This window comes from Prevotella sp. khp7 (assembly GCF_900109055.1).
Classification (GTDB): domain Bacteria; phylum Bacteroidota; class Bacteroidia; order Bacteroidales; family Bacteroidaceae; genus Prevotella.
This window is the reverse complement of the sequence record NZ_FOIV01000001.1, coordinates 57,672-173,014: the sequence shown is the minus strand read 5'-3', so window position 1 is coordinate 173,014 and position 115,343 is coordinate 57,672. Positions and strand designations below refer to the sequence as shown.

Here is a 115,343-nt window from a genome sequence, read left to right as displayed (position 1 = left end):
ATCAATGCCTGCAAAGGTGCTTTCTCGTCGCCTACGGGATGAGGAATACGCTCCACCACAGCGTCGAGGATCTGCTCCACACCTTCACCAGTCTTACCCGAAGCACGAATGATGTCAGAGCGGTCGCAACCGATGAGATCGATGATCTCATCTTCAACCTCGTCGGGCATAGCACTGGGCATATCGATTTTGTTGATAACAGGGATAATCTCCAGATTATGGTCGATAGCCATATAGAGGTTAGAAATGGTCTGTGCTTGTACACCCTGGGTAGCATCGACTACCAGCAGCGCACCCTCACAGGCTGCTATCGAACGGCTTACTTCGTATGAGAAGTCCACATGTCCCGGAGTATCAATCAGGTTCAGAATATAGTTCTCGCCCTGATGTTTGTATTCCATCTGGATGGCGTGACTCTTGATAGTGATACCACGTTCACGCTCCAAATCCATATCGTCGAGCATCTGTCCTTCCGTAACCTGAATGGTCTTGGTGAACTCAAGCATACGGTCTGCAAGTGTCGACTTGCCATGATCGATATGCGCTATGATGCAAAAATTTCTTATATGATTCATGTAAATTTGTCTGACTTTGAAATGCAAAGTTACAAAAAAAGGAGTAGAAACAGAATAATTTTGCTTTTTTTTGTATCTTTGCAGGCAAAAAATAGCATTCATTATGAAAAAGTTCTGCCTTATTGGCTTATTTGCGTTTATTTTCGCCTCTTGTCAGGAATCCCTTGAAGACCGTTGTGCCCGAGAGGCCAAAGAGTACACCAAGAAGAATTGTCCTGCGAAACTTGACAAGAATATTAACATTGACAGTCTCACTTTTGAGCGCGAGACCCACACCCTACATTATCATTATACACTGACAGGCATAGCCGATCGTGAGGGGGTGATGGAAGAAATCGGCGGAGAGCAGATTCTGAAGGAAAACCTTAAGAACAGTACTGCGATGAAAACCTACAAAGATAATCATTATCGATTTACTTACACCTATCGTTCGGAGAAAGACCCTTCGAAGATCCTGATGGAAGTAACTCTGACAGATAAAGACTATTAAATAAGAAATCCCCCGCCAACTGGCGAGGGATTTTGTTTTTATGCTTCAGGCTGCATGTTTGTGTAAACCGTCTGGACATCGTCGAAGTCCTCAAGTTTCTCTACCATCTTATCGATGGTCTCACGCTGCTCTGGAGTTACCTCTTTCAGGTCGTTAGGAATACGTGTGAACTCTGCACCAGTTACCTCAAAGCCGTTCTCCTCCAGATGCTTCTGGATGGCACCAAAACTTGTGGGGTCGCCATAGATGGTGATGCTGTTCTCCTCCTCGTCCTCGTCGTACTCATCCTCAACTCCATAGTCAATCAGATCGAGGATCATCTCGTCCATATCCAGTCCGTCCTTCTTCTTGAAGGTGAACACTGCCTTATGGTCGAACAGGAAGCTCAGAGAGCCCTGAGTACCCAAGTTACCATTGAACTTGTTGAACACTGAGCGAACGTCACCTACGGTACGTGTAGTGTTGTCGGTCAGAGTCTCAACGAAGATGGCAATTCCGTGAGGGCCATATCCCTCGTATGTAACCTCTTTATAATCGCTCTGATCTTTACCCATTGCGTTCTTGATGGCACGCTCGATATTATCCTTCGGCATGTTCTCACGCTTGGCATTGGCGATGATAGCACGGAGTGCGGGGTTATTCTCTGGTTCGGGACCGCCTGCCTTCACGGCAATAGCGATCTGCTTACCGATCTTTGTAAAAGTCTTGGCCATGTGGCCCCATCGCTTCAGCTTCGTAGCCTTACGATATTCAAATGCTCTTCCCATTGTTTTCTATTATTTTATTATTATCTTAATTCTGCATTCAGCTGCTTCTTGATATTGGCGATGAGCTTGTTCATAATGGCTTCAATCTGCTTGTCGCCCATGGTCTTCTCCTCGTCCTGAAGAATGAAGTTCACAGCATACGATTTCTTACCTGCAGGCAGCTTATCGCCCTCGTAAACGTCGAAGAGTTCCACTTTCTTCAGCAGCTTCTTCTCTGTCTGACGGGCAATCTGCTCAATCTGAGCGAACTCAACGCTGTTGTCGACCAACAGAGCCAGGTCACGACTAACGGCAGGGAATTTAGAAATTTCCGTATAGAGCACCTCGTTTTTCTTGATGACCTTCATCAGGGCTGTCCAATTCAATTCTGCATAGTAAACAGGTGCATCCAAGCCGAACTGCTTCAGAAGTTTCTTAGTGATGATACCCATCTCGATGAGTTTCTTGCCACCACGATTCTCGATGGTAATACCTGCAGAGAAGATGTCGTTGTCTGACTTCTTACGAACAAGCATACCAGGTTTCACACCTATGCGGCGCAGGATATTCTCAACATAAGCACTCAGCTCATAGAAAGTAGAGTCTTCATTCTGGTGGGCCCAAGAACCTTCAACTCGCTTACCTGTAACCCAAAGACCTGCATGATACTGCTCTTTGTAGGCCTGCATCGGATCATCATCGTTCTTCTTCGCCGGGTCGAACGTATAAACATTACCAAACTCGAAGAAACGCAGGTTCTGACGCTTACGGTTCACGTTGTGCTGGATACTCTCCAGTCCACCATAGAGCAGAGACTGGCGCATCACATTCAAGTCGCTCGACAGAGGATTCATGATTCTAACCAGCGTGTCGCTCTCACCATAATAGGCAGCCTTGGTCAGCGAGTTGTTCAGAATCTCGTTGAAGCCCTCACCAACCAACTGCTCACTTACCAGATTAGCCAACTTGTGCTTCTGGTCCTCGTCACCTTTTATGACAAGCGAGCCCTTCAGCTGAGTAGGAATCTCAACATTGTTATATCCGTAGATACGCAGGATGTCTTCTACCACATCACAAGGACGCTGTACATCTACACGATAGGCAGGAATCTCGAGTGTCAACGCCTCGGCTGTCTCACTGAGAACTTTCATCTCGAGTGTCTCACAGATACTCTTAATCGTCTCAACAGGGATGGTCTTACCAACCAATGAGTGAACATAATCATAATTCAACTCAACTATGGGGTTCTTCATTGGCTCTGGATATACATCGCAGATTTCCATTGAGACCTTACCGCCAGCCAACTCCTTACAGAGGATAGCTGCCTGCTGAAGTGCATAAAGAGTTCCGTTGGGATCGATACCACGCTCGAAACGGAAGCTGGCATCTGTGCTCAGTCCATGACGACGAGCGCTCTTACGAATCCATGTAGGATGGAAATAGGCACTCTCGAGCACAACGTTTCTGGTCGTCTCATAGGTACCACTACCCTTACCGCCAAACACACCAGCGATACACATCGGATCCTCTGCGTTGCAGATGGCCAGATCGCGCTCAGAGAGCTTATGCTCTTCACCATCAAGAGTCTGGAACGGCGTGCCCTCAGGCATTGTCTTCACCACAATCTTGTGGCCTTTCACCATGTCTGCATCAAAGCAGTGCAGAGGCTGTCCGTAAGCCATCATGATGTAATTGGTAATGTCGACGATATTATTGATTGGACGCAGTCCAATAGTAGTCAACTTGTTCTTAAGCCAATCAGGAGACTCTTTCACCTCACAATCTGTGATACTTACACAAGCATAGCGCTTGCAAGCCTCCATGTTTTCGATGGTCACACTGACAGGAAGGTCGTTGTTATCGACCTTGAAACCTGAGCAATCCGGGCGATGCAGTGATGTCTGATAGCCATTCTGCTTGAGCCATGCATAAAGGTCGCGGGCAACACCCCAATGACTTAATGCATCAGCACGGTTGGCTGTAATGTCCACTTCGATGAGCCAATCGCTCTCCAAATGATAATATTCAGCAGCAGGCGTACCTACCACAGCATCCTCTGGCAACACGATGATACCTGCGTGATCATTGCCGATACCAATCTCGTCTTCAGCGCATATCATGCCATTACTTTCAACACCACGCAGTTTAGACTTCTTGATGACGAATTCCTGATCGCCGTCATAGAGCACACAGCCCAAATCAGCTACGATTACCTTCTGACCAGCAGCCACATTTGGTGCGCCACATACTATCTGAGAAGGCTCGCCCTTGCCTAAGTCTACAGTTGTTACGTGTAAGTGGTCTGAATTAGGATGGGCCTCACATGTCAGCACCTTACCAACATAAAGCCCTTTCAAGCCACCTTTGATACTCTGTACTTCTTCCAATGCGTCGACTTCCAGACCTGTTGACGTCAAGGCATCACACACCTCTTGAGCCGTCAGGTCGAAATCAACGTATTCCTTCAACCATTTGTAGGAAATATTCATTATACCGTTTTTTTAGTAATTACCAACTTTGAAATTTCAGAGTGCAAAGGTACTAAAAAAACGGTATATACACAAATTTTTCATAAGTTTTTCTATTCAATGCACTTCATTAAGAAGTCAACAGCCCCGTTGATGCCGAATTTCCTCACATCTATTGATATATCGTAGTTGCGAGCATCCGTCCAATCCTTGCCTGTGAAAGTCTTGGTATAAAGCTCTCGACTGTAATCATTATCTACTACCATGGCTGCAGCATCCCTCAGGCTGAGTCCAAACTTGTCGGCAATTCTCTTCTTCCGGCAATCTTCTGAAGAGTGAATGAAAATCTTGAGACAATTAGGATGATTTTCAAAGATGTGGAATCCGCATCGGCCAACAATAACACACGATTCCTCTGCAGCGATATGCTTGATAGCATCACACTGAGCTTTAAACAAATCCCGTGACGTCTGGTCATGCTCCGTTCCGTCATATTCGGCCTTGCTCATGTAATTACGATAGAAATTGGTAAAGTCGTCACGCCACAAAGGATTGCGGGACTCTATCTTCTCCATCGCTTCTTCCACTACATGGTTTCTCTTGGCAACTTCATTAAGAATCTGTTTGTCGAGCAGCTTCACGTTTAAACGGCGCGCCATCTCTGCTCCGATCTCGTGTCCGCCAGTACCAAATTGACGGCTGATGGTTATCACGAATTGTTCCTCCCTATTCATAATTCCTGGTATATTAGTTAAACATTTTCCTTTTATTTATATGGCAAAGATAAGAAAAAGATTTGGAAGTTCCAAATCTTTTTCAATTAAATTGCCACATTTTTACATTTTCTAATCTTTCATTGTGCAAGATATTGCGCACACATCTCCGCACAACGCTCACCATCCACACCAGCCGATACGATTCCTCCAGCATAGCCCGCACCTTCGCCACATGGGAAAAGTCCCTGAATACGAATGTGTTGCAAGGTATCGCGATCTCTTATAATACGCACTGGCGAAGATGTTCTCGTCTCAACAGCAATCAAGGTCGCCTCATTGGTTAAGAATCCATGGGCATTTCTGCCAAAAGCTTTAAATCCTTCTTGCAAACGTTTCGATATCATTTTGGGAAGCCAGAAATGCAACGGACTTGATACGAGTCCTGGTGCATACGACGACTTAGGCAAGTCATAGCTCAAACGGTTATTTACAAAATCAGCCATTCTCTGTGCAGGGGCCGTCTGCTTCATATTGCCTTGTTGCCAACAAAGTCGTTCCAACTCCTCCTGAAAAGCCATCACCTTTAACACACTACCCTCTTTCTGGTTTGTGATGTCTTCTGGTCGTACCTCTACCACCATACCGCTATTACTCCATGCCGTACCGCGATTGGCGGGACTCATACCATTTACGACGATTTGTTCTTTATCAGTAGCGGCAGGGATAACAAATCCACCAGGACACATACAGAACGAATATACACCTCGTCCTTCAACCTGTGTCACCATTGAATATTCTGCAGCAGGCAACCAATGCCCCCTGCCCGATTTCGAATGATACTGTATCTGGTCTATCAACTGACTTGGGTGTTCCAATCTGACACCCACAGCAATCCCCTTTGCCTCAATTTCGACCTTTGCTTCAGAAAGATATCTATATACATCTCTTGCAGAGTGCCCTGTAGCCAAGATGACAGGTCCCCTGAATTCTAATTGTATGTTTGAATCTGAGGATTGAGAATTATCTACCGCCTGTACTCCAACAACCTGATTTCCCTCCAATATCAACTGAGTCATCTTGGTTTGGAAATGAACTTCACCACCTGAATTGATGATGGTGTTTCGCATGGCTTCTATCACTTTGGGAAGTTTGTCGGTTCCTATATGCGGATGTGCGTCGGCCAATATCGCTGGAGAAGCACCATGCTGGCAAAACACATTCAGTATTTTATCAATATTCCCCCTTTTCTTCGAACGCGTATACAGTTTTCCATCAGAGTAAGCACCTGCGCCGCCTTCTCCAAAGCAATAGTTGCTTTCAGCATCAACCTTCTGAGTCCTTGTAATATTTGCAAGATCCTTTTTTCGTTCATGTACATTTTTACCTCTCTCCAATACAATAGGCCTCAGTCCCAATTCTATCAATCGTAATGCAGCAAACAAGCCACCCGGACCAGCACCAACCACAATCACCTGAGGCTTGCCCTCTACATTACCATATTCTGTATGCGTATATTCATCATCATGTGGCTGTTCATTAATATATGTTCTTACTTTCAGATTTACATATATCTGTCTCTGTCGCGCATCTATACTACGTTTCAAGATCCTAACACCATAGATAGTCCTTACGTCTATACCATGTTCATCAGCCAGATAAGCTTTCAACCTATCCTCTTGGGCCGCTACTTCTGGCACTACTCTTATCTGATATTCGCTTGTCATACGCCTGCAAAGGTACGAATAATAATCGTTACAAGCAAATTTTATCACCTAAACCGCAATATATAAATTGTAAATAACTGTTAACGTACCAAATTAAAAATCCGTATTATCGACAAAACTTCTCAGTTCGTCGATTGTTACCTTATTGCGCTTGGATGTTTCAACAAAAATATGTACCTTTGCATTACGAAAGGAGAACAAGACATAAGTCATAGTTTTAAAATACTAATAATAGTGATTAAGATTTAAGTCCACAGAGATGTGCACTATTTTATGAATAATTTGTGTTTTTAATTGGTTAATAGATTTATCTCAACAGGAGCCCACAGAGATGTGCGCCCCTGTTTTTTATGGAATCAATAATGACGAATCACCATAACTCAGGAAACGGAATTCATGAGCGAGGGCGTAGTCGTATATCTTATGCCAATCGCCTTTTACAAAGGCACTCACAAGCAGAAGAAGCGTAGATTGAGGCTGATGGAAATTGGTAACCAGCATCTTTACAATCTTATACTCATAGCCTGGAGCAATGATAATCTGGGTACTCGAATGAAGTACATCAAGACTATGAGCATCCATCCATGCTGCAAGGCTCTCCAACGATGTAAGCGCTGAAACAGAGCAATTTGTATCATATGGTTCCCACTGACAAACATGAAGCTGATTTTCTGACAAGTCGGGCTGATTCATCACCTTAAGTCCCATATAATAGAGGCTTTCAAGAGTACGTACACTAGTGGTACCAACGGCAATAGCTGAGGCATCATGAGCAATCAGTTTTCGGATGGTATCGCGCCGTACACTGATGTACTCAGTATGCATCTCATGTCCTTCTATCTCTTCACTCTTTACAGGTTTGAAAGTACCAGCACCTACATGCAAGGTAAGTTCTTCACGCTCTATTCCATGGGCATCAATATCAGCCAACACTTCTGGGGTGAAATGAAGGCCTGCTGTAGGAGCAGCTACAGAGCCTTTGATTTTAGAATAGACAGTCTGGTAGGTCGTTTTATCACTTTCCTGACTCTCACGATTAAGATATGGCGGAATAGGAAGTTCACCCATGGCGTCGATAATTTCTGCAAAAGAGACAGGGGCATCCCACTCAAAATCAATTCTGTGGGAGGTGCCATGAATAGCACCACGAGTAGCTTTAACGATGATTTTCTGACCTTTTATTTCTATCTCACGCGAAAGAGCACCCTCTTTCCATTTTTTCAAATTACCAACAAGGCAATACCATGCACATCGATCATTGGACTGGAACATAAGTTCATAATCCGTAGGATCAGCAGGTTCAAGCAGGAATACCTCTATCAGGGCTCCTGTATCTTTACGAAAATGCATACGAGCCTGAATGACCTTGGTATTATTGAACACCATAAGAGCACCTTTAGGCAGATAATCGGGAAGATGATAGAATACATCCTCTCCAACCTCTCCCTTACGATAAACTAACAACTTAGAATGGTCGCGCTGAGCAATAGGAAATTTGGCAATACGCTCGTCGGGAAGCGGATAATTATAGTCGCCAATACGAATGTGTCTGGGATTAGAATTCATAAAAAACATGCTTTTAAAAGGGCAAACGCCAAAGTTACAACAAGAACGAAAACAGGAATGTTGCAATCTTCATAGGCATAGCCTGTACGTGTATACTGATTGAGTCGAATCTGTCTGGGACGATTCCGATCAAGAGTGAAATGGTATAAAAAATATACAAAAGAGGAAGATACGCCCCCCCAGATAAGTCCTACAAGAATATCACCTGGATAATGGACGCCAAGATACAAACGAGTCCAACAATTGGTAAACGACCAAATAATCAGAGCCGTAGTCAACAGACGACTACGCACAATCCAACAAAAAAGAATGGCAATACTGAACGTATTAGAGGCATGGGCAGAGAAAAAACCATATTTACCACCACGATAGCCATCCACGATATCAACCATAAGACCGATTTCCGGATCATGAGTAGGTCGCCAACGGGCCACAAGAGGTTTTATAATACCATCATCAACAGCGCCTGCTAACAGATAACATAAACCAGCGGCGAAAAGCACACTGAGAACACGCTTCAAACTATTATTATTCCTCAATACGAGATAAAACAGGCTAATATATAGAGGAATCCACGTTGCCCCATGGGTAAGTGTGAGTACAAGGCGATCCAGATATAGCGATTCGCTGCCATTTACTGCCAACAACATCTGTTTGTCTAACTGTTCGAGAGTTGACAAGAGTCCATCGGCTGTGAGAAGTATATCTATAAACATGAGCGGTAGGCATCAAATGATTTCAATCTTACTACTCTCAATCCATCCCTCCTTGCCATCGGCAAGACGGATTTCCTTCCAGCCCTTCATAGAACCATCAGTGATATTGACTTTGGTTCCTTCATGGAGGATAAACAAATCAGTGCCATTCTTAGCCGGAGTACTCTTAACTGTCACTGAAGGGGAAATCACAATCGCTCCCTTGCGATATATAAGATTCTGTTTCTGCTGACTTGCAAACAGATTGCTGAACAAGAAAAGCAGTAACAGGACAAAACCGCCAAAGAATCCTATTTTACGCAACATGATACGTTCCGAGAAAAGATAAACCAACAAGAGAATAATGACAAGAGATAAAGAAATAAGTGCGGTGCGAGCCCATCCGTCGACACTCATAAGATTAACCAACGAATGATACCATGTGATAAAAAACATCTCAGACTCGGGCACGATTTTATCTATAGTCTTACTTTGCGCAAGCTGCAAGTTAAAGCGGATATCACGGTCACCAGGAGAGAGCAGAAGAGCACGTTCATAATTAAGAACCGCACGAGTGATGTTCTCCGTACGATAATATGAGTTGCCAAGATTATAATACAATTCTGCTGACGCACCATTCTTAAGCAAGGTTTCATAATCACTGATAGCTTGCTGATATTGTCCTCTTACGTAAGCACTGTCAGCCTCAGTCTTAGTAACTGCCTGAGAACTTAACGGTAAAAGGAAGAGAAGCAAGACAACAGTAATAGCCGACTTAGTAGAGCGACGCTTACGCATCGTCTCTTCAATTTTCTCGATAGCCGTCATGGCCTTCTCATATACTTTATTCATATTTCCTTTAGGATCGCCTGGCGCATAACGTTCAAACTCACATTCATCAAGAGCTTCCATAAATTGGGCTACGACATCAGCATCCACCTGACGCTCTGTAAGACGCTGACTGATATTATCGTGAGAAAGATGTTCTACAGGCATATTCAACTTGTCGCCAACATATCCCCAAAGAGCACGCAGAACCTCATCATAGAATTGGTCAGGTTTATTGTCTGCCATCAGGCGCGAAGCTTTCTTCAGTCGCTTAGTAGCCACCTTATTAGCTTTCTTGCCACGCATCTTAGTAACATTGGCATTATCGATGGCTCGCTGACGGAATACTACGAAAAGCGAGATAAAGAGAAGAGCAAGAGCAATAAGACATATCCAGTAAGTCGTAGATCCGAAGAAGAAACTATCAATACCCTGCTGAGAAACCTTGCCTGTCTTGATAAAACGAATATCCTTGTTCAGCTCTTTGAGATCTTCCTGTCCTGAGAAATCACTTACAGAACCTATTTCTGAGCCTTTTTCTACATCTAACACAAAGTTCTCACTACGAGCGGTCTTATATGAGTTTGTTGCTGTATCAAAGTAAGTAAATTCAACTGGCGGTATCTCGTATTTGCCCTGGTGACGAGGAACAAACAAAATATCGTAGATCTTTGACCCCTCAAGACCATTAGCAGTAAGTTTTGTCTTATCGGTAATTTTAGCTTCGTATTTATCGAAATCCTTAGGGAACTGAACAACCGGTTCCTTTATCAGCTTCAGATTACCACTGCCACTAACAATGATACGCATAGAGACTGGATCATTAGCTTTTGTCTCTGTCTTGTTGAGTTGAGCTGAGATATTAAACTGTCCCACTCCACCAGAGAAGTTTGCCGGACGCTCTGGCAACGGATCAACCTGAATCTCTATACCTGGAGCCACGATTTTCTTCTTAACCTCTATATAGCCCGAGCCGCCATTAAAGAATGCCTCAAACGGATCAACATTACGGTTCTGCTGTACAACAATGCCTTCAAAAGTGATGCTTGGTATCTGCAGTTTTCCTGTCATCTGAGGGAACATGACATATTGGCTCCATGTGCATGTTCTATATGGACGTCCGTTGACATGCTCGATAGAAAAACTCTTTTGCTGAGGCAAGTCAACCTCTTGAGTATAGAAGCTCTTCAGGTCTGGCATGTCGCCACGTAACTGCGTAAGCGACACTAAAGTATAAACCTTATATGTTAGCAGTATAGGTTCCTGCTCATGAACACGTTTCTTATTGGCACTCACTCTGATAAAAAGGTCAGAACCCGAGATACGGCTACCGGCATCTCTCATTTCAACATCATCATCATCGTTCTGTCGCTGACGAGAACTGCTATTACCCTGAGCAGAACCCGACACTTGGATTTTGATAGCATTAGAGGCTATGGTTTTTCCTCCAATAGTAACATGTGCAGGCGGAATCGTATAAGTTCCATTCTTAGTAGCAGCAACAATATAAGTATATGTGATAGAAGAAGTCGAACTGGTATGTCCATTAATCATCTGATAACTCGACTGCATAGAACGGTTAGGACCTATCAACACTTCGAGTTCATTAGGAATGTTACCCGCCCGGAATTCGCTAACATCCTGCGTATTTACCTTATAGGTTAATCGGAACTGTTCGCCAACTGCCACATGAGAAGGCGCAGAACCTACAAGGTTCTGAGCAATGGCCATTATAGCGACCATCATCATATATACTATAACTGCTATTCGCTTCATATCTACCAATTCTTCTGATTCCTACGACGCTGAGGCTGTTGTTGGGCTTTCTTCATCTTGTCCTGCGTCTGTTTCTCATTCTGGATTGCGGCATTCAACAACTGTTCAGCATTTTCCTTGCTCATCTGGGGTTTGGGCTGTTCCTGCTGCTTCTTGTCGTCTTGCTTATCTTTATTCTGATCAGGTTTCGGCTGATCTTTCTTCTTATCATCTTGTTTCTTGTCATCGTTACCTTGCTGATTCTGTTTATTCTTATCCTGCTTCTGCTTTTGGTGTTTGCAGAGCACAAGGTTATATCGTGTCTCATCATCGTTCGGATTCAATCGAAGCGCATTCTTATATGCTTCAATGGCTTCGTCATACATTTTATGAGTCTGACAGACAACACCCATATTGTGATAAGACTGGGCCTTGCGAAGAGGATTGGTCTCAAGTCCTGCGGCATTCTGGAACTGCTCTACAGCTGCAGAATCCTTTTTCTGAGCTATCAGCGCATTACCAAGATTAAAGGCAGCCTGCGGGTTCTTGGGATTCTTCTCTACAGCTTTACGATAAGATACTTCTGCATCGGCATAATTGCCTGCATGGAACTGCTTATTACCTTGACGGATATATTGTCGATCCGTCATCTGGGCACTCGCTGTCAGCGTAGTCATGAATACTAACAGCATGACTGCTACGCGTTTTTTCTTCCCAAATAGCGATATGTTTCTGAGCAACGGATTCCGACGATCAAAAATACATATCTCAACTATCAACAACAATAAGGCCAATAATGCAAAGGCCTGAAACTGTTCGTCAAACTCACTATACACAGTTGTAGAAGTTTCTTTCTTTGAAAGTTTATCAAGTTCGTTGTCAAGTTGTTCCTGAGCAGCACTATTGTTTTCTACGTGAATATATGCACCGCCACCAGCCTGAGCAACCTGCTTACACATATCTTCGTTAAGAGCAGACATAACAGTATTACCTGTATTATCGGTCATATAATCGTTACTGCCAGGAATGGGAATAGGCGCTCCCTTAACAGAGCCCACACCAAGCACGAATACCCGCATACCATTATCATTGGCTGCCTTTGCGGCTTCAAGAGCTCCGCCTTCATGATCTTCTCCATCGGTAATCACGATAATAGCCTTACCAATACCCTCTTCTTGCGTAAAACTATGTGTAGCCATATCAATGGCACGAGCGATATCCGTGCCTTGAGAAGCCATCATCGAAGGGTCAATGCTCGACAGGAACATTTTTGCGGATACATAGTCGCTCGTAATAGGTAATTGGACAAATGCATCACCTGCAAAAACGATAAGTCCGATCTTGTCATTGGAGAAATGGTCTACGAGATTCTCAACCATCATCTTACTGCGGTCCAAACGACTGGGCACGATATCTTCAGCACGCATAGAGTTACTAATATCCATACAGATAATCGTTTCGATACCAACCCGTTTCTCATGACTGATCTTTGTACCCATTTGGGGACGTGCCAACATTACAACAAGTAATGCTAATGCCCCCTGAAGAATCCAGAATTTAACAGACGGGCGGAAGCGAGATACATCAGGCATAAGAGCTTTTAAGAGTGACGGCTCGCCAAACTTGCGCAGTCGCTTCTTCTGATTTCTAAAGGATATAAACCTGACTGCTGCTAACACAGGAATCAGCAGCAACAGATAGAGATATATGGGATCTTCGAATCTGAACATTTTATGGTACCCTCCTAAATATAGTTATACGCAAAAGGATTTCAAGCAGAAGAGCCAGCACAGCCACTACAGCAAAAGGCTGATACGCCTCATAGCGCTTACTGAACTTCTTCACATTAAGTTTGCTTTTCTCCAGTTGGTCAATTTCCTTATATATATTACGCAACTCTTTCGTATTTGTGGCACGGTAGAAGTCACCCTCGGTGGCACTGGCTATCTGACTTAAAGTCTTTGTATCAATCTCAACGGGAATGTTTACATATTGCACGCCACCGGCAACAGGCATAGGATATGGTGCTACCTTGTTAGTACCTACGCCAATAGTATAGACTCGGATACCCATACTCTTTGCGATTTCGGCGGCCGTCATTGGCGAAATGTCGCCACGATTATTACTACCATCGGTAAGCAGAATAACGACCTTGCTTTTAGCCTTGGAATCTTTCAAACGACTGACAGCGTTAGCCAATCCCATACCAATAGCCGTTCCATCTTCTATCAAACCACGGGCGGCAATATCAGTACGTACATTCTGTAGCAGATTCAACAATGAGGCATGATCAGTAGTCATAGGACACTGAGTAAACGACTCGCCAGCGAAGATAACAAGACCTATATTATCGTTCGGACGTCCAATGACAAACTCTGATGCGACTTGCTTTGCCGCCTCTATACGATTGGGGCGAAGGTCTTCTGCCAGCATACTGGTAGACACATCCATTGCCAGCATGATATCAATACCTTCAATCGTCTGACTCTTCCACGAGTTCTGTGTCTGAGGACGGGCTAATACGAAGACTATCATAGTAAATGCCAGCAGACGAAGCAGCAGAGAAAGAGGCATAAGCCTCACCTTCCAGCTCTTAGGAGCATATCGGAAGGCAAATGTATCGCTCATACGCATCGTCGGCTCCGTCTTCTTCCTATACATCACATACCATATTATATAGGGTATGAGAAGCAGAAGCAGCAACAGATATTCTTTATTGGCAAATTCCATTCTTACTTTTTTACCTTTAGTTCAACAACAGATAAAGCGTATATACCACATAAGCAAACAGCGACAGACATACTACAGAAATAGCAACAATCACTGATTTCAGAATGCGACGCGCCTTCTGAGAACGCTGGTCTTCTTCTGACAGTTGTGGCATTACGGTCTCTTCCACAGGCTCATTCTCCAGTTTTGTCTGATTAATGAAGTCAATGGCATTGACGAGGTTCATATCGTTTTCATTGATAAGTGTAGAATACTTAGCAAACTTCACCAAGTCGGCTGTCAGGAACAGATGACGGAGTTCACTCAGGGCTGTATCGTCTTGTGTTGCCGTGAGTTTGGCTATAATCTCGCTGCTGGTCATCTCCATTGCATTGAAACCATATCGTTCCTGTATATACTTACGCAGCGTATCGGTAAGTTTAGTATAATACTCTTTGGAGTTTTCTGATGCAACCATCTTATCAGCTTTAATCTGTTCAATTTCCTGCATAGCTTTCTGATGAGGCAACAGGCGTTTCACGATACGGATATGTGTGATAATCGGTTTGTTGTCACGCATGCGGAGATACAAATAATAGCAAAGGGCCATAAGCACCAGCATGAGTACACTAAGCCAGAAAGACAGACTCCAATCACTCCATTGGAAAGGATTATCCTGTACGTCCTTAGGACCAAAGAACTGATCCACATTCGTTGTATCAACCTCAAAGGTAAGCACCTTTAAAGCCAGACTTTTACTCTTATATGACTGGCCGTCAATCTTGACAGTCAATGGCGGCAAGTAATATAGGGTATCATCGAAAGAGGTCAACGTGTAGATTACCGACTTCGATACATAACCATTGTCTGCTTCTTGCTGTTCCATTTCCTTGGTATCAAGAACCTCGACACCAGGAGTGATATACTGCAAGGGCTTGAACTGAGGGAATTCTACTTTCGACTGATTCTTGACAACAGCCGTAAGAGTGACGTGTGCCTGCTGCCCCACAAATATCTGAATAGAGTCAATCGACGCCTCTACTGAAACTTGTGCAGACAACCGCAAAGCACTCGTAATAAGTATGATAAGAGAGAAAAACTTCTTCATCAACTTCTCTGTTTAAACAACATCATTAACGACTTTACAAAATCCTCGTTTGTAGCAATACTGACATTGTCAACATTACTCTTATTGAAAGTCTCTATCAAATCAGACTGGCGGTTTTGCCAATAACGTTGATATGCCTGACGCAACCGTTTAGACCCTGTATCAACATACTGTTCGAAACCAGTTTCAGCATCTACCACCTTCATCAATCCCACATCAGGCAGTTCCTTAGCTCTCTGGTCATAAACCTGAATGGCTACAACATCATGCTTACGGTTGGCGATCTGAAGTGACTGCTGAAAGTCGTTACGGGCATAGAAGTCACTGAGTATAAAAGCTGTCGTACGACGCTTCTGCACACTTGACAGGAATTCAACAGCCTGCTTCACGTCAGTTCGCTTAGACTCTGGCTGAAAGTCGAGCATCTCACGGATAATATAGAGAATATGCTTACGACCTTTCTTTGGCGGTATATATTTCTCGATCTTATCAGAGAAGAAAATAACGCCAATCTTATCATTATTCTGAATAGCACTGAATGCGATTGTTGCGGCAATCTCAGTCACCATGTCGCGTTTCATCTGCTTCTGTGTTCCGAAATCTAGCGAACCGCTGACATCAATGAGCAGCATCACGGTCAACTCTCGTTCTTCTTCAAACACCTTAACGTATGGACGATGGAAACGGGCTGTGACATTCCAATCAATATCACGCACATCATCGCCAAACTGATATTCGCGCACTTCGCTGAAGGCCATACCCCTGCCTTTGAAAGCCGAATGGTATTGGCCTGCAAAGATATTGGAACTCAGACCACGGGTCTTTATTTCAATCTTACGGACTTTCTTGATGATCTCACTGGTTTCCATCAAGGTACTTCAACCTTATTGATTATCTTTGATACAATCTCTTCACTCGTGATATTACTTGCCTCTGCCTCATAAGTAAGACCTATACGATGGCGCAGCACATCATGAGCCACAGCACGGACATCCTCAGGAACCACATAACCACGACGCTTAATGAATGCGTAAGCGCGAGCGGCCTTTGCCAAATTGATACTTGCACGAGGCGATCCTCCGAACGAGATCATGTCCTTCAAATCCTTCAAACCATAACGCTCAGGATAACGGGTAGCGAATACGATGTCGGCAATATACTGCTCAATCTTCTCGTCAATATAGACTTCGCGAACAACAGAACGTGCCTTCAGAATCTCGTCAGCAGTAGTTACAGGAGTAACATTAGGCATCTCGCCAGCAATGTTTTCACGAATAATCTTCTTCTCCTCTTCCAATGAGGGGTAGTCAATAACTACCTTGAGCATAAAACGGTCAACCTGTGCTTCAGGCAGTGGATATGTACCTTCCTGCTCAATAGGATTCTGAGTAGCCATTACCAAGAAAGGATTCGGCAGCTGGAATGTCTGACTGCCAATAGTCACCTGCTTTTCCTGCATCGCCTCAAGCAGTGCGCTCTGAACTTTAGCCGGAGCACGGTTTATTTCATCTGCCAAAACGAAATTGGCAAATACAGGACCTTTCTTCACCTGAAACTTCTCATCTTTCTGAGAATAGATCATTGTACCTATCACATCGGCAGGAAGAAGGTCGGGAGTAAACTGAATACGACTATACTCAGAATCTATCAGCTGTGAAAGCGTCTTGATGGCCAAGGTCTTAGCCAAACCAGGAACACCTTCAAGCAGAATATGTCCGTCACTCAGTAAACCTATCAGAAGTGAATCTACAAGATGCTTCTGACCCACAATGACGCGGTCCATACCGGTCACAAGATTTGTAACAAATGCGCTTTGTTGTTCAATCCGGATATTCAACTCTCGGATGTCAATAGCTTCTGCCATAATATTTTCTCTTTTTATTGTTTTCTAAATCTGAGCGCAAAAGTAGTGAAATAATAGGATTTTCTCACTATTTGCCTGTCTAAATAATATTAAAAAAGTTTCCCAAAACCTAAGTTTTAAGAAACTTTTTCATTATTCAGCCTTTTAATTGCTCGTTTGAGCTGATTTTTTCTTCTTATGCTCCAGTTTGGGAATTTTGATTTCCTGTCCGACCTTCAATGGAGAAGATGCAGTAAGATCATTATAAACCTCAACATAGCAATCCATATCCGGTCCCAGATAGCGGCGAGAAATCTGGGCAAGCGTCTCACCCTCTTTCACCTTCACAACCTGAGCAGTACCAGCAATGCGCCATGCGCCCGTACGAACTCTGACGTCTTTTTGCTGATATTTGTCCAAAGCAGGTTTTGCTGCAGTTTCTGCAGGTTTGACTGCGGGTTCTACAGGCTTTACAACAGGAGCAGGCTGAGACTTTTCTTCTTCTGCAGGCTGAGTTGGAGCAACTTCTGCAACAACAGGCTCAGCTACTACTGAGTCGATCTCTACCGAATCAACAGTTTCTATCGCAAGAGCGACCTCGGCCTCTTCTGGTTTTATAACTTCCTGTTTATCAATAATCTTCTTAAGTTCTGCAAATGGGAAGTAATTGCCAATCACATAACCTCCAACAAGTCCAAGCAATAATGCCAATATTCCTATCAGCCATTTCTTTCCATTTGAAGACTTCTCTTCTTCATATTCAAATTCCTCTTCTTCCTCCTCTGTAGGAAGCTCTTCCTCTGTAGGAAGTTCTTCCTCTGCAGGAACCTCTTCCTCAATAGAATTTTCAGTTTCAAGAGGAACATCTGCCTCCGACTCTGATTTTACAACTTGCTCTGGTTCAACAACTTGTTCAGGTTCAACGACAGATTCAGGTTCTGGCTCAATAATAGGCTCAGCAATAACTTCCTGTTCAGGCTCAACTTCAGGCTCAGGTTCAGGAACGACTTCAACCTCAGGCTCTGGTTCGGGCTCTGGTTCAGGCTCTGGTTCGGGCTCAACTTCAACCTCAGGCTCGGGTTCTGGCTCGGGCTCTGGTTGAGGCTCTGGTTGAGGCTCTGAAACTACAACAGGTTCAATCACCCATTCAGGAATATCCTCCTCTTCCTCGTCCACAAAATCAACCAATGGCATCGCAGTAGATTCTTCTGCTACGTGGGCAACCTCAGGTTCTAGCTTAACCTCCGGCTCAGATTCTATTTCTGGTTCAGATTGAGGCTCTGCCACCTTCCCAATCTCAGGATCAGGTTCTACGGTCTCATTTTCTGGGACATCTTCAAAATCGACACCTTCGTTCAATACGACCGTTTCAAACTGAGAGAATGGTTTATTTACCAACTCTTTCATCAATGCATCAGGCGTGAAGGTTATCTTATTATGACCTTCTATCAACACACGCTCGCCAGTATTGACATTGACACTCTCACGCGCATCCACATCAATAATCTTAAACGTACCCAAGCCTTTTATCTTAACGATTTTATCTTGCTCCAGAGAACGTTGAATCACGTCAAACATCTTTGAAACAAAAGATGTCGCATCATTTTTATTCAAGCCATATCGCTTTGACAAAACTGCTGCCAGTTCCAGTATAGAAATCTTTCCCATCACTCGCCTCCTCCATTCTTTACACGTTCTTTCCAACTAACATTAGGCTTAAAGTTCAACACCAGTTTTGGTGGAACAAGCATGCGTTGACCTGTTGAGGGGTTCACCATAACACGCTCCAGCTTCTTCTTCACCTCAAAAGTCCCGAAAGAGGGAATGACCACAGTATCATCTTCCTGGAAATGATCCCCCATTGCCTCGACAATACTGTTAACAAACCGCTGGGTATCCTCTGTTGAGTAACCCGTCTGTTGCGCCAGTTCTGCGATAAAGTCCTTATTATTCATATATTAATGTTGATGGTTGTTCCGTATAAATCAAATTCCTCTGAGTCTGTGATGCGTACATCATAAAACTCACCTATCTTCAACTGCTGATCTAATACAGGTATCAGCACTTCAGGATCAACTTCAGGCGAACAGAACTCTGTACGCCCTACATAATAGTCTCCCTCTTTGCGATCAATTATGACTTTCATCACTTTGCCCACTTTCTCTGCTTCTAAATCAGCACTGATATTTTGCTGTATCCGCATAATCTTGTCGAGACGAGCCTGCTTGATATCCTCTGGCACATCATCTTCGAAATGCTTTTCTGAATAGGTACCCTCTTCTTCGGAATAAGCAAAGGCGCCCATACGCTCAAAGCGAGCCCACTTCACAAACTCCTTCAGTTCTTCAAAGTCTTCATCGGTCTCACCAGGGAAACCAACCATCAGTGTAGTTCTGATATGGATACCAGGCACTTCCCTACGCATACGTTCTATCAGTTCATAAGTCTCTGCCTTCGTCACATGGCGCTGCATACGGGAGAGCATATGGTCAGAGACATGCTGGAGGGCAATATCGAGATACTTACATACATTCTTCTTCTCACGCATCACCCTAAGCAAATCCCAAGGGAAGTGAGCCGGATAAGCATAATGCAGACGAATCCACTCTACGCCAGGGATCTCGGCTATCTTCTCGATAAGTTCCGCAATGCGCTGTTTTCCATCTATGTCTACACCATAGTAGGTCAGTTCCTGTGCTATCACCTGAAATTCCTTGGTACCCTCAGCAACCAACTGACGTACTTCCTCAAGTATTTCCTCCATAGGACGGCTTTGATGACGGCCTGTTATCAGTGGAATGGCACAATAAGCACAATGGCGATCACAACCCTCGCTGATTTTCAGATAAGCATAATGTCGAGGGGTCGTCACATGACGCCGTCCCTCACATACGGGCATAGTCTCTGACTGAAGATCAGCAACCAGTTGGCGATAGTTGAACTTTCCATAGTATTTATCTACCTCAGGCAGTTCCTTCTCCAGTTCTGCCAGATAACGTTCCGACAGACATCCCATTACAAAGAGTTTCTTGATGCGTCCTTCTTTCTTAGCCTCTGCCAATTCTAATATCGTATTGATACTCTCTTCCTTTGCATCATTGATAAAGCCACAAGTGTTCACCACAACGATTTCACCTTGTGGGTCTTCACTATCGTGCGTACAATGATAGCCGTTGGCCTCAAAGAGTCCCATCAGCGTTTCCGAATCAACCAGATTCTTCGAACACCCCATCGTAATGATATCAACCGTTTTCTTCATTCCGGTAACTTCTCACTATTCACTTTGAAAAAGCGAATCTACGAACTGTCGTTTGTTAAACAATTGCAGATCTTCCATTCCCTCGCCAAGGCCAATGTACTTTACAGGCACCTTCAACTGGTCGGAGATACCAATCACCACACCACCTTTTGCCGTTCCATCAAGCTTGGTAATAGCCAGACTCGTAATCTGAGTGACAGCAGCAAACTGCTTGGCCTGTTCAAAGGCATTCTGACCAGTAGAACCGTCGAGTACGAGCATCACTTCATCAGGAGCTTCAGGCAGAACCTTCTTCATCACCTCTTTGATTTTCTTCAACTCGTTCATCAGGCCCACCTTATTATGTAATCTGCCTGCCGTATCTATCAAAACCACATCAGCACCATTAGCCTTCGCACTTGAAAGTGTGTCAAACGCCACACTGGCAGGATCACTACCCATCTGCTGCTTTATCACAGGTACACCAACCCTCTCGCCCCATATACAGAGTTGTTCAACAGCGGCAGCACGGAAGGTGTCAGCGGCACCAAGGTAAACTTTCTTACCTGCCTGTTTAAACTGCCAGGCCAACTTGCCTATGGTTGTAGTCTTGCCTACGCCATTCACACCAACAACGAGGATTACGTATGGCTTATGATCGCTGGGCAAGTCCCAATTATCATTGTCCTCAGTATTGTTTTCAGCTAACAGCTCTGCTATTTCGTCTCGAAGGATTGCGTTCAATTCCGACGTACTGACATACTTATCTCTTGCCACGCGTTCCTCAATACGTTCAATAATCTTCAGCGTTGTGTCAACACCCACATCACTTGTAATCAGGACCTCTTCCAAATTGTCAAGCACGTCATCGTCTACCTTCGACTTTCCTGCCACCGCACGCGTCAGTTTATCAAACACACTTGTCTTTGTCTTCTCCAGCCCTTTGTCAAGTGTTTCTTTCTTATTCTTATTAAAAAGACCAAAAATTCCCATATTGCAATATATTACGAGTGCAAAGATACAAAAAAAACGATGAAATCGCAAAAAAAGAGGCCGCAAATTAACTTGCGACCTCTTATTTTTATCTAAATAATAGGAATTAGTTCTTAAAAAAGTCCTTAACGGCCTCGTTGGGAACCATCTGCTCATCAAAGATGTAAGCACCAGTCTTAGGGCTCTTAACCATCTTGATTACCTTTGTGTAAGCGCGACCATCCTTTGAGCCTTCATGGAGGGTTGCGACGGTTTTCTTTGCCATACTTCAGTCGTATTATTTAATTTCCTTGTGAAGAGTCATCTTCTTCAGGATGGGGTTATACTTCATCAGTTCCATACGCTCAGGCGTATTCTTGCGGTTCTTTGTAGTCACGTAACGGCTTGTGCCAGGCATGCCACTGTTCTTGTGCTCAGTGCACTCCAGGATCACCTGAACGCGATTACCTTTTGCTTTCTTGCTTGCCATCTCTTAATCTCCTATCACTTTAATATCCTTCCAGTCCACATAACCCTTGGCAACAGCCTGCTTCAGGGCAGCGTCCAGACCTACCTTGTTAATCATGCGAAGACCAGCAGCGCTAATCTTCAACTGAATCCAGCAACCTTCCTCTACATAGTAGAACTTCTTGCTGAAGAGGTTTACGTCAAAGCTTCTCTTTGTATGGTGCTTTGAGTGAGACACATTGCAACCTATCTGTGCCTTCTTTCCTGTAATTTGACAAATCTTAGACATTTCTATCTACTTTTTACTTGTGATTTACACTTACTTATTCCAAACAGGGTGCAAAGGTACGCATTTTAATTGAAATTCAATGATTTGCGTAAAACTAAAGACTAAGAATTAGCATTTTTTAACCTTCACGTACGGGACGGGGCTCATTTTCTTCCTTCAAGAAGTTCAAAAACAAGTCCATAACCGTATTGGTTGCAATGGCCAGATTGATGTCGCGACCATGATCTTCTTCCACCTTCAGAGTCACCACTCTATCCAGACTACCGCATGCCAGCCATATAGTACCAACAGGGATATCTTTCGTACCACCGGTAGGACCTGCAAAGCCCGTTGCAGCAATGGCGTAATTTGTATTCAGAGCCTTGCATGCCCCTTTCACCATAGCTACCGCAACTTCCTCACACACAGCGGTTTTCTCTTCCAACAGCAGATGATCAACACCCAACAAACTCTCCTTGATTTCGTCTACATACGAGACGATACCACCCTTGAAATACTTCGAGGCACCAGGCACGGAGATAATTGCCTCGGCAATACGGCCGCCAGTACAACTTTCTGCAGTACCGACTGTCTTTTCAGTATCCCAAAGAATCTCACTGATTTCCCTACTCGTTATCTTACTTTCAAAATCCATATCTAGTTATTTAAATGTTACCTTTGAAAAAGCCGGAGCGTCAATAGCACAGAACTCCCCGTCCAAATACTTATAATGCCCCACAATGCCAATCATAGCTGCATTATCAGTGGTATAGCTGAACTTCGGAATATAAATGGTCCATCCATAGCGCTTTTCTGCGTCATAGAAAGCATTACGAAGTCCGTTGTTAGCACTCACACCTCCAGCAACAGCCACATGCTTGATACCCGTCTGCTTGACGGCTTTCTTCAGTTTCTTCATCAGAATGTCCACTATCGTCCACTCCAACGAGGCAGCAATATCCTCCTTGTGATGTTCGATAAAGTCTGGATCATCTTTCACCCATTTCTGCATAGAATAGAGAAATGACGTCTTCAATCCGGAAAAGCTATAGTCGAGATTGGGAATATTAGGCTCAGCAAACTGATAAGCTTTCGGATTACCCTGACGCGCCAGACGGTCGATAATCGGGCCTCCAGGATATCCCAGCCCCATCACTTTCGAGCATTTATCGATAGCCTCGCCAGCTGCGTCATCAATCGTCTGTCCCAAAACCTCCATATCATTATAGGCATTCACTTTCACTATCTGTGAATTACCTCCGCTTACCAACAGACACAGGAACGGTAACGGCGGTTGATGCATGTCGTCTTCCGATTCCTTGATAAAGTGCGCCATCACGTGCCCCTGCAGATGATTTACGTCAATCAGAGGAATTCCCAGCGATCTGGCAAAGCCCTTTGCGAAACTAACACCCACCAACAGTGAGCCCATTAGTCCAGGACCACGTGTGAAAGCAACAGCCGTCAGTTGTTCTTTCGTAATGCCAGCCTTCTTGATGGCCTGGTCCACCACAGGCACCACATTCTGCTGGTGCGCCCGCGATGCCAGTTCGGGTACAACGCCGCCATAGGCCTCATGCACAGCCTGAGAAGCCGTGACGTTCGACAGCAGCACACCATTCTTCAGAACAGCAGCCGACGTATCGTCGCAACTCGACTCTATACCTAATATATATATATCAGACATTTTACCTCTTCACCTTTTTAATACGTCAATATCTCTACGCCATGTTCTGTCATCACCAGCGTGTGCTCCCATTGAGCGCTCGGTTTCTCGTCTTCAGTGATAACCTCCCATCCATACGGATCGTCAGCGTCGATAAACACTCTCCAAGTACCCATATTGATCATCGGCTCAATGGTAAACACCATACCAGGCACAAGCAGCATACCCGTACCACGATGACCATAATGGTTCACATCGGGCTCCTCATGGAATTTCAGTCCGACCCCATGACCAGCCAGATCTCTCACAATACCATAACCGTATTTCTTACAGTGTTTCTCTATCGCATGACCAATATCGCCTACAAACCCATACGGCTTAGCGGCCTCCATACCTATCTCCAGGCACTCTTTTGCCACACGAACCAGCTGTTCCTTCTCTGGTGTCGTCTTGCCGATAATAAACATACGGCTGGCATCAGCATAATAGCCGTCGAGAATCGTCGTAAAGTCAACATTGATGATATCACCCTCTTCAAGCACATCTTCTTCCTTAGGGATACCATGACACACCACCTCGTTGATCGAAGTGCATACCGACATCGGGAATCCTTCATAGTTCAGACAGGCGGGAACTGCTCCGTGTTCTTCGCAGTATGTTCTGCATATCTGGTCAATCTCCAGTGTCGACATGCCAGCATGAATCTGCTTGGCCACTTCATCGAGCACCCCTGTATTAATGACACCCGCCTTACGGATGCCCTCTATCTGTTCAGGAGTCTTTATCAGGTCGCGAGTCGGCACCAACTTACCTTTATTCTCCCAATACATAATGGTCTTGTCCATCTCCGTGGGTTCCTGTCCCGACAGACAATGCCATCTTCTTTTCTTACTAAACGCGTTCATTTACTTTAAAATATATATACCAAAGCAGCGGACTCCTTTCGAAATCCGCTGCAAAGTTACGATTAATCAAGCTAAAAACCAAATTTATTTTGCATTTCTTATAATTCTCTTGGGCTTCTCAACCGTCGTTGTGCTGTCAACTCCTACTCCGCGAGTGCGGCTCCAGTAGTAATCATAATCCCAACTGTCGTAACCCCAGCGATAGTTGTCATAGTACGGACGACTTACGTTGTAGAGCTCAAAGTCTACGTTCGTGCCGTTATCGTAGATATAACCACTGAAGCGGTCTGCGTTCAGACGGTAGTCACGTATTTCCATTGAGGTTCCCTCTTCTACGAAGTAAATATAGATGGTCCCGAAGTCAACGCGCCAGTCGATATGATTAGCCACATAGTCCCAAGGGGCTTTGCTATAGTAGTCAACCCAATAGCCAGAACCGCTAGAATAAGTACGTGGATCCTTCAGAAATGTAATCTCTGAATAGGTAGCGTCGTAATATCTGCCATCCCACTCTGAAGAGATATACATATTTCCCTTCCAAGTACCCTCAAGGGTGTAAGCGATAGCCTCGTCCTCTTCGCAAGAGGTCAGCGACATTGTCATAAGTCCCATCATCGCCATCATCAGCATTGTGTACATCTTCTTCATAACTTTACCCTTTCCTATCTTTAAGTTAAACTTCATGTTGTTTTTTATTTATTATTTCTGCTGCAAAGGTAAGGCTATCCCGAATATTCTGCAAGTGAAAAATCCTAAACAATGATGGGGATTTCCCTAAACGTGTTGGAGAAATCCCCATCCATTGTTCGTCAATCGTAAGGAAACTATGGGTTTCATTACGACAAACCTAGAGTTTCATTACGACAAACTTAGGGTTTCATTACGACAAACTTAAGGTTTCATTACGACAAACTCAGGGTCTTTTCAGGTTCAAGAAAAGCCGCCCTGCAACAACAGAGCGGCTTAACTTTTGCTGACATATAGTCTCTTTTATTTCTTTTCCTCTACAGGTACTTTGTATTTGTCGCCTGTCAGCTTGAGAAGTTCCTTGGCATAGGACTCTGGGTAGCCAGGACGCTTCACACGGGCACCGTTGCCATAGGGCGAACGCTCGAAGGTGCCGTTCTTATCGGTGGGTTTCACGGCCATGTCGTTGTACTTCACAATCAGGAAGAAAGCCAACTGGCGCCAACGACTGATCATCTCGTCACCTTTCTGACAGCTATAGTCTGTGAGCAGTTTGATACGCTCGTCGGCAGTAGCGAGAGCCTTTGCCTTAGCTTCAATCTCGGGCTGAAGACGGTCGTATGAGGCATCGAGCGAGTCGCGAACCTCTTTCAGCGACGGGAACATCATGGAGTAACGAGGATAGACCATGTTACTAACCCAGTTGCACACCCAGAAAGCATTATCGATAGAGAACGTCACATCGTCGGCTCCTTCACCAGAGAAACATTTAGGCACTGTGGTGATACATGAATACATTGGCGTATAGGCTACCATGTTACCATCGTCGTTGCCAAACCAGAAGCAGCCACCGATCTCACGGGGCAACCATGAACGCATCTGAGAGATGAACGACCAGGCGGTCTGCTGGGTAGAGATGGGGCGTTCGTTGAAAACCTCAACGCCATCTACCTTATAAGAAAGAGGTGACGGACGGTAAGGCATCTCATAGATACCACCACCGATGTTGGTGTCGAGTGCAAACGGAGTGCCCTCATAGTGGTCGCGCATAGCATCGCGCAGATCCTGCATACCAACTTTCTTGTTAGGGATGATCCAGAGGGGCATCTCTTTTGCACCCTTCTCAATACCGGCGGCATAAGGCACGTAGGCAGAGAAATCGTCGCTGAAACGATTGAAGAAACTCCATACGCGAGCCTCGCAGTAACGACGGCCAGAGAAATCGGGTTCGGCATAGGCTGCGTTATAGCTGAAGTCGGCATCCTTGCCATCGAACCAGCCCATGGTACGGGCGTAACTTACCACATTATCAGAGCATACCATCAGGTTGGGCACAGCCTTCTTACCATTCACAGGATATTTTTTCTGAAGATCCTTGATCTTGACCTGTACGTAACGGCCATCGAGAAATCTCGTGATACGGCTCTGGTTGGCATGAGCTGCGATAGCATCGTCTGGAATACGGACAGCTACCCACACGGTACGTTCCTTTGACTTCTCACGGTCAGGACCGCAGCCCATCATCTCGAGCATCCACGCCTCGTCCTTATCGGCTACAGAGAAGGTCTCACCCTCCGAGTAATATCCGTACTGCTCTACCAGCGACGTCATGATCTGAAGAGCCTCACGAGCTGTCTTAGCACGCTGCAGGGTAATATAGATGAGTGATCCATAGTCGACGATACCTGTTGAGTCGGCCATCTCATGACGACCGCCAAAAGTGGTCTCGCCAATCGTTACCTGCCACTCGTTGGAGTTGCCTATCACATTCCATGTCTCAGGCGCTTCTGCTATCTCGCCCAAATATTTATTGGTGTCCCACTCATACACCTTACGCATGTCACCTGCCTGATGCTTGGCGGCAGTATAGTGATAAAGTGGCATAAAAGCGCCATAGGAGTCGGCATTATAGGTTACAAACACTGAACCATCAACACTGGCTTTCTTACCTACGATAAAATTAGTACAAGCAGCTGCACCGGCGCTCACCAGCACCAGGCCTGCCATCAGTAAAATCTTCTTCATATTTATGTTCAACAAGCTTTAAATGACATATCAAGACCCTTCACAGAGTGTGTCAGGGCTCCAACAGAGATAAAGTCGACACCCTGCTCAGCATAATCGCGGATGGTGTCGAAGGTAATACCACCACTCGACTCGGTCTCATAACGACCATTGATGATATCGACGGCTTTCTTCGTATCAGGTACACTGAAGTTGTCGAGCATGATACGGTCGACGCCACCATGATCGAGCACCTGCTGCAGCTCGTCGAACGAACGCACCTCAATCTCAATCTTCAGATCGAGCCCTTTTTCCTTAAGATACTGATGACAGCGGTCAATAGCATTGACGATTCCCCCAGCGAAGTCGACATGGTTATCTTTGAGCAGAATCATATCGAAGAGTCCGATACGGTGATTACAACCACCACCGATCTTCACAGCCTGCTTCTCAAGCATACGCATGCCTGGCGTTGTCTTACGGGTGTCGAGCACACGGGTCTTAGTGCCCTTCAGATGCTGCACATATTTATCAGTCATCGTGGCGATGCCACTCATGCGCTGCATGATGTTGAGCATGAGTCGCTCTGTCTGGAGCAATGAGCGGACCTTACCTGTCACGATCATTGCGATGTCGCCTTTCTTCACACGTGTGCCATCTTGCATCAATACCTCAACTTTCATCTCGGGGTCAAAGCGACGGAACACTTCCTTAGCAATTTCTACGCCCGCCAGAATACCATCCTCCTTGATGAGCAGGTGACTCTTGCCCATCGCGTCTTCCGGAATACAGCAGAGCGTGGTATGGTCGCCATCACCGATATCTTCAGCAAATGACAGATCAATCAGTCTGTCTACCAATTCTTCTACACTTAACATATATCTTATTTATATTTTAAAAATACAATCCAAATCCGAGGCGGATACCGAAACCTGAATTATCGCTATTATCTGTACTGTACTCATAATACACTTCAGGTTCTAGCGTCAGTTTGCCTGTAAGGAAATAAGCATAACCCACATTCAGTTCAGGACGGAAGTCGTTCCAGTCGTCCCAGTGAAGATAGTTACCTGAAACACCAGCATAAATGCCACAACTCTCAAAATAATAACGAAGGCCTGCTCCTATCTTGAAGAAACTGGGCACATCGGTCTGAGCCTGCCAACCCAGCTGACCTGTTACCATCCAGTCGTCAATGAACAGATAACCGGCCTTTGCCTGCAAGTCGAACGTCCAGTCTGTATACTTGTGCCAGCTGAGATCGAAGCCTGATACAGAAGCACCAACATACCACTTGTCCTGAGAGAACACATTCTTATTATCGTTCAGATACTGTGCATTAGCACTTATTGCCATCATGAGGCCGACGGCCGCCATCATTAGTTTTCTCATATACATTTAATATTACTTAGTTAATATTATTAGTTGTTTCCTTTCTATACCACAGACAAAACCACACGAGTGCAATCACCAGACAAGCGGCACCTATCGTATAAGCCACATTGGCTGGCAAGCCAAACGCCTGCTTCGAAATGAAAAGATAGGTTGAGCACACGGTGGTCATGAAGAGTGCGGGAATCAGTGTAATCCAGTAGGGTTTCTTGTGGCGCACCAGATAGACGGTAATGGTCCAAAGCGTGAATACGCTGAGCGTCTGGTTGCTCCATCCGAAGTATTGCCAGATGGTATTGAAACCGTCAGGATTCTCAATCTGCCATATTAGCATGGCGATAGAGGCAGCGAACATGGGCACACAGATATACAGACGCTTCGGGATGGGACGCTGATCGAGTTTCAACCACTCAGCCACGATGAGTCGACCAGAACGGAAAGCCGTATCACCCGACGTGATGGGCGCTGCTACAACACCAAGCATGGCCAGCACAGCACCTGCCACGCCCAGCCAGTCGTTGCAAACCAGATTCACCACAGCAGGAGCAGATGTATGGAAACCTGCCGTAGCGCTTTCTATCAGCTGGTAGCCGGGAGCAGGCTCTCCATAGAAGAACCAGGCAGCTACCGTAGCCCAGATAAGGGCTACCACGCCCTCAGTAATCATCGCACCATAGAAAATAGGCCGACCCATTTTCTCACTTTTCACGCAACGAGCCATCAGCGGACTCTGCGTGCCATGGAAACCGGATATGGCACCACAGGCAATGGTGATGAAGAGAGCTGGGAATATGTTATCTTTCCATGTCTCGGGCTCTGTAACCGCTCCCATATTATAGAAGTTATTCCAGAGCTCAGGCAATGTGGGCCAATGCAAGAACAGCCATACCATCAGCGCACCAGCCATAAACAGCAGGGAGAAGGCGAAAAGCGGATAGACCTTGCCAATAATTTTATCGATGGGCAACATCGTTGCAATGATGTAATAACCGAATATAATGATAATCCACATCATCGTATCGCCACCGATACTATGCAGGATTTCTGCCGGTGAATAGACAAACACGGTGCCAACCATCACAAGCAGCAGTACGGTGAACACCAGCATCAGGTTCTTCGTGGTCTTACCCAGATACTGGCCAATCATCTCGGGCAGGCCTGCGCCACCATGACGCATCGACAACATACCTGAGAAATAGTCGTGCATAGCACCTGCGAAGATGCAGCCAAAGACGATCCACAGATAGGCCACAGGACCGAACTTGGCACCCATGATAGCACCGAAGATCGGGCCAGTACCCGCGATATTCAGGAATTGAATCATGAAGATCTTCCAATTAGGCAGCACAATAAAGTCTACACCGTCGGCCTTTGTCAAGGCAGGTGTAGCACGATTGTCAGGACCAAACACATGCTCAACAAAGCGCCCATACAGCAGATAACCCAATACAAGAGCCAAAAGACTCAGCAAAAAAGAAATCATCTTTATCTAAGTTTTTTAATTATTTTGTTGCAAAAGTAGTGTTTTTATTTGAGATAATGAAAAAAATAAGCTAACTTTGCAGCAAATTTTAATAAAATAGCATCATTTTGAAAACAATTATACGAATTTTACTCTTATTAGCATTGACGCTGAACGTTTCAGCACAGATTCCAAAACACGAAGTCAGAGCTGTATGGCTTACTACTATCGGGGGAATAGACTGGCCCCGCTCTCACTCCGCATATCAACAGAAACAGGAGTTAACCGCCATTCTCGATCAGTTACAGCAAGCCAATATCAACACCGTATTCTTCCAGACCCGCGTCAGGGCCTCTACGGTGTTTCCCTGCGCTGAAGAACCTTGGGACGTCTGTCTCACAGGTATACCAGGTCAGTCACCGGGCTACGACCCGTTGCAGTTCTGTATCGACGAGTGCCACAAGCGTGGCATGCAGCTTCATGCATGGATTGTAACGATACCAGTAGGGAAATGGAACACTAACGGATGTAAACTGATACGTCAGAAATACCCCAGTCTGATTCGCAAAATCGGTGACGAGGGATATATGGACCCAGAGAAACCGCAAACGGGTGATTATCTGGCACGGTTCTGCGCTGAAGTGACACGCCGCTACGACATCGACGGCATCCACCTCGATTATATCCGCTATCCTGAAACCTGGAAATTAAAAGTAAGTCGTCAGCAAGGCAGACAGAACATCACGGATATTGTCCGCAAAATTAATCATTCGGTAAAGGCTCTCAAACCTTGGGTGATGCTGTCGTGTTCACCAATCGGCAAGTATGACGACCTGGCCCGTTATAAGAGTTCCGGATGGAATGCCAATACCACGGTTTGTCAGGATGCTCAAGGATGGTTGCGTAGTGGACTGATGGACGCCCTTTTCCCCATGATGTATTTTCAAGGCAACAACTTCTACCCCTTTGCCGTCGATTGGAAGCAGCATAGCTACGGCCGCATCGTTGCTCCAGGATTGGCGGTTTACATGCTCCATCCACGTGAGAAGAACTGGGTGCTCGACGTCATTACCCGTGAAATGAATGTACTTCGTGAGTTGGGAATGGGCTATACTTTCTTCCGCTCTAAGTTCTTCACTGACAATACAAAAGGTATATACACCTTCACGAAAGACTTTAATCTCTATCCTGCACTTTTGCCACCCATGAAATGGTTCAACAAGACAGCTCCTTCATCTGCTCGCGCGCTAACAGTAAAGCGCGGCATGAGTAGCGACTTCCTATCGTGGAGCGGCGCACGCGACAATTCTGGCGCCAACTATCTAATATATAATGTGTATGCTTCTGAGCGTTTCCCCGTCGACATCAGCGACGCGCGCAACCTCATTGCCACACGTTATATGAACCAGTCAATCAGCATCCCCCATAAGGGACGCCTGTTGCATTATGCCATCACAGCAACAGACCGCTATGGCAACGAGAGTGCTCCCACTTTCAGTTCTCATCATGCAGGTAAGCCCTCTAGGCCTCTTGATTTCCGCGAGCTCATTATGGGGCATTCGCTAAAAAAGTACAAATAGACAAACTTTTGAGTAGAAAAGACAAACTGGTATGAGTTAAAATTGCTACCTTTGCAGCAGAAATCTACAAAATAAAACAAAATATATGGAAAGAACATGGAGATGGTTCGGTAAGAAAGATAAGATCACCCTTGCCCAACTGAAACAAATTGGTGTCGAAGGCATTGTTACAGCCCTTCACGACGTACCCCTTGGCGAAGTGTGGACCCGCGAGAAGATTCGCGACCTGCGTGAGTACATTGAGAGTTATGGCATGCGCTGGAGCGTTGTTGAATCGCTCCCCGTTGTAGAAACAATTAAGTATGGAGGCCCTGACCGCGATCACCAGATTGAGGTTTATAAAGAGTCACTGCGCAACCTCTCGGCAGAGGGCATTCACTGCATCTGCTACAATTTCATGCCTGTGCTCGACTGGGCCCGTACCGATTTGGAGCACGACAATCCAAACGGTGCCACCAACCTATACTTCAACTATGCCGAGTTCGCTTATTTCGACATTTATATTTTGAAGCGCGAAGGAGCCCGCGAGGAGTGGGCAAAGTTCAAGTTCCCTGAGGGTGTAGGTGAAGGCCGTAACGTACTTGCCGAATGCGACGAGCTCGCCAAGACCATGACTCCAGAAAAGGATCACAAACTGGTTGAAACCATCATCATCAAGACACAGGGCTTTGTGTCGGGTAATTTCAGTGAAAACGACGAAGCTCCTATCCAGAAATTCCGCGACTTCCTCAACCTCTATAAGGGTATCGACAAAGCACAGTTACGTGCCAACATGAAATACTTCCTCGAGGCTATCATGCCTACCTGCGAGGAATATGGCATGAACATGTGCGTTCACCCCGACGATCCCCCTATCGAAGTGCTCGGCTTGCCACGCATAGTTCGCACCGAGGAGGATATCCAGTGGTTCCTCGACGCCGTGCCCAACAAGCACAATGGTCTGACCTTCTGTGCTGGTTCGCTTTCAGCAGGTGCATATAACAATGTGGTAGATTTGGCCAAGAAGTTTGCATCGCGTACACACTTCGTACACCTGCGCTCTTGCCACATTTTCCCAAACGGCGATTTCACCGAGGCCAGCCACCTAGGCGGTCGTGCCGACCTCATCGAACTCTGCCGTATCTTCGAGAAGGAAAACCCCGAACTGCCGATGCGCGTTGACCATGGAATGACATTCACCGACGAGCCTGGTGGTATCTTCGACGAGAGCAGTCATGGCCATAATGCAGGTTATACGCTTCTGGGCCGTATGTTTGCCCTCGGACAGGTACAGGGTATCCTCGCCACCGTCGACCGTGAACTCGGTATCGAGTATAAACAACCTGGTTTTTTTGATTAAATTATATTAGGCACGGATTAACACAGCTTTTATAAAAAACACGGCTAGTTGCGCAACAAAGCAGTGTATCTCTTAAAGAGAACCGTGTTAATCCGTGCCAAATAAAACACAACGTTATGAAGTTAAATGATATTTTTAGCGGTAACTATGATGCCGCAGAGTGGGAAGCAAAAGGCTATGAACTCCCAAAGTTTGATATCAAAGCTATACGTGAGAAAACTGCCAAGGAACCTACATGGGTTCACTTCGGAGGCGGTAATATCTTCCGCGCCTTCCCCGCAGCCATTCTCAACGATGCGCTGAACACAGGTAAGTACGATCGCGGTGTGATTGTAGCTGAGACCTTCGACTTCGAGGTCATTGATAAGGCTTATGCCCCCTATAACAACCTTTCGCTCTGCGTGAACCTCTGCTCAGATGGTTCTATCGAAAAGAAGGTGATCGCATCAGTGACTGAGGCCCTAAAGGCAGATCCTCAGTTTGAGGACTGGAACCGACTCGTGGAGATATTTAAGAACCCGAGTCTGCAGATGATTTCGTTCACCATCACCGAGAAAGGCTACAGCTATAACGATGCCGACCTGGCCCGCGGCCTGAAGCCTGTCTTTGCCATGGGTAAGGTCTGCGCCCTGCTGCTTGAGCGTTTCAATGCCGGACAGCTGCCTCTCACCGTTCAGAGCATGGACAACTGCTCGCACAACGGCGATAAGGTAAAGGCTGGCGTATTTGCTTATGCAGAGCGTTGGGTTGCCGATGGACTTGTTCCCACAGCCTTCCTCGATTACCTGAAGGATGAGAAGAAGATTACCTTCCCCTGGTCTATGATCGACAAAATCACACCGCGCCCACACGAGAAGGTAAAGGAAATGCTGGCTGCTGATAGTTTCGAGGACAACAACTACATTGAGACAGAGAAGCACACCTTCACCGCTCCGTTCGTGAACGCTGAAGAGGTGCAGTATCTTGTCATCGAGGACAACTACACCAACGGTCGTCCACCACTCGATCTGGGCGGTGCTCTCTATACCACCCGTGAAACCGTAGACAAGGTTGAGACCATGAAGGTGACTACCTGTCTGAACCCGCTCCACACAGCTATGTCTATCTATGGCTGCATGCTGGACTATACGCTGATCTCTGCTGAGATGGCCGACGAAGATCTGCGTCCGTTCATCCAGAAGATCGGTTACATAGAGGCGATGCCCGTTGTCACAGACCCTGGCGTGCTGAATCCATACGAGTTCATCGGCGCCGTCATCAACCGCCGTCTGCCCAACCCGTTCATGCCCGACGCACCCCAGCGCATCGCTTGTGACACATCACAGAAACTCCCTATCCGCTTCGGTGAGACCATCAAGAAATACATTGCCCGCAACCTCGACATGGAGAACCTCGTTTTGATTCCCCTCACCCTTGCTGGCTATGCCCGCTACTTGAAGGGACTCAAGGACGATCTCACGCCGTTCGAGCCGTCGCCCGACCCAATGCTGGCAGAATTGCAGGCCATCGTCGCCCCGCTTGAGATAGGTAAGCCCGACCAAGACTGGAGTCCGCTGCGTCAGCTTTACAGCCGCAAGGACGTGTTTGGTCTTGACCTTTACGAAGCAGGCCTCGGCGAACAGATCGAAGGCTACGTCCGTGAGCTCTATGCCGGCCCTGGTGCCGTGCGACAGACGCTCCACAAATATGTCAGCGCAAGATAACCTGATAAACATACGAAATCCCTGCCCTAACCGGCAGGGATTTATATTTCAAAAGTTGCCGCTTTCCGAACGCAAAGGTTTTCGTAGATTTTTAACGTTATATGACACGAAAGATTTGGTGGTATCACTGAAAAACACTAACTTTGCAGTCGTAAACAAAGAACAACAAAACAACTTTTGAAAATGAAACCACTAAACAAACAATTTGCTCCTAAGAGCGTGATGCCTGAAAAGGTGATTCAGTTCGGTGAAGGAAACTTCCTCCGTGCATTCGTTGATTGGATTATCTGGAACATGGACCAGAAGACCGATTTCAATGGCTCCGTTGTCGTTGTACAACCTATCGAGAAAGGTATGGTCGACTGGCTCAACGCTCAGGACTGTCTGTATCATGTAAACCTGCAGGGCCGCGAGAACGGCAAACCTGTCAACACACTCGAGCGTATCGACGTCATCAGCCGCGCGCTGAACCCCTATACACAGAACGCCGCCTTCATGGCACTGGCTGACCAGCCAGAGATTCGTTTCGTTATCTCAAACACCACTGAAGCGGGTATCGCATTCGATCCCACATGTAAGCTCGAGGATGCACCCGCCAGCTCATATCCCGGTAAGCTGGTTCAGTTGCTGTATCGTCGCTATCAGACATTTGGCGGCGACATGACAAAGGGACTCATTATCTTCCCCTGTGAACTCATCTTCCTGAACGGTCACGTGCTGAAAGAGTGCATCTATAAATATATCGACCTGTGGAATCTCGGCAATGACTTTAAAAAGTGGTTCGAGGAGGCTTGTGGCGTATATGCTACACTTGTAGACCGTATCGTTCCAGGTTTCCCCCGCAAAGAGATTGCAGAGATTCAGGAGAAGATCAGCTACCGTGACAACATGGTGGTACAGGCAGAAAACTTCCATCTCTGGGTAATCGAAGCCCCAAGAGAAGTAGCCAAGGAGTTCCCCGCCGACAAGGCAGGTCTGCACGTGCTGTTCGTTCCTTCTGAAGAGCCTTACCACAAGCGTAAGGTAACGCTCCTGAACGGTCCCCACACCGTATTGAGCCCAGTAGCATTCCTGAGCGGTGTGAACATTGTGCGCGACGCCTGCAATCATGAAGTAATAGGAAAGTATATCCATAAGGTACAGTTTGAAGAGCTGATGCAGACACTCGATCTGCCAATGGACGAACTCGAGAAGTTTGCCGGCGACGTATTAGAGCGTTTCGACAACCCATACGTAGACCATCAGGTGACAAGTATCATGCTGAACTCATTCCCGAAGTTCCAGGCCCGCGACCTTCCCGGCGTAAAAACATTCCTGGAGCGCAAAGGCGAACTGCCTAAGGGTTTGGTGTTCGGTCTGGCAGCTATCATCACCTACTATAAGGGTGGTAAGCGTGAGGACGGCACAGAAATCATTCCAAACGACGACCAGCGAATCATGGATCTGCTGAAAGAACTATGGGCTACCGACGACACACAGAAGGTAACCGATGGCGTGCTCGGTGCAGAGTTCATCTGGCAGGAGGATCTGAACAAGATTCCTGGTCTGAACACGATGGTGAAGCAGGATCTCGACCTCATCCAGAGTGTCGGCATGCTCGAAGCCGTCAAGAGTATTCTTTAATGAGCGATTGCATAGAAATAAAAGGGGCGAGAGTTAATAACCTAAAGAGTATTGACGTCAAGATACCCCGAAACCAATTCGTAGTGATTGCCGGAGTCAGCGGCTCCGGCAAATCATCATTGGCCTTCGACACTTTGTATGCCGAAGGCCAACGGCGTTATGTGGAGAGTTTGTCGAGCTATGCCCGTCAGTTCCTTGGCAGGATGAACAAGCCCGAGTGTGATTTCATACGCGGTATACCGCCAGCCATAGCCATTGAGCAAAAGGTCATATCGAGGAACCCTCGCAGTACGATGGGCACTTCGACGGAGATTTATGAATATCTCCGTTTGCTTTACGCGCGCATAGGCCGCACGTATTCACCCGTGAGTGGCGAAGAAGTGAAGAAACACTCTACAGAAGACATCGTGAAGAAGATGCTGGAGTATTCAAAGGGTACACGCTTCGTTGTAATGGCACCAATCCATCTGCACGAAGGACGCACCATGGAACAGCAGCTGAAGACTTATCAGTTAGAGGGCTACGCCAGAATCTACGTAAAGAACGATTTCCAGCGCATAGATGACTACTTGGCTAGCGGCGACTGTAATGACGAAGAGATCTTCCTTGTCATCGACCGCATGAGCGTTGACGACACGAAGGATGTGATAGCACGTCTAGTCGATTCTGCCGAGACAGCTTTCTTTGAGGGACATGGTGAGATGAGACTGCTCTTCCCGCCAACCATCTTCTACGATTTCTCAATGAAGTTCGAGGCCGATGGCATGACTTTCGAGGAACCAACCGATCAGATGTTCTCGTTCAACTCACCCGCAGGAGCATGTCCTGAGTGCCAAGGTTTTGGCAAGATTATGGGTATCGACGAGAAACTGGTCATCCCCAACACAACACTGAGCGTATATGACGGTTGTGTGGTATGCTGGCATGGCGAGAAGATGAAAGAGTGGAAAGACTGGTTCTGCCGCCATGCGGCTAACGACGACTTCCCCATCTTTGAGCCATACATGAATCTGACACAGAAGCAGAAAGACTGGCTGTGGCATGGGTTACCCTCGGACAAGGGCGCTAAAGAAAAGCCTTGTATTGACAGTTTCTTCGATATGGTAAAGGAGAACCAGTATAAGATACAATATCGCGTTATGCTGGCCCGCTACAGAGGCAAGACTACGTGCCCTGTATGTCACGGAACACGCCTGAAACCTGAAGCAGAATATGTGAAGATAGGCGGACGAAGCATTACTGATCTGGTACAAATGCCTGTCATCAGACTAAAAGAGTGGTTCGACCGCTTAGAACTTGAGCCGCAGGAAGCTGAGATTGGCAAACGCCTGTTAACTGAGATTACAAGCCGACTTCAGTTCCTGCTCGACGTGGGACTGGGATATCTTACACTGAACCGTCTTTCAAACACATTGTCAGGCGGTGAGAGTCAGCGAATCAACCTCTGTACAAGTCTTGGCAGTTCGCTAGTAGGTTCACTCTATATTCTCGACGAGCCCAGCATAGGTCTGCACTCACGAGATACGGACAGATTGATTCATGTTTTGAAAGAACTGCAGTCACTGGGTAACACGGTGGTTGTGGTAGAGCACGACGAAGAGATTATGCGTGCCGCCGACCACCTGATAGACATAGGGCCAGACGCAGGACGTCTGGGCGGCGAAGTGGTATTCGACGGTGACGCAAAAGATATCGTAAAAGATTCGCTCAAGAAGTATCCGAAGAGCTACACAGTGAAATACTTGTTGCACGAAGAAGATATTCCCGTACCTAAGAGCCGTCGCCCTTGGAATCGCCATATCGACATCAAGGGAGCACGCATGAACAACCTCAGAGGAATTGACGTACAGATACCACTCAACGTGATGACGGTAGTTACTGGTGTTTCCGGCTCAGGAAAGTCTAGCCTGATAAAGGGTATCCTCTACCCGGCACTGAAACGCCGCCTGGGCGATGTATGTGATGCTCCTGGCGAGTTCCTGGCACTTGAAGGTGATATCGATGCCATCAAACATGTGGAGTTTGTCGATCAGAATCCCATAGGTAAGAGCACACGTTCCAACCCTGCCACCTACGTGAAGGCTTATGACGCTATCCGCGACTTGTTTGCAGAACAGCCGCTGGCACAGCAGATGGGCTTCACCTCACAGTATTTCTCATTCAATACTGACGGCGGCCGTTGCGAAGAGTGTAAAGGTGCAGGCGTGATAACAGTAGAGATGCAGTTTATGGCCGACATCGTACTGGAGTGCGAAGCCTGTCACGGACACCGCTTCAAACATGACATTCTCGACGTGAGATTTGAGGGTAAGAATATCGACGATGTGCTTAACATGACCATCAATGAGGCGGTAGAGTTCTTCTCGAAATACAAACAAGACACGATTGTAAAACGATTGAAGACACTGCAGGATGTTGGGCTTGGATACATCAAACTGGGGCAGAACTCATCGACCCTCTCTGGCGGTGAGAACCAACGTGTAAAACTGGCCTACTTCATCGGACAGGAGAAGCAAGAGCCCACGCTCTTCATCTTCGACGAACCAACGACAGGACTCCATTTCCACGACATACATAAACTGCTGGAGTCGTTTAACGCACTCATTGAGCGAGGACACACGATTCTGATCATTGAGCATAACATGGAGATTGTGAAAACGGCCGACCACGTGATAGATTTAGGTCCTGATGGCGGCGACAAGGGCGGTGCGCTCGTCGTGGCTGGAACACCAGAAACGGTAGCGAAATGTAAAGAGAGTCTGACAGGTCAGTACCTGAAAGAGAAATTAGAATAAGACATTGATACGCAGTCAACTATTCATCAAGCCGTTACTATTGTTGGGCATGCTGCTAAGTGTGTCAGTACATGGTTTTGCGAAAGAGAAGACTGAAGGGCTGATACTGAATCGGATTTACGCTTATCAGAAGGCCCTCAACCCGATGATCGACTCACTTCAGGACAATATCTATGCTAAGATTCACTTCAACGTAGAGAAACGTAACTTTATACTGAAGTTCATCCCCACGATGCACTCTCTGTCTAAAGACCCAAGGAAGTATATCCGCGAGTCATACGCAAAAGTGCTATTCCAAGATTCACATCACTTCGACATCAACAGTCAGGTATTGTCAAGCACCATCCCTAAGGATCACAGGGTGTTGTCACCCCTCCTCAATTTCATGACACCAAACATCTATGATGTTGCCCTCTACGAAGGCCACATGCTATCGCCTTTCAACAGACATAACAGGCACTTCTACCGCTTCACGCAAAAGCAGCTCAACGACTCTACGACATGGTTGGAATTCAAACCAAAGTTCTATAATACACAACTGCTCAACGGCTATGCGCTAGTTGAGACATCTACGGGCCGTGTTATCATGGCAATGCTAAACGGAGAGTTTGATATGATATCATTCCGCACACATATAGAACAAGGCGACGAAGGAGCTCGCTCGCTGATGCCGAAGAGATGTTCTATGGTGGGCTCTTTCCGCTTCATGGGCAATCACATATCTGCACTATTCGATGCCAGTTACAACTGCCCCATAACGCTACCAGGCAGCATTACCAAAGTATCGAGTCGCAAACTGATGGACTCTATCCGTCCAATCCCCTTATCAGAAGCCGACAAAGAGATTTATGATGAATACAATAAACGGATTCGGCAGGATTCCATCAACAGGCAGCAGGAAGACTCTACTGCCACAAACAAGCAACTGCTGAAAAAGATTATCTGGGACACGATAGGCGATAACCTCGTGACACCGATTTCGGCAGAATCAGAAGACTCCTATTTCAAGTTGTCACCCATCATCAATCCTTTATATCTGAGCTATAGCGGCAACCGCGGTTGGCGCTATAAGATGAAGCTGCGCACACGCTACACATTCTCACCACACAGATATCTGACGTTGAACCCAACCTTCGGTTATAACTTCAAGCAGCGGCAGTTCTACTTCACTGCACCACTCAGAATGACCTATAACCCAAAACGCAACGGATACACAGAGATTGTATGGGGTAACGGCAATCCTATCAGCAACAGCTGTGTGACAGAGAAGATAAAAGAACTGTATCCCGACAGCATTATCAATTTCGACAATACCAATATGCATAAGTTCAAGGACACTTACCTTAAGGTGTTCAACAATATTATGCTCTTCAATTGGTTCGATATTGAGGCTGGACTCATCTACCATGTTCGCTCTGCCCTCGACAAGCAGATGATGCTAACTTACGGAATGCCTATACACTATAAGAGTTTTGCGCCCATGATAGGCCTGAAGTTCCAACCTTGGCTGAACAATGGCCCAACTCTCTCCATTGATTATGAACGAGCCATCAAAGGTGTGATGAACAGCGACCTTGAATATGAACGTTGGGAGTTCGACGCTCAGTGGAAGAAGAAAATTCCAGGGCTGCGAGTACTCAACCTCAGGGCTGGAGGAGGTTTTTTCACAAAATCAGGCAATTACTTTGTCGACTACGTGAACTTCCGCGATGAAAACCTGCCCGGAGGCTGGGACGATAACTGGAGCGGTGACGTTCAGTTACTTCGAAGTCGCGAGTACAACCGCTCTGACTATTACATCCGCAGTAACGTATCATATGAAACACCGATGATGTTCGCGACATGGATTCCTTATCTCGGCAAATATATCGAGAAGGAGCGTTTCTACTTGAGTAATGTATTACTCGAACACTCTCGTCCCTATTATGAACTCGGCTATGGATTCACTAACCGTTATATTTCGGTGGGCGCCTTTGCCAGTTTCCGAAACACCACTTTCGACCGTGCAGGTGTCGAAGTAGAAATAGAATTGTTTAGAAGATGGTAAAACCCCTTTCAGTCTATAAAGCAAGTGCTGGCAGTGGAAAGACCTTTACGCTTGCCACCGAATACATCCGCCTGCTTGTGGAAGACCCACAAAGCTATCGCAACATCCTGGCTGTGACCTTTACCAACAAGGCCACAGAGGAGATGAAGATGCGTATATTGAGTCAACTCTATGGTATCGCACATCAGCTGCCCGACTCAGAAAATTATTTGAAAGCCATCCAAGAGAAGACTGGTTTCGAAGCCCGATTCATCAGTGAACGCGCAGGTATGGCACTGACAAATCTGCTTCATAACTACAACTATTTCCGCGTTGAGACCATCGACACTTTCTTCCAGAGTGTGCTGCGTAACATGGCACGCGAACTCGATCTCACTACCAATCTGCGTATCGGACTGAATGACTATCAGGTAGAGGAACTGGCTGTTGATCAGCTGATAGCCGATTTAAGCACTACCGACTTACTGCTTCAGTGGATCCTAAAATACATCATGGAGAATATTTCCGACGATAAGTCATGGAACGTCATCTCACAAATAAAATCGTTCGGGCGCACTATCTTCAGCGACAGCTATAAGGCTGTAAGGGATGAGATGGAGAAGAAGATGGGAGAAAAAGGTTTCTTTGAAGACTACACCCGTAGGTTGCGCGAGATACGCCAGCTAGCCGAAGACCGAATGAAGGAGATTGGCGAGAGTTTCTTCGATGCCCTTGAAAGTGAAGGATTGACGATTGACGATCTCGCCTACGGAAAGACCGGATTGTGCGGTTTCTTCCAGAAACTCCGTCAGGGTATCTTCGATGAAAGTATCGTCGGTAAGCGTGTGACCGACAGTATAGGGGATCCTACAAAATGGTATAAGAAGACGCACCCGCGACGGGAACTCATCCACTCACTGGCAGACTCTATACTTGGTGACATTCTACGCTATGCGGTTGAAGAGCGGCCAAAGCAGTGGAAACTCTACAAGAGTGCCGACCTCACATTACGACATCTGAATCAACTGCGGCTATTGGGTAACATTGAGCGCAAAGTACATGATCTGAACGAGAGTGCGAACCGCTTTTTGCTCAGTGACACCCAACAACTGCTCCATTCACTGATTGGTGAGAGCGACTCGCCGTTTATCTTCGAGAAGATAGGAACGCAGTTGGAACATGTCATGATTGACGAATTCCAGGACACCTCGACCGTACAATGGCAGAACTTCCGTGTGCTATTGGCAGAGGCGATGAGTCATGAGAACACCTCAAACCTGATAGTTGGCGACGTGAAGCAGAGTATCTATCGTTGGCGTTCAGGTGACTGGCGCTTGCTTAACGATATTGAGAGTCAGTTCTCGCCCCAACAAGTAGAGACGCATCCGCTGACGGTAAACCGCCGTTCTGAACGTCGTATTATCGAGTTCAACAATGCATTTTTCCATCATGCGGCCCAACTAGAATATCAGACCCAAGCAGAACTCAGTCCCGCAGAAGCAGACCAACTGCGAAAGGCTTATGCAGACGTAGAACAGCAAATACCCGAGAATAAAACAGAAGAAGGTTTTGTCGACATCACCTTGCTGCCCGCTGAAGAGTATCAGGAGCAGGTGCTTAGTCACATGGCTGACATCATTGGGGAGCTGATATCACAAGGAATCGAGCAACATAACATCGCCATCCTTGTACGTACGAACGCACTAATACCCATTATTGCCAACTATTTCCAACAGCAAATGCCAGAGGTGAGCATTGTCTCCGACGAGGCCTTCCGCCTCGATGCATCCAGCACCGTGTGCTTGCTCATCAACGCCCTGCGACTACTCACCCATCCCGACGATCAACTCACAAAAGCAGCTATCGTCAAGACATGGCAATACGATATATTGCGTAATTCCACTACCGACAACGAACTTCTCTTAGCCAATCGTAATCTCGACGTGTTGTTACCCGAGGAGTTTATTGGGCATTTCGCAGAACTGCTCTCATTGCCTTTCTACGAACTGGTTGAGCGTCTTTATAGCATCTTCCGTCTGAATACCATCAAAGGACAGGGCGCCTATCTCTGTGCGTTCTACGATCAACTTACTGACTTTGTCAACGAGAACACAACGGACATCAACACGTTCCTCTCCGAGTGGGACGAGAACATCTCCTCTAAGACCATACAGAGCGATGAGACTAATGGTATACGCCTCATCTCCATCCACAAATCGAAAGGACTTGAGTTTGAACATGTGATTTGTCCTTTCTGCGACTGGCAGTTAGAGAAAACGGGTAACGTGCTCTGGTGCCAACCCTCTGAAGTACCATTCAGTGATCTACCGATAGCACCAATAGACTATAGTCAGAAACAGATGATGGGTACCATCTATGAGGCCGACTATCTGCATGAACATCTACAGAACACCGTGGATAATCTGAATTTGCTCTATGTGGCGTTCACCCGTGCCTGTAGGAGTCTTTATGTCATCGGCAAGCGTGGCACGAAAAACTCTCGTTCAACACTCATCGAACAGTGTCTGCCACTTATCAGCAACGACCTGTCCTCTTCCACTCTCGAAGGAATCGAAGATGAGAAAACGGAACTTCATTTCATTTACGGTACCTCTACTTTCAAAGCTCCTCAGCAAGACCTCTTCAGTCAGCCGTCTATCAATCCTTTCCTCCAGCCGTCTGCCCCTGTCAACGTCGAGGTTGAGACCTTCGGACGTAAGGTAGACTTCCGCCAGAGTAATCGCAGTAAGGTTTTTGCAGAGGGCGATGACGAAGAGAATCTGCAACGAAGGAACTACATCCAGACGGGTAGTATCCTACACGAAGTATTCTCTACTATCCGCACTGCAAGCGACATTCCCGACGCATTGCAACGCCTACAATTTGAGGGTGTACTCTACGACGAGAACATCACCGCAGAGCGCATCACGACGATGCTCAAGAAACGTTTGGAGGACGAGCGTGTACGTAATTGGTTCTCACCACATTGGGAACTCTTCAACGAGTGTACGATTCTATCCATCGAAAACGGAGAAATGAAAGAGCGTCGCCCTGATCGTGTGATGACCGATGGTCAGGAATGGATTGTCGTTGACTTCAAGTTTGGAGCCCCAAAACCTGAATATCACGAGCAGGTACATGAGTACATGCAGCTTCTGGCATCTATGGGACATCAGAACATCAAGGGTTATCTCTGGTATGTATATAGCAACAAAATCGAAGAAGTATGAAGTCTTTTCTTGAACATGTAGCAGCCGACCTACTCTCCCGATATGGAACAAACCTCTCACGCATAGCCGTGGTGTTCCCTAATAAGCGTGCCTCGCTATTTCTCAACGACTGCTTGGCACATCTGGCAGGTAAGCCCATCTGGAGTCCTGCCTACATCACCATCAGTGATTTGTTCCGCAGTCATTCCACTCTCAAAGTGGCAGACCCCATCATGTTGGTCTGTGAACTGCACAAGTGCTTCACACAGTGTACAGGTCTTGACGAGACGCTTGATCATTTTTATGGTTGGGGACAACTGCTGCTCTCCGACTTCGATGACCTCGATAAGAATATGGCACCTGCTGATAAGGTGTTTGCAAACTTGCGTGATATCCACGAACTCGACGACGTATCGTATCTCACTGATGAACAGCGTGAGATGATACGGCGATTCTTCAGCAACTTTTCCGAAGACCATAATACAGAACTCAAGGAACGCTTCCTGCGCTTATGGAGTCACATTGGCGACATCTACAGAACGTTCAATGAGAGCCTTGCCAGTCAGCAACTGGCTTACGAAGGTGCACTATATCGCCAGGTAGCTACCGACGAGGATCTGCAGTTCGACTATGATGCCTATTGCTTTGTAGGCTTCAATCTCATGCAGCAAGTAGAACAAGTGCTGTTCCACCGACTGGAACGCGAAGGCAAAGCCGTTTTCTATCAGGATACCGAGGAACAGCCTCCACGGCAACTGACTTATATCTCGGCATCAACCGAGAATATTCAGGCGCGTTACGTCAGTCAGTGGCTCACTCCTGAGCGCATTGCCGCTGGGCGACGTACCGCCATTGTGCTCTGTAATGAAGGACTCTTACAAGCAGTTGTTCACTGTCTGCCTGACAGTGTTGAGAAGGTGAACGTCACAACTGGCTTTCCCCTACTTCAGACATCAGTAGCGTCGCTCGTCACGCAACTCATTAATCTTCAGGTAAACGGTTTCTCGCAGAAAACAGGTGCATTCCGCCATCGTTGGCTCGACATAGTCAGTCGTCACCCTTTTGCCAGTCTGCTACCTAACGACTATGCCGCTGTCCATTACACAGATAATGCCGATATGCTGCACTGGCTTCTGAACATAGTACGTACAATCGCTACAACAGCAGACTTCTCATCCCTTGACACTGAGAGTATATTTCGGATCTATACCTTACTGAATCGTGTCAGCGGTCTGGTAGACAGTGGTGTGCTCAGTGTCGATACCATTACCCTGCAACGACTTGTACAGCAACTTATTCAGCAGGCATCCATTCCTTTCCACGGAGAACCTGCAGAGGGTATTCAGGTGATGGGTGTGCTCGAAACACGAAACCTTGACTTCGACCACGTGCTGTTGCTCTCGTGTAACGAAGGTAATATGCCCCGAGGCGTCAACGACACATCCTTCATTCCATATGCCATCCGTAAAGCCTATGGTCTCACCACCGTCGATCATAAGGTCGCCATCTATCAGCACTATTTCCACCGGTTACTGCAACGTACAGGTGATGTCACCATCGTCTACAACAATTCAACAAACGATGGTCAGACAGGTGAGATGTCGCGATTCATGCTCCAGTTAATGGTCGAGACTGATATTCCCATAACCTTCCAGACGTTACGTGCCGGACAACAGCCACAATTGCATCAACCCCAATCCATTGAAAAGACTCACGAAGTCATCACAACCCTCACGAGGCGTTTCTCGAAAGAGATGGGCGGCATCAGTCCTACGGCCATCAGCAATTACCTACGATGTCAGCTCAGGTTCTTCTATCGTTACGTTAGCAACCTTCAGGAACCTGATGATAACGAAGAGGATATGATTGATAATCGCATCTTCGGAAATATCTTCCACCATGCTGCCCAGACCCTATATGAGCAGTTCGGCCAGCAGCGCATTACAACGTCCGACCTCGATGCCCTGTTAAAGAGCGGCATAGAGATTGAGCGTGCTGTCGATCAGGCCATCAAAAAAGAGCTTTTCCTCATTAAAGACCCTATGCACCCCATGCCCCCCCTTGACGGTCTGCAACTCATCAATCGGGAGGTTATTATCAAATACATACGTCAGTTAGTTGAGATCGACCGCCGCCTTACACCTTTCACTATTTTAGGACTTGAGAAGCAAGTCAAGATGCCATGGGGGGATACAGAGATTGGCGGTTACATCGACCGTCTTGACATGGTCACTGATCCAGATACTGGCGAGGAGCGCATCCGTGTCATCGACTACAAGACTGGTTCACACGAGCCAAAGGGGTTACCCGATGTTGAGGCCATCTTCGATCCAGCTTATATCCGAGAACATAGCGACTATTTCTTACAAGCTTTTCTATATAGTCATATTGTGTCGCACGAACAGGACAAACCCGTCTCTCCCAGCCTGCTGTTCATCCAACACGCAGGTACCGACGGCTACGACCCCACACTGAAGATTGGCAAGGAGCCCGTACACGACATCAAGGCTGTAGCAACTCGCTACACCGAACTTCTCGGGCAAAAAATAAGCGAGATCTTCAATCAAGACCTCGCTTTCACTCCAACCAACGACGCTAACAGCTGTCGCACATGTCCCTACGCAGCCCTCTGCCGCCGCTAATAGTTTTTTGTCAGGATGACTCTCAGGCACAGCATCAGTCAACGTAACGAACTGACTCGAATCCTCTGTAGGAGAAAGCACCTTTTTATCGTCACCCGAACGACAGGTAACAGCCATCCAACCGCAAAATACGACAAAGATTGCGGCCAGAATCCATAATTGTCTTTTCTTCATGGTTAATATGATTATGCGAGTTTCTACAAGAAACTATCAGAGGTCGTTATAGTTCTGAATGCTAAAAGTAGAAGTACGCATATCGCCCGTCTGATAACCACGCTTCAGCCAACGTTTACGCTGGTCGCTAGTACCATGGGTGAATGATTCAGGTGTAGCACGTCCCTGAGCTTTCTTCTGCAGCCAGTCATCACCGATGGCCTTGGCAAGCTCAAGTCCTTTTTCAAGATCACCATACTCCATTGAACGATTCATTGCGTCTTCATAATGTGCCCATACACCTGCATAATAATCAGCAAGAAGTTCAAGACGGACACTAATCTGATTGGCCTGCACTTTGTCTGTCTGACTCATCGCCTGATGAGCTTTACCTAAAGTACCGGTAAGGTTCTCGACATGATGACCTATCTCATGAGCAATCACATAGGCATAAGCAAAGGTATTGCCCTCTACCCCAAGCTGGCGTTTCATCTGCGTGAAGAAGGAGAGGTCGATGTAAAGCTTCTGATCACCAGAGCAATAGAATGGACCGACAGCGGCTGTTGCAGAGCCGCAAGCGGAATTAACCTGATTAGAGAAAAGTACGAGCGTAGGAGGCGTATAAGTACCACCCATCTCTTCGAAGACCTTACCCCAGACATCCTCGGTTGATGCAAGAATCTTCTTACAGTCAGAGGCAAGCGCCTGTTCTTCCTCGGTAAAATTCTCCTCACCAACGGTCTCGGTCTGAGCCGTCATCTGCTGCTGGGCAGCCTGAAGACCGGCCGAAAGAGGGTCGCCTCCGCTCATCCATGCAAACAAGGCTGCGATAATCACTGCACCGATACCACCGATACCAGCTACTTTACCACCACTCAATCCGCGACGATCCTCAACGTTTGAGCTTTCTCTTCTTCCGTCTAATTTCATAATGTTTAAAGTTTTAAAGTTATTGTCAATCAATATATTCCTAACTACCTGACAGTCATATGAAAGCATCCCTGTTTTACCTCATATTTTATATAGCATCTTCCCTGTTCTCGCATATCGCGAAGAACCTCGGAAAGGACCCATTTCAACGTATCGTTGCGCACTTGACGACGAGCAGGGCCAGCGGGATCCTCAACTGTTTTATAACGGTTATAACAGATGTCAAACGTGGTGCCGTAGAGATGACAAGAATTCTCGGTAGCATTACCATTGCGACGGCGAAGTTTCAGCACATCCTCCTGTGAACGCAAAACACTGGTAACAATGAGCTTATGGAAAGGAACCCCTTTGACATAAAGGCTGTCAAAAAAAGCCTGACCGATGTCTTGCAGCAATACGGCGGCATGGGGCACCAAATATGGGATACTGGAATAAAGCGGATCAACGTGATAATAAGGATTTGATCCTATATAGACTAATTCACGCTTTCGGGCCTCTGCATCCTCACGGTTCTTAACAGGACTCACTCCCCATTTGCGAGCTGCCGTAAGTTGCACAGCATTGGTATCAGGGAAAGCCTCAGCGTAATGAGGAACAGAAAGAATACGATGAGGGTGCTCAACGTTATATTGATAAATACAGGTAATCTCTTTATTAAGAGGCGTTTGTCCATCTGTAATCTGCATTTCTGTATCAACCGAACGCGCTTCAGCGACCTGAGGAAAGAGCCATCTGACAACAGCAAGAAGCAGAACAACAGCAATAAAAGTCTCTAAATATCTTTTTTTTGATAGTTTCATTTAAAAAATTTATTTTGCGTTGCAAAGATACAAATATTTTTCGTAACTTTGCAACCAAATTTAAATTTTTATATCATTTGATAGAGAAACATATTGTTTTAGAAGACATTGACCCCGTGATATTCTATGGGGTTGGCAACGGGCATTTACAGATGATACGCTCGCTTTTCCCAAAGTTGCGCGTCATGGCCCGAGACAATGTCGTACGCGTATTGGGCGATGAAGAACAGATGGCTGCGTTTGAAGAGAGTGTAGAGAAATTACGCAATCATGTGATGCAGTTCAATTCACTGAAAGAGGAAGATATTCTTGATATCGTAAAAGGGCGGCGCTCAAACGACCGACTACCCGACGACGTGGTGGTATACTCAATGTCAGGCCGTCCCATCAAAGCCCGTACCGCAAACCAACAGAAACTGATTGAAGCTTACACACACAATGATATGGTATTTGCCGTAGGTCCTGCCGGTACGGGTAAGACTTACCTGTCGATAGCATTGGCGGTGAAAGCCCTGAAGGAAAAGACTGCAAAGAAAATCATACTCTCACGTCCAGCTGTAGAGGCTGGCGAAAAGTTAGGCTTTCTGCCTGGCGACATGAGAGAAAAGATCGACCCTTATCTGCAACCACTGTACGACGCATTAGAAGATATGCTACCTCAGGTAAAGTTGCAAGACATGATGGAAAAGAATATCATACAGATAGCGCCATTGGCTTTTATGCGAGGGCGCACACTGAGTGATGCTGTGGTCATACTCGACGAGGCACAGAACACAACGCCCGCACAGATACGCATGTTTTTGACCCGAATGGGCTGGAACACGAAAATGATTATTACCGGCGACATGACACAGATAGACCTGCCCCACTCACAGAAGAGCGGACTGATTGAAGCCCTGCATATATTAAATAATGTAGAGGGCATAGGCATTGTAAACCTTGATCGATCTGACATTGTACGCCATAAGCTGGTAACACGTATTGTCAACGCTTATGAAGCGTTCGACAAAGAAATGAGAGAATAAGATTAATGATTAGTTAAGTATAGATTAGTGATGAAAGCATTAACAAAGACGGACTTCAATTTTGAGGGACAAAAGAGTGTTTATCACGGTAAAGTCCGTGACGTTTACAACATCAATGACGATTTGATGGTGATGGTGGCAACAGACCGTATCTCGGCCTTTGACGTGGTTCTGCCTAAAGGTATTCCTTTCAAAGGACAGGTATTGAACCAGATTGCAGCCAAGTTCCTGGACGCTACCACCGACATCTGTCCGAACTGGAAACTGGCGACACCAGACCCCATGGTAACTATAGGTCTGAAATGTGAGGGTTTTCGCGTAGAAATGATTATCCGCTCTATCCTGACAGGTAGTGCATGGAGAGAGTACAAGAACGGATGTCGCGAATTGTGTGGCGTACGTCTGCCCGATGGCATGAAGGAGAATGAACGTTTCCCCGAACCAATCATCACTCCGACAACTAAGGCCGATGAGGGGCACGATATGAATATTTCTAAAGAAGAAATCATTGCCCAAGGCATTGTTTCTGCCGAAGACTATGCCATCATGGAAGACTATACTCGCAAGATCTTCCAGCGTGGACAGGAAATCGCCGCTAAACGCGGACTGATTCTCGTAGATACAAAATACGAGTTTGGTAAACGCGATGGAAAGGTGTACCTGATTGACGAGATACACACCCCTGACAGCAGTCGCTACTTCTATGCAGACGGCTATGAAGAAAAACTGGCCAAGGGCGAGCCTCAGAAGCAGCTTTCTAAAGAGTTCGTACGTCAGTGGCTCATTGAGCACAACTTCATGAACGAACCAGGACAGGTGATGCCTGAGATTACCGACGAGTATGCCGAAAGCGTATCAGACCGTTACATTGAACTCTACGAGAACATTGTAGGCGAACGTTTTGAGCGTGAAATCGATAATGAGGATATTGCCGCTCGTATTGAAAAGAATGTAAGCAGCTGGCTGAACGCCTTCAAGAGCAAATAAAACGACGATGGGCTACGAACAGGAGGTGATAAAGCCTTACGACCAGAAGGCTGGTAAGACAAATCAAGTAGAGGACATGTTCGACAACATTGCCCCTACATATGATAAGTTGAATCACCGCCTGTCGTGGGACATCGACAAGGGGTGGCGAAGGAAAGCCATCAAGCAGCTCCTACCTCACAAGCCCAGAAAGGTGCTCGATATTGCTACAGGCACAGGCGACTTCGCCATACTTGCGGCCAAAATGCTCAAGCCAGAGAAGTTGATTGGTGCCGATATCAGCGAAGGCATGATGGAGATAGGAAGAAAGAAGGTAAAAGCTGAAGGGCTTGATGACATCGTTAGTTTCGAAAAAGAGGATTGCATGAGTCTCTCATACGATAATGAGACGTTCGATGCCATAACAGCCGCCTTTGGTATCAGAAACTTTGCCGATTTGGATCGTGGACTGAAAGAAATGTATCGCGTGCTGAAGAAAGGTGGATGTCTCAGTATCGTGGAACTGACTACACCGGTAAGATTCCCCATGAGACAACTCTTTCATATCTACTCTCACACGGTGTTACCAGTATATGGGCGCCTTATCTCTAAAGACACCAGCGCCTATAGCTATCTGACAAAGACTATCGAAGCATTCCCTCAGGGGGAACTGATGGTTGACATCTTGAAAAAGGCAGGATATGCCGAGGCTTCGTTCAAGCGACTGACCTTTGGCATCTGCACGATGTATTTTGCGACAAAATAGTTTTGAATTATTATGGACAAGTACGGACTTATAGGTTATCCCTTGGGACATTCGTTCTCCATCAGTTACTTCAATCAGAAGTTTGCTGACGAGGGTATCAATGCCAAGTATGAGAACTATGAGATTGCCAGTATCGATGAACTAACGGAGATACTCGACAAGACGCCAGAGTTGAGAGGACTGAATGTTACAATCCCATATAAGGAGAAAGTAATACCTTTCCTAGATAGCATATCGCCTGAGGCAAGAGCCATTGGGGCAGTAAACGTGATCCGTGTGACTCATGAGAAGAACAATACACGACTGAAAGGATTCAATAGCGACGTGATAGGATTCACTCAAAGCATTGAGCCAATGATTGACAAAAAGTGGCACAAGAAAGCCCTGATTCTGGGTACAGGAGGCGCATCGAAGGCAATCAACTATGGTTTGAAGTCACTAGGTATCGAACCGATATTCGTGAGCCGCTACGAACGTCCTGACACAATACAATATGAGAGCATCACGCCAGAAGTCATCAAGGAATACAATGTCATTGTGAATTGTACACCCGTTGGTATGTATCCCAACACAGACGAGTGCCCCAAGTTGCCATATGAGGCGATGGATAATCACACCATACTCTACGATTTGATTTACAACCCTGATCAGACACTCTTCATGCGTAAGGGAGCAGAACATGGTGCAGAAGTGAAGAACGGACTGGAGATGCTGTTACTGCAAGCTTTCGCCAGTTGGGAATTCTGGAATGGAAAAGAGAAATAGTTTATATAAGGATATGACAGACAACAGATATATGATGCGTGGCGTATCAGCCGCAAAGGAAGACGTACACGCAGCCATTAAGAACATCGACAAGGGTATCTTCCCGCAGGCATTCTGCAAAATCATACCCGATATATTGGGGGGCGATCCCGAGTATTGTAACATCATGCATGCCGACGGAGCAGGAACAAAATCATCGCTGGCATATATGTATTGGAAGGAGACGGGAGATCTCAGCGTATGGAAAGGAATTGCTCAAGATGCCATTGTGATGAATACAGACGACCTTCTTTGTGTAGGTGCCGTCGACAACATCCTTGTATCGAGCACCATCGGACGTAACAAGATGCTGATACCAGGTGAAGTAATATCAGCCATCATCAATGGCACAGATGAATTGCTTGCAGAACTCCGCGAAATGGGCATCGGTATCTATCCTACTGGTGGCGAGACTGCTGACGTAGGCGATTTAGTACGCACCATTATTGTAGACTCTACCGTAACATGTCGCATGAAGCGCTCTGATGTAATCAACAATGCGAACATCCGTCCTGGCGACGTCATTGTTGGTCTGTCTTCAACAGGACAGGCTACCTATGAGAAGCGATACAACGGCGGTATGGGTTCTAACGGACTTACCTCAGCTCGTCATGATGTATTTGCCAAGTATCTGGCAGAAAACTATCCTGAGAGCTATGATCACGCTGTGCCCGATGAGTTGGTATACAGTGGTAAATACAAACTGACTGACAAGGTGGAAGGCGCTCCTGTAGATGCCGGGCAGTTGGTACTCTCTCCCACCCGCACATATGCTCCTGTTATCAAGAAGCTGCTCGACGAGTTGCGCCCAGAGATCCATGGTATGGTTCACTGCACTGGTGGCGCCCAGACAAAGGTTCTGCATTTCGTAAACGATAACTGCAAAGTGGTGAAGGACAACATGTTCCCTGTTCCCCCACTCTTCAAGGCTATCCACGAATGCTCTTGTACCGACTGGAAGGAAATGTATCAGGTATTCAACATGGGACATCGTATGGAAATCTACGTCCGTCCTGAGGTGGCCGAAAAGGTTATCGAGATCTCGAAGAGCTTTAACATCGATGCTCAGATAGTCGGACATATTGAAGAAGGCAAGAAGAGCCTCACTATCAAATCTGAATTTGGAGAATTCTATTATGGAGAATAACAGTATATTACAAAAGCTTGACGGTCTGGAGGCTCGCTTCGAGGAAGTGTCGACTCTGATCACTGACCCCGACGTGATTGCCGATCAGAACCGTTTTGTGAAACTGACGAAAGAATACAAGGATCTGGGTGACATCATGGATGCCCGCAAGCGTTACATCGCCTGTCTGAACGGCATCAAGGAGGCAAAGGACATCCTTGCCAACGAGACCGATCCCGAGATGAAGGAGATGGCCCGCGAGGAACTGGCTATGAACGAGGAACTGCAGCCACAGCTGGAGGAAGAAATAAAGATTGCACTGATTCCAAAGGATCCTGAAGACGCTAAAAACGTGGAGATGGAGATACGTGCAGGAACAGGTGGCGACGAGGCTTGTCTGTTTGCCGGCGACCTGTTTAAGATGTACAAGAACTACTGCGAGTCGAAGGGCTGGCAGCTGTCTATCACCTACGTATCTGAGGGTGCCGTGGGCGGATTCAAGGAGATCGACTTCTCTGTATCGGGGGCCGATGTATATGGTACACTGAAGTACGAATCGGGTGTTCACCGTGTGCAGCGCGTACCTGTGACCGAGTCGAACGGACGTATGCAGACGAGTGCTGCCACCGTGGCCGTGCTGCCTGAAGCAGACAAGTTCGAGGTACATGTAAACGAAGGCGAAATCAAGTGGGATACTTTCAGAAGTTCAGGTGCCGGTGGCCAGAACGTAAATAAGGTAGAATCGGGTGTACGTCTGCGTTATATGTGGAAGAACCCCAACACTGGCGAGACGGAAGAGATACTTATTGAATGTACCGAGACCCGCGACCAGCCAAAGAACAAGGAGCGCGCACTGAGCCGTCTGTACACCTTTATCTACGACAAGGAGCACCAGAAGTATGTGGACGACATCGCTTCAAGGCGTAAGAGTCTGGTAAGTACAGGTGACCGCTCAGCTAAGATCCGTACGTATAACTTCCCACAAGGACGTGTGACCGATCATCGTATCGGCTATACGACACACGATCTGCAGGGATTCCTTGGTGGTGACATTCAGGCCATGATCGATGCACTGACTGTTGCCGAGAACGCAGAAAGAATGAAAGAGAACGAATTGTAAGATTATGAATAGAAAAGAATTAATCAATCAAATAAAAGAGAAACAGAGTTTTCTCTGTGTAGGATTGGATACAGACGCAAAAAAGATGCCTCAGTGCGTATTCGACCTTCACGACCCATTCTTTGAGTTTAACAAGGCAATTATCGATGCTACAGCCCCCTACTGTGTTGCATATAAGCCCAATCTCGCATTCTATGAAGCTTATGGCGTCAAGGGCATGATATCATTCGAGAAAACTATCAAGTACTTGAAAGAGAACTACCCCAACCACTTCATTATCGCCGATGCAAAGCGTGGCGACATCGGTAATACGTCGGCCATGTATGCACGTACCTTCTTCGAAGAGTACGATGTTGACTCGCTGACCGTTGCACCCTATATGGGTGAAGACTCCGTAACACCTTTCCTTGGTTACGAGGGCAAGTGGGTTATTCTATTGGCATTGACCAGTAATAAGGGAAGTCACGACTTCCAGTTGACTGAAGATGCACAGGGCGAACGTCTGTTTGAGAAGGTGCTGAAACAGAGTCAGCAGTGGGGAAACGATGAAAACATGATGTATGTCGTTGGTGCCACACAAGGTAAGATGTTTGAAGACATCCGCAAAGTGGCTCCCAATCATTTCCTCTTGGTTCCAGGCGTTGGTGCTCAGGGTGGAAGTCTGCAGGAGGTATGCCAGTATGGCATGACAAAAGACTGTGGGCTACTAGTCAACTCTTCACGAGGTATCATCTATGCATCTAACGGTGATGATTATGCCGAAGCTGCTGGAGAAGCAGCAAAGAAACTCCAACAGGAGATGGCAGAAGAATTAAAGAAAAAAGGGTTCTGAAGTTTGTTCAGAACCCTTTTTCTTTTTTCCTTTCCTTTTCTTGCGCCCTTTTGGCAGCAAGCATCCTTTATGGCGATTTTTCTTTAAAATATTTAAAATACTTGTACGGTTCATATATTCTTTGTAACTTCGCCGCCGACATATACCATAAAATCATTAAAACATTAATTATGAACAAGAAAAACATTATCACTATTCTGCTTGCCCTTCTCACATCAACAGGACTAGCACAGACAAAGACTGCAACAGTCACTGGTTACTCTCCCGCACTGAAAGACGGCACGCTGGTGCTTGCCGGTACAGGTACTATAGGAAGTGTTGTAGACACTGTCAAAGCCGGACATTTCGCCTACACTCTACCCGTTGAAGAACTCACTGAAAGCTTTCTCTGTTTAATGGGCGAAGGCTGTCCTAATATGTCGATAACCATCTACCTGAAACCAGACCTGGCAGTGAAAGTGACAGGCAATGACTGTCTCTATCCCTTATGGAAGGTGGAGAGCCCGCTCCCCGAGCAACGGACAGAAGCTCGCATCACGGAGCACTGCCGTGACGTGCTGACGGAATATATGCAGAAGGTTCTGGCCAATAAGCCCTGGGCTGAGCTAGAACCCGTTGAAATAAAGTTGGCGAAGAAGCAGATGGACATCCTACCCGCACTGCCTATGGATGCCGCCACCATCGGTAAGCTATTGAATGCATCCAGAATTGTAAAGAACATCAAGGACTTCCCCCACATGGAGCAGTTGAAGAAGATCGAGAAGTTCGTTGCAGACCGTGCACCTAAAGGATTTGAGGGGCAACTGGCCGAGATACACAGCTATGTTTATCCGCCACGAGTCTTGCAGGTTGGCGAAGAAGCCGAAGATGCAGAACTCGTTGATATGCAAGGGCAGAAGCATCATCTGTTTGAAGCCTTTGCCAATGGCAAATATGTATTACTTGATTTCTGGGGTATCGGTTGTGGTCCTTGCATGATGTCTGAGCCTGAGATGAAAGAGGCCTATGAGAAAATGAAGGATAAGCTGGAAATCGTCGGTATCAATCAGAACAAGATCTCAGAGTGGCAGGAGCACGAATTCAGCAAGCGCATTGTCTGGACAAACTGGAACAACGCCATGCAGGATATTAGTAGAAAATACTGCGATATGGGTGCCATTCCCTATTACATATTGATCTCACCCGACAAGCGCATCGTTTGGAAGGGCATGGGTTATAACCCGGGATGGTTTATGGGCATGGCTGATGTCCTCAACGGCGTCAAGCACAAACAAGATAACAGCGCCAACTTCTCGCTGCTAATCCAGAAAGTCGATGCCAATGCCAGTAGCACTACTGTTAGTTTCCGCTATTACGGCCATAAGGATTATTGGTTCCGCATCGTCAAAGAGTCCTATCTTGAGGCAAACGGCAAAAAATACATGCTGACAGCAGCCGATGGTGTCAAGCTTGACGAGGACAACTTTTCTCAGGTGAAAGCTACAGAGTCAACAGACGAGTCTCTTAGCAACCTCTGCTACACAGACTTCACGCTCACCTTTGAGCCGTTCGATACCATCCCAACGACTTTCAACTTCAAGGAGGGCGACGTCGAGCACGCATTTGTCATCCGAAATGTTTCTTTAGAATAGAAAGTTCCTATAGACAACGGTGTTTCCTCAGTCAGAAAACACTGTTTTCTCCATTAGAAAGCAGTGTTTTCCTTAAGGGGAAACAACGTTTTCTAACGGAGAAAAGACTGGAAAACACTATCCTGACGATATTTCTACCGAGAGGGGCCCTCTCCTCTGGATGTTTTTAAAATCTAAGGTCTATCTTCTTAGTTTCGCAAGACGTTTGTATTCTTTCTTCGTCAGTCGGAGGAAAGAGCCATGCTGGGGGGCTTTCACGCCCTCGATGTTACGAGGCGAATGGAAGTTCCGCATATTCTCATCGGCCAGACAGAGGCGGTAGTTGCGTGGATGGGAAGAATACTCAATATAGGCAATCACCCAACTTTTCTCGCCACTAAGCTGAAATGCCGAGACCCCTTCACATTTCTTGTTACCCTCAAAGTCAACATAATCATCCTCTACGGGTTCGCTCCAAGGACCAGTAAGCGTTGGGGCCGTAGCAGTAAACAAGCCAGGTTTCCCGCCTTCTTTCTTAATCATCATGTGCCAATTCTGATCCGTTTCCACCCAATTGATATCGGCATCGATAGTAGCATACCCCCAATCGAAGAGCAGACGTGGCTGTGTAAGGGTGGTAAAACTCTCATCGGCATAAGAATAATACATACGGTCATAAGCCTCTTCACCTCGATTCCACATAGAGTAATATACCATATAACCGCCTCTCTTTCCGTCAGGCCATACATAATCCTCATCCCATACGATCTGGGGTGCCCATACACGATTGATGGTGGCCCAGTTCTTATATACGCTCTCTGCATCCGGATCTGAGAAGATTGAGACGCCCTTTCGATAGTCGAAAGTAACTGATTCCCAGTGAATAAGATCGTTGCTCGTCAAGAGATCGATACCATAGTTATCCCACGTCTCTTTTTTTCCCAAACGCTCTTTTGCGCCAACATTCATATCCGTACACACCATCAGATAGCCCTTCCCGTCATGCTTACGACAGATATAGGCATCACGTGTGGCACCTTCGATACGGGCATGCTCGGCATCGCTGAAGATAGAGTCTCCCCCAAAAAGGTCTTCATAGTGAAAGCCGTCACGACTCAGTGCGTAAGCTGTCCATGCACGGCCGTGGTCGTTCATGTGGCAATATAGATAACCATAACCGCCTTTCTGCAGGTTTCCTTTCTGGGCATAAACACTCACGCACGATGTGGCTGCAAGAAGCAGCAAAGTTGAAAAACGCTTCATCATATTCTTTGTTTTAGTATTTTATTGTGCAAAGATAAGGCAATTTAAGCGAAAAAACAAATATCTTTGGCTTTTATCTATATTTTTTAGTACCTTTGCACCCATGAACGATGTCAAGATCATAAACGACCCCGTTTTCGGATTTATCAAAATCCCAAAAGGAATACTTTATGGCATTGTGGAACATCCTCTGTTCCAGCGCCTTAACCGTATCCATCAACTTGGGTTGGCTTCTGTGGTTTATCCTGGAGCACGACATACCCGATTCCAGCATTCACTTGGGGCTTTCCATCTGATGAGTGAGGCCATATTGAATCTTCAGCAAAAAGGCATCTTCATCTTTGAATCAGAAGCTGAAGCTGTTCAGGCTGCCATCCTGATGCACGACATCGGACATGGTCCATTCTCTCACGTATTAGAGAACACACTGATTCATGGTATTTCTCATGAAGAGATTTCACTGCTGATGATGGAAGAGATCAATCGTTCACTGAACGGACAGTTGAATCTTGCCATCAGTATTTTCAAAGGAGATTATCCGAAGAACTTTCTCCATCAGCTCATCTCGAGTCAGCTTGACATGGACCGTTTGGACTACTTACGCAGAGACTCCTTCTATACAGGCGTGACAGAAGGTAACATCGGCTCTGCACGAATCATCAAGATGCTAAATGTTGTCAACGACTCGTTAGTGGTAGAGCAGAAAGGCATCTACTCACTGGAAAACTATCTCACCACACGCCGCCTGATGTACTGGCAGGTATACCTGCATCGTACTTGCGTAGCCTATGAGAAGGTACTTGTCAACATGCTTACACGTGCGAAAGACCTTATACGTATGGGACAGGATGTGTTCGCCTCACCTGCCCTGCACTACTTCCTCAGCAATGACATCGATGCAGAGTGGTTTGCCACACATCCCGAGACTCTTACGAATTATGGCGAACTCGATGATTCAGACATCTGGAGCGCCATGAAGGCTTGGAAACATCACGATGATAAGATTCTTTCTACACTGGCAACCGACATGCTTGACAGAAAGATTTTCAAGGTCGAGGTTCACGAAGAGCCTGTATCACAGGAGAGAATCGACGAATTACAGGAGAATATCGCAAGAGAACTGGGTATTGACAAGAGCGATGCCCACTACCTGATGAGTCTCAACACAATCCAAAAAGACATGTATAATGTTGACGATGATAGCATCGCAATACTTTACAAAAATGGAGAAATCAAGGACATATCCGAGGCTTCAGAATTGCTAAATGTTCAATTACTTTCTAAAAAAATAAGAAAATATTATCTGTGTTATCAGCGATTTGAATAATTTTCGCTATCTTTGCACGGTTTTATATAATAAATTAAGGCAAAAAATATGGAATTTACAGCCAAACAAATTGCAGAACTAATTCAAGGACGTGTTGAAGGCGATGAAAATGCATCAATAAACACCTTCGCAAAGATTGAGGAAGGTGTGCCAGGCGCTATCTCGTTCCTGTCGAATCCCAAATACACTCATTACATTTACGACACCAAGTCGAGTGTAGTACTAATCAACGAAGACGTCAAACTCGATAAACCCGTCAGTACCACACTTATCCGCGTAAAGAACGCTTATGAATGTGTAGCTAAGTTACTACAGTTCTATGAGTCAATGAAACCTGTTAAGAAGGGTATTGATTCACTCGCATACATTTCTCCTAAGGCCACCATTGGACAAGATGTCTATATAGGTGCATTCGCCTATATCGGCGATGGAGCCGTGATTGGCGATGGCACAATGGTTTATCCCCATACTGTCATTGGAGATGGCGTGCAGACTGGTTCAAAATGTGTGTTCTTTCCCAACGTTACTATTTATCAGGGATGTAAAATCGGAAATAATGTAACAATCCATGCTGGCAGCGTAATCGGTGCCGATGGTTTTGGTTTTGCTCCCAATACTGAGGGTTATGATAAAATACCGCAGATTGGCATCGTCATCATCGAGGATAATGTGGAGATTGGCGCCAACACCTGCGTAGACCGTTCCACAATGGGACAGACTGTTATTCACAAGGGTGTGAAACTCGACAACCTGATTCAGGTGGCTCATAATTGTGAAGTTGGAGAAAACACCGTAATGTCGGCTCAGGTAGGTTTGGCAGGTTCAACTAAAGTTGGAGCTTGGTGTATGGTTGGTGGTCAGGCCGGTTTTGCCGGACATATTCAGATTGCCGACAAGACATTCATCGGTGCTCAGTCTGGTGTCATCAGCAACACGAAGGGAGACGGTGAGCAACTGATAGGTTCACCTGCCGTTAATCCCAAGATGTATTTCAAGGCGAGAGCTTTGGATGCTAAGCTTCCTGACATGTACCGTCAGATAGCTCAATTGCAACGTGAAATAGAAGAATTAAAAAAGAAACTCTAAGAAATATGAAGCAGAAAACTTTGAAAGGCAGTTTCTCCCTGTTTGGTAAGGGACTGCATACGGGTTTGAACCTCACAGTAACATTCAATCCAGCCCCGGAAAACACGGGCTATAAAATTCAGCGTATTGACCTTGAAGGCGAGCCTGTGATTGATGCCATTGCAGAGAATGTCGTTGACACCCAGCGTGGTACGGTACTTGGTAAAGGCGATGCTCGTGTTTCTACTGTAGAGCATGGTCTATCTGCTCTCTACGCTTTAGGCATTGACAACTGTATGATTCAGGTAAATGGTCCTGAGTTTCCTATTCTCGATGGCTCTGCCATCCAGTATGTTGACAAGATCAACGAGGTAGGCATTGAGGAGCAGAATGCGCCCAAAGACTATTATATCATTCGCAAGAAAATTGAAGTGAAGGACGAACAGACAGGTTCATGCATCACGATTCTTCCTGATGACTCTTTCTCAATCACAGCGATGTGCTCATTTGAATCAAAGTTCATCAGTTCACAGTTTGCGACACTTGACAATCCGCAAAACTATACCAAAGAAATAGCCAGTGCCCGTACGTTTGTTTTCGTACGCGACATCGAGCCTCTGCTTCAGGCAAACCTGATTAAGGGTGGCGACTTGGATAACGCAATTGTCATTTACGAGCGTCAGACCACTCAGGAACGTCTCGACATGTTGGCAGATATGCTGCACGTAGAGCATCGCGACGCTACAGATCTGGGCTACATCCAGCACAAGCCTCTGCAGTGGGACAATGAATGCACACGCCACAAGTTGCTCGACATCATTGGCGATATGGCACTGATTGGTAAGCCTATCAAGGGTCGCATCGTAGCTACTCGTCCAGGACATACCATCAACAATAAATTTGCCCGTCAGATGCGAAAGGAAATTCGCAAGCACGAGATTCAGGCGCCTATCTATGATCCAAACGAAGAGCCAGTCATGGACGTGAACCGCATCCGTGAACTTCTGCCCCACCGCTACCCCATGCAGTTGGTTGATAAGGTGGTTGAACTGGGAGCAACGACCATCGTTGGTATCAAGAACATCACGGCCAATGAACCATTCTTCCAAGGGCACTTCCCACAAGAGCCCGTGATGCCCGGTGTACTTCAGATTGAGGCTATGGCTCAGTGTGGTGGTCTGCTGGTACTCAATACTCTCGAAGAGCCTGAGCGCTGGAGCACCTATTTCATGAAGATCGACGATGTGAAGTTCCGTCAGAAGGTGGTTCCTGGCGATACCTTGATTTTCAAAGTAGAACTGATGGCTCCCGTACGCCATGGTATCTCTTCAATGAAAGGTTACATCTTTGTTGGCGACCATGTAGTGGCTGAGGCATCATTTACAGCACAAATCGTAAAAAACAAATAAGAAATTTATATGGCAAATCAGATACATCCTTTAGCAGTTGTTGACCCAGAGGCAAAACTGGGCGACAACAATATCATTGGCCCATTCTGTGTGATTGACAAAAACGTAGTCATGGGCAACAATAACAAGCTCTACAATGGTGTGACCCTCCATTTCGGAGCTCGCATTGGCAACAACAACGAATTCTTTCCCGGTGCATCCATCTCAACAAAGCCTCAGGATCTGAAGTTTGTTGGCGAGGAGACTACATGTGAAATTGGCGACAACAACTCCATCCGCGAGAATGTGACCATCAGTCGTGGTACCGCTTCAAAGGGTAAGACCGTAGTAGGCAATGGCAATCTGCTGATGGAGAATATGCATATTGGCCATGACTGCGAGATTGGTAATGGCTGTATCATTGGCAACTCTACGAAATTTGCCGGTGAAGTGATTGTCGACGACAATGCCATTATCTCGGCATGTTGCTTGTTCCACCAGTTCCTGCACGTTGGAGGCTATATTATGTTCCAAGGTGGTAGCCGTACGAGTCAGGACATTCCCCCTTACGTAATCGCAGGCAAGGAACCTGTTCGCTATGCAGGTGTGAATCTCATTGGTCTGCGTCGTAGAGGTTTTTCCAACGAGACCATCGAGGCTATCCATGACGCCTATCGTATCATCTACTCTAAGGGAGTCATGAAGGAGGGCGTGGCTGAGGCTCGCGCCAAATATCCCGACTCTAAAGAGGTTGAATACATTTGCTCATTCATCGAGAACTCTAAGAGAGGAGTCATCAGATAAACAATATTGAAAAAGACGCTGATAGTCATCACAGGCCCTACGGCCGTTGGTAAGACGGCCTTGTGCCTGAAGATTGCCAAGTATTTCGACATACCTATCATCAATGCCGATTCACGTCAGATATACAGCGAACTGAACATTGGTACAGCACGTCCCACTGACGAGCAGATGAAACAGGTCAGGCATTATTTCGTGGGCACTTTGGGGCTGGAGGACTATTATAGCGCATCGCTCTTTGAACAACAGACACTCGAGTTACTGGAACAACAATTCAAACATCGGGACTACGCCTTACTCTCTGGTGGCAGCATGATGTATATCGATGCCGTTTGCGATGGTATTGACGACATTCCCACCATCGACGAAGACACCCGTACGCTGATGAAACAGAGACTGGCAAACGAAGGACTCGAAACTCTCTGTCAGGAACTGAAGAAGCTCGATCCGGAATACTACGAAATAGTTGACAAGCAGAACCCACGACGGGTGGTACATGCACTCGAAATCTGCACGATGACAGGCAAGACCTACACATCGTTTCGCAAACGAGAAAAGAAAGAGCGATCTTTCAACATTATAAAAATCGCACTTAACCGACCGCGTGAGGAACTCTATGAGCGCATCAACCAGCGTGTTGACCAGATGATGGCCGACGGACTGCTCGAGGAAGTCAAAAGACTCTATCCTAAGCGTCATCTGAATGCGCTGAATACTGTGGGGTACAAAGAACTGTTCGATTACCTTGACGGACGATGGTCATTAGAAGAGGCAGTAGAACGCATCAAGGGTAATACCAGACGATACGCCCGCAAACAATTAACTTGGTATAAGAAGGATGAACGTATCAAGTGGTTCCATCCTGATGAAACAGAAAAAATAATCAGTTATATATCTCAAGACTATGAGCAACGAAACGATTAACAAATACAAGGCTTGGCTGAATACAGCGATGCAGAAGGTGAAAGGCTTCTGGCCATGGTATAAAGGTCTTTATCAAGGGCGTCCTTGGTATATCAAGACTGGTCTTGGAATTGCCTCGCTCATTGTGGCTTTCTTCCTTTATCTGGGTGCAGTCGACATGAACTTCTTGTGGCTTTTCGGTAAGTCACCATCTATGTCGACCATCAAGAACAAACGACCTGCAGAGGCCTCCATGATCTACAGTGCTGATGGCAAGCTGATTGGTAAGTTCTTCAGTGAGAACCGTACACCTGTAACCTATGAGGAGGTGAACCCCGTATTTTGGAAAGCCCTCATCGATACAGAAGACGAGCGTTTCTTCCATCATCATGGCATCGACTATCAGGCCTTTGCAGCAGCATTGAAAGACTATGCCCTACACCACGACGCACGTGGCGCTTCCACCATCACCCAGCAGTTGGCAAAGAACCTGTTCCGAACCCGTTCTGAATATTCAACAGGATTGCTGGGATATATCCCTGGCATCAAAATGCTCATTCTGAAGAGCAAAGAATGGATTACGGCCTACAAACTGGAGTTCTTCTTCACCAAAAATGAGATTCTGACGCAGTATGCCAATACCGTTGATTTTGGTTCGAATGCGTTTGGTATCAAGACGGCTTGTAAAACCTACTTCAACTGTAAGCCTCAGGATTTGACAACTGAGAATGCAGCCATCTTGGTAGGTATGCTTAAGGCCACCACATATTATAATCCCCTGATCAATCCGGATAACTCGCTCAAGCGTCGTAATACCGTACTCGACCTGATGTGCCAGCATCGCGACTTGACCAAGGAAGAGTGTGATTCACTGAAAAAGTTAGAAATCAAACTCGACTACAGCGTTGAGAGTGCCTATGACGGCGATGCCAACTACTTCCGTGAGGCGGTTGCCGACTATCTGAAGGGTTGGTGCGAGGAATATTTTGACAATCGTAATGCCCTGTATACTGAGGGACTGAAGATATACACCACCCTCGATTCGCGTATGCAGAAGTATGCCGAGGAGGCAGCCTTTAAGCAAATGAAACAGGTGCAGCAAACGTTCAACGCTCACTGGGGAAGCACCAATCCCTGGCAAGACGAGAACCACGTAGAAATAAAAAACTTTATTGAGGATATCGCCAAGCGACAGCCTGTGTACAAATATCTCTCAAAGAAATTCGATGGCAATGAGGATTCCATCAACTACTACCTCAATAAGCCCCACACCGTGAAGGTGTTCGACTATGAGAAGGGACAGATCGAGAAGGAACTTTCAACGATGGACTCTATCCGCTACATGGTGCGCTTCATGCATTGCGGTTTTGTGGCTATGGAGCCCCAGACGGGTCATGTAAAAGCATGGGTGGGCGATATAGACTTCAAGTCATGGAAGTACGACAAGGTAACAGCAATGCGCCAGCCTGGTTCAACCTTTAAACTCTTCGTATATACAGAAGCCATGAATCAGGGCATCACCCCTTGCGACACCCGCAAGGATGAGTTCTTCTCTATGAAGGTGATGGATCATGGCAAAGAAGTAACATGGGCACCAACAAATGCCGACGGCCGTTTCTCTGGCGCAGACATCACCCTGAAGCAGGCTTTTGCCATGAGTATCAACTCTGTAGCCGTTCGCTTGGGTCAAGAGTGTGGCATCGACAACATCGTGAAGACTGCTCACGACATGGGTATCAAGTCTAAACTCGACGCGACCCCCTCGCTCACCCTGGGTTCGAGCGATGTGAACTTGCTTGAGATGGTCAATGCCTATTGTACACCTGTGAATGATGGCGGACACATGGAACCTGTGCTGGTGGCAAAGATTGAAGACCGTGACGGCAAGGTGATTTACGAAGCGCCTACCGAGGCTACGCAAGCTATCCCTTATCGTTCTGCCTTCCTGGTACAGCAGTTGCTGAAAGGTGGTATGAGTGGTACGAGCTCACGCCTGATGGGTTTTGTAGGCTATGACAAGGCTGCTGATACAGACTTTGGCGGAAAAACGGGTACATCCAACAATCACTCCGACGCCTGGTTCATAGGTACTACACCTAAGCTGGTGGTTGGCGCATGGGTTGGCGGCGAATACCGAAGCATCCACTTCCGTACCGGCATGCTAGGACAAGGCAACCGTACAGCTCTGCCCATCTGTGGTTACTTCCTCGGCTCTGTGCTTAATGACCCCGCTTTCAAGAAATATCGCGCAAAGTTCAGCGCACCTCGTAATATCGACCTTGCCAGTGCCATGTATGATTGCGGTGGCTACTTCCAGGCTCCAGCCGACTCAGACTCGCTGAGCACAGACTCGCTCTCACTTGATGCAGACGACACTGATGCTATATTCCTCGATGAGCACGGCAATCCGTTACAGCGCCCTCAGAAGGATCCAGAGCCAGACGATACCAAGCAGCAGACGGCACCTCAGACCAATGGTGAGGGAACGAAAGACGAAGACTAACCCGATAAGTTACTGATATCGTTGGAACTAGATCTTGAAAACAAGGAGTGGCAGGACGCGCTCCAGATCGTGAACTATACCCGTCGTTCGCTTTTCCTCACAGGAAAGGCGGGGACGGGTAAAAGTACGTTCCTGCGCTACGTGTCGAAAAACACCAAGAAGAAGCACGTCATTTTAGCCCCAACGGGTATTGCGGCCATCAATGCAGGAGGAAGCACGCTTCACAGCTTCTTCCGTCTGCCTTTCCACCCCTTGCTGCCCAATGATTCACGCTACAACTACCGCCACCTGAAAGAGACACTGAAATATACAGGTGCCCAACGCAAGCTGATTCGTGAAGTAGAGCTGATTATCATAGATGAGATTTCTATGGTCCGTGCCGACATCATCGACTTTATTGACAAGGTGTTGCGCATATACACACGCAATCCAGAACCCTTTGGTGGAAAACAACTCCTACTAGTGGGTGACATCTACCAGCTGGAACCAGTGCTGAAGGACGAGGAGCGTCAACTACTTCAGCCCTTCTACCCCTCGGCCTATTTCTTTAATGCCAAGGTGTGGCAGACGATGCCCATCGTATCGATTGAACTCCGCAAGGTGTATCGCCAGACAGATGATCGTTTCATCTCCATCCTCGACCGTATTCGCAACAACACGGCTACAACTGCAGATCTGGAAACCCTCAACACCCGCGTATCTGCTTCCAATCAAACCGTAAATAACAGAAGCCTCACCATCACGCTCGCTGCCCGTCGCGACACCGTAGATTATACTAATGAGCAGCGTCTGGCAGAGATTAAGGGCAATCCATCGGTTTTTCGCGGTACCATCAAGGGCGACTTTCCCGAGAGTTCGCTCCCTCCCCCCATGGAACTTCAGCTGAAACCTGGTGCTCAGGTTATATTCGTAAAGAACGACAAGGAGAAGCGTTGGGTGAACGGTACGCTGGGCACTGTGAGTTATATTGCCGAGGAAGAGGGTGTAATCGGCATCATCGACGAGCAAGGCGTGGAACACGATGTGGAGCGCGAGGTGTGGGAGAACATGCGCTATACCTTCAACGAGAAGGAACAGAAGATTGAAGAAGAACTTTTGGGTACCTATACCCAATTTCCCGTTCGACTAGCGTGGGCCATCACCGTACACAAGAGTCAGGGACTCACATTCTCACAAGTGTCGATTGACTTCGCTGGCGGAGGCGCTTTTGCTGGTGGGCAAACATATGTAGCGCTCTCCCGATGCACCTCGCTCGAAGGACTCACACTGAAAGCTCCTCTGCGACAGAGCGACATCTTCGTACGAGCAGAGGTGGTGCAGTTTGCCAATCACTACAACGACCAGACACTGATTTCAAAGGCACTTGAGGAGGGCAAGGCCGACCGCGAGTATCGCGATGCCATCCGTTCCTTCGACACACTCGACTTCGCAGGTTTCCTCGACCACTTTTTCACGGCTATCCATCTACGCTACGACATCGAGAAGCCACACATACGCCGTTTCATACGCAGGAAACTTGAAATCATCAGTCGCCAGAAACGTGAGATTGAGCGTATGAAAGCAGAGCATGCCTCTGAGATGGATGCCCTGAAAGCAGAAATCAAGTCGAAAAATGAACTCTTGAAGCGATTGGCAGCTGAGTATACCATCTTAGGACGCGAGTGCGAGCACGAACACATGATCGATGCCGCCATCCGCAACTATGAGAAGGCGCTCGAACTCTATCCCGATGCCGGTGATGCCCGTCGCCGTCTCAAAAAACTACAAGGAAAAAAGTGACAAATGTCATTTGTCACTTTAGTCACCCATACATTTGATTCTTAGGATTTCACTTCTTTAGCGTGAGCCAGCTTAAGCCTCTCGTTCAGCATATTAAGCAAGTCGTGTGGCTTAATGTCCATATGATTGATAGGAATCTCATAGACAGCCCCAGGCGCATCAGGATTGCGCAGGCGCTCTTTGCGTCCCTCCTCAATCTCGTCGAGTGATTTCCAGTTCTCATGCTCCTTCTTATATTGGATACCTATCAGCTTCAGAGTCTTGTATTTTGTTAGGTAGAACGCATCGACATCACGAAAGCAGACTGTCCACTTGAGCTTGTTATTCACTTCGAGATACTCGTCGGTAATGGTCATGCAGAGCCTTTGTTTGTAAAAGTCATGAAGATACTTAATAAAATAGAATGCAAAAATGCAGACTGGAGCACCTAGCAGATTCCACCACATCTCTTCACGGCTGCTGAAATAGAGTCTCGTCAATATATAGACTACAAGACTAGTTAGCATCAAGGCAACAAAAGCCACGACCTTTTTTTTCGAAAAATAGATTTTAACCTCTTTCATATTCCAGAAACAACTTAAAAGATGAAGGCTGCTGCATTGAGCGCCAACGTAATGAGTGTAATAAAGAAAATAGCAATGATCATAATTGTACTGATTTATTCTGAGTTTACGATTGATTAATTTGGTTTTCTAACTTCCGATGGTGCAAAGATAGGCATTCTGCCGTGAATTCACTTACACACTTCGTTCTTTTATTTGTTTATTTGTATCATTTAACTAATTCAGAAGCTTATTCATCCCTGTATTCAAGAATATCGCCAGGCTGACAACCCAGTTCGCGACAAATTGCTTCAAGCGTCGTAAAGCGCACCGCCTTGGCCTTGCCCGTCTTCAGAATCGAGAGGTTAGCCAGCGTAAGCCCCACCCGATCAGCAAGTTCACTGAGCGACATCTTGCGCTTAGCCAACTCCACATCGAGGTTTACGATAATCTGTCCCATACGCCATCAGATGGTTAAGTCCTGCTCCTCTTTCAGCTTCATGGTGTCCTTAAGGAACTTAGGCACGAAGAAATAAAAGATAATCATACAGAAGAAGGGACCCTGATACAGAGTACCTGCCAACTTGAGCACATTTTTCGGGCTTTCGCCAGCCAGGCTGTTACTTACGCCATAGTCCAGCATATATCCTGCTATCGCACAATAGACCAGACACGAGGCGGCCATGATGTAGTAAAGCCACACGCACCAGCGCGTATACTGCTTATTAATATAAATAAGGTACGCGAGAAGCAAGTATAGCAAGAAGAAATACGTGCGGGCCAGGTTGTCGGTGAGATAGCAGAGATTCTGCCAATAGTCATACGGCGTTTCGGCATTGTTCATACGATAGATATCGCCGTTTATCAGACAGCCCATGACGATAGCCATAAACAGAAGACAGGTCACGGATACCGGATTCTTGGCACAGCAATTGCGAAGGAAATTACTTATACGCTTATACATTATTTTAAGTTTTTATTGTTAATAACTTAGTTGTTTATTTTATTGATTCACTTAATAATTTTATCGTTATCAATTATATATTTATCGATTTTCGATATGCAAAAGTAGAAACTTTTCCCTTTTCCACCAAACTTTCCCCCAAAAACTTTATCGTTTTTCGATAAATTTAACGATTCAGGATATATGGGGCTCCTGGTCAGAACTGCTTTAATGGGCAATTTACTCCGAGTAAAGTCAAGGTTTAGTCCGAGTAAAATCAGACTTTCCACTAAGGAAAGTAGCTAACAAGTTTGTGATGTTACGATGATGTATATACCCATCACCAACATTAAAAAGTGTGAACCTTTATAAAAAGAAAATAGCAAATTATAGATTTTTGGGCGTTTTTTATCGACGAAAGCAATCGATTACATGGTTTTTTATGTTAAATTTCGAAAATATTAGCGCTTGTGCGGGTACACAATAATTTTTCCTAAAAAAAGTTGAAGAAATATTTGGAGAAGTAAAAAAAAGGCATTACCTTTGCAACCGTTATCCTGAAAACAATCTTTTTACCTTAGAAAACTAATACCTATTGAAGATATGGAGCGATCGCTTGCGAAAGTCGTCGCTTTATTTTTTGCCCATACGTACAGATTTGTTAAACTTTCATAAATCTACATCTAAATCTCGATACACCAGTCTCAATTACTAATAAAATTAGTACCTTTGCACCCCGTTAGAGTCCGTTGGGGCAGAGTGAAGTGTGTACGAACGTATGCCGCCTCGCGGAAAAAACCCTTTATACAATAAAATAAATAATGTACGCAATTGTAGAAATTCAGGGTCAGCAGTTCAAGGCCGAGCAGGGCAAGAAGCTCTTCGTGCACCACATTAAGGATGCCGAGGCCGGTAAGACTGTTGAATTTGACAAGGTGCTGCTCGTAGATGCTGACGGTGCAGTGAAGGTAGGTGCTCCCACCGTAGACGGAGCAAAAGTAGTGTGTGAAGTAGTGAACCCGCTGGTTAAGGGTGACAAGGTCATCGTTTTCAAGATGAAGCGTCGCAAGGACTCTCGCAAGCGCAACGGTCATCGTGAGCAGTTCACTGAAGTAGAAATCAAGTCTGTAATCGCTTAAAACGTAGGAGGAACAACATTATGGCACATAAGAAAGGTGTAGGTAGTTCTAAGAACGGTCGTGAGAGCGCAGCTCAGCGACTTGGCATCAAAATCTTCGGTGGTCAGCAGTGTGTAGCTGGTAACATTATCGTTCGCCAGCGTGGTACAAAGCACAACCCGGGTAACAACGTGGCTATTGGTAAGGACGACACTCTCTACGCTCTCGTAGACGGTACTGTAAACTTCCACAAGGGAAAGTACAACAAGAGTGTTGTTTCAGTAATTCCAAATGCTGAAGCTTAATTAAAAAGAAACAACTTATTCCAAACAAACAACAGAATCCCGCGCTCCGTAAGGAGTTGCGGGATTTCTGCATTTTTATACTTTATAGTATAAAATCAAAAGAATGTTTGGGTTTTTCAGCGGAAATGATTACCTTTGCACCTTAGAAATCAGAAATCAACAAATAAATACGTATTTAACATGTTAACACTCAAACTTATCAATGAGGAAACCGAACGCGTGATTCGTGGCTTGGAGAAAAAACACTTTGCAGGTGCAAAGGAAGCCATCGATGGCGTGCTCGCAGTAGACAAGAAGCGCCGCGAGGCACAACAGGAGCTCGACAAGTGTCTGAACGAGCAGAAACAGCTTTCCGGCCAGATTGGCAAGTTCATGAAGGAAGGCAAGAAAGACGAAGCCGATCAGATTAAGCAGCAGGTGGCTCTGCTGAAGGAGAAATCAAAGGAGCTCGACGAAACCATGGCCAAGGCTCAGGAAGAGATGACAACCCTGCTTTGTCAGATTCCAAACATCCCATACGACGAGGTACCCGAAGGCAAGGCTGCAGAAGACAACCACGTTGTGAAGAGCAATCTGAAGGAGTGTAGCGACAGCGACACCGTGGGCAACTGGGACGTAAACCCCAAGTTGGGTATTGAGAATCCCCTGCCCCACTGGGAACTCGCCAAGAAATACAATCTCATCGACTTCGACCTGGGTGTGAAAATCACAGGTGCCGGTTTCCCCGTCTATATCGGTAAGGGAGCACGTTTGCAGCGTGCGCTCATCAACTTCTTCCTCGACGAGGCTCGCAAGGCTGGCTATACAGAGATCATGCCTCCGACGGTAGTAAACCAGGCTTCAGGCTACGGTACAGGTCAGCTGCCCGACAAGGAAGGACAGATGTATCACTGCGAGGTAGACGACTTCTATCTCATCCCCACAGCAGAGGTTCCTGTGACGAATATCTATCGTGACGTCATTCTCGACGAGAAGGACCTGCCCATCAAGAACTGCGCCTACACCCAGTGTTTCCGTCGCGAAGCAGGAAGCTATGGTAAAGACGTTCGCGGTCTGAACCGTCTGCACGAGTTCTCAAAGATTGAGATTGTACGCATCGACAAGCCCGAGCACTCAAAAGAGAGCCACAAGGAGATGCTGGCTCATGTAGAAGGTCTGCTGAAGAAGTTGGAACTGCCCTATCGCATCCTGCTGCTTTGCGGTGGCGATCAGAGTTTCACCTCAGCCATCTGCTACGACTTCGAGGTTTACTCAGAGGCTCAGGGACGCTGGCTCGAGGTTTCGAGTGTATCAAACTTCGACACCTATCAGGCCAACCGTCTGAAATGCCGCTATCGCCGTGAGGACACAAAGAAGCCCGAGCTCTGCCACACGCTCAACGGTTCGGCTCTGGCTCTGCCCCGCATCGTAGCCGCCCTGCTGGAGAACAACCAGACAGAGAACGGCATCAAGGTGCCCGCAGCCCTCGTGCCCTACATGGGATGCGACATCATCGACTAAAATCAACAATAAACAAATACCTATGAACAAGATCGTAAGAAAAGAACAATTCTCTGAGAAGGTCTTCCTTTTCGAGATTGAAGCGCCGCTGATAGCCAAGAGCCGTAAGGCAGGCAACTTCGTCATCGTGCGCGTAGGAAAGAAAGGCGAGCGAATGCCCCTGACCATCGCTGGCGCCGACATCGCTAAAGGCACTATCACGCTGGTAGTACAGAAGGTAGGTCTTTCATCGATGAAGCTCTGTGAGCTGGGCGTTGGCGATTATGTGACAGATGTGGTCGGTCCGCTCGGCAATCCTACGAAAATTGAGAACTACGGCACCGTGGTTTGTGCTGGTGGTGGCTTAGGCGTGGCTCCTATGCTGCCCATTATCCAGGCACTCAAGGCAGCAGGCAACCGCATTCTCTCCGTGATGGCAGGTCGCTCAAAAGATCTCATCATCCTTGAAGACAAGGTGCGCGAGAGTTCTGACGAGGTAATCATCATGACCGATGACGGCTCGTATGGCGAAAAGGGCGTGGTAACCGTTGGTATCGAGAAGTTCATCGAGCAGGAGCACGTTGACAAAGTGTTTGCCATCGGCCCTCCAATCATGATGAAATTCTCAAACCTCACTGCTCAGAAGCACAACATCCCCTGTGAAGTAAGCCTGAACACCATCATGGTAGACGGAACGGGTATGTGCGGTGCCTGTCGACTCACCATTGGCGGTAAGACCAAGTTCGTGTGCATCGATGGTCCTGAGTTTGATGGCGCCCTCGTAGACTGGGACGAGATGTTCAAGCGCATGGGAACCTTCAAGCGTGCAGAGCAAGAAGAGGTAGAGCACTATCAGGAACACCTCGACAGCATCTCTGACGAGAAAGTGGAAAAGGCTTCGAAGGGTACTGATATCGTGATGGACGACGATCCTACCAACGATACCATCGAAATTCTTACTGATCGTAATGCTGCATGGCGTAAGGAGCTCCAGCAGAGCATGAAGCCCAAGGAGCGCACTCAGATAGAGCGTGTAAAAATGCCTGAGCTCGACCCTGTATATCGTGCTACCACTCGCACAGAGGAAGTAAACATCGGACTGACCAAGGAAATGGCTATGACAGAGGCCAAGCGCTGTCTCGACTGCGCTAAGCCCAGCTGTGTTGAGGGCTGTCCCGTCAACATCAATATCCCGTCGTTCATCAAGAACATCGAGCGCGGTCAGTTCCTGGCTGCTGCCAAGGTGCTCAAGAACACCTCCGCTCTCCCCGCTGTCTGTGGCCGTGTATGTCCGCAGGAGAAGCAGTGCGAGAGCAAGTGTATCCACCTGAAGATGAACGAGCCAGCCGTAGCCATCGGCTATCTGGAGCGTTTCGCAGCCGACTTTGAGCGCGAGAGTGGCAACATCTCTCTGCCCGAGATTGCACCTTCTAACGGCATCAAGATTGCTGTGGTTGGTTCTGGTCCTGCAGGACTTTCGTTCGCTGGCGACATGGTAAAGAAGGGTTACGACGTTTATGTGTTCGAGGCCCTGCACGAAATCGGTGGTGTACTGAAGTACGGTATCCCCGAGTTCCGTCTGCCCAACAAGATTGTTGACGTTGAGATCGAGAACCTCGCCAAGATGGGCGTTCACTTCCAGACTGACGTGATTGTTGGCAAGACCATCAGCGTTGAGCAACTTGAGGCACAAGGTTTCAAGGGTATCTTCGTAGGCTCTGGCGCTGGTCTGCCTAACTTCATGAATATCCCTGGCGAGAACAGCATCAATATCATGTCGTCTAACGAGTATCTGACCCGCGTGAACCTGATGGATGCAGCCAACCCAACCACTGATACCCCATTGAATCCCGCTAAGAGCGTGCTCGTTGTGGGTGGTGGTAACACGGCTATGGACTCTTGTCGTACAGCCAAGCGTCTGGGTGCCGAGGTAACACTCGTTTACCGTCGTTCTGAGGTAGAGATGCCCGCCCGTCTCGAAGAGGTGAAACACGCCAAGGAAGAAGGTATCAACTTCCTGACGCTGCACAACCCCATCGAGTATATTGCAGACGAGCAGGGAGCTGTGAAGCAGGCCATCCTCCAGGTGATGGAACTTGGCGAGCCCGATGCATCAGGCCGTCGCAGTCCTGTGCCTGTTGAGGGCAAGACCGTCACACTCGATGTCGATCAGGTAATTGTGGCTGTTGGTGTATCGCCCAACCCACTCGTACCGAAGTCTATCCAAGGCCTCGAACTGGGACGTAAGAACACGATAGCTGTCAACGACGAAATGCAGTCATCAAGAGCTGAGATCTTCGCTGGTGGCGACATCGTGCGTGGTGGTGCTACGGTTATTCTCGCCATGGGCGATGGCCGTCGTGCTGCATTGAACATGGATAAGCATCTTCGTGGAGAAGCTTAATCAGAATAAAGAGAGCCATCGCCTCTGGCATCGTTTGAATGAACGTTTTGTCAAGGCGATGGCTACTTATCATCTGATAGAAGATGATGACCACATACTCGTGGGGCTTTCTGGCGGCAAGGACTCACTCCTGCTGCTCGAGCTCTTAGCTAAGCGAGCCAAGATTCAGCATCCGCGATTCAAGGTAGAAGCATTGCACGTGAGGATGGAGAACATCCACTACGAGACAGACACCAGCTATCTGCAGCAGTTCTGCGAGAATCTGGGTGTAACGCTCCATGTGAGAACTACAAGGTTCGAGGTGGAACAGACAGAGACGTCACAGCAACCCACAGACGCTGCCCGCCGTCGCAAACAGAAACAGCCATGTTTCCTCTGTTCGTGGAATCGTCGCAAGGAGATGTTCAATCTCGCTCAGGAACTGGGATGCAACAAGATTGCCCTGGGCCATCATCAGGACGACATCATCCATACGGCATTGCTCAACCTCACCTATCAGGCTCACTTTGCCACCATGCCCGTAAGCCTGAAGATGCGCAAGATGCCCCTCACGCTCATCCGTCCGTTGTGCCTTATTCAAGAGGCAGACGTCAAGACATGGGCCGAGATGCAAGGATATCAAAAGCAGCAGAAACTCTGTCCCTACGAGACAAACTCACATCGAACAGACATTAAACGTCTATACGAATCGCTCGAGCAACTGAACCCTGAGGTGCGCTATAACATTTGGGGAGCACTCGAAGCAGACAACAAACTCATTGAAGAATAAACAGAAAGAATATGAATCTCAAGACGGTTTCCATCATTGCATTGTCCATACTTCTGCCACTCACTCTGAGTGCACAGAAACGTAAGAAGCGTGTAGTGAAGAAAGAGCCCGTTGTAGAGGTTCCGCAAGAAGATCCACGCATCACCAACATGCGTGAGATGACCCAGCAGATTGTTATCATCGATAGCATCGTCATGGACAAGAACCAGTTTCTGAGCGCTTTCCGTCTCTCCTCCGAGACAGGTTCTGTCACCACTTGCCAGGAGTTTTTCGGTAAACCCGTAGAAGGCTATCTTTTCCGCAATGAGATGGGCAATAAGATCTACTTCTCCATGCCTGACGACAGCCTTCGTCAACAGCTCTTCACAAGCGACAAGTTGGGAGAGGAATGGAGCAAGGCCCAACCCCTTCAGGGCATCAGCGAAGGCATCAGCGAAGCATCCTACCCCTTCATGCTTGCCGATGGCATCACGTTCTACTTTGCTGGTAAGGGCGAGGAAAGCATCGGTGGCTATGATATTTTCCTCACTCGCTACGACTCTCGCAGTGGTAGTTTCCTGAAACCCGAGAATATCGGAATGCCTTTCAATTCAGAGGCTAACGACTACATGTTTGCCATCGACGAACTCAATCAGATAGGCTACTTCGTCAGCGACCGCCGCCAGCCCGAAGGTCAGGTATGCGTTTATATCTTTATCCCCTCCGATAGTCGTAAGACATACGACACTTCTGTGTATACCGAACAGCAAATCCGCGACTTTGCAGACATAACCCGTATTGCCGACACCTGGGGCGATGGCCAGTTGCGCAAGAATGCGCTCATGCGCTTAGAGGCAATAAACGCCCAGAAGCCAACCGCCGAGGTTCAGCAGACAACAGATAACCAACAGGTTATCATTATCAACGACCATCTCACCTACTCCAAAGCCAGCGACTTCCGTTCACAAAAAGCCGCCATGCTCTACAAGCAGCTCATCTCTGCCCGCAAACAACTCGACATGCTCGAAAGCGAACTTACTAAATCGCGCGATTACTTTGCTAAGGCATCAGATAGCGAACGAACATCCCTGCGCAAAGAGATACTCAGCGCAGAGAAAGAACTCCTGCAACTCAACCGCCAGATAAAAACGCTTGAGAAGCAGACACGTAACGAAGAAAATTCTGTATTAAACTAAAATAAGCAAGTCTATGAGTAAGAAACATTTTCCAGAATCAGAACTGATTATTAATGCCGACGGCTCATGCTTCCATCTGCATCTGAAACCAGAGCAGTTGGCCGACAAGATTATCCTTGTGGGCGATCCCGCCCGAGTAGATACTGTTGCTGCCCACTTCGACACCAAGGAGTGCGACGTTAGCAGCCGCGAGTTCCATACAATCACCGGTACATATAAAGGTAAGCGAATCACAGTACAGAGTCATGGTATCGGATGCGATAACATCGACATCGTAGCCAACGAGCTCGACACACTTGCCAACATCGATTACAATACCCGCGAAGAGAAGGCCAATCACCGCACATTGACGATGGTTCGTATCGGCACATGTGGTGGTCTTCAGCCCAACACCCCTACTGGTTGCTTCGTTGCCAGCGTCAAGAGCATCGGTTTTGACGGACTGTTAAACTACTATGCTGGCCGTAACGAGGTATGCGACCTGCAGCTTGAAGAGGCTTTCAAGAAGCACATGAAGTGGAATCCCATTAAAGGTTCTCCATACGTATCTGTAGCAGATAAAGAGCTTATCGATCAGATTGCTCAGGATGATATGGTACGTGGTTACACCATCTCATGTGGTGGATTCTATGGTCCTCAGGGCCGTGTGCTTCGTGCCAATCTGGAAGATCCGAAGCAGAACGAGAAAATCGAGAGCTTTGAGTATGAAGGTATGAAGATCTGTAATTTCGAGATGGAGTCGTCAGCCCTTGCAGGTATGGCTTCTTTGCTCGGACATCGCGCCATGACATGTTGCATGGTCATCGCCAACCGCTACACCACAGAGATGAATACCGAATACAAGAATAGTATAGACACACTTATCGAGAAAGTTCTCGACAGAATATGATCGATACAATCTGCGCGCTTGCAACGGCTCCAGGCGGAGCACTCGGAATCATAAGAATCTCAGGCCCTCAGGCGCTTGAGATTCTATCTCATGTCTTCACCAAGTCACTCACCGATGCCCAACCCAACACCATTCACTATGGCCACATCAAAGACGGGAACAGCATTGTCGATGAGGTGCTGGTAAGCGTATTCCGCTCTCCCCACAGCTATACAGGCGAAGAATCTGCAGAAATATCATGCCATGGTTCACGCTATATATTAAATAAGGTTCTCGAACTGCTCATTCAGCACGGTTGTCGGATGGCAGGACCAGGCGAGTTTACCCAGCGTGCCTACCTCAACGGTAAGATGGATCTCTCACAGGCCGAAGCCGTAGCCGACTTGATAGCCTCATCCAACAAAGCCAGCCACGACATTGCGTTGAATCAGCTGCGAGGCTATTTCTCATCAGAGCTTTCACGTCTACGTGAACAACTGCTCAAACTAACATCGCTCCTCGAGCTCGAGCTCGATTTCTCAGACCACGAAGACCTTGAGTTTGCCGACCGAAGCGAATTACTTGAGCTCACCAAAACTATTGACAGTCACATTCTCAGACTCGCCAAGAGTTTCGAGACAGGACAAGCACTCAAGAACGGCATTCCCGTCGCCATTGTCGGCAAGACAAACGTTGGAAAATCAACGCTTCTCAATCGTCTGCTGAGAGACGATCGTGCTATTGTTTCCGACGTACATGGTACGACAAGAGACACCATTGAGGATACGATAGACATCCAGGGTATCACCTTCCGATTCATAGATACAGCAGGCATCCGCCAGACCACAGACGAGGTAGAGCTGATAGGCATCACTCGCACCTATTCCACCATCGAGAAAGCGCGCATTGTGCTTTGGCTTCTCGATGTAGCGCCAAGCGCTTCAGAACTTGAAGACATGCAAGAACGATGCAATGATAAATCATTGATTATCATACAGAATAAGATTGACAAGAATGCACCTCTTAAAATCGGAGCATCCCCTGACTCAAGTCAAGATTCTGTCAAGCAACTGCAGATTTCCGCCAAGCAAGGACAGGGCATCGATGCCCTTGAACAAGCCATCTATGAAGCCGCTCATATCCCCGAGCTCACAGAGAGTGACATTATCGTAACCTCTGCCCGCCAATATCAGTCACTCATCCACGCCCACGACAACCTTACCCGTGTCATCGCAGGCTTGGAGACCGGCCTCAGCGGAGACCTCATCTCTGAAGACTTGAACCTCGTCTTAGACGATCTCTCAGACATCACAGGCCAAGGCCGCATTGTCCCCAACGAAGTACTCGGAAATATCTTTAAAAACTTCTGCGTGGGAAAGTAGATTCTGCGTGGGTAAATAGATTAACTATTCTTTTTATAGCTCTGTACGGCCCAACAACCCATCAGCGTACCGATGCCAGCAAGGGCTAAGACCTGATGGGCAGTTTCGTGCAGCCCACCACCACGGATGAAGACGGTGCGGATGGCATCAATGAAGTAGTGCATGGGGTTGATATAGGTGGTAAGATACGCCCACTGGGGCATGGATCGCGTAGGGGTGAAAAGTCCCGACAGCAACATGATGCTCACCACAAAGAACCACATCACGAACATGGCCTGCTGCATGGTGTCGGAGTAGTTGGACACGATGAGTCCGAAAGAAGAGAAGAACAGCGCCAGCAGCATAGCAAGCACGTAGATGAGCCACACGGGACCTGCAGGTGTGATGCCATAAACGAACCACGCCAACAACAAGCACACGGTGATGACAAACAGCGCAATGAGCCAGTAAGGGATAAGTTTGGCGAGGATGAACGACCACTTGGAAACGGGCGTAACGTTGATCTGTTCGATGGTGCCTGCCTCTTTCTCGCCAACGATGTTGAGTGTGGGCAGAAAGCCCGTCATCAGCATCATCACAATGGCAAAGAGGGCGGGAATCATGTAGAGTTTGTAGTTCTGTTGTTTATTGTAGAGGGTAAGCACGGAAGCGGCTGAAAGCGTTGAGACAGGAGCACTGACTATCTGACTCAGATAGGCGCTACCCATTGAGCCTTTGGTGCCGTTGACGGCATTGGCTGCAATGAGATACTTGCCACCGCGAATCTCGAGGATGACATCGGCCTTACCCTTCTCAATGTCTTTCATCGCTTCAGCGTAGGTACCCTTCTGTCCACCGAAGATGAAATAGTTGGATGCTGCAATCTGCTGTACCAACCGCTGCGACTCCACGGTGTGGTCTATGTCAACCACATCTACCACGATGTTCTTCACTTCCATCTGCATCACCCACGGCATCACGCACATGATGACAATCGGGAACATGACAATGAGTTTGGGCAGAAACGCATTACGACGTATCTGCAGGAACTCTTTTTGTATGAGATATTTCAGTGTCATATCAGTTACTCCAATCTTACATTAAACTTCTTCAGCGCTATGGCCAGCAACACCACCGTCATACCTGCCAGCACAGCCACCTCGCGAGCCACTTCGCCAATGCCCACACCCATAATCATCAGCTTGCGCATGGCCTCGATATAGTAGCGTGGCGGAACCACAGCAGCCAGCCATTGCAGCACTTGCGGCATCGACTCTACCGGAAACAGCATGCCCGACAACATGACCACAGGCATGAGTAACACCATAGCTGATAGCAGCAGGGCCACAAGTTGCGTCTGTGCCATGTTAGAGATGAGCAGTCCCAACGAGAGCGCCAGCAGGATATAGAGGGTGCTCACAGCCAGAATCCAGAACAGCGAACCAGCCAAGGGTACTCCCAACACGAAACGTGCCATCAACAAGATGGTAATAAGGATGCCGAAGGCTAGTACCAGATAAGGCACTGCCTTAGCGATAATCACCATCAAGGGGCGCACGGGCGATACCAACAGCACCTCCATAGTACCTTTCTCTTTCTCGCGCACGATGGATATCGAGGTCATCATGGCACAGATGAGCATCAACAACATACCCATGATGGCAGGCACGAAATTATAAGCCGACTTCATCTGGGGGTTGTATAACAGTTGAGAGTGAATCGTGGAAAGTGAAGAGTTGGCAATAGTCTGTCGGGCGTAGGTGGTCCATTGCTGCGCCATATTAGGGTCGCTGCCGTCAACCATCATCTGCACGCCACGACCCTGTGCAAACACCAGTGCCATATCGGCCTTTTGGCTGCGGATGAGCTGTTCGGCATCCTGCGGGGTATTCACCATCTGAGTGATAACGAAGTATTCCGATTGTGCCAGTCGTTCTACAGCCTGCTGAGTACGGGGCGACATTTCAGAGGTGACTACCACCGTGCGCACATTCTTCACATCAGTGGTGATGGCGAAGCCGAAGAGCAGCATCATCACTACGGGCATACCAAAGAGTATCAGCATCGTGCGCTTGTCACGCAGAATATGTTTGGTTTCCTTGATTACAAATGCTATAAACTGTTTCATACACTTAATCGCTTGAACGGGTGGCCTGACGGGCCAGATAGGTAAACACATTGTCCATATCAGGTTGGTGGAAACGCTGTTTCAGTTCGTCGGGTGTACCTAGTGCGCTTATTTTGCCGTCCACCATGATAGAGATGCGGTCACAATAATCTGCCTCGTCCATATAGTGAGTGGTCACAAAGACCGTGATGCCACGATGGGCAGCGTCGTAGATGAGCTCCCAGAACTGGCGGCGCGTAGCGGGATCAACACCACCCGTGGGTTCGTCAAGGAACACCACACCTGGGTCGTGGAATATCGAGACGGAGAAGGCCAGTTTCTGCTTCCAGCCCAATGGTAAAGAACCTACTAAATCATCGCGATGGTCTTCAAACTTCAACTGCCGCAGCACCTCGTCCATCTTACACTTCACCTCATAGGGTTTCATGCCGTAGATGCCGGCAAAGAGACGGATATTCTCGGCAACGGTCAAGTCTTCGTAGAGCGAGAACCGCTGCGACATATAGCCTATATGCTTCTTAATTTGTTCATATTCCGTACGGATGTCGAAACCTACTACCCTACCCGTTCCACTGGTGGGCTGATTCAGACCTGTCAGCATATGCATCGCCGTCGTCTTACCTGCACCGTTGGCACCCAGGAATCCGAATATCTCGCCCCTTTTTACACTGAACGAGATGTCGTCAACTGCATGGAAATCGCCAAAGGCTTTTACCAGATGTTCTACTTCAATGACATTCTCCGACTCTTCACTCTTATCTTTTAACTCTTCACTCTTATCTATGCCTGGCGGATTGAAGATACTGGCAAACTGAGAGAGAATATCATCGGGAGTGCCAATGCCGCGCACCTGCCCCTGATCCAGAAAAGCGACGCGTTCACAGCAACGAACTTCATCAAGATAAGGCGTTGAAGCCAAGATCGTTATTCCTTGTTCCTTCAACATAAGCAACATCTCCCACAACTCCTTACGACTCACGGGATCAACACCCGTGGTGGGCTCGTCGAGGAAGAGTACACTGGGGTGGTGTACCAATGCACACGAGAGCGCCAGCTTCTGCTTCATACCGCCCGAGAGTGCTCCTGCCTTGCGGTCTTTGAAGCATTCTATCTGCGAGTATATGGCTTTGATACTATCGTAACCTTCATCAACAGTCGTTCCGAAAAGCGTGGCAAAGAAGTTCAGGTTCTCCTCGATAGTGAGATCTTGGTATAGCGAGAACTTGCCCGGCATATAGCCCACTCGGGAGCGCACCTCGCGCATCTGTTTCACCACATCGTAGCCATCTACAGTCGCCGTGCCTGCATCGGGCAGCAACAGCGAACAGAGGATGCGAAACATCGATGTCTTGCCGGCACCATCGGGACCTATCAGTCCGAACACCTCGCCCTTGCCGACAGCAAACGACACATCGCTGAGTGCCTGCACCCGCCCGTACGACTTTGATACGTTATTAACAACAATAGCATCCATAGCGGTAGCAAATTATTCACTTTTCATGTAATTTCACCTCGCCGTACATACCAATCTTCACGAATCCATCATTTTTGATAGTTACCTTGACGGCATACACCAGGTCGGCACGCTCATCGTCGGTGAGGATGGTCTTGGGTGTAAACTCCGAACGAGACGATATCCAGCTGATCGTACCTGCATACTCCTTGCGCTGCCCGTCACCATAGTTAGCAAATACCTTTACCTTCTGTCCAATCTTGAGATTCTGCAACTGAGCAGAAGTAACATAGGCACGCAGTTTCATTGACTCGGTATCGGCTATCTTAAATAATGGTTTTCCAACACTCACGAACTCGCCCTGTTCCACATATTTCTCGAGGATAATACCTTTTATGGGAGTTAAGATGTGACACTTGCGCAGCATATCCTGCAACTGTGCTTTCTGAATCTCCGCAGCTGCCATCTGCTTGTCGAGAGCTTGCGTGCTGGTGCTCAACGATGATATCTGCGCATCCAACTGTTTCTGCAGCACCTTCACCTGACTCGTGGCATCGTCGAACATCTTCGATGGGGCAGCCCCATCAGCTACCAGTTCGCGGTAGCGCTGCTCATCCTGCTGGGCCTTAGCCAACTGCTGGCGTGTGGCAGCTATCTGGCGTTCCATATCGGGTTTCTGACTCTGATACACCGCTTTGGTAGCGTCCATCTGCTGAATCTTCAGCCACGTCTGCGTGGTGTCAATAAGTCCCACCTCTCGGACTGCCTCCATCTTGTCGCCCTCGTTCACGTCAAACGACAGCAATGCCCCACTCTGTTCGGCAAACACGGTCGTCTCGGTAGCCTCGAACGTGCCCGTTGCATCGTATTCTTTCTCGTTGTTTCCGCAGGCTGTCATCATCAGCGCCACACCTGCCAATACATATATTTTTTTCATATACTTATTGATTTGTCGTGTATTTGTTGTCGTATATATCTTTCAGCATCTCTATCTCGTGTACCGACTGTTGCACACAGGCAGCATGCTCCTGATTGATCTCGCGCACCAGGTCATTCACGTCGATGATGCCGTGTGCCAGCTTCGACTCTGCCGCTTTTCTCACAGCCTGTCGCAGCGCGATAATCTCGCCGTCTTGGACCATCAGTTTCTGGTAGCGTGCGATGTTCTCGTGCTGCTGAATCTGTTCCAGGTTGTTATTGAAGAGGAATACCTCCCGGTTGTTTTCTGTCATATCACGCTGCAACTGCAGTTTTGCCTTGTCGTTCTTGCGGGTATAGAGGGCACCGATGTTCCACGTTACCCGTGCACCGACGATGCCGTTCAGGCTCCATTTATGGCGCATCATATCCTCAAACATATTCAGGCCCGGATAACCGTAGAAGCCCTGAGCAAACACGCCTACCTTCGGCATCAGCGCGGCGTTGAGTGCCTTCTCCTGAGCTTTCAGCACACTGATCTGTGCATCCATCGCCTTCAGTTCCGGACGACGGTTTTCAGCCATCATACCTCCGCCATCAGCCTTCACCAGTGGTTTCCGTACCTCCGTCACCTCCATCCCACAGAATGTACTCAGCATGCGCTGTAACATCTGCTTCTGCGATGCCAGTTCGGTGGCTTTCTGTATCGCGTTAAGACGCTCTGCCTTCACATTCTGCAGGTCGCTCTCGGCAGCTGTTCCCCGCCTGGTCATCGCCTCCAGTTTGCGTTCGTTGCCTGCCAACAATGTCTGTAGGTCATTGTTCAACTTGATTTGTTCGTCAATCAGCAACAAACTGAAATACATCTCATTCACGCGCTTGCGAACATTATAAATATTGACTTCGTTCTGAGCTGCCTGCACCTTGCCTTGTTCATGAGCTATACGTTTCTGACTGCCAATGATGCCACCGTCATAGATGGTCTGCTGCACATCGATACCCACTCGATACTGGTCCTTCGTCAGCCCCTTCATGTCGATGCCCATACCGCTCATCATCGTTTTCATTTCATCGGGCCACGCCGTCACATCACTCTGGTAGGTGGCTTGTGCGGTTGCCGACACTTGCGGTAGCCATCCCTTCTGGATATTGGCTACCGTCAGCTGGGTGGTCTTCTCGACAAGTCCATACTGCCGTATCAGCGGATAATTCTTCTCTGCTGCCTGCTGACACTCTTCCAGCGTCTGCCCCTGTACCAGCATGGGCAACATCGTCAAAGCTAAAAACAATTTCTTCATATCATCTTTTGTCATTGAATTCCGGATGCAAAAGTACGATGTTTTTTTCATCGTGGTGTTATCTGTAAGAATGGGGAAATGTTCTTTTTGTTCGATTTATACATAAACAGAGCATTGTTTCGCGGAAAATGATTATCTTTGCCAACAAAAAAGGACGTATTATGAACAGACAACCGCAACTGATGGATGCCACACGAATGCGCGACATTCTCACACCACACCTCTCGCAAATGCGCGAGCATATATTCATGAATAGCGAACTGGCAATGGTTCGCGGCGACAGCACGGTGTTCAGTCTGCTGATGCGCCAAAAGCCACCTTTTACCATCAATGATCACCGTTTGGGCATCATCATGAACGGCGAGGCTGAAATTACCATCAACCTGCAAGACCGCCACCTTACGAGCGGCACACTCGTCTATATCGGTCCTGGTACCATCATCCATCCCAAGCGTCTGTCGCCTGACCTCCGCATCTTCGGAATGGGACTTTTTTTTAACTTCCCCATGCCCTTTGCACAGGGACAGATGCCGTCGGCCTTCAACGGGCAGGTGCGCGACTTCCAGTTACTTGTCAGCGAAGAGAATATCGCTACTGCCAGACATATTCTGGACACTATCTGGCAAATGGTTCATGCCTCCGACGACTATCATCGTCCCACCGTCACAGCCCTCGTAGCTGCCCAGATGCACCACTACAACCAGCTGTTCCAGCAGCAGATCGACCAACAGGCCAGCAGTCGTTCGCGCGAGCAGACCATCTTCGACCGCTTCCTCCAACTGGTTACCCAACACTGTGCCGAACATCATCAGATAGGATACTATGCCGACCGCATGTGTCTAACTGAGCGCTACCTGAACACCATTATCCGCCAAACAAGCAGCGTCACAGCCAAAGACTGGATTGACCGTGCCCTCATCACGCGTATAAAAATAGAACTGCGCCACACGGATAAACCTGCAGCACAGATTGCAGATGAGATGCATTTTGCCAATCCCTCATTCTTCTCAAAATACTTCCGTCGCCTCACCGGCATGACTCCCGGCGAGTATAAGAAGAACTAAGTGGTTTTACCTCGGCTGCAGGCTCAGACGGTATTCGCTGGGCGACTTACCAAGATGCTTGGTGCAGTAACGACTAAAATAAGAAAGAGTAGTAAAATTCATAAGTTCTGCTATCTGAGTGAGGGACAGGCGTTCATCATTCAGATATTCTTTCAGTATAGGTATGGTATGGCGGTCAATGTACGATGTGACACTATGCCCTGTCACACGCTTGATGGTGGCTGAGAGATACTTTGGCGATACATTCAGCCGTTCGGCATAATAACTCACTTCGCGTTCCGTTCGGCTGATGCCAGTAGCCAGCAGTGCCATCAGCTGTTTTACAATATAGGCCGTACGATCGGTGTGTAAATCGGAGGCATCACGCTGGGCATGGGCTTCAAAAATGTCATACATCATCGTCAAGCAGAGACTGCCCATCAATTCACGATAGAACTGTAAGTGACTATCGTTCATGCGGTCGCGCAGACGCTGGAAGTCATCCAACAGATGCTCTACTTGTTCATCTGTCAGTTTGATGACTGGGTCTTGGTTCAGCGAGATACTGCCACCTATGCTGTAATTGTTCGATGGCAACAGGTTCTGCAGGAACTTATAGTCGGCAGCAAACCACTCCACCTGTAAATCGGCATGTCCCGCAAGGTTCTTTACTCTATCGGGCATCGGAATCACTACCAGGTCGTTTTTGACTATGTGGTAACAATGCTCGTTGAACACGAAACTGCCCTCCCCTGCCAAGCATAGCAAATGCATGCAGGTGTGGCTCAACTCATTGGAATTCACCCCATTGAAGTCTGTAGAATACTGAAAATCCACCTCCATATCGTTGTCTTTTGGGTGCGAAGATACACATTAATTATGATACAAACAAACGATTTCTGCAAAAAGTAAAAATCGTGACGTAATTTGTGAAACAATCGTATCAAAAAAACGTCGTATCTTTGCAGCGTGATAGGAAATCACGCCGCGAGTGAAGGCTGCGGCTCAGCATAGTTCGAGTAAAATCGACTCTGCGTTCGCCTTGCACTTCACTTGCATCCAGTTTTAAAAAAAACGATTATGAATATCAGGAGTATCATCACAGCCGTCATCGGTCTGCTCGTATCCACAGCATGCAGTGGTGGCGCAAAACAGGAGAAAGTTATGAAGAAGGATTCAAAGGCAATAGTAGTGTTCTTCTCGCATGCGGGAGACAACTACGCAGTGGGAAACATCGAGGTGGGCAACACAAAGATTGTGGCCGACTGTATCACGGAGTTGACTGGTGCTGAGCAGTTTGAAATCGTGACACATAAGTACGATGGCATGGCTTACAATCCGCTCATTAAGTTGGCACAGGAAGAAACCAAGAACGGCGAACTGCCTGAGTATGAAGGCGATATTGATTTGAGTAGTTACGACACCATCTTCATCGGAGGTCCTGTATGGTGGGGAACCTATCCGCAGGTGATGTTCACCTTTTTCAAGAAGCACGCTAACGACTTGAAGGGCAAAACCGTCATTCCATTCACTACCCATGAGGGCTCAGGTCTGGCCAACTGTGTAGACGACGTGAAGGTAGCATTCCCTGGTGCAAACGTCACAAAAGGCTTTAGCATCTACGGACACGAGGTGCGTACAGAGAAGGCGAAAGTAGAGAAATGGATTAATGGATTGAAATAATATGAAGTACATAAAACTATACAACGGCGTAGAAATGCCGACCTTGGGCTACGGTGTGTTTCTCGTAAGCCCTGACGAGTGTGAACGTTGCGTAAGCGATGCCTTAGAGGTGGGCTATCGATTGATAGACACGGCGCAGGCCTACCAGAATGAGGAAGGCGTCGGCAATGCCTGGCGCAAGAGTGGACTGAAGCGTGAGGATCTATTCCTCGTGACGAAGGTATGGATATCGAACAATGGCGAGGAAAAGGCAGCGAAGAGCATCGACGAGAGCCTGCGCAAGTTGCAGACGGAGTATATCGACCTGCTGCTCATCCATCAGGCTTACGGTGACGTGTTTGGCACGTGGCGGGCAATGGAGAAGGCCTACCGTTCTGGCAAAGTACGAGCCATCGGTGTCAGCAACTTCCAGGCAGGTCGCTTCTTCGACTTTGCCCACTATGTGGAGGTGAAGCCAATGGTGAACCAGCTGCAGTGTAACACGCTCATCCAGCAGACGGGCATCGAGCCGATTCATGCTGAATTTGGAACAATGGTAATGGCCTGGGGACCGCTTGGCGGACAGGGAGTCGACGGCATCGTGAAAAGTGAGACGCTGACAGCCATCGGAGCCAAGTATGACAAGAGCGCTGCACAGGTCGCCCTCCGCTGGCTCACTCAGCGTGGCATCGTAGCTATTCCCAAGTCGAGCCATAAAGAACGTATGGCACAGAACTTTGACGTATTCGACTTCACACTTAGTGACTACGATATGGCACAGATCGCCCAGATGAACCAGCACGACACGGGCACCATCAACTTCGGCGACCCACTGTTTGTGAAGTACTTGATACAGAATTACGGATAAAAAAACAGAATACAACTATGTTTGGAAACTTTTCTTATTACAACCCCACCAAACTGTATTTTGGTGACGAGTCCCTGAACTTCCTCAAGGACGAACTGAAGAACTACGGCCCAGTGGTACTGCTCAACTATGGTAGCGGCAGTGTGAAACGCAACGGCATCTACGACCAGGTGGTGGCCATCCTGAAGGAGGCCGGCAAAACGATCGTGGAGAATTCTGGTGTGATGACCAATCCTACATTAGAGAAACTGCGCGAGGGTGTCAAGATTGCCCGCGAGAACGAGGTGGACCTGATTCTAGCCCTTGGCGGCGGCAGCGTGTGCGACTATTCAAAGGCGGTGGCGGCATCAGTCTATTACGAAGGTGACTATTGGGATCAGTTCTGGCTGAAACAGCAGAATCCCGCCGAAGGCCAGCGACTATTACCCGTAGGCTGCATCTTGACGATGGCTGGCACAGGCTCTGAGATGAATGCCGGCACGGTGATTACCGATGCAGAGCATACTTTCAAGGTGGGGCATGTGTTCGACTCTCGTCTGATGCCTAAGTTCTCTATCCTCAACCCGAAGTTCACGATGACCGTACCCGAGAACCAGATGAAGGCGGGTATCTACGACATCATGAACCACATCATGGAGCAGTACTTCAGCGATTTCGATGACAACACCAGCGACTACCTCTCAGAGGGACTGATGCGCTCCGTCATCCACAGCAGCCGCATCGCTGTGAGAAATCCGCAGGACTACGAGGCACGCTCCAACATCATGTGGACGGCCACATGGGCACTGAACACCCTCATCGGACTGGGCAAGAAGGAGGATTGGATGGTTCACATGATTGGTCACAGCGTGGGTGCCTGGACACATGCCCCTCACGGCTATGCACTGGCCTCCGTCTCGATGGCCTACTATCGCCGCGCCATGAAGAATGGTCTACCTAAGTTTGTGCGCTTCGCCAAGAACGTGTGGAACATCAGTGGTGACGGCATGACCGACGAGCAGATAGCCAAAGCAGGCTTGCAGGCTCTAAGAGCCTGGATGCTAGAGATAGGTCTGCCACTAACCATCAGCGAAATTGGTGCCACTGAGGATATGATTGCAGGTATCACCGATACTACCGTCATCTATCCCGCTGGCTATTTGAATCTGTCAAAGGAGGACGTGGCAGAGATTCTGAAAGAAAGTTTATAATTGATAATTGACATTTGATAATTGAAAGTTAAAGCATTATTGCTGGTTCTTATGATAGCAGCAAACGGTTTCGCTCAGGGCGTGATAGATAAACATTTGATTGTCCGCATTGCTGAGATTGAGGTTTTTCCACAGTATTTGGAGGAATACTTGACCTTTGCCAACGAGGTGGACCGTCTGAGCATAGAGCGCGAGCCTGGTGTCATCTGTCTCTACCCCATGCAGAGTGCTGAGGACTCATGCCAGATTCGCATCCTCGAGATCTATGCCTCTGAGGAAGCTTATCAGCAGCACTTGAAGACCGACCACTTCCAAAAGTACAAGCAGGGCACGCTCCACATGGTGAAAGACCTCAAACTGCCCACCATGAAGCCCCTCGACCCAGAGACAATGAAACTGATATTCAAAAAACAGAGGTAACAATGAAAAGATTGATTTTAGTAATTTGCGCCATGCTCACATTACTAAGTACAAATACAACTGCAAAGACACTTGTGGTATACTATAGTTACACAGGCAATTGCCGAGAGATAGTAAACACACTGACTAGTCAGATTGAAACCGACGTGCTGGAGATTCTGCCTACTGAAAAAGGACTCCAGTACGAGGCTAACAACTATGCCTTGGGCACTCAGTTGCTGAATGCCATCAAGGCTAATCCAAATGACGCCAGCAGTTACCCTGCAATAGACCCTGTAACGAAATCACCGGCCGATTACCAGAACATCATCATTGTCACCCCACTTTGGTGGAGTCAGATGGCAGCTATCACGCAGACCTACCTGTTCCAGAATGCTTCGATGATGGCAGGGAAACACGTCGGAATGATTGTGTCGAGCCATTCGAGTGGCATCAGTGGTGTGGTAAGTGATGCCGAGAGGTTATTGCCTAATGTCACATGGATGGGCGAAGCCTTGTGGATTAACGCTAGCAACCACGGGAATCGTGCCTCACTGATAGAAAACTGGATCAAGACACTGAATTTCGATAATGAGAATACTACTATGGATAAAATGTATATCACCATCGATGGACAAACGCAAAGTGCGACACTCGTTGACAATACGGCTACACGCGAGTTGGTCGCTGCACTTCAGAACGCACCCATTACGGTCACTCTCAACGACAACCAGTTCGAGATATGGGGACCTCTGGGCAAATCGCTGACAACGGAAAACGAGCAGATGAATACCACAGCAGGAGACATCGTGCTCTATAATGGCAGCAACATCTGCATCTTCTATGCCAGCAACTCTTGGAGCTATACTCGCTTAGGCAAAATCGACGGACTGTCAGAGAGTGAGTTGCGCACATTCTTGAAAGCAGGAGAAAGCAACATCACCGTTATGCTGTCTCTGACTTCGGGCACGACAGCCATCAGGAGCGTCAATGGTAATCGTATGGAAGATGGAGCGTACTACTCGCTGAATGGTGTGAAGGTAAGCAATCCTTCAAAAGGAATTTATATCCAGAATGGTAAAAAAGTAATATTATAATGCAAAGAATCATTTTATTTTTAATCGCAATAATGACTATGTCTACAATAGATGCACAGACGCTGACAGAGCGTCAGCAGGGATTGGTAGCATGTGCCTGCCTGATGGCACAGGGTGATATGGAACGTTTGGAGCCAGTCGTGCGTGTGGCGCTCGACAAGGGCGTAACCGTCAACGAACTGAAGGAGGCTTTCTCGCAGCTCTATGCCTACACGGGTTTCCCACGAAGCCTGAATGCACTTGGAGTACTGAGTAAGGTCTTAGAGAGCAGACAGCCTAACTGGCAGGAAGGCAAGCCTTGGAAGCGTCCTGCCGAGTGGGATGATGCCAAGAAGGCCTACGAACTGGGCACCAAAAACCAGACACAACTTTCAGGAAAGCCTTTCAACTATGAGTTCTGTCCGCAGGATGACTACTATCTGAAGTCTCACCTCTTTGGCGACATCTTTGCTGGCGACCAGCTCTCTGCTGCCGACCGCGAGATAGTTACCGTAGCAGCTCTGAGTGGTCTCGAAGGCGTTGCTCCACAACTCGCCGCCCACAAGCAGGGTGCCGTGAACATGGGCAATTCAAAGCAGTTGGTGGATGAACTCTGTGCTTGGCTCTGCAACGAGGGCTACACCCTAAGTACCAAGTGGCCCAAAGGCGAGCCTAATCCTTACGGCAAGTACTTCATTGGTCAGAGTTATCTGGCAGATGTCGGCGGTGGTGTTATGAATGTTACTTTCGAACCCCGTTGCCGTAATAACTGGCACATCCATCACAAGCAGGTGCAGGTGTTGATCTGCGTGGCTGGTCGTGGTTGGTATCAGGAATGGGGCAAGGCTCCTGTTGAACTGACTCCCGGCACCGTCATCGCCATCCCTGCTGAGGTGAAGCACTGGCACGGTGCACAGAAGGACTCATGGTTCCAGCACCTCACCTATCATAAAGATGTGCAGGAAGGAGCCAGCAACGAACTGAAGGAGCAGCGAGAGCAGAGCGATGCTCGCATCAGCTCTGCCGAGTCGCGACAGAAGTCGAGTGAAACTCAATGGTGTGAGCCTGTGGATGATGCCACCTATAATCTATTAACTAAATAGTTCTCAATACCAATGAAAAAGTTTTTATTAGCCGCAGCGTTGGTGAGTGGAATGCTCGCAGCCTGCACACAAAAGAGTAACAACAATCAAGACAACGAAAGTATGAATACAACACCAACATTGACGCAGGAGTGGGACAAGGTGTTCCCCCTGAGCGAGAAGGTAAATCACAAGAAGGTGACATTTGAGACACAGTATGGCCTGACACTGGCTGCCGACCTCTATACACCTAAAGATGCCAAAGGCAAATTGGCAGCTATCGCCGTTAGCGGTCCTTTCGGAGCCGTGAAGGAGCAGTGCAGCGGACTCTATGCCATGAAGATGGCAGAGCGTGGTTTTGTGGCACTGGCCTTCGACCCTTCATACACGGGTGAGAGCAGCGGTGAACCGCGTCGCACAGCTTCGCCCGACATCAACACTGAGGATTTTATGGCAGCCGTAGATTTCCTGTCGAAGCAGGATAATGTAGATGCCGAGAAGATCGGCATCATCGGCATCTGCGGTTGGGGAGGCATTGCCCTGAACGCTGCCGCTGCCGACACTCGCATCAAGGCCACAGTAGCCTCAACGATGTATGATATGACACGCGTCAGTGGTAACGACTATAATGATGCTTTCGACGTAGAAGGAGCTCGCCATAAGAACCGTGAGAACCTTTCGAAGCAGCGTCTGGCCGACCCCAACGCAATGGCTGGCGGTGTATTGGATACCGTGCCTCCACAGGCCCCCAACTTCGTGCACGACTACTTCGACTACTACAAGACCACACGTGGTTATCACAAGCGCTCAGGCAACTCTAATGATGGTTGGCGCGTCATCGGCACGCAGGCCTACGCCAACAGCCGTTTCCTCTACTACATCAACGAAATCCGCTCTGCCGTTCTCGTGATGCACGGTGCTGACGCCCACTCACGCTACTTTGGCGAGGCTGCTTATCACTATATGGTGGATGGCAAAGCTGAGGGTTATAAGTTTGTTGGCGAGCCCAATCCCAATCCCGAGAACAAGCAGCTGCTCATCATCCCCGGCGCCTCGCATTGCGACCTCTACGATGGCGGCTACGAGGAAAAAGCAGGTCAGGGTCAGCCCAAGAACATGATTCCGTGGGATAAACTGGAAGCTTTTTTCAAAAAGAATCTGAAATAAATGATATGTTGACAAATAATCGCCCATCTGTTTCTTATGCAGATGGGCGATTTCATTTATATTTTAAGACGTAGAATGGACCATATTTAACATTTGTTTGCCTTGCAACTCAATGATTATTTTGTTCTATTGCCAAGACAGGCTGCACCAAAAAACCAGAACTTTGTCAATAGCCCCACCACGTAACAAGAAAGGCTCTCTTACGTAAAATATTCCATAAAAAAGAGTGATTTTTCAGATTTTATTTGTACCTTTGCAATGTCATGTGCGATTTTGCTTGGCTTTTAATGCAGCACTAAGGTAAGTGAGAAATCTGACATGGCAAAACGTTGGGTAACTTTTTGTTGCTATGACACTTATAAACAAAGCTAAATTTATGTGCTGCGGAATTTAGGTGTATGAAGACAGAACCCATCAACCGTAAGAATTATGAGAAACCAGCATTTGTGGTAATCAAGCTTTATATGAAGCCGATAATGCTGGTAGACAGCGATGAATATTATTACCAAGGAGCGCCAGACGATTAATTCGTCCCACTGACGTTGAGATCATCATAAAAGCTTTAGCATCTTCTCAGCCAAGGGCAAATACCAAGTGCGAACCTCTTCAGCCGTCGGCGTGTGCCCTCCGGGGAAGTGGAACGAATGGCTGTAATGTTCCAAGAAGAGCGGTTCAAAATGTGCCAACGTGTCCTGTTCGCCAAACACCCCCCAGATGCGGTCTTTGTAGCAGGGATTGCAGTCGTTGAACTGTATAGCCTCCAGTTCGGCAAACTCCTCAATCAAAGCCTCATTGATGGTGAAGTCCTGCTTGCCGTCTTTTCGTGGCGATTTGTACTGATGATCGCCGATGCGCTGCTTCAGGAACTCCGTCATCCGGAAGTGTGGATTTCCAAGTAAGGCAGGGATGCCCATGGTTGAAGCCACCATCTGAGCATAGAACGAACCGCAGCTGTTACCCACCAGAAGGTCAGGTTTCTCACGGTCAATCAGTTCACGGATAAAGCCTACGGCCTCTTTCGGGTGCATCGGCAAGTCTGGCGTAAGCACCTCGGCACGCCCCTCAAAGGAGTCGCGCAACGCCAAAGCCGGTACACACTGGCCACTGGCATAGAAGCCGTGAAGGAACAATATCTTCTTCATACCCTTCTCCAAGTCATTTTAATGTGAGGAATGCCATCGAGCATGAAAGTCTCAGATGACTGTCTGAATCCCACGTTTTCATAGAATCCTTTAGCATATTCCTGTGCCTCAATATCAATAACGGTAGCTCCGAAATGTTCGATGGCAGCGTCAATGGCATGAAGCATAATCTGTTTGCCATAGCCCTTACCCCGTTCTGTGGTGATGACTCTGCCAATCGAAATTTCCTTCATGTGAGTACCTGCAGGGCACACACGAGCCAAAGCCACGACCCTATCAGCTTCGGTCAACCAGAGATGAATAGATTGCTGGTCGTCGCCGTCCATATCCTGATAGACGCAGTTCTGCTCAACCACGAAAACCTCGCTACGCACTCTCAGGAGTTCGTATAGCTCATCTGTGGTCAGTTCCTGGAACATTTTCTTATGTAGTTTTACCATCGCAACGTCGTTATACAGATTCATGTTCATTTTCTGTGAACGAGTGCAAAGTTAGTTCTTTTTCCCTATTTCATGTTAGGTTAATGCGGAAAACATCCGCAATACAAGACTTTTTTAACAATTCAAGGTATAAGCCCTCCCCAACTTCAACAGCAAGCATCAGGACTATGGCTGGCCTGTTGAAGAGTTAGATAGATTCTAATAATACGGTGCAACAAGGTTTGCGAAAATGCTAATAATTCTCAAAACTTGGCACAAACTTAAACATAATTTCGATATTTCATTGAAAACCACTATATTTGCAAGGAAAATAAAGAAAAAGTTCAATTATTAATCATTATGTCTTACTAAGCCATAATAGCCCACAAAAACAAATACGAAAAATGAACAGAAGAGATTTTATCAAGAAAGCAACGATGGCGGCTGCAGGAGCAGCTGTCGTATCGCCTGTGTCGGCGATGTTGAACAACGTGACAGGTGTCAAGACCCCCAAAGTGTTATTGGTAAACGGCAGCCCGCGCACCGACGGCAACACGTTCTGTTGCCTGAAGGAAATTGAGGCTACGTTGCAGAAACACGGCGTGGAGTCGGAGATTGTTCAGATTGGTCGCAAGCCAGTCCGTATGTGCATCAACTGCGGCGGCTGCCGACAGAACAACGGTGCAGGCTGTGCATTCGATGATGATATGTGTAGTGTGATTGCTGAGAAAATGAAAGAATCAGATGCACTCATCGTAGGAACTCCTGTCTATTACGGTCAGCCGAATGGTGGTATTCTCTCGCTAATGCAGCGGCTGTTCTACTCTACAGGACATCTGGTTCAGAACAAGCCTGCAGCGGCATTGGCTGTCTGCCGTCGAGGTGGTGCTACGGCTACACTCCAGACCATGAACATGATGTTCGAGATGATGAACATGCCTGTAGTAACCTCACAGTACTGGAACATCGCCTACGGAGCAGGTAAGGGCGAAGTAAAACTCGACACCGAGGGCATGCAGACAATGCGCACCCTTGCCACCAACATGGCATTTCTGCTTAAGAAGATTCATGCCGACGGCAATCCTGCCCCCCAGCGCGATGAGTTCCCAGCATTCATGAATTTTATCAGGTAAATGAATATCATAATTACATCAAAAAAGTTCCATAAAATATGAAGAACCAACTGGCATTATTGACAGTAAGTCTGATGGCGGCTCTTGCCTGGGGACAAAACTCTATTGTTAAAGTAGAAGGAGGTATGATACAAGGCATTCCGTACAGATTACTCAGTCACGAGACAGAAATTGACGACATCATCAAAGGCATGGCGCTTGAAGAGAAGATTGAGATGCTTCATGGAAAAAACATGTTTTCTTCGGCAGGTATCCCGCGACTGGGCATCGCCGACATGGAATACGCTGACGGACCTTTCGGTATCCGTGAAGAGATGGAGCCTCACTCGTGGAACTCCGTCAATCTGACAACAGATTCGGCGACCTTCTTCCCCACAGGCTCGGCACTGGCTGCAACATGGAGCACAGAGTGGGCCTACGCCTACGGACGGGGCATGAGCCGCGAGGCCAGGCTGCGTGGCAAGGATATGATTCTCGGTCCCGCCATCAACATACAGCGCATCCCCACAGGTGGACGTACCTATGAGTATCTGAGCGAAGACCCCATCCTAAGCGGCATGCTCGCCGTGGCTTATACCAAGGGAGCACAGGACGACGGCACGGCGGTGTGTCTGAAACACTATGCACTGAATAATCAGGAGGACTACCGCGGCTTCGTCGATGTGCGTATCTCAGACCGTGCCATGCATGAGATATACCTTCGTCCCTTCGAGATGGCCATACGCGAGGCCGATGCCTGGGGTGTCATGGCTGCGTATAACAAAGTGAACGGCCGATGGTGTTCGGAGAACAAGGCACTGCTCACGACCATTCTCCGCCAACAGTGGGGATTCCCCGGTATGGTCATCAGTGACTGGGGCGGTGTCCATTCCACCGTCGATGCTGTGACAGCAGGCATGAACGTAGAGATGCCCGGTAGTCGTTATATGGGGCAGGCACTACTCGACTCTGTGAAGGCCGGGAAAGTGAGTGAGGCGGTTATCAACCAGCGTGTCAGAGAGATCCTTCGCGTCCGTCTGACGGTGAAACCGATAGCCAAAGATGCTGCCAACACTAAACCTGTAGGCAATGCCGAGGAGATGGCAACCGCATTAGAAATAGCCCGTCGCAGCATCGTGCTGTTGAAGAACGAAAAGATGCTACCTATAAACACGAAAAAAGTGAAACGCATCGCTGTCGTCGGTGAGAATGCCGTTACAAAAATGGCACTTGGCGGTGTGGGAGCTGGCGTAAAGACACGTTGTGAGATCACACCACTCGAAGGCCTGCAAAGAATACTTGGCAATCAAGTGACAATCACCTACGTCCCAGGTTATAAGAGTTTCGATCGTGAGACAAGGAACAAGCGTCTCAGCCCTATTCAGCCTGCCGACCACGAGCTTGTGGCTCAGGCCGTAGAAGCAGCTAGGAATGCCGACCTCGTCATCTTCTTTGCCGGAAACAACCGCGAGGTAGAAACCGAGGGGTCAGACCGTAAGACCATCACCCTGCCCTCTGGACAGGATGAACTGGCGCTTGCACTCGCTAAGGCAAACAAACGATTAGTGACAGTTATCGTCTCTGGCGGACCAGTAGATATCTCGACAGTAAACGAGGTTTCTGCGACATTGGTCGCCTCATGGTTCAATGGTTCCATGGGTGGTCAGGCTCTCGCCGAGGTTCTCACGGGTAAGATTTCTCCGTCGGGTAAACTGCCGATGACCTGGCCCAAGAAGCTGGAGGATGTGCCGGCTTACGCCACAGGCACCTATCCACAGACCATCGAGAACAACAATCAAGGCGATATTTTCGTAGATCTCACCCGCAATCGCAGCAATGAGCGCCGTCAACAGCTCATCGCCGACTATGCAGAGCAGGATCTTGTTGGTTACCGTTGGTATGATCAGAAACATATTGCTCCCGCCTATCCATTCGGCTATGGACTCTCCTATGCTACGTTTACTTACAGTGACTTGAACGTTAAACCTACAACTGAGGGCTTCGACGTCAGTTTCACGCTCTCCAATACCTCTGACCGTGATGCCGAAGAGGTGGCACAGGTCTATGTTGCCCGTTCAACAAAGGAGCTAAAGGGTTTCTGCCGTGTAGCGCTGAAGGCAGGTGAACGAAAGATGGTGACCATACCCATTCGTCGCTCCGACCTATGCCACTGGGATGAAGCAGCCCAGACCTGGACTTTGGCATCCGACAACATCGACATCCTCGTCGGCGGCTCTTCTGACAACTTACCATTAACAAGTAAAAACAGAATCGAATAAATGAAAAATATGTCACTTCATCTCAATGCTGTACGTCCCTTGGGACTTGAGCTTAGGTGAAGACACATTGATGGTGACGCCGCCCTTTTCTTCTTGGGGCTGGATGATGAGGAGCGCCTGACCACGGAAAGTCGTGGGTGTAAGCGAGCGGAACGAGTGGACATCGTAGGGATGACCAGTTCCGGCAACAGCGATGTGACGAGCACCCGAGGTCTTGATGTCGAGGGGAATCTCAGCGGTAGGACATAGGTTGCCATCGGCATCAACCACTTTGATATACACGTAAGCAAGATCATTGTGCGAGGCAGTGATGTTTTTGTTTACAGGTATAAATTGGATGGCTGCAGGGGCGCCAGGGGTGCGGAATACGATGCCCGCCTTTTTTCCTTTGATAACTTCTGCTTTCAGTTCGCCGGGTTCGTAAGCCACGCGGAATGATGCGGTGAATGTCTCAGGATTAACATCCTGCTCGCCAATGACACGCCCATTTATTGACAGGCAGACACGTGACTCACGTGTATAGACATTTACACGAAGGGAGTCGCTACGGTGGCCGTTTACATCGTGTACTACACCAGCCTTTAAAGTTGCGTTATCGTATTTCTCAGGACGAATATCTACAGGCAGATAACCTCCCCACTGCCAGTGATTCTCTTCGGCAGTCCAGCACCAGCCCAATGCGTCCTCATATTCACCGTCGGTCACCGAAGGGCGCACAGCCATCGCTATCGGGCGCTCTCCCCACACCACATCCCTATAATAGCTCTGCGGTTTTTTGTTACCTACAAGGTCGATGTCGCCGCACCAGGCGTTGAACCACGGCCAGGCCAGCAGTTGAATCCAACGGCCTCGGTCGCTACGTTCGAGGGCATGCCCAAGCCCCGCCTCGCCGATATAGTCGATGGCCGTCCACACAAAATCACCGATGACGTAAGGGTGCTTCTCCACAAGACGCCAATTGCCGCCAATGGCATTAGGGTACGTCTCCGAGCCGTACATGATGCGCTCTGGGAATTTCTCATGGTCGCTCTCATAGCGGCGCTGCTCGTAGTTGTAGCCGCCCACTTCGACGAGGTCGAAGGCGCGTGGCGAGTCCTTGTCCCAAGACATCTTCTGCGCCGTGCGATCCCAATAGTCGTTCACGGCCAGCGTCGTCGGCCGTGTCGAGTCCTCCTGCTTGATGGCGCGCGTGATGGCCTCGGCAATTTCCTTGCCGCGAGGCACGTCGGAGCGCTGGGCAATCTCGTTGCCGATACTCCACATAATGACACAGGGATGATTACGGTCGCGGCGCACCATGAGGGCAGCGTCGTATTCAAAATTAGTCACACCCATGCCCACAGGCTTGCCGTCAATGATGGTCTGCTTTTCATGTGAGAAGTAATTACTGTAGTCATCCTTACGTTTCTGCTCCTCCCACTGATCGAAGCACTCGTCGATAACCAGCATACCCAGCGAGTCGCAGGCATTGAGGAAGGCCTCCGTTGGCAGGTTATGGCTCGTGCGCACGGCATTGTAGCCCTGTGCTTTCATCAGCTCCACCTTGCGCACCTCGGCGCGGTCGATGGCAGCACTCCCCAACAGTCCGTTGTCGTGGTGGACGCAGCCGCCGCGAAGCTTCACCGACTTACCGTTGAGCAGGAAACCCTTATCAGCAGAGAACGTGATGGTGCGGATGCCAAAGGGGATTTCCAGGACATCGCGAACGCTCTTATCAACATCAAGCAGGCTGATGCGGGCTTTATAGCGATAGGGATTGTCTATTGACCACAGGTGCGGAGACTTTATCGTCAGTTCGCTTCCCCCTGTAGCAATTTCGCGCCCTTCGGCGTCTATAATCTGTACCTTTATCGTGCCTTCAGCCGTCGTAGCGTTCGTGTCGAAGATCTTTGCCAAAACCTTCACCACGGCATTTTTCCCATTCACCACCGACGCATCGACATACGTGTCCCATGCGTCAAGGTGCAGTCTGTCGGTCGTCTCTAACCACACATGGCGGAAGATGCCGCTGCCCGAATACCAGCGGCAGTTCAGGCCCTCGTTCACCGCCTTCACGGCAATGGTCACGCGGCTCTCATCCATGGGGTCGCGGTTCGCTTTGTCTCTCAGAATACTATTCAAATCAAATACGAAAGGCATGTAGCCATACACGTTCATCGCAGCCTTCTTGCCGTTCACCCACACCTCAGCCTGATTGTATACGCCATCGAAGCGCAGGCGAAACATCTTATTCTTGAGTATCTCATCCAAAGAACCACCACTCATTGGCAAGGTGAAAGCCTTGCGATACCAGCCCGTGCCACCGACCGTCTGTCCAGAGTCCAAGTCGCCGATGCTGAGACGCGAGAAGGGTCCCACCTGCCAGTCCTTCCACTCCACCGTTTCCCCTCGGTAGTCGTGAGTGTAGGCCACCGGCTCCATACTGAAGTCATGTGGCACGATTACCTCGCGCCATCGTGAGTCGTCGAACTCCGCCGCCTCCGCGTTAATCACTTCGCCACGATGGAATCTCCAGCCCCCATCGAATGATTGCATACGTTGTGCGAAGCCCCTCATCGGCACCGCATACTGAAGTCCTATTATAACCAATAGGCAAATAATCTTCTTCATTTTATTTTTAATGAACGTTGATAATCCTGTTTATACAATTTAGGTAATACGAGTGCAAAGTTAGTTCTTTTTCCCTATTTCATGTTAGGTTAATGCGGAAAACATCCGCTTTACAAGACATTTTTAACAATTAAAAAGACATGTTATTTATGAAAGTTTTGTTTAGATTGCTTTGATGAGAAGAAAACATTTTCTATATTTGCAAACGGAAACATATCTTTTGTGTTGTTATGGTGGTAAAAGTAACTTTGCGCAAAACTATAAAATAATACGATGAAGAAGATTATATCTTTGGCTGTAACAGTGATAATGGCAATGATGATGCCGTCGTCATGCAACGTAAGGCAACATGGAGGTGCCTCAACAGAAATAAGTGAGGAGCAGTTAAAAGAACGGGCTGCCGAATTGTGCAAGTATATCCCCGACCACGAACTGCGGGAGGGTTCGCACGAGTATCTCACAAATGATTTCTACACCGTGCTCGACACGATATTCAATCACCTGCCTGAGCATGAGGCGATGGATCATGAGTGGCTGTACTACTTCGTAACAGGCAATGGCGGTACGATAGCCGACTATGAAGTGGTTGGCGTAGAGATAATCGATGACAATCATGCTACAGCCACCATCAAAGTAAGACAGAAATGGGAGGATGGCTCGTTCGATGAAACGACTGATATTGAGGAGCACCAGCTGACGATGGAGCAAGTGGATGGCAAGTGGCTGTTAGCCGACTTTGACAATCACAAAGCAGACTGCATACGTCATATTGCCCAAAACCGCGACGAGCAGGCCAGGAGACAGGCCATTAGCGACTATCTTGCGAAGGAAATAGGACAGCACTATCGACATGGGAAGATGTGTATACCCACGCTGATGATGGTGGCCGAGGAGGGCGACAGCGTGTGGGGCGACTTCTGGGTGGATTGGTACAACATAGCCGGCGATACGCTCAAGACGGTATCGGGTGGCAACCACTCTGGACTCATACTGCTGAAAAAGCAAGGTACAGACTACTGCGTGACAGCTTTCGAACAAACTGTTGATGGGGCTGGCTATCTGCCAAGTGCCAAGCGCATCTTCGGCAGGCACTTTGATTTGTATCAGCAGATGCACTCTAATCAGAAGGTACGCGAAGCCGTCAGACGCGAACAGCTGAGCGAATATGTGAAGCGCAAGGGTTTAGCAGTGCGCTATTATCAGGACTATGGCTGGCCTGTTGTAGAGTTAGACAGATTCTAATAATAAAAGAAAAAAAAGACGTATCTATCACTTTTCTGCATAACAACATTATAATCAATAAGATAACTAGAGTGATAGATTATATTTATCTATCACTTTTTTAGAATTTGATGCAAAATTTATTGTAAAACGTTTGTGTTTTACCAAAAAATTTTGTACCTTTGTAGCATCAAATTAATCAACATAAAAATGAAAATAACTATAATCAACACAAACAAAAAAGAAAAGAGTTTTACGCGTGAGGAATTCGATGAGTTTGTAGCAAATTTGAGGAATGGCACCTACCGCCAGCAGTATGTCCGCGACTTCAAGAAGGAGGTCTGTTTTGCAGCAGAATGGGTGAAACAGAACGGCGAGTTGAAGGTGAAAAATTACAACTGCCTGATACTGCTATCTCTGGAGAACCTGCGTGACATGAGTACCGTAGAAGAGTATAAGCGCATGGCCGCCATGCAGCCCTATACCCTACTCTGCTTCATGGGGCACGACGGTCATTCGCTCCACATCGTATGTCCTTACACGGTTTCGGATGGAGATCCGTCAGAGACAGCATTGCTCAACGCCTTCCGCAAACTGCATTACATCTATTCGTCGCAGCTCGGCACACTACTTGCAGAGCATGAGCCCAGTTTCGCGACGGCATGCAAGGTCAGCTACGACCCGCAGCCATTCTACAGCCCATCGGCCATCGCCATCACCGTTTCGTCAGAACCTGAAACGACACCAGAGTTCCGCCCAATACAGGAGGACATCAGCGACTACAACTATCCGGAGGAGATTCCCGGGCTCAGTCTGCGCGACAGTCGGATGCGCCGATTCCACGACTGTCTGGATGCTGCCATCGAGAAATATTATGACTTGAAGGGTGATGAGCTTTTCGCCAGCGCCGTTCTCGAACAGTTGGCCGACGGTTGTCGCATCATGGGACTGCCCCAGGCATGGTGCGCCCGCGTGGCATCGTTCATCCCCCTGCTCACCGACAGCCTCAGCCGAGAGGCCATCGAGAGCGTATTCAAGACAGCCTATCTCCGTAAAACCCTGAAGACCATCCCGATGAGGTTTACACGTCCATCAGCACTGCTGACCTTTAAGACCGAGGCCTATATGAAGGAGCACTACACCCTGCGCCTCAACGTGATGACGGGCACACCCGAATACCGCAAGAACGCCGTGGGCTACGGTTTCCTGCCGCTTGACCAAGCTGCCCGCAACACCATGGCCATCCAGGCACTGAAAGCGGGTGTTGAGTCGTGGGACAAGGATCTGAACCGCTATATCGACTCAAACCTCATACCCAGATACTACCCGATGGAGGATTATCTGCGCCACCTGCCTAAATGGAACGGCAAGCACGACTATGTAGGTGAGCTGGCTCGACGGGTGAAGACCGACAATAAACATTGGGAGAGCGACTTCCATACATGGATGCTCTCGATGGTGGCCCAGTGGCTGGGTAAGGACCGGCAGCACGGCAATGCCATCGTGCCCATGCTCATCGGTCCGCAGGGGTCTGGAAAGTCCACTTTCTGCCGACGCCTGCTGCCAGAATACTTGCAGATGTACTATAACGACCGTCTGTCGATGAAGAACGACAACGACATCTTCCTCGCCATGTCGGGCTACGCGCTCATCAACATCGACGAGTTCGATGCCATGTCGAAGTCGCAGCAGCCCATCCTGAAGTATCTCATCTCGAAGCACGACGTGAAGTTCCGTCCGCCGTATGGCAAGACGATGGAGGAGCGCCAGCGCTTCGCCTCGTTCATCGCCACCACCAACAACCGACGTCCGCTGACCGACCCTACTGGCTCGCGACGTTTCATCTGCATCTATGCCGATGAGATTGACAACTCGGGAATTATCCCATACGACCAACTCTACGCCCAGCTTTATGCCGAGCTGCAACAGGGGCGCCACTACTGGTTTGAGGACGAGGAGAATGCACATATCATGCAGCAGAACGAGCAGTTTCAGCAGGTAAACAACTACGAGCAGATGATAGCACTCACCTACCTGGCGCCCGAAGAGACGCCGGATGATGCGAAATATGTCTCACTCCAGGCGATGATGAAGCGACTTGAAAAGCTATTCCCTACTTTTACAATTACGAAAGGAACTGACGTCGAACTCGGAAGAAGGTTGACTAAAATGGGTTATCAGCATAAACGCTTAAACAAAGGGTCGGTCTTCAGAGTTGAAGAGATATAATCGCAAAAAGCAAAACAAGTTGTTTTACTATGTCGCAGATAGCCTTTATAATGGTAAAAGACGGCACTTTAGAAAGTAAAACAAGTTGTTTTACTGTGAGTGATAGTAGTGATAGATAATAAACATCTATCACCTCATATAAAGGACTGATATTAAACACATTAGAAACAAAAGTGATAGATAACTAAAAAAAACAGATAAAAAAAATGGCAGTACACATTAAACTTATCAAGAACAATATTAAGAGCAGCAATTCTTATGGGAAATATTTTGCAAAAACTGTAAGTCAGGGCGAGGTAACGCTCGATGAGATAGCTGCTGAGGCTTGTCGTAACAGCGGTTTTTCCGAAGGTGCTGTTGTGGGCGTAGTAACCGAGCTACAAGACATTCTGAAGCAAAAACTTACCGAGGGACAGACTGTTATTCTTCCTGGCATAGGTCGTTTCAGTCTGCGTGTAGAAAGCATCGGTGTGGATGATCCGAAGGATTTCAACATCCGCCGACACATCACCCGCATCGTCTGTGGTTTCCTCCCAGCAGGACGCCGCATCCAGGGCCGACAAATCCTCTACGACTTCTGCGAGGGCGTCAAAGCCGTGTGGCAGACTGGTTATAAACCATAATCAAACTGCAATTCCTACAGATAACACAATCATTGCAACTGAGTTGCGAAACCTATGACGTACCTTTGCACCCAAAATTGAAACAAAGGTATGATCAACAGAATCATTTACTATTCTATTCACCACAAATTCGTGGTGCTGTTGCTGCTGGCGGCAATTGTGGGCGGCGGGCTGTACAGCATGAGGAATATCAACGTGGACTCGACACCTGACATCACCGACAATCAGGTGCAGGTGATTACGTCGGCGCCCAACCTATCGACGCTCGACATCGAGCAGTTTGTGACCTACCCCGTAGAACTGGCAATGGCCAACCTGCCGGGCGTGGAGGATATACGCTCGGTATCGCGATTCGGGCTGTCGGTGGTGACGGTGGTGTTTCGCGAGGACATGGGTACCTACCTGCCGAGACAGCTGGTGAAGGAGAAGCTGGACGAGGTGGAGGAACAGATTCCTGAGAGTTTCGGTAAGCCGGAGATGGGTCCTATCACGACGGGCCTGGGCGAGATTTTCCAATATACGCTGCAACCACGCGACACGTCGGGATATACGCCGCAGGAACTGCGCACGATGCAGGACTGGGTGGTGAAGCGACAGCTGTCGATGATACCCGGCGTGGTGGAGGTGAACTCCTTCGGCGGCAGCATCAAGCAGTATGAGATAGCGCTGAGCAGCGAGCAGCTGAACGCCCGCCGCGTGACGATGCAGGAGGTGTTTGACGCGCTGAGCAAGAACAACGTGAACACGGGCGGCGCCTATATCGAGAAGGACCATATGGCCAGTTTCATCCGTGGAGAGGGACTGGTGAAGAGTATCGACGACATCAAGCAGATAGTGGTGAAGCATGAGGGCGGTGTGCCTGTGCTCATCAGCGATGTTGCCGAGGACGTGCGCTTCGGCCATCAGGTGCGCTACGGGGCTTTTACGCAGGACGGTCACGAGGCCGTGGGCGGCATGATACTGATGCTGAAAGGTGCCAACTCTGACAAGGTGGTGACGGCTGTGAAAAAGCGCATGGAGGAGGTACAGAAAAGTCTGCCTGCCGACGTGCGCATAGTGCCGTTTCTGGACCGCAGCAACCTCATAGCCCGCACCACGGGCACGATAGCGCAGAACCTGATAGAGGGGGCGCTGATAGTCATCTTCGTACTGGTGCTGCTGATGGGCAGCGTGCGCGGCGGCATCATCACGGCATCGGTCATACCCCTGGCCCTGCTCTTCGCCTTCATCATGATGCACCTCTTCGGCGTGTCGGCCAACCTGATGAGTCTGGGTGCCATAGACTTCGGCATCATCGTGGATGGCGCCGTGATTATCGTAGAGGGTATCGTGGCGAGGGTGGAACGGCTTCTCGACGAGAAACCCGACGGGCAGACGACAGCGGGCTCTATGGCCCATATCAGCTACGAGAGCGCCTCGACGATGATGGGGTCTGCCTTCTTCGGACAGCTGATTATCCTCATCGTCTTCACACCTATCTTATTCCTTACGGGCGTGAGCGGCAAGATGTTCCAGCCGATGGCCTACACCTTCGCCTTTGCCATACTGGGCGCACTGATACTCTGTCTGACCTACGTGCCTGTGGCCAGTGAACTGATGCTGCGCCCCATGAAAAGCGGGCAGAGTCTGCTGGCACGTATGGAGGCATGGCTGAAGGGGCTCAGCGAGCGCATCATGCAGCGCATACAGAGCTGGTACGCCCCACTGCTGATCTATTCACTCAGTCGTAAGCGACTGGTGCTCGGCATCGCCGTAGGCCTCTTCCTCATAGCAGGACTCATCTTCAGTCGTATGGGCGGTGAATTCATCCCGGAACTCGACGAGGGCGACATCGCCATGCAGACCTTCCTGCGACCGGGCTCGTCGCTGCAGGAGACCGTCAAGCGCGAGCAGGAGGTGGAGCGTCTGCTGCTGCAGAACTTCCCCGACGAGATTAAGACCGTATGCGCCCGCATCGGTGTGGCCGACATCCCCACCGACCCCATGGGCTTCGACTATACCGACTCGTTCATCATTCTGGAGAAAGACAAGTCGAAGTGGAAGAAGGCCTCAACGAAGGAGGAACTCATTGAGCGTATGCTCGAAGTGCTGAACACGCTGCCAGGACTTAATTTCTCGTTCTCGCAACCTGTGGCACTGCGCTTCAACGAACTGCTGACGGGTGTACGCGAGGACATCGCCGTAAAGGTGTATGGCGAAGATCTCGACACGCTGAATGTCATCGGCGAGAAGATGGCTGCCATCATCAGTCGCATAGACGGTGCCGAGGACGTGGCACTGGAGCGTACCGCCGGACTGCCGCAGATCACCGTTCGCTACGACCGGGAACGCATCGCCCGCTACGGTCTCGACATCCAGAAGCTGAACAGCTATGTATCGGCGGCTTTCGCCGGTGCCAAGGCGGGTGTCATCTTCGAGGGCGAGAAGCGCTTCGACATGGTGATACGTCTGGACCAAAAAGAGCGTCAGAGCATCGACGACATACAGAATCTCTATATCGACCTGCCCAACGGCGAACTCATCCCCCTGAAGGAGGTGGCCCGTGTGAGCTACGAGCCAGGACCGATGCAGATAAGTCGCGACCGTGCCTCGCGACGTATCTATGTGGGTGTAAACGTGCGAGGCCGCGACGTGCAGTCACTGGTCGATGAGATACAGGAGCGCCTTGATGCACAGCTGCAGTTGCCTGTAGGCTATCACATCACCTATGGCGGCGAGTTCCAGAATCTGGAGGATGCACGACAGCGTCTCACCGTCGTGATGCCCATCGCCCTGCTGCTCATCTTCGTGCTGCTCTATTTCGCTCTGCGCTCCGTGCGACAGGCTCTCATGATCTATATAGCCGTGCCACTGGCCACCATCGGTGGCATTCTGGCATTGGCCCTGCGCGGCATGCCGTTCAGCATATCCGCAGGCGTGGGCTTCATCGTGCTCTTCGGCGTCGCCGTGCTCAACGGTCTGGTACTTATCAACCGCTTCAACACGTTGCAGGCCGAAGGCGTATCTGACCTCCGCAAACGCATCATGACGGGCACCCGCGAGCGTCTGCGCCCCATCCTACTCACCGCCACCGCTGCCATGCTCGGCTTCCTGCCCATGGCCATCAGCAGTTCAGCAGGTGCAGAGGTGCAGCGTCCGCTAGCTACCGTCGTCATCGGCGGCCTGTTCTCGGCCACCGTATTGACACTTATCGTAGTACCTATTTTATATGCATTGGAAGAAAAAACCATCAGAATGAAAATGAACAAGCATATCGCGACAGGCATTGCACTGGCCTGTCTGCTGGTGAGTCCTTCGACACTTAAGGCGCAGCAGACCATCAGTCTGGAGGAGGCGCAGCGGATGGCCGTCGACCGCTATCCGGCGATGCGCGCGGCAAGACTGAACACGCAGAGTGCAGAGGCGCTGAAGAAGTCGGCGCTGGACCTGGGCGAGACTGAGATATCGACAGGTGGCGAGGAGATAGGTCACGGCAACGAGGCCACCTACACGCTCATTGCCGTACGTCAGAACCTGGACATCCTGAGCATCGATGCCAGGAGGGGCTATCTGAGTCAGCAGGCACGAGTGGCCGAGGCGGAGGCACGGGTGGCTGAGCGCGAACTGATGCGCGAGGTGGGCATCGACTATGCTGCGGCCATCGTGGCAAGGGAGCGCACACGGGTATATCAGCATCTGGACTCCATCTATCGCGATTTTGAGCGCGCGGCCCAGTTGCGCTACGAAACGGAGACCACCGCGAAACTGGAGTATATCAGCGCCCAACAGCAGGCGCGACAGACGCAGCTGGCCCTGAGCGAGGCGCAACTGGACGAGCGCATCGCCCTGCAGGACCTGAACCGCTGGCTGGGCGAAGGTGCCGACTATCGGCCAGAGAATCAACTGATGATTGAGAATGAAGAATGGGTAATGGATAATCATCCATCGCTCGTGCTCGCCCAAGAAAAGGTGAGACTCGCTGAGACGCAGGTGAAGGCCGAGAAAGCGGAATTGCTGCCGAAACTCTACGTGCAGGGAGGTACACAGAAGATTGGCGACAAGTCGGGCTACTGGACCTATGAGGTGGGCGTGAGTATGCCGCTGTTCAGCGCGGCCCGCAGCGCCAAGTCGAAGTCGGGCCGGTTGCAGCACGAGGCAGAGATGGCCCGGCAGGAGCATACCCAACAGCAACTGAACAACGACCTGCGCCGCCTGACTGCCACCGACGAGAAATGGAGCGACCAACTGCGCTACTATCGCGAGACGGAACTGCCGCTAGCCGACGAACAGCAGCGCGTGGCAATCGCATCGTACAAGGAGGGTGCCATCGGCTATATAGACTTCATCCAGAACATGAAGGAGGCGGCCAAGGTGCAGCTGGACTACTGGACGGTTTACGGCGAATATATGACTAACAGAATGAACATGATATATTATTGATATGAGACAGAACACGATGATATTAGCGCTGCTGTTGCTGATGACAGCGTGCGGCAGCAAGAACGAAGCAGAGAACGAAGCGGAAGAGGCAGAGGTTGAGGTAACGGATGTGACCCTGACCGACGCACAGGTGAAAAAACTGGAGATTGCGTTCGGCCCGCTGCCCATGCACGAGTTTGCGGGCGAGGTGGAGGCCAACGGCAAACTGGCCGTAGCGCCACAGAGTCAGGCATCAGTATCGCCCGTGGTGGGCGGAAATATCCGACAGATACTGGTGCACGAAGGACAGAAGGTTGCCAAGGGGCAGGTGCTGGCCACGCTGTCGCACCCCGATATGCTCGACGTGCAGAGCCGTTATCTGGATGCCCACAACCGACTGATATATGTCGTCGCCGAGTACGAACGACAGAAGAAGCTCTACAACGAGCATGTGGGCTCGGGTCGGGAGTATCAGCAGGTGACGTCGGAGTATCGCCAGTTACAGGGACAGCTGCGCACCACCGCCGCCCAGCTGCGCATGATGGGCATCAGTCCTGAGAGCGTGGCAGAGGGAAAGACGGTGACCGCCATCGCCCTGCGCGCACCTATCAGCGGCATCGTGGAGCTGATCAGCGCCCAGACGGGACAGTATGTGGACAGTCAGCAGGAGGTGTTCCACATCGTCAACTTCAACGACATCTATGCCGACCTGCTGGTATTCGAGAAGGACCTGCCTCGCATCCGTGTGGGACAGGCAGTGAACTTCGAACTGAAGTCATCGTGCGGCGACAAGTTTACGGGTAAGATTACCTCCATCGGCCGCATCTTCGACAACAACCCCAAGGCCACCCATGTGCGTGCCACCATCGAGGGGCCCGACCACGAGTTTGCCGAGGGGCTCTACCTCTGCGGCAAGATAGCCACCGACACCCAACAAGCATCTGCACTCAGCACCGAGGGCGTGGTGGACTATGCCGGCAAGACCTACGCCTTCACCGCAACCCACGCCACCGGTCAATGGACGTTCCATCCTGTCGAGGTGACCCGCATTCGCGAGGAAAAGGGCTTCGTGGAGATCCAGCCCGCACACACGCCCCAGTCCGGCACTCAGTTTGCCCTCAGCGGCGCCTACTATATCCTCTCCGAGATGAAAAAGGCAGAAACGGGCGAGGAGGATTAATCAATGCTTGGGGATTCTTGTATATTTACTGGCCTGTAGCTTGTTTGTACTCCAGAAGTTTGTTCTGATAGTCGGCAAAGGCATCGGTATGCTTGTCGAGTGCTTGCTGGTAGAGTAGCTGTGCCTCGAGCAGGTCGCTCATTTTCGAGGTGCCGGCACGATAGTAGTTGCGGTTGAGGCGAAGGTTTTCACTGGCCTGTTCGATACTACGCTGAGCCAGTTGCAACTGCTGATAGCTCTCCTCTACCCCATTCCAGGCATGCTGCATGCGAATCTTGAGCAGTTGGGCATTATCCTCGAGCTGCTCAACGGCTTTCTGGTGCTCTATCTTTTTACGTTTGATGGTGTATGAGCCGCCCCACCAATCGCTGATAGGTACATTCACGGTGGCAAACATCATCCCAAACGAGTGGTTGTTTTCCAACAGGTTATGGTAGTTATAGCCTGCACCAACAGCTACTGTTGGCAGGTTCTGACCAACGGCCAGTTTCTTCTGCAGATTGGCAGCCTCAACCTGTTTATCCAACAACTGATACTCAGCTGTTCCAAAGAGCGCCTGATGATGATCTTGACGGGAAAGAAGTGCAGAAGGAGCATCCGACTGATAAGTGATGACAAACGACGTGTCGCGGAGGCCGCAGTATTGCGACAACAGCAGACGGACAATAGATATGCCGTTCTGCAACTTCAGACGCTGACTCTGGATATCGTTCTGACGCAGTTGTACCTGCAGCAGATCGTTACGCATGGCCACACCAGCGCGCACGGCCACATCCACATCTTTATAGATATCGCGCAGCAGGGTATCTACAGCATTGACGGTGTTCATCTTCTCCTGCAACGAGGCTAACTGCCAGAAGTATTGCTCGGCAGTCTTCTCTACCTCGTTTTCCGACAGTTGTAACTGCAAGCGACTCACCTCCTCGCCAACCTTAGCGAGTTTGTTGCCGTTGATAATCTGTCCGCCAGCAAACACGGGCTGCACAGCCATGAGCGAGCCAATGGCACCATTCTTCATCATCGAGATGCTGATGGGGTTAGCCAAGGCTGCCAATGCCTCTTGGGGCAGCGACTGAGCCAAGGCAGCACCCAACTCAGGCGAAATACTCGCTGAAGGGTTGATGGTGGTCTGCGCCATTCCCTTGTTGGCATTAAACCACAAACCAGTACCACTCACACTAGGGAAATATTTGGTAAATGCCTCCTTGCGCTGCTGTTGGGCAGCCTCAACACCATATCTGGCGCTACGGATGGCAAAGTTATTGTGCAAGGCAGAATCCTTAATCTGCTGCAAAGTATAGGTCTGCGCTACGCTAAATGATAAATGACAAATGATAAATGATAAACTTATGCAGAATCTTTTCATCGTCTGTTTCTTTTTATTAAGTTGATACTTCTCTTATTTAGTCGAAACCTTAACTACATTGAGCTTTCTCACGTTCGGAAGTGAGAGCATGCTCTTACTTCTCTCACTTAGTCGAAACCTTCCAATAAATGACGGGGAGCATGGTGACTACCATGATGAGCGAGCCGATACCACCAGCGAAGATGGTAACACCCACGGGCATCCAGAACGAACTCTGGGCGATAATCATCGGTACCACACCAACAGCTGTTGTAGCTGTAGTCAAGAAGATGGGCACCATACGGCGCTTACCGGCATCATAGGCCGCCTGACGCACAGCCAGATTATAAGCCTTGCGATCAACCGTCCAGTCGCCATTCACTGCCACATGCTGTTTAATCAAATCGATGGCATGCTCGAAAATAAGTATCTCGTTACGCATAATCATTCCCATCAGGGTGATGAGTCCGAAGATAGAAGTCAGGCCGAGGGCGCGATTCATCAGTCCGAGACCAATAAGCGCACCGGGAACCATCAGCGCCAAAGCCACCATACATACGGTTGTGACACCGTATTTCTTGAAGTTGAACAACAGGAAGAAGAATACGATAACCTCTGCGATGATGATGCCACCGAAGATCTGTGGCAGGGCTTCGTCGCCATACTCTATCTCGCCGCCCACCTCGGTGCGAACACCCTCGGGTAGCTTAATATCCTCGTTCATCATTCGGGCTATTTCCTTCTCAACAGGTGCCGTAAACACACCCTGCGCAAACTGGGCGGTAACGGTGATACAACGCTCGCCACCACGATGCATGATGCGACTCTCACTCCACTGAGGCTGCACCTTGGCAATCTGACGAAGAGGCACTGTGGAATTGGTGCTTCGCAGACCTCCAGATACCATCGACGCTGGTGATGCAATGCCTAAGTTGGCTACGTCCGAGAAGGTCATATCGGTATCGTCCTTTACCACCACAGGCAGTTCGTAATCCTTTTCCCACACCTGACCTACACGCAGGTCGGAAGATGTGGCACTGAGGGCCAACTGGGCGGTGGTACGGGTGATGCCCAACTGAGCCGATGTTACAGGATCGAGTTCGACATTGATGATGGGGTACGGCTGCAGATAGTCGGTATGTACCCACTCCAGTTCGGGCATCTTTCGCATGCGTTCCATCAGTCGTTCGGCCACAACATGCAGCGAGTCGAGGTTGTCGCCATAGAAGCGATACTCCAGTTCGGATACTTCCAGATAATCCAAGCGTTTGAACTTGACATAGGCATTGGGGAACGCCTCACTAAGCTGTGGCTGATACTGGGCCAAGAGGTCGAGTGTAGCCTTATCGCTCTTGGTGTTTACGATAAACTGGGCATAGTTATTACCAGCCATCTGGGGGGCATAGGCATCCATGAATCGGGGTGATGAACAGCCGATAAAACCAGTGATGCCTGTAATGCGTTCATCCTTCTCAAGCACGTGTTGTACAGAGTCGGCAATCACCTCGGTCTCGGCCAGTCCCTTACCCTCAGGCAAGAAAATCTCAACTGCAAACTGGTCGCGATCGGCGTATGGGAACAGACGTATCTTCAGCGTTGGAGCTATCAACGTAGAGAGCAGAATAACGCCAACACCACTACCAATCGTTAACCATGGATGGGCAAAAGTCCAATCCAGCACCTTATCGTAAGTTCTTTGAACCCAATTTGTTATCACATTTCCATTAACGCTCACTTTATCAGGTTTAATGATACGCGTCTCTAAGAACGGGATTACCGTAACGGCCAGTACCAGCGACACCATGAGGTTGATGGTAATGGTAACGGGGAAATCCTCCAGACAGTCGTGGAACATGCCTTTCATCGTAATGAGGAACGGATAGAAGATGGCGCAGATACAGATGGTGGCCAGCAGCATGGGCATAAAGTACTGGCGGGCCGACTCGATAGCTGCATCGTGCGGCTTAAAGCCTTTACCTAAGTACTCCAGATAGCCATCGATGACCACAATCGAGTTGTCGACAATCATTCCTAACACCACAATAAGTGCCGCCAGCGTCACGATGTTCAGTTCGATGCCCATCATATACATGATAGCCACGCTGACGAAGGTACTTAAAGGGATGGTGATGGCCGACACAATGGCCGAACGCAGGGGAAACAGCACCATCATCACCAGGATGATGATAGCCATCGAGATAAGTAGGTCGCGCAGAAAATCGCTCACACTCATAGCCACCACTTTAGGCTTGTCGGCAATGCGGGTAACCTTTACATCCTCAGGCAGTTCGTTCTGGCGGAAGTCGTTCAACACCTTGTCAACCTGCTGACCATACTGCACCACGTTGTTGCCCGGTGTCATCTCCATCGAGAGCAACACACAGGGATGCCCATCCTGCTCGATACGACTCGAATTAGGCTCGTACTCGCGCACCACACGGGCCACATCGCGAACACGGGCCACCTTACCCGTCACTGGGTCGGAAAAGATAATCTGGTTGGCTATCTCCTCTTCGCTATTCTCCTGAGCCTCAACGTGGATAGGAATCTGCTGGTCGTCGTCACTGATAGCACCACTCATGGTGGTGATACCCTGTGCCTGTAGGCGTGAGAAGAGCATCTGCTGACCAATGCCATAGGCCTGCAGGCGCTGGCGATCGACATAGAGCGATATCTGCTCTTTCTGTTCGCCAAACAGTTTGACGTTGGCCACAGAGGAGATGCGGCGCAAGCGGTCACTCAGGTCGTCGCTGTACTGTTTCAGTTCGCGGTAACTGCGCTGGTCGCTCTCGATGGCGATGAGCAGAGCCGAAGTGTTGCCAAAGTCATCGTTCACCACAATAGCCAGCACACCACTAGGCAACTGGGCCTTAAAGCCGTTCAGTCCGTGTTTGATTTTGCTCCACACCTCGTCCTTATTGTTCACGTCATCATTCAGTTTCACCATCACGATACACATGCCGTTCTGACTCTGTGTGGTGGTTTTTACACGGTTCACCTCGCCAAAAGTAAAGAGATAACGCTCCAGCGGACGGGCCACTTGTTGTTCAACCTCCTCGCTGGTGGCACCAGGATATACTGCCACTACCACACCCTGACGGATGGTAGCATGGGGGAATTCGTCCTTCGGCATCACATACATGCCGTAGATGCCCATTACAAACAATATGCCCA

93 protein-coding genes (2 of these 93 cut by a window edge) are annotated in these 115,343 nt (G+C 48.2%); 48 read left to right on the top strand and 45 right to left on the bottom strand.

The window, feature by feature from the left end; all coding sequences use genetic code 11:
* A protein-coding gene (lepA, locus tag BMX82_RS00705; protein ID WP_036912145.1) for a translation elongation factor 4 crosses the window boundary here: on the bottom strand, positions 1–575 show its start. It extends 1,207 nt beyond the left edge of the window; the window shows 575 of its 1,782 coding nt (coding positions 1–575); it begins with the start codon at positions 573–575; the stop codon falls past the left edge of the window.
* Between the two features lie 103 nt (positions 576–678).
* On the opposite strand from lepA, the gene BMX82_RS00700 reads away from it, so the two are divergent.
* Positions 679–1,065 (top strand): hypothetical protein, encoded by a 387-nt coding sequence (locus BMX82_RS00700; protein ID WP_091765212.1) that lies wholly within the window; start codon positions 679–681, stop codon positions 1,063–1,065.
* A 38-nt stretch (positions 1,066–1,103) separates the two neighbouring features.
* Here BMX82_RS00700 and BMX82_RS00695 read toward each other — a convergent pair whose 3' ends face one another.
* The 27 genes from BMX82_RS00695 to BMX82_RS00565 form a co-directional block, all read right to left on the bottom strand.
* Entirely contained in the window at positions 1,104–1,832 is a 729-nt protein-coding gene (locus BMX82_RS00695; protein WP_036912141.1) for a YebC/PmpR family DNA-binding transcriptional regulator, read from the bottom strand.
* A gap of 20 nt (positions 1,833–1,852) precedes the next feature.
* Positions 1,853–4,300: a phenylalanine--tRNA ligase subunit beta gene (gene pheT / locus BMX82_RS00690; RefSeq protein ID WP_036912138.1), complete on the bottom strand. Its 2,448-nt coding sequence runs from the start codon at positions 4,298–4,300 to the stop codon at positions 1,853–1,855.
* A gap of 92 nt (positions 4,301–4,392) precedes the next feature.
* Positions 4,393–5,013, bottom strand: coding sequence for a cytidylate kinase-like family protein (locus BMX82_RS00685; protein WP_036912135.1), 621 nt, complete (start codon positions 5,011–5,013; stop codon positions 4,393–4,395).
* Between the two features lie 119 nt (positions 5,014–5,132).
* Entirely contained in the window at positions 5,133–6,719 is a 1,587-nt protein-coding gene (locus BMX82_RS00680) for an NAD(P)/FAD-dependent oxidoreductase (protein WP_036912132.1), read from the bottom strand.
* Between the two features lie 348 nt (positions 6,720–7,067).
* Positions 7,068–8,285: an S-adenosylmethionine:tRNA ribosyltransferase-isomerase gene (locus tag BMX82_RS00675; protein WP_091765209.1), complete on the bottom strand. Its 1,218-nt coding sequence runs from the start codon at positions 8,283–8,285 to the stop codon at positions 7,068–7,070.
* On the bottom strand, positions 8,282–9,001 hold the full coding sequence (locus BMX82_RS00670; protein ID WP_036912126.1) for a phosphatase PAP2 family protein: 720 nt from the start codon (positions 8,999–9,001) through the stop codon (positions 8,282–8,284). Before BMX82_RS00670 ends, BMX82_RS00675 begins: the two co-directional genes overlap by 4 nt.
* Before the next feature lie 12 nt (positions 9,002–9,013).
* A complete protein-coding gene (locus tag BMX82_RS00665) occupies positions 9,014–11,584 on the bottom strand; it encodes a BatD family protein (protein ID WP_177171981.1) in 2,571 nt (856 codons plus the stop codon).
* A gap of 2 nt (positions 11,585–11,586) precedes the next feature.
* Positions 11,587–13,293 (bottom strand): VWA domain-containing protein, encoded by a 1,707-nt coding sequence (locus BMX82_RS00660; RefSeq protein ID WP_091765203.1) that lies wholly within the window; start codon positions 13,291–13,293, stop codon positions 11,587–11,589.
* A 1-nt stretch (position 13,294) separates the two neighbouring features.
* Positions 13,295–14,293, bottom strand: a complete 999-nt coding sequence (locus BMX82_RS00655; protein WP_091765202.1) for a vWA domain-containing protein — start codon at positions 14,291–14,293, stop codon at positions 13,295–13,297.
* A gap of 16 nt (positions 14,294–14,309) precedes the next feature.
* Positions 14,310–15,380 (bottom strand): BatD family protein, encoded by a 1,071-nt coding sequence (locus BMX82_RS00650; protein ID WP_091766186.1) that lies wholly within the window; start codon positions 15,378–15,380, stop codon positions 14,310–14,312.
* Positions 15,380–16,249, bottom strand: a complete 870-nt coding sequence (locus tag BMX82_RS00645; RefSeq protein WP_091765199.1) for a DUF58 domain-containing protein — start codon at positions 16,247–16,249, stop codon at positions 15,380–15,382. Before BMX82_RS00645 ends, BMX82_RS00650 begins: the two co-directional genes overlap by 1 nt.
* Entirely contained in the window at positions 16,249–17,244 is a 996-nt protein-coding gene (locus BMX82_RS00640) for an AAA family ATPase (protein ID WP_091765196.1), read from the bottom strand. The genes BMX82_RS00645 and BMX82_RS00640 overlap by 1 nt, the downstream gene beginning before the upstream one ends.
* Before the next feature lie 144 nt (positions 17,245–17,388).
* The gene (locus BMX82_RS00635) at positions 17,389–18,891 is read right to left on the bottom strand and encodes an HU family DNA-binding protein (protein ID WP_091765193.1); all 1,503 of its coding nucleotides are present in this window, start codon (positions 18,889–18,891) and stop codon (positions 17,389–17,391) included.
* Entirely contained in the window at positions 18,891–19,178 is a 288-nt protein-coding gene (locus BMX82_RS00630) for an HU family DNA-binding protein (RefSeq protein WP_036912110.1), read from the bottom strand. The genes BMX82_RS00635 and BMX82_RS00630 overlap by 1 nt, the downstream gene beginning before the upstream one ends.
* Positions 19,175–20,482, bottom strand: coding sequence for a 30S ribosomal protein S12 methylthiotransferase RimO (rimO, locus tag BMX82_RS00625; protein ID WP_091765192.1), 1,308 nt, complete (start codon positions 20,480–20,482; stop codon positions 19,175–19,177). The genes BMX82_RS00630 and rimO overlap by 4 nt, the downstream gene beginning before the upstream one ends.
* A gap of 15 nt (positions 20,483–20,497) precedes the next feature.
* Positions 20,498–21,454 (bottom strand): signal recognition particle-docking protein FtsY, encoded by a 957-nt coding sequence (gene ftsY, locus BMX82_RS00620; protein WP_036912105.1) that lies wholly within the window; start codon positions 21,452–21,454, stop codon positions 20,498–20,500.
* Between the two features lie 106 nt (positions 21,455–21,560).
* A complete protein-coding gene (locus BMX82_RS00615) occupies positions 21,561–21,719 on the bottom strand; it encodes a DUF4295 domain-containing protein (protein ID WP_006950479.1) in 159 nt (52 codons plus the stop codon).
* Between the two features lie 12 nt (positions 21,720–21,731).
* The gene (gene rpmG, locus BMX82_RS00610; protein WP_028903476.1) at positions 21,732–21,923 is read right to left on the bottom strand and encodes a 50S ribosomal protein L33; all 192 of its coding nucleotides are present in this window, start codon (positions 21,921–21,923) and stop codon (positions 21,732–21,734) included.
* A 3-nt stretch (positions 21,924–21,926) separates the two neighbouring features.
* Positions 21,927–22,190: a 50S ribosomal protein L28 gene (gene rpmB / locus BMX82_RS00605; protein WP_036912102.1), complete on the bottom strand. Its 264-nt coding sequence runs from the start codon at positions 22,188–22,190 to the stop codon at positions 21,927–21,929.
* 118 nt (positions 22,191–22,308) lie between these two features.
* A complete protein-coding gene (locus tag BMX82_RS00600) occupies positions 22,309–22,824 on the bottom strand; it encodes a CinA family protein (RefSeq protein WP_036912099.1) in 516 nt (171 codons plus the stop codon).
* A 6-nt stretch (positions 22,825–22,830) separates the two neighbouring features.
* Positions 22,831–23,856 carry a tRNA (adenosine(37)-N6)-threonylcarbamoyltransferase complex transferase subunit TsaD gene (gene tsaD, locus BMX82_RS00595; RefSeq protein ID WP_036912096.1) on the bottom strand — a complete coding sequence of 342 codons (1,026 nt, stop codon included), beginning with the start codon at positions 23,854–23,856 and terminating at the stop codon, positions 22,831–22,833.
* Positions 23,857–23,873: 17 nt separating this feature from the next.
* Complete coding sequence (gene map / locus BMX82_RS00590; RefSeq protein WP_091765191.1) at positions 23,874–24,740, bottom strand: type I methionyl aminopeptidase; 867 nt, start codon at positions 24,738–24,740, stop codon at positions 23,874–23,876.
* A gap of 84 nt (positions 24,741–24,824) precedes the next feature.
* Positions 24,825–25,424, bottom strand: coding sequence for a hypothetical protein (locus tag BMX82_RS00585; protein ID WP_255396517.1), 600 nt, complete (start codon positions 25,422–25,424; stop codon positions 24,825–24,827).
* A 306-nt stretch (positions 25,425–25,730) separates the two neighbouring features.
* Positions 25,731–27,452, bottom strand: coding sequence for a C69 family dipeptidase (locus BMX82_RS00580; RefSeq protein ID WP_091766180.1), 1,722 nt, complete (start codon positions 27,450–27,452; stop codon positions 25,731–25,733).
* A gap of 8 nt (positions 27,453–27,460) precedes the next feature.
* Complete coding sequence (gene nadC / locus BMX82_RS00575; RefSeq protein ID WP_036912088.1) at positions 27,461–28,309, bottom strand: carboxylating nicotinate-nucleotide diphosphorylase; 849 nt, start codon at positions 28,307–28,309, stop codon at positions 27,461–27,463.
* A 16-nt stretch (positions 28,310–28,325) separates the two neighbouring features.
* Positions 28,326–28,823 (bottom strand): outer membrane beta-barrel protein, encoded by a 498-nt coding sequence (locus tag BMX82_RS00570; RefSeq protein ID WP_177171980.1) that lies wholly within the window; start codon positions 28,821–28,823, stop codon positions 28,326–28,328.
* Between the two features lie 16 nt (positions 28,824–28,839).
* Positions 28,840–30,306, bottom strand: a complete 1,467-nt coding sequence (locus BMX82_RS00565) for a carbon starvation CstA family protein (RefSeq protein ID WP_091765187.1) — start codon at positions 30,304–30,306, stop codon at positions 28,840–28,842.
* 107 nt (positions 30,307–30,413) lie between these two features.
* On the opposite strand from BMX82_RS00565, the gene BMX82_RS00560 reads away from it, so the two are divergent.
* From BMX82_RS00560 to BMX82_RS00525, 8 genes are all read left to right on the top strand, one after another.
* Positions 30,414–31,865 (top strand): glycoside hydrolase family 10-like protein, encoded by a 1,452-nt coding sequence (locus BMX82_RS00560; RefSeq protein ID WP_091765185.1) that lies wholly within the window; start codon positions 30,414–30,416, stop codon positions 31,863–31,865.
* Between the two features lie 85 nt (positions 31,866–31,950).
* On the top strand, positions 31,951–33,204 hold the full coding sequence (gene uxuA / locus BMX82_RS00555; RefSeq protein WP_091765182.1) for a mannonate dehydratase: 1,254 nt from the start codon (positions 31,951–31,953) through the stop codon (positions 33,202–33,204).
* 116 nt (positions 33,205–33,320) lie between these two features.
* Entirely contained in the window at positions 33,321–34,907 is a 1,587-nt protein-coding gene (locus tag BMX82_RS00550) for a mannitol dehydrogenase family protein (protein ID WP_091765180.1), read from the top strand.
* 183 nt (positions 34,908–35,090) lie between these two features.
* A complete protein-coding gene (locus BMX82_RS00545; RefSeq protein WP_091766177.1) occupies positions 35,091–36,530 on the top strand; it encodes a tagaturonate reductase in 1,440 nt (479 codons plus the stop codon).
* Complete coding sequence (gene uvrA, locus BMX82_RS00540; RefSeq protein WP_091765177.1) at positions 36,530–39,325, top strand: excinuclease ABC subunit UvrA; 2,796 nt, start codon at positions 36,530–36,532, stop codon at positions 39,323–39,325. The genes BMX82_RS00545 and uvrA overlap by 1 nt, the downstream gene beginning before the upstream one ends.
* A gap of 4 nt (positions 39,326–39,329) precedes the next feature.
* Positions 39,330–41,372 (top strand): DUF5686 family protein, encoded by a 2,043-nt coding sequence (locus tag BMX82_RS00535; RefSeq protein WP_143058277.1) that lies wholly within the window; start codon positions 39,330–39,332, stop codon positions 41,370–41,372.
* Positions 41,366–44,581, top strand: coding sequence for a UvrD-helicase domain-containing protein (locus tag BMX82_RS00530; RefSeq protein ID WP_091765171.1), 3,216 nt, complete (start codon positions 41,366–41,368; stop codon positions 44,579–44,581). Before BMX82_RS00535 ends, BMX82_RS00530 begins: the two co-directional genes overlap by 7 nt.
* Complete coding sequence (locus BMX82_RS00525; RefSeq protein WP_091765168.1) at positions 44,578–47,202, top strand: PD-(D/E)XK nuclease family protein; 2,625 nt, start codon at positions 44,578–44,580, stop codon at positions 47,200–47,202. Before BMX82_RS00530 ends, BMX82_RS00525 begins: the two co-directional genes overlap by 4 nt.
* Positions 47,203–47,412: 210 nt before the next feature.
* Here the strand turns inward: BMX82_RS00525 and BMX82_RS00520 are convergent, their stop codons facing one another.
* Together BMX82_RS00520 and BMX82_RS00515 are read right to left on the bottom strand one after the other, a co-directional pair.
* Positions 47,413–48,285 (bottom strand): KPN_02809 family neutral zinc metallopeptidase, encoded by an 873-nt coding sequence (locus BMX82_RS00520; RefSeq protein ID WP_036912052.1) that lies wholly within the window; start codon positions 48,283–48,285, stop codon positions 47,413–47,415.
* 44 nt (positions 48,286–48,329) lie between these two features.
* Positions 48,330–49,085, bottom strand: a complete 756-nt coding sequence (locus BMX82_RS00515) for a DUF5715 family protein (protein WP_091765165.1) — start codon at positions 49,083–49,085, stop codon at positions 48,330–48,332.
* 77 nt (positions 49,086–49,162) lie between these two features.
* Here BMX82_RS00515 and BMX82_RS00510 point away from each other — a divergent pair, with 77 nt between their 5' ends.
* The 8 genes from BMX82_RS00510 to BMX82_RS00475 all read left to right on the top strand — a co-directional run bounded on the left by BMX82_RS00510 (position 49,163) and on the right by BMX82_RS00475 (position 57,355).
* Positions 49,163–50,110: a PhoH family protein gene (locus BMX82_RS00510; protein ID WP_091765162.1), complete on the top strand. Its 948-nt coding sequence runs from the start codon at positions 49,163–49,165 to the stop codon at positions 50,108–50,110.
* A gap of 30 nt (positions 50,111–50,140) precedes the next feature.
* Positions 50,141–51,097, top strand: coding sequence for a phosphoribosylaminoimidazolesuccinocarboxamide synthase (locus tag BMX82_RS00505; RefSeq protein ID WP_036912043.1), 957 nt, complete (start codon positions 50,141–50,143; stop codon positions 51,095–51,097).
* 7 nt (positions 51,098–51,104) lie between these two features.
* The gene (ubiE, locus tag BMX82_RS00500) at positions 51,105–51,842 is read left to right on the top strand and encodes a bifunctional demethylmenaquinone methyltransferase/2-methoxy-6-polyprenyl-1,4-benzoquinol methylase UbiE (protein WP_091765159.1); all 738 of its coding nucleotides are present in this window, start codon (positions 51,105–51,107) and stop codon (positions 51,840–51,842) included.
* Between the two features lie 12 nt (positions 51,843–51,854).
* Positions 51,855–52,607 carry a shikimate dehydrogenase family protein gene (locus BMX82_RS00495; RefSeq protein WP_036912037.1) on the top strand — a complete coding sequence of 251 codons (753 nt, stop codon included), beginning with the start codon at positions 51,855–51,857 and terminating at the stop codon, positions 52,605–52,607.
* A 13-nt stretch (positions 52,608–52,620) separates the two neighbouring features.
* Positions 52,621–53,793, top strand: coding sequence for an AIR synthase-related protein (locus BMX82_RS00490; protein ID WP_091766174.1), 1,173 nt, complete (start codon positions 52,621–52,623; stop codon positions 53,791–53,793).
* On the top strand, positions 53,780–54,892 hold the full coding sequence (prfA, locus tag BMX82_RS00485; RefSeq protein WP_036913504.1) for a peptide chain release factor 1: 1,113 nt from the start codon (positions 53,780–53,782) through the stop codon (positions 54,890–54,892). The genes BMX82_RS00490 and prfA overlap by 14 nt, the downstream gene beginning before the upstream one ends.
* Positions 54,893–54,896: 4 nt before the next feature.
* Positions 54,897–55,724 (top strand): orotidine-5'-phosphate decarboxylase, encoded by an 828-nt coding sequence (pyrF, locus tag BMX82_RS00480; protein ID WP_036912034.1) that lies wholly within the window; start codon positions 54,897–54,899, stop codon positions 55,722–55,724.
* Between the two features lie 170 nt (positions 55,725–55,894).
* Entirely contained in the window at positions 55,895–57,355 is a 1,461-nt protein-coding gene (locus tag BMX82_RS00475; protein WP_143058276.1) for a TlpA disulfide reductase family protein, read from the top strand.
* A 180-nt stretch (positions 57,356–57,535) separates the two neighbouring features.
* On the opposite strand, the gene BMX82_RS00470 is transcribed toward BMX82_RS00475, so the two are convergent.
* A complete protein-coding gene (locus BMX82_RS00470) occupies positions 57,536–58,597 on the bottom strand; it encodes a glycoside hydrolase family 43 protein (RefSeq protein ID WP_091766171.1) in 1,062 nt (353 codons plus the stop codon).
* A 103-nt stretch (positions 58,598–58,700) separates the two neighbouring features.
* On the opposite strand from BMX82_RS00470, the gene BMX82_RS00465 reads away from it, so the two are divergent.
* Genes BMX82_RS00465 through BMX82_RS00435 form a run of 7 tightly spaced genes read left to right on the top strand, consistent with a single transcriptional unit; the run spans position 58,701 to position 68,363 of the window.
* Positions 58,701–59,924 carry an HD domain-containing protein gene (locus tag BMX82_RS00465; protein WP_091765152.1) on the top strand — a complete coding sequence of 408 codons (1,224 nt, stop codon included), beginning with the start codon at positions 58,701–58,703 and terminating at the stop codon, positions 59,922–59,924.
* A 48-nt stretch (positions 59,925–59,972) separates the two neighbouring features.
* Positions 59,973–61,010: a UDP-3-O-(3-hydroxymyristoyl)glucosamine N-acyltransferase gene (gene lpxD / locus BMX82_RS00460; RefSeq protein ID WP_091765151.1), complete on the top strand. Its 1,038-nt coding sequence runs from the start codon at positions 59,973–59,975 to the stop codon at positions 61,008–61,010.
* 5 nt (positions 61,011–61,015) lie between these two features.
* A complete protein-coding gene (locus tag BMX82_RS00455; RefSeq protein ID WP_036912021.1) occupies positions 61,016–62,398 on the top strand; it encodes a bifunctional UDP-3-O-[3-hydroxymyristoyl] N-acetylglucosamine deacetylase/3-hydroxyacyl-ACP dehydratase in 1,383 nt (460 codons plus the stop codon).
* Positions 62,399–62,407: 9 nt separating this feature from the next.
* A complete protein-coding gene (gene lpxA / locus BMX82_RS00450; protein WP_036912017.1) occupies positions 62,408–63,181 on the top strand; it encodes an acyl-ACP--UDP-N-acetylglucosamine O-acyltransferase in 774 nt (257 codons plus the stop codon).
* A 3-nt stretch (positions 63,182–63,184) separates the two neighbouring features.
* A complete protein-coding gene (gene miaA / locus BMX82_RS00445) occupies positions 63,185–64,102 on the top strand; it encodes a tRNA (adenosine(37)-N6)-dimethylallyltransferase MiaA (protein ID WP_091765148.1) in 918 nt (305 codons plus the stop codon).
* On the top strand, positions 64,083–66,584 hold the full coding sequence (locus BMX82_RS00440; protein WP_255396516.1) for a transglycosylase domain-containing protein: 2,502 nt from the start codon (positions 64,083–64,085) through the stop codon (positions 66,582–66,584). The genes miaA and BMX82_RS00440 overlap by 20 nt, the downstream gene beginning before the upstream one ends.
* Positions 66,585–66,605: 21 nt before the next feature.
* Positions 66,606–68,363 carry an AAA family ATPase gene (locus BMX82_RS00435; RefSeq protein ID WP_255396515.1) on the top strand — a complete coding sequence of 586 codons (1,758 nt, stop codon included), beginning with the start codon at positions 66,606–66,608 and terminating at the stop codon, positions 68,361–68,363.
* 41 nt (positions 68,364–68,404) lie between these two features.
* On the opposite strand, the gene BMX82_RS00430 is transcribed toward BMX82_RS00435, so the two are convergent.
* The 3 genes from BMX82_RS00430 to BMX82_RS00420 all read right to left on the bottom strand — a co-directional run bounded on the left by BMX82_RS00430 (position 68,405) and on the right by BMX82_RS00420 (position 69,869).
* Positions 68,405–68,926, bottom strand: a complete 522-nt coding sequence (locus BMX82_RS00430; protein WP_091765142.1) for an STM3941 family protein — start codon at positions 68,924–68,926, stop codon at positions 68,405–68,407.
* Between the two features lie 229 nt (positions 68,927–69,155).
* Positions 69,156–69,365: a helix-turn-helix domain-containing protein gene (locus BMX82_RS00425; RefSeq protein ID WP_036912007.1), complete on the bottom strand. Its 210-nt coding sequence runs from the start codon at positions 69,363–69,365 to the stop codon at positions 69,156–69,158.
* A gap of 6 nt (positions 69,366–69,371) precedes the next feature.
* Positions 69,372–69,869: a hypothetical protein gene (locus BMX82_RS00420; RefSeq protein WP_143058275.1), complete on the bottom strand. Its 498-nt coding sequence runs from the start codon at positions 69,867–69,869 to the stop codon at positions 69,372–69,374.
* Positions 69,870–70,669: 800 nt separating this feature from the next.
* On the opposite strand from BMX82_RS00420, the gene rplU reads away from it, so the two are divergent.
* The 8 genes from rplU to mnmE all read left to right on the top strand — a co-directional run bounded on the left by rplU (position 70,670) and on the right by mnmE (position 79,348).
* Positions 70,670–70,987: a 50S ribosomal protein L21 gene (rplU, locus tag BMX82_RS00415; protein WP_036912004.1), complete on the top strand. Its 318-nt coding sequence runs from the start codon at positions 70,670–70,672 to the stop codon at positions 70,985–70,987.
* A 20-nt stretch (positions 70,988–71,007) separates the two neighbouring features.
* Positions 71,008–71,271, top strand: a complete 264-nt coding sequence (gene rpmA, locus BMX82_RS00410) for a 50S ribosomal protein L27 (RefSeq protein ID WP_013064241.1) — start codon at positions 71,008–71,010, stop codon at positions 71,269–71,271.
* Between the two features lie 180 nt (positions 71,272–71,451).
* Positions 71,452–72,771 carry a serine--tRNA ligase gene (gene serS, locus BMX82_RS00405; RefSeq protein WP_036912002.1) on the top strand — a complete coding sequence of 440 codons (1,320 nt, stop codon included), beginning with the start codon at positions 71,452–71,454 and terminating at the stop codon, positions 72,769–72,771.
* A gap of 22 nt (positions 72,772–72,793) precedes the next feature.
* Complete coding sequence (locus tag BMX82_RS00400) at positions 72,794–75,154, top strand: bifunctional dihydroorotate dehydrogenase B NAD binding subunit/NADPH-dependent glutamate synthase (protein ID WP_036912000.1); 2,361 nt, start codon at positions 72,794–72,796, stop codon at positions 75,152–75,154.
* Entirely contained in the window at positions 75,141–75,923 is a 783-nt protein-coding gene (locus tag BMX82_RS00395; RefSeq protein WP_091765136.1) for a PP-loop family protein, read from the top strand. The genes BMX82_RS00400 and BMX82_RS00395 overlap by 14 nt, the downstream gene beginning before the upstream one ends.
* A gap of 11 nt (positions 75,924–75,934) precedes the next feature.
* Entirely contained in the window at positions 75,935–77,098 is a 1,164-nt protein-coding gene (locus tag BMX82_RS00390) for a hypothetical protein (RefSeq protein ID WP_091765133.1), read from the top strand.
* A gap of 13 nt (positions 77,099–77,111) precedes the next feature.
* Positions 77,112–77,987, top strand: coding sequence for a nucleoside phosphorylase (locus tag BMX82_RS00385; protein ID WP_036911994.1), 876 nt, complete (start codon positions 77,112–77,114; stop codon positions 77,985–77,987).
* Complete coding sequence (gene mnmE, locus BMX82_RS00380; protein WP_091765131.1) at positions 77,984–79,348, top strand: tRNA uridine-5-carboxymethylaminomethyl(34) synthesis GTPase MnmE; 1,365 nt, start codon at positions 77,984–77,986, stop codon at positions 79,346–79,348. Before BMX82_RS00385 ends, mnmE begins: the two co-directional genes overlap by 4 nt.
* A gap of 20 nt (positions 79,349–79,368) precedes the next feature.
* Here the strand turns inward: mnmE and BMX82_RS00375 are convergent, their stop codons facing one another.
* Genes BMX82_RS00375 through BMX82_RS00355 form a run of 5 tightly spaced genes read right to left on the bottom strand, consistent with a single transcriptional unit; the run spans position 79,369 to position 85,124 of the window.
* Complete coding sequence (locus BMX82_RS00375; RefSeq protein ID WP_091765128.1) at positions 79,369–80,406, bottom strand: ABC transporter permease; 1,038 nt, start codon at positions 80,404–80,406, stop codon at positions 79,369–79,371.
* Between the two features lie 5 nt (positions 80,407–80,411).
* On the bottom strand, positions 80,412–81,455 hold the full coding sequence (locus BMX82_RS00370; protein WP_091765125.1) for an ABC transporter permease: 1,044 nt from the start codon (positions 81,453–81,455) through the stop codon (positions 80,412–80,414).
* 4 nt (positions 81,456–81,459) lie between these two features.
* Positions 81,460–82,929, bottom strand: coding sequence for an ATP-binding cassette domain-containing protein (locus tag BMX82_RS00365; protein WP_091765122.1), 1,470 nt, complete (start codon positions 82,927–82,929; stop codon positions 81,460–81,462).
* A 16-nt stretch (positions 82,930–82,945) separates the two neighbouring features.
* On the bottom strand, positions 82,946–83,845 hold the full coding sequence (locus tag BMX82_RS00360) for an HlyD family secretion protein (protein WP_091765120.1): 900 nt from the start codon (positions 83,843–83,845) through the stop codon (positions 82,946–82,948).
* A 4-nt stretch (positions 83,846–83,849) separates the two neighbouring features.
* A complete protein-coding gene (locus BMX82_RS00355) occupies positions 83,850–85,124 on the bottom strand; it encodes a TolC family protein (protein WP_091766165.1) in 1,275 nt (424 codons plus the stop codon).
* 161 nt (positions 85,125–85,285) lie between these two features.
* Here BMX82_RS00355 and BMX82_RS00350 point away from each other — a divergent pair, with 161 nt between their 5' ends.
* Positions 85,286–86,188: a helix-turn-helix domain-containing protein gene (locus BMX82_RS00350; protein WP_177171978.1), complete on the top strand. Its 903-nt coding sequence runs from the start codon at positions 85,286–85,288 to the stop codon at positions 86,186–86,188.
* A gap of 6 nt (positions 86,189–86,194) precedes the next feature.
* On the opposite strand, the gene BMX82_RS00345 is transcribed toward BMX82_RS00350, so the two are convergent.
* Positions 86,195–87,010 (bottom strand): helix-turn-helix domain-containing protein, encoded by an 816-nt coding sequence (locus BMX82_RS00345; protein ID WP_255396514.1) that lies wholly within the window; start codon positions 87,008–87,010, stop codon positions 86,195–86,197.
* A 237-nt stretch (positions 87,011–87,247) separates the two neighbouring features.
* Here BMX82_RS00345 and BMX82_RS00340 point away from each other — a divergent pair, with 237 nt between their 5' ends.
* The 8 genes from BMX82_RS00340 to BMX82_RS13140 all read left to right on the top strand — a co-directional run bounded on the left by BMX82_RS00340 (position 87,248) and on the right by BMX82_RS13140 (position 94,138).
* On the top strand, positions 87,248–87,850 hold the full coding sequence (locus BMX82_RS00340; protein ID WP_091765114.1) for a flavodoxin: 603 nt from the start codon (positions 87,248–87,250) through the stop codon (positions 87,848–87,850).
* 1 nt (position 87,851) lies between these two features.
* Positions 87,852–88,697 (top strand): aldo/keto reductase, encoded by an 846-nt coding sequence (locus BMX82_RS00335; protein WP_091765111.1) that lies wholly within the window; start codon positions 87,852–87,854, stop codon positions 88,695–88,697.
* A gap of 17 nt (positions 88,698–88,714) precedes the next feature.
* On the top strand, positions 88,715–89,887 hold the full coding sequence (locus tag BMX82_RS00330) for an iron-containing alcohol dehydrogenase (protein WP_091765108.1): 1,173 nt from the start codon (positions 88,715–88,717) through the stop codon (positions 89,885–89,887).
* Between the two features lie 51 nt (positions 89,888–89,938).
* Positions 89,939–90,307 carry a putative quinol monooxygenase gene (locus tag BMX82_RS00325; RefSeq protein ID WP_051949778.1) on the top strand — a complete coding sequence of 123 codons (369 nt, stop codon included), beginning with the start codon at positions 89,939–89,941 and terminating at the stop codon, positions 90,305–90,307.
* A gap of 2 nt (positions 90,308–90,309) precedes the next feature.
* On the top strand, positions 90,310–91,383 hold the full coding sequence (locus BMX82_RS00320) for a cyclophilin-like fold protein (protein WP_091765105.1): 1,074 nt from the start codon (positions 90,310–90,312) through the stop codon (positions 91,381–91,383).
* 38 nt (positions 91,384–91,421) lie between these two features.
* A complete protein-coding gene (locus BMX82_RS00315; protein WP_091766157.1) occupies positions 91,422–92,465 on the top strand; it encodes a carboxymuconolactone decarboxylase family protein in 1,044 nt (347 codons plus the stop codon).
* A gap of 12 nt (positions 92,466–92,477) precedes the next feature.
* A complete protein-coding gene (locus tag BMX82_RS00310) occupies positions 92,478–93,611 on the top strand; it encodes an alpha/beta hydrolase (RefSeq protein ID WP_218142008.1) in 1,134 nt (377 codons plus the stop codon).
* A gap of 398 nt (positions 93,612–94,009) precedes the next feature.
* Positions 94,010–94,138 carry a hypothetical protein gene (locus tag BMX82_RS13140; RefSeq protein WP_255396513.1) on the top strand — a complete coding sequence of 43 codons (129 nt, stop codon included), beginning with the start codon at positions 94,010–94,012 and terminating at the stop codon, positions 94,136–94,138.
* A 24-nt stretch (positions 94,139–94,162) separates the two neighbouring features.
* Here BMX82_RS13140 and BMX82_RS00305 read toward each other — a convergent pair whose 3' ends face one another.
* Entirely contained in the window at positions 94,163–94,753 is a 591-nt protein-coding gene (locus BMX82_RS00305; RefSeq protein ID WP_091765101.1) for a YqiA/YcfP family alpha/beta fold hydrolase, read from the bottom strand.
* On the bottom strand, positions 94,750–95,223 hold the full coding sequence (locus tag BMX82_RS00300) for a GNAT family N-acetyltransferase (RefSeq protein ID WP_197051327.1): 474 nt from the start codon (positions 95,221–95,223) through the stop codon (positions 94,750–94,752). The genes BMX82_RS00305 and BMX82_RS00300 overlap by 4 nt, the downstream gene beginning before the upstream one ends.
* Positions 95,224–95,576: 353 nt before the next feature.
* Between BMX82_RS00300 and BMX82_RS00295 the strand changes: the two genes are divergently transcribed.
* Positions 95,577–96,305 carry a flavodoxin family protein gene (locus BMX82_RS00295; RefSeq protein ID WP_091765098.1) on the top strand — a complete coding sequence of 243 codons (729 nt, stop codon included), beginning with the start codon at positions 95,577–95,579 and terminating at the stop codon, positions 96,303–96,305.
* Between the two features lie 38 nt (positions 96,306–96,343).
* Positions 96,344–98,563, top strand: coding sequence for a glycoside hydrolase family 3 C-terminal domain-containing protein (locus BMX82_RS00290; protein WP_255396512.1), 2,220 nt, complete (start codon positions 96,344–96,346; stop codon positions 98,561–98,563).
* A gap of 12 nt (positions 98,564–98,575) precedes the next feature.
* Here the strand turns inward: BMX82_RS00290 and BMX82_RS00285 are convergent, their stop codons facing one another.
* Positions 98,576–101,173: a glycoside hydrolase family 2 TIM barrel-domain containing protein gene (locus BMX82_RS00285; protein WP_255396511.1), complete on the bottom strand. Its 2,598-nt coding sequence runs from the start codon at positions 101,171–101,173 to the stop codon at positions 98,576–98,578.
* Positions 101,174–101,446: 273 nt separating this feature from the next.
* Here BMX82_RS00285 and BMX82_RS00280 point away from each other — a divergent pair, with 273 nt between their 5' ends.
* The 5 genes from BMX82_RS00280 (at position 101,447) to BMX82_RS00260 (ending at position 110,824) form a co-directional block, all read left to right on the top strand.
* Positions 101,447–102,415 (top strand): hypothetical protein, encoded by a 969-nt coding sequence (locus tag BMX82_RS00280; RefSeq protein WP_091765092.1) that lies wholly within the window; start codon positions 101,447–101,449, stop codon positions 102,413–102,415.
* A gap of 189 nt (positions 102,416–102,604) precedes the next feature.
* Positions 102,605–104,623 (top strand): VapE domain-containing protein, encoded by a 2,019-nt coding sequence (locus BMX82_RS00275; protein WP_091765090.1) that lies wholly within the window; start codon positions 102,605–102,607, stop codon positions 104,621–104,623.
* Positions 104,624–104,829: 206 nt separating this feature from the next.
* Positions 104,830–105,246, top strand: coding sequence for an HU family DNA-binding protein (locus BMX82_RS00270; RefSeq protein WP_091765086.1), 417 nt, complete (start codon positions 104,830–104,832; stop codon positions 105,244–105,246).
* 90 nt (positions 105,247–105,336) lie between these two features.
* Positions 105,337–109,665 (top strand): CusA/CzcA family heavy metal efflux RND transporter, encoded by a 4,329-nt coding sequence (locus tag BMX82_RS00265; protein WP_091765084.1) that lies wholly within the window; start codon positions 105,337–105,339, stop codon positions 109,663–109,665.
* 1 nt (position 109,666) lies between these two features.
* Entirely contained in the window at positions 109,667–110,824 is a 1,158-nt protein-coding gene (locus BMX82_RS00260) for an efflux RND transporter periplasmic adaptor subunit (RefSeq protein ID WP_091765081.1), read from the top strand.
* 25 nt (positions 110,825–110,849) lie between these two features.
* Here BMX82_RS00260 and BMX82_RS00255 read toward each other — a convergent pair whose 3' ends face one another.
* Both BMX82_RS00255 and BMX82_RS00250 read right to left on the bottom strand, forming a co-directional pair.
* Positions 110,850–112,190, bottom strand: coding sequence for a TolC family protein (locus tag BMX82_RS00255; protein WP_091765078.1), 1,341 nt, complete (start codon positions 112,188–112,190; stop codon positions 110,850–110,852).
* A gap of 103 nt (positions 112,191–112,293) precedes the next feature.
* Positions 112,294–115,343: the 3' portion of an efflux RND transporter permease subunit gene (locus BMX82_RS00250; protein WP_036911927.1), read on the bottom strand. The gene runs 61 nt beyond the window's last position; only the last 3,050 of its 3,111 coding nucleotides appear in the window; the start codon falls outside the window, past its right edge; the stop codon is at positions 112,294–112,296.

Bases quoted from the DNA above. Each gene is read 5' to 3' on its own strand.
- BMX82_RS00700 (WP_091765212.1), top strand. From the start codon at position 679: ATGAAAAAGTTCTGCCTTATTGGCTTATTTGCGTTTATTTTCGCCTCT.
- BMX82_RS00695 (WP_036912141.1), bottom strand. From the start codon at position 1,832: ATGGGAAGAGCATTTGAATATCGTAAGGCTACGAAGCTGAAGCGATGG.
- pheT (WP_036912138.1), bottom strand. From the start codon at position 4,300: ATGAATATTTCCTACAAATGGTTGAAGGAATACGTTGATTTCGACCTG.
- BMX82_RS00685 (WP_036912135.1), bottom strand. From the start codon at position 5,013: ATGAATAGGGAGGAACAATTCGTGATAACCATCAGCCGTCAATTTGGT.
- BMX82_RS00680 (WP_036912132.1), bottom strand. From the start codon at position 6,719: ATGACAAGCGAATATCAGATAAGAGTAGTGCCAGAAGTAGCGGCCCAA.
- BMX82_RS00675 (WP_091765209.1), bottom strand. From the start codon at position 8,285: ATGAATTCTAATCCCAGACACATTCGTATTGGCGACTATAATTATCCG.
- BMX82_RS00670 (WP_036912126.1), bottom strand. From the start codon at position 9,001: ATGTTTATAGATATACTTCTCACAGCCGATGGACTCTTGTCAACTCTC.
- BMX82_RS00665 (WP_177171981.1), bottom strand. From the start codon at position 11,584: ATGAAGCGAATAGCAGTTATAGTATATATGATGATGGTCGCTATAATG.
- BMX82_RS00660 (WP_091765203.1), bottom strand. From the start codon at position 13,293: ATGTTCAGATTCGAAGATCCCATATATCTCTATCTGTTGCTGCTGATT.
- BMX82_RS00655 (WP_091765202.1), bottom strand. From the start codon at position 14,293: ATGGAATTTGCCAATAAAGAATATCTGTTGCTGCTTCTGCTTCTCATA.
- BMX82_RS00650 (WP_091766186.1), bottom strand. From the start codon at position 15,380: ATGAAGAAGTTTTTCTCTCTTATCATACTTATTACGAGTGCTTTGCGG.
- BMX82_RS00645 (WP_091765199.1), bottom strand. From the start codon at position 16,249: ATGGAAACCAGTGAGATCATCAAGAAAGTCCGTAAGATTGAAATAAAG.
- BMX82_RS00640 (WP_091765196.1), bottom strand. From the start codon at position 17,244: ATGGCAGAAGCTATTGACATCCGAGAGTTGAATATCCGGATTGAACAA.
- BMX82_RS00635 (WP_091765193.1), bottom strand. From the start codon at position 18,891: ATGGGAAAGATTTCTATACTGGAACTGGCAGCAGTTTTGTCAAAGCGA.
- BMX82_RS00630 (WP_036912110.1), bottom strand. From the start codon at position 19,178: ATGAATAATAAGGACTTTATCGCAGAACTGGCGCAACAGACGGGTTAC.
- rimO (WP_091765192.1), bottom strand. From the start codon at position 20,482: ATGAAGAAAACGGTTGATATCATTACGATGGGGTGTTCGAAGAATCTG.
- ftsY (WP_036912105.1), bottom strand. From the start codon at position 21,454: ATGGGAATTTTTGGTCTTTTTAATAAGAATAAGAAAGAAACACTTGAC.
- BMX82_RS00615 (WP_006950479.1), bottom strand. From the start codon at position 21,719: ATGGCAAAGAAAACCGTCGCAACCCTCCATGAAGGCTCAAAGGATGGT.
- rpmG (WP_028903476.1), bottom strand. From the start codon at position 21,923: ATGGCAAGCAAGAAAGCAAAAGGTAATCGCGTTCAGGTGATCCTGGAG.
- rpmB (WP_036912102.1), bottom strand. From the start codon at position 22,190: ATGTCTAAGATTTGTCAAATTACAGGAAAGAAGGCACAGATAGGTTGC.
- BMX82_RS00600 (WP_036912099.1), bottom strand. From the start codon at position 22,824: ATGGATTTTGAAAGTAAGATAACGAGTAGGGAAATCAGTGAGATTCTT.
- tsaD (WP_036912096.1), bottom strand. From the start codon at position 23,856: ATGTCTGATATATATATATTAGGTATAGAGTCGAGTTGCGACGATACG.
- map (WP_091765191.1), bottom strand. From the start codon at position 24,740: ATGAACGCGTTTAGTAAGAAAAGAAGATGGCATTGTCTGTCGGGACAG.
- BMX82_RS00585 (WP_255396517.1), bottom strand. From the start codon at position 25,424: ATGAAGTTTAACTTAAAGATAGGAAAGGGTAAAGTTATGAAGAAGATG.
- BMX82_RS00580 (WP_091766180.1), bottom strand. From the start codon at position 27,452: ATGAAGAAGATTTTACTGATGGCAGGCCTGGTGCTGGTGAGCGCCGGT.
- nadC (WP_036912088.1), bottom strand. From the start codon at position 28,309: ATGTTAAGTGTAGAAGAATTGGTAGACAGACTGATTGATCTGTCATTT.
- BMX82_RS00570 (WP_177171980.1), bottom strand. From the start codon at position 28,823: ATGAGAAAACTAATGATGGCGGCCGTCGGCCTCATGATGGCAATAAGT.
- BMX82_RS00565 (WP_091765187.1), bottom strand. From the start codon at position 30,306: ATGATTTCTTTTTTGCTGAGTCTTTTGGCTCTTGTATTGGGTTATCTG.
- uxuA (WP_091765182.1), top strand. From the start codon at position 31,951: ATGGAAAGAACATGGAGATGGTTCGGTAAGAAAGATAAGATCACCCTT.
- BMX82_RS00550 (WP_091765180.1), top strand. From the start codon at position 33,321: ATGAAGTTAAATGATATTTTTAGCGGTAACTATGATGCCGCAGAGTGG.
- BMX82_RS00545 (WP_091766177.1), top strand. From the start codon at position 35,091: ATGAAACCACTAAACAAACAATTTGCTCCTAAGAGCGTGATGCCTGAA.
- uvrA (WP_091765177.1), top strand. From the start codon at position 36,530: ATGAGCGATTGCATAGAAATAAAAGGGGCGAGAGTTAATAACCTAAAG.
- BMX82_RS00530 (WP_091765171.1), top strand. From the start codon at position 41,366: ATGGTAAAACCCCTTTCAGTCTATAAAGCAAGTGCTGGCAGTGGAAAG.
- BMX82_RS00525 (WP_091765168.1), top strand. From the start codon at position 44,578: ATGAAGTCTTTTCTTGAACATGTAGCAGCCGACCTACTCTCCCGATAT.
- BMX82_RS00520 (WP_036912052.1), bottom strand. From the start codon at position 48,285: ATGAAATTAGACGGAAGAAGAGAAAGCTCAAACGTTGAGGATCGTCGC.
- BMX82_RS00515 (WP_091765165.1), bottom strand. From the start codon at position 49,085: ATGAAACTATCAAAAAAAAGATATTTAGAGACTTTTATTGCTGTTGTT.
- BMX82_RS00505 (WP_036912043.1), top strand. From the start codon at position 50,141: ATGAAAGCATTAACAAAGACGGACTTCAATTTTGAGGGACAAAAGAGT.
- ubiE (WP_091765159.1), top strand. From the start codon at position 51,105: ATGGGCTACGAACAGGAGGTGATAAAGCCTTACGACCAGAAGGCTGGT.
- BMX82_RS00495 (WP_036912037.1), top strand. From the start codon at position 51,855: ATGGACAAGTACGGACTTATAGGTTATCCCTTGGGACATTCGTTCTCC.
- BMX82_RS00490 (WP_091766174.1), top strand. From the start codon at position 52,621: ATGACAGACAACAGATATATGATGCGTGGCGTATCAGCCGCAAAGGAA.
- pyrF (WP_036912034.1), top strand. From the start codon at position 54,897: ATGAATAGAAAAGAATTAATCAATCAAATAAAAGAGAAACAGAGTTTT.
- BMX82_RS00475 (WP_143058276.1), top strand. From the start codon at position 55,895: ATGAACAAGAAAAACATTATCACTATTCTGCTTGCCCTTCTCACATCA.
- BMX82_RS00470 (WP_091766171.1), bottom strand. From the start codon at position 58,597: ATGAAGCGTTTTTCAACTTTGCTGCTTCTTGCAGCCACATCGTGCGTG.
- BMX82_RS00465 (WP_091765152.1), top strand. From the start codon at position 58,701: ATGAACGATGTCAAGATCATAAACGACCCCGTTTTCGGATTTATCAAA.
- lpxD (WP_091765151.1), top strand. From the start codon at position 59,973: ATGGAATTTACAGCCAAACAAATTGCAGAACTAATTCAAGGACGTGTT.
- BMX82_RS00455 (WP_036912021.1), top strand. From the start codon at position 61,016: ATGAAGCAGAAAACTTTGAAAGGCAGTTTCTCCCTGTTTGGTAAGGGA.
- lpxA (WP_036912017.1), top strand. From the start codon at position 62,408: ATGGCAAATCAGATACATCCTTTAGCAGTTGTTGACCCAGAGGCAAAA.
- BMX82_RS00440 (WP_255396516.1), top strand. From the start codon at position 64,083: ATGAGCAACGAAACGATTAACAAATACAAGGCTTGGCTGAATACAGCG.
- BMX82_RS00430 (WP_091765142.1), bottom strand. From the start codon at position 68,926: ATGAAAGAGGTTAAAATCTATTTTTCGAAAAAAAAGGTCGTGGCTTTT.
- BMX82_RS00425 (WP_036912007.1), bottom strand. From the start codon at position 69,365: ATGGGACAGATTATCGTAAACCTCGATGTGGAGTTGGCTAAGCGCAAG.
- BMX82_RS00420 (WP_143058275.1), bottom strand. From the start codon at position 69,869: ATGTATAAGCGTATAAGTAATTTCCTTCGCAATTGCTGTGCCAAGAAT.
- rplU (WP_036912004.1), top strand. From the start codon at position 70,670: ATGTACGCAATTGTAGAAATTCAGGGTCAGCAGTTCAAGGCCGAGCAG.
- rpmA (WP_013064241.1), top strand. From the start codon at position 71,008: ATGGCACATAAGAAAGGTGTAGGTAGTTCTAAGAACGGTCGTGAGAGC.
- serS (WP_036912002.1), top strand. From the start codon at position 71,452: ATGTTAACACTCAAACTTATCAATGAGGAAACCGAACGCGTGATTCGT.
- BMX82_RS00400 (WP_036912000.1), top strand. From the start codon at position 72,794: ATGAACAAGATCGTAAGAAAAGAACAATTCTCTGAGAAGGTCTTCCTT.
- BMX82_RS00390 (WP_091765133.1), top strand. From the start codon at position 75,935: ATGAATCTCAAGACGGTTTCCATCATTGCATTGTCCATACTTCTGCCA.
- BMX82_RS00385 (WP_036911994.1), top strand. From the start codon at position 77,112: ATGAGTAAGAAACATTTTCCAGAATCAGAACTGATTATTAATGCCGAC.
- mnmE (WP_091765131.1), top strand. From the start codon at position 77,984: ATGATCGATACAATCTGCGCGCTTGCAACGGCTCCAGGCGGAGCACTC.
- BMX82_RS00375 (WP_091765128.1), bottom strand. From the start codon at position 80,406: ATGACACTGAAATATCTCATACAAAAAGAGTTCCTGCAGATACGTCGT.
- BMX82_RS00370 (WP_091765125.1), bottom strand. From the start codon at position 81,455: ATGAAACAGTTTATAGCATTTGTAATCAAGGAAACCAAACATATTCTG.
- BMX82_RS00365 (WP_091765122.1), bottom strand. From the start codon at position 82,929: ATGGATGCTATTGTTGTTAATAACGTATCAAAGTCGTACGGGCGGGTG.
- BMX82_RS00360 (WP_091765120.1), bottom strand. From the start codon at position 83,845: ATGAAAAAAATATATGTATTGGCAGGTGTGGCGCTGATGATGACAGCC.
- BMX82_RS00355 (WP_091766165.1), bottom strand. From the start codon at position 85,124: ATGAAGAAATTGTTTTTAGCTTTGACGATGTTGCCCATGCTGGTACAG.
- BMX82_RS00350 (WP_177171978.1), top strand. From the start codon at position 85,286: ATGAACAGACAACCGCAACTGATGGATGCCACACGAATGCGCGACATT.
- BMX82_RS00345 (WP_255396514.1), bottom strand. From the start codon at position 87,010: ATGGAGGTGGATTTTCAGTATTCTACAGACTTCAATGGGGTGAATTCC.
- BMX82_RS00340 (WP_091765114.1), top strand. From the start codon at position 87,248: ATGAATATCAGGAGTATCATCACAGCCGTCATCGGTCTGCTCGTATCC.
- BMX82_RS00335 (WP_091765111.1), top strand. From the start codon at position 87,852: ATGAAGTACATAAAACTATACAACGGCGTAGAAATGCCGACCTTGGGC.
- BMX82_RS00330 (WP_091765108.1), top strand. From the start codon at position 88,715: ATGTTTGGAAACTTTTCTTATTACAACCCCACCAAACTGTATTTTGGT.
- BMX82_RS00325 (WP_051949778.1), top strand. From the start codon at position 89,939: ATGATAGCAGCAAACGGTTTCGCTCAGGGCGTGATAGATAAACATTTG.
- BMX82_RS00320 (WP_091765105.1), top strand. From the start codon at position 90,310: ATGAAAAGATTGATTTTAGTAATTTGCGCCATGCTCACATTACTAAGT.
- BMX82_RS00315 (WP_091766157.1), top strand. From the start codon at position 91,422: ATGTCTACAATAGATGCACAGACGCTGACAGAGCGTCAGCAGGGATTG.
- BMX82_RS00310 (WP_218142008.1), top strand. From the start codon at position 92,478: ATGAAAAAGTTTTTATTAGCCGCAGCGTTGGTGAGTGGAATGCTCGCA.
- BMX82_RS13140 (WP_255396513.1), top strand. From the start codon at position 94,010: ATGAAGACAGAACCCATCAACCGTAAGAATTATGAGAAACCAGCATTT.
- BMX82_RS00305 (WP_091765101.1), bottom strand. From the start codon at position 94,753: ATGAAGAAGATATTGTTCCTTCACGGCTTCTATGCCAGTGGCCAGTGT.
- BMX82_RS00300 (WP_197051327.1), bottom strand. From the start codon at position 95,223: ATGAACATGAATCTGTATAACGACGTTGCGATGGTAAAACTACATAAG.
- BMX82_RS00295 (WP_091765098.1), top strand. From the start codon at position 95,577: ATGAACAGAAGAGATTTTATCAAGAAAGCAACGATGGCGGCTGCAGGA.
- BMX82_RS00290 (WP_255396512.1), top strand. From the start codon at position 96,344: ATGAAGAACCAACTGGCATTATTGACAGTAAGTCTGATGGCGGCTCTT.
- BMX82_RS00285 (WP_255396511.1), bottom strand. From the start codon at position 101,173: ATGAAGAAGATTATTTGCCTATTGGTTATAATAGGACTTCAGTATGCG.
- BMX82_RS00280 (WP_091765092.1), top strand. From the start codon at position 101,447: ATGAAGAAGATTATATCTTTGGCTGTAACAGTGATAATGGCAATGATG.
- BMX82_RS00275 (WP_091765090.1), top strand. From the start codon at position 102,605: ATGAAAATAACTATAATCAACACAAACAAAAAAGAAAAGAGTTTTACG.
- BMX82_RS00270 (WP_091765086.1), top strand. From the start codon at position 104,830: ATGGCAGTACACATTAAACTTATCAAGAACAATATTAAGAGCAGCAAT.
- BMX82_RS00265 (WP_091765084.1), top strand. From the start codon at position 105,337: ATGATCAACAGAATCATTTACTATTCTATTCACCACAAATTCGTGGTG.
- BMX82_RS00260 (WP_091765081.1), top strand. From the start codon at position 109,667: ATGAGACAGAACACGATGATATTAGCGCTGCTGTTGCTGATGACAGCG.
- BMX82_RS00255 (WP_091765078.1), bottom strand. From the start codon at position 112,190: ATGAAAAGATTCTGCATAAGTTTATCATTTATCATTTGTCATTTATCA.